Source organism: Gemmatimonadota bacterium, assembly GCA_016720805.1.
In the GTDB taxonomy this organism is placed as follows: Bacteria; Gemmatimonadota; Gemmatimonadetes; order Gemmatimonadales; family GWC2-71-9; genus Palsa-1233.
On the sequence record JADKJZ010000001.1, the window covers coordinates 456,490 to 571,543 of the forward strand.

Annotated in this window: 108 protein-coding genes, 3 tRNA genes and 2 pseudogenes (1 of these 113 cut by a window edge); 100 read left to right on the top strand and 13 right to left on the bottom strand. The window is 68.9% G+C overall.

Annotation, left to right across the window (positions count from 1 at the left end):
- Window position 1: a 1-nt sliver of a PilT/PilU family type 4a pilus ATPase gene (locus tag IPP98_02140; protein ID MBL0177913.1), read on the top strand. 1,172 nt of this gene lie to the left of the window's left edge; only 1 of the gene's 1,173 nt is visible here; its start codon lies off the left edge, out of view; its stop codon straddles the left edge of the window (only 1 of its three bases is visible, at window position 1).
- Window positions 1-1,377: an acetyl-CoA carboxylase biotin carboxylase subunit gene (accC, locus tag IPP98_02145; GenBank protein MBL0177914.1), complete on the top strand. Its 1,377-nt coding sequence runs from the start codon at window positions 1-3 to the stop codon at window positions 1,375-1,377. The genes IPP98_02140 and accC overlap by 1 nt, the downstream gene beginning before the upstream one ends.
- Window positions 1,374-2,114 carry a 2-phosphosulfolactate phosphatase gene (locus tag IPP98_02150; GenBank protein ID MBL0177915.1) on the top strand — a complete coding sequence of 247 codons (741 nt, stop codon included), beginning with the start codon at window positions 1,374-1,376 and terminating at the stop codon, window positions 2,112-2,114. Before accC ends, IPP98_02150 begins: the two co-directional genes overlap by 4 nt.
- Complete coding sequence (locus IPP98_02155) at window positions 2,111-4,330, top strand: DNA translocase FtsK (GenBank protein MBL0177916.1); 2,220 nt, start codon at window positions 2,111-2,113, stop codon at window positions 4,328-4,330. Before IPP98_02150 ends, IPP98_02155 begins: the two co-directional genes overlap by 4 nt.
- Before the next feature lie 155 nt (window positions 4,331-4,485).
- Window positions 4,486-4,887 (top strand): YraN family protein, encoded by a 402-nt coding sequence (locus IPP98_02160; GenBank protein ID MBL0177917.1) that lies wholly within the window; start codon window positions 4,486-4,488, stop codon window positions 4,885-4,887.
- A 184-nt stretch (window positions 4,888-5,071) separates the two neighbouring features.
- A complete protein-coding gene (gene recA / locus IPP98_02165; protein MBL0177918.1) occupies window positions 5,072-6,127 on the top strand; it encodes a recombinase RecA in 1,056 nt (351 codons plus the stop codon).
- The gene (locus IPP98_02170; GenBank protein ID MBL0177919.1) at window positions 6,124-6,756 is read left to right on the top strand and encodes a regulatory protein RecX; all 633 of its coding nucleotides are present in this window, start codon (window positions 6,124-6,126) and stop codon (window positions 6,754-6,756) included. The genes recA and IPP98_02170 overlap by 4 nt, the downstream gene beginning before the upstream one ends.
- Before the next feature lie 28 nt (window positions 6,757-6,784).
- Window positions 6,785-8,332: an alanine--tRNA ligase gene (alaS, locus tag IPP98_02175; GenBank protein ID MBL0177920.1), complete on the top strand. Its 1,548-nt coding sequence runs from the start codon at window positions 6,785-6,787 to the stop codon at window positions 8,330-8,332.
- Between the two features lie 66 nt (window positions 8,333-8,398).
- On the top strand, window positions 8,399-9,391 hold the full coding sequence (locus IPP98_02180; protein ID MBL0177921.1) for a hypothetical protein: 993 nt from the start codon (window positions 8,399-8,401) through the stop codon (window positions 9,389-9,391).
- On the top strand, window positions 9,388-9,690 hold the full coding sequence (locus IPP98_02185; protein ID MBL0177922.1) for a hypothetical protein: 303 nt from the start codon (window positions 9,388-9,390) through the stop codon (window positions 9,688-9,690). The genes IPP98_02180 and IPP98_02185 overlap by 4 nt, the downstream gene beginning before the upstream one ends.
- Window positions 9,687-10,445: a hypothetical protein gene (locus IPP98_02190; GenBank protein ID MBL0177923.1), complete on the top strand. Its 759-nt coding sequence runs from the start codon at window positions 9,687-9,689 to the stop codon at window positions 10,443-10,445. Before IPP98_02185 ends, IPP98_02190 begins: the two co-directional genes overlap by 4 nt.
- 22 nt (window positions 10,446-10,467) lie before the next feature.
- Window positions 10,468-11,013: an SIS domain-containing protein gene (locus tag IPP98_02195; protein ID MBL0177924.1), complete on the top strand. Its 546-nt coding sequence runs from the start codon at window positions 10,468-10,470 to the stop codon at window positions 11,011-11,013.
- The gene (locus IPP98_02200; protein ID MBL0177925.1) at window positions 11,010-11,765 is read left to right on the top strand and encodes an SDR family oxidoreductase; all 756 of its coding nucleotides are present in this window, start codon (window positions 11,010-11,012) and stop codon (window positions 11,763-11,765) included. The genes IPP98_02195 and IPP98_02200 overlap by 4 nt, the downstream gene beginning before the upstream one ends.
- Window positions 11,765-12,979, top strand: a complete 1,215-nt coding sequence (locus IPP98_02205; GenBank protein ID MBL0177926.1) for a CCA tRNA nucleotidyltransferase — start codon at window positions 11,765-11,767, stop codon at window positions 12,977-12,979. Before IPP98_02200 ends, IPP98_02205 begins: the two co-directional genes overlap by 1 nt.
- Before the next feature lie 41 nt (window positions 12,980-13,020).
- Window positions 13,021-14,292 (top strand): replication-associated recombination protein A, encoded by a 1,272-nt coding sequence (locus tag IPP98_02210; GenBank protein ID MBL0177927.1) that lies wholly within the window; start codon window positions 13,021-13,023, stop codon window positions 14,290-14,292.
- A gap of 61 nt (window positions 14,293-14,353) precedes the next feature.
- Window positions 14,354-15,637 carry a GTPase HflX gene (hflX, locus tag IPP98_02215; GenBank protein MBL0177928.1) on the top strand — a complete coding sequence of 428 codons (1,284 nt, stop codon included), beginning with the start codon at window positions 14,354-14,356 and terminating at the stop codon, window positions 15,635-15,637.
- Window positions 15,638-15,656: 19 nt separating this feature from the next.
- Window positions 15,657-16,664, top strand: coding sequence for an NAD-dependent epimerase (locus IPP98_02220; protein MBL0177929.1), 1,008 nt, complete (start codon window positions 15,657-15,659; stop codon window positions 16,662-16,664).
- Here the strand turns inward: IPP98_02220 and IPP98_02225 are convergent, their stop codons facing one another.
- Window positions 16,665-17,726, bottom strand: coding sequence for a glycosyltransferase family 4 protein (locus tag IPP98_02225; protein ID MBL0177930.1), 1,062 nt, complete (start codon window positions 17,724-17,726; stop codon window positions 16,665-16,667).
- Between the two features lie 362 nt (window positions 17,727-18,088).
- Between IPP98_02225 and IPP98_02230 the strand changes: the two genes are divergently transcribed.
- The 3 genes from IPP98_02230 (at window position 18,089) to IPP98_02240 (ending at window position 19,232) form a co-directional block, all read left to right on the top strand.
- Entirely contained in the window at window positions 18,089-18,847 is a 759-nt protein-coding gene (locus IPP98_02230; protein ID MBL0177931.1) for a glycosyltransferase, read from the top strand.
- Window positions 18,848-19,035: 188 nt separating this feature from the next.
- Window positions 19,036-19,109, top strand: a tRNA-Ile gene (locus IPP98_02235).
- 49 nt (window positions 19,110-19,158) lie between these two features.
- A tRNA-Val gene (locus tag IPP98_02240) sits at window positions 19,159-19,232 on the top strand.
- Window positions 19,233-19,460: 228 nt separating this feature from the next.
- On the opposite strand, the gene rfaE1 is transcribed toward IPP98_02240, so the two are convergent.
- Window positions 19,461-20,468 carry a D-glycero-beta-D-manno-heptose-7-phosphate kinase gene (rfaE1, locus tag IPP98_02245; protein ID MBL0177932.1) on the bottom strand — a complete coding sequence of 336 codons (1,008 nt, stop codon included), beginning with the start codon at window positions 20,466-20,468 and terminating at the stop codon, window positions 19,461-19,463.
- Between the two features lie 47 nt (window positions 20,469-20,515).
- Between rfaE1 and IPP98_02250 the strand changes: the two genes are divergently transcribed.
- From IPP98_02250 to IPP98_02290, 9 genes are read left to right on the top strand one after another with little or no spacing between them, the layout of a single operon-like run.
- A complete protein-coding gene (locus IPP98_02250) occupies window positions 20,516-21,517 on the top strand; it encodes an asparaginase (GenBank protein ID MBL0177933.1) in 1,002 nt (333 codons plus the stop codon).
- Window positions 21,518-21,528: 11 nt separating this feature from the next.
- Complete coding sequence (locus IPP98_02255) at window positions 21,529-22,176, top strand: carboxymuconolactone decarboxylase family protein (GenBank protein MBL0177934.1); 648 nt, start codon at window positions 21,529-21,531, stop codon at window positions 22,174-22,176.
- Window positions 22,173-23,270, top strand: a complete 1,098-nt coding sequence (obgE, locus tag IPP98_02260) for a GTPase ObgE (protein MBL0177935.1) — start codon at window positions 22,173-22,175, stop codon at window positions 23,268-23,270. The genes IPP98_02255 and obgE overlap by 4 nt, the downstream gene beginning before the upstream one ends.
- A complete protein-coding gene (gene dprA, locus IPP98_02265) occupies window positions 23,203-24,378 on the top strand; it encodes a DNA-protecting protein DprA (protein ID MBL0177936.1) in 1,176 nt (391 codons plus the stop codon). The genes obgE and dprA overlap by 68 nt, the downstream gene beginning before the upstream one ends.
- Before the next feature lie 36 nt (window positions 24,379-24,414).
- The gene (gene hemW, locus IPP98_02270; GenBank protein ID MBL0177937.1) at window positions 24,415-25,521 is read left to right on the top strand and encodes a radical SAM family heme chaperone HemW; all 1,107 of its coding nucleotides are present in this window, start codon (window positions 24,415-24,417) and stop codon (window positions 25,519-25,521) included.
- Between the two features lie 9 nt (window positions 25,522-25,530).
- Entirely contained in the window at window positions 25,531-26,565 is a 1,035-nt protein-coding gene (gene hrcA / locus IPP98_02275; GenBank protein ID MBL0177938.1) for a heat-inducible transcription repressor HrcA, read from the top strand.
- Between the two features lie 14 nt (window positions 26,566-26,579).
- Window positions 26,580-27,698, top strand: a complete 1,119-nt coding sequence (dnaJ, locus tag IPP98_02280) for a molecular chaperone DnaJ (GenBank protein ID MBL0177939.1) — start codon at window positions 26,580-26,582, stop codon at window positions 27,696-27,698.
- A complete protein-coding gene (locus IPP98_02285; protein ID MBL0177940.1) occupies window positions 27,695-28,531 on the top strand; it encodes a 50S ribosomal protein L11 methyltransferase in 837 nt (278 codons plus the stop codon). The genes dnaJ and IPP98_02285 overlap by 4 nt, the downstream gene beginning before the upstream one ends.
- A complete protein-coding gene (locus IPP98_02290) occupies window positions 28,501-29,235 on the top strand; it encodes an RsmE family RNA methyltransferase (GenBank protein ID MBL0177941.1) in 735 nt (244 codons plus the stop codon). The genes IPP98_02285 and IPP98_02290 overlap by 31 nt, the downstream gene beginning before the upstream one ends.
- Here the strand turns inward: IPP98_02290 and IPP98_02295 are convergent.
- On the bottom strand, window positions 29,229-31,703 hold the full coding sequence (locus tag IPP98_02295) for an SMP-30/gluconolactonase/LRE family protein (GenBank protein ID MBL0177942.1): 2,475 nt from the start codon (window positions 31,701-31,703) through the stop codon (window positions 29,229-29,231). The two genes, IPP98_02290 and IPP98_02295, sit on opposite strands and share 7 nt — an antisense overlap.
- A 101-nt stretch (window positions 31,704-31,804) precedes the next feature.
- Between IPP98_02295 and IPP98_02300 the strand changes: the two genes are divergently transcribed.
- The 16 genes from IPP98_02300 (at window position 31,805) to rsmA (ending at window position 45,132) form a co-directional block, all read left to right on the top strand.
- Window positions 31,805-32,173 carry a hypothetical protein gene (locus tag IPP98_02300; GenBank protein MBL0177943.1) on the top strand — a complete coding sequence of 123 codons (369 nt, stop codon included), beginning with the start codon at window positions 31,805-31,807 and terminating at the stop codon, window positions 32,171-32,173.
- Window positions 32,174-32,188: 15 nt separating this feature from the next.
- Window positions 32,189-32,542: an HIT domain-containing protein gene (locus IPP98_02305; protein ID MBL0177944.1), complete on the top strand. Its 354-nt coding sequence runs from the start codon at window positions 32,189-32,191 to the stop codon at window positions 32,540-32,542.
- A gap of 180 nt (window positions 32,543-32,722) precedes the next feature.
- Complete coding sequence (locus tag IPP98_02310) at window positions 32,723-32,914, top strand: 30S ribosomal protein S21 (GenBank protein ID MBL0177945.1); 192 nt, start codon at window positions 32,723-32,725, stop codon at window positions 32,912-32,914.
- 31 nt (window positions 32,915-32,945) lie between these two features.
- Window positions 32,946-33,347 carry a GatB/YqeY domain-containing protein gene (locus IPP98_02315; GenBank protein MBL0177946.1) on the top strand — a complete coding sequence of 134 codons (402 nt, stop codon included), beginning with the start codon at window positions 32,946-32,948 and terminating at the stop codon, window positions 33,345-33,347.
- Window positions 33,344-35,587, top strand: coding sequence for a hypothetical protein (locus IPP98_02320; GenBank protein MBL0177947.1), 2,244 nt, complete (start codon window positions 33,344-33,346; stop codon window positions 35,585-35,587). Before IPP98_02315 ends, IPP98_02320 begins: the two co-directional genes overlap by 4 nt.
- Window positions 35,514-35,789, top strand: coding sequence for a Smr/MutS family protein (locus IPP98_02325; GenBank protein MBL0177948.1), 276 nt, complete (start codon window positions 35,514-35,516; stop codon window positions 35,787-35,789). Before IPP98_02320 ends, IPP98_02325 begins: the two co-directional genes overlap by 74 nt.
- Window positions 35,789-37,636, top strand: coding sequence for a DNA primase (locus tag IPP98_02330; GenBank protein ID MBL0177949.1), 1,848 nt, complete (start codon window positions 35,789-35,791; stop codon window positions 37,634-37,636). Before IPP98_02325 ends, IPP98_02330 begins: the two co-directional genes overlap by 1 nt.
- Before the next feature lie 6 nt (window positions 37,637-37,642).
- Complete coding sequence (locus IPP98_02335; protein ID MBL0177950.1) at window positions 37,643-38,359, top strand: hypothetical protein; 717 nt, start codon at window positions 37,643-37,645, stop codon at window positions 38,357-38,359.
- Window positions 38,320-40,068 (top strand): single-stranded-DNA-specific exonuclease RecJ, encoded by a 1,749-nt coding sequence (recJ, locus tag IPP98_02340; protein MBL0177951.1) that lies wholly within the window; start codon window positions 38,320-38,322, stop codon window positions 40,066-40,068. The genes IPP98_02335 and recJ overlap by 40 nt, the downstream gene beginning before the upstream one ends.
- Window positions 40,065-40,583, top strand: coding sequence for a 16S rRNA (guanine(966)-N(2))-methyltransferase RsmD (rsmD, locus tag IPP98_02345; GenBank protein MBL0177952.1), 519 nt, complete (start codon window positions 40,065-40,067; stop codon window positions 40,581-40,583). Before recJ ends, rsmD begins: the two co-directional genes overlap by 4 nt.
- A complete protein-coding gene (coaD, locus tag IPP98_02350; GenBank protein ID MBL0177953.1) occupies window positions 40,580-41,062 on the top strand; it encodes a pantetheine-phosphate adenylyltransferase in 483 nt (160 codons plus the stop codon). Before rsmD ends, coaD begins: the two co-directional genes overlap by 4 nt.
- Complete coding sequence (locus IPP98_02355; GenBank protein MBL0177954.1) at window positions 41,059-42,027, top strand: hypothetical protein; 969 nt, start codon at window positions 41,059-41,061, stop codon at window positions 42,025-42,027. The genes coaD and IPP98_02355 overlap by 4 nt, the downstream gene beginning before the upstream one ends.
- Window positions 42,014-42,349, top strand: a complete 336-nt coding sequence (locus IPP98_02360) for an STAS domain-containing protein (protein ID MBL0177955.1) — start codon at window positions 42,014-42,016, stop codon at window positions 42,347-42,349. Before IPP98_02355 ends, IPP98_02360 begins: the two co-directional genes overlap by 14 nt.
- Before the next feature lie 7 nt (window positions 42,350-42,356).
- The gene (locus IPP98_02365) at window positions 42,357-42,803 is read left to right on the top strand and encodes an ATP-binding protein (GenBank protein MBL0177956.1); all 447 of its coding nucleotides are present in this window, start codon (window positions 42,357-42,359) and stop codon (window positions 42,801-42,803) included.
- 185 nt (window positions 42,804-42,988) lie between these two features.
- Window positions 42,989-44,332: a SpoIIE family protein phosphatase gene (locus IPP98_02370; protein ID MBL0177957.1), complete on the top strand. Its 1,344-nt coding sequence runs from the start codon at window positions 42,989-42,991 to the stop codon at window positions 44,330-44,332.
- Complete coding sequence (rsmA, locus tag IPP98_02375) at window positions 44,329-45,132, top strand: ribosomal RNA small subunit methyltransferase A (protein ID MBL0177958.1); 804 nt, start codon at window positions 44,329-44,331, stop codon at window positions 45,130-45,132. Before IPP98_02370 ends, rsmA begins: the two co-directional genes overlap by 4 nt.
- Before the next feature lie 158 nt (window positions 45,133-45,290).
- Here the strand turns inward: rsmA and IPP98_02380 are convergent, their stop codons facing one another.
- Window positions 45,291-46,673: an FAD-binding oxidoreductase gene (locus IPP98_02380; GenBank protein MBL0177959.1), complete on the bottom strand. Its 1,383-nt coding sequence runs from the start codon at window positions 46,671-46,673 to the stop codon at window positions 45,291-45,293.
- Window positions 46,674-46,759: 86 nt separating this feature from the next.
- Between IPP98_02380 and IPP98_02385 the strand changes: the two are divergent.
- The 20 genes and pseudogenes from IPP98_02385 (at window position 46,760) to recN (ending at window position 66,774) form a co-directional block, all read left to right on the top strand.
- Window positions 46,760-48,326, top strand: a pseudogene (locus IPP98_02385) (SDR family oxidoreductase).
- A gap of 70 nt (window positions 48,327-48,396) precedes the next feature.
- On the top strand, window positions 48,397-48,963 hold the full coding sequence (locus tag IPP98_02390) for a hypothetical protein (GenBank protein ID MBL0177960.1): 567 nt from the start codon (window positions 48,397-48,399) through the stop codon (window positions 48,961-48,963).
- A 100-nt stretch (window positions 48,964-49,063) separates the two neighbouring features.
- Window positions 49,064-49,711, top strand: coding sequence for a redox-sensing transcriptional repressor Rex (locus tag IPP98_02395; protein ID MBL0177961.1), 648 nt, complete (start codon window positions 49,064-49,066; stop codon window positions 49,709-49,711).
- On the top strand, window positions 49,708-50,526 hold the full coding sequence (locus IPP98_02400) for a hypothetical protein (protein MBL0177962.1): 819 nt from the start codon (window positions 49,708-49,710) through the stop codon (window positions 50,524-50,526). Before IPP98_02395 ends, IPP98_02400 begins: the two co-directional genes overlap by 4 nt.
- Window positions 50,523-51,431 (top strand): MBL fold metallo-hydrolase, encoded by a 909-nt coding sequence (locus tag IPP98_02405; GenBank protein ID MBL0177963.1) that lies wholly within the window; start codon window positions 50,523-50,525, stop codon window positions 51,429-51,431. Before IPP98_02400 ends, IPP98_02405 begins: the two co-directional genes overlap by 4 nt.
- A 759-nt stretch (window positions 51,432-52,190) precedes the next feature.
- Window positions 52,191-52,685, top strand: a complete 495-nt coding sequence (locus IPP98_02410; protein MBL0177964.1) for a translation initiation factor IF-3 — start codon at window positions 52,191-52,193, stop codon at window positions 52,683-52,685.
- A gap of 38 nt (window positions 52,686-52,723) precedes the next feature.
- Window positions 52,724-52,918, top strand: coding sequence for a 50S ribosomal protein L35 (rpmI, locus tag IPP98_02415; GenBank protein MBL0177965.1), 195 nt, complete (start codon window positions 52,724-52,726; stop codon window positions 52,916-52,918).
- A gap of 11 nt (window positions 52,919-52,929) precedes the next feature.
- Window positions 52,930-53,289 carry a 50S ribosomal protein L20 gene (rplT, locus tag IPP98_02420; protein MBL0177966.1) on the top strand — a complete coding sequence of 120 codons (360 nt, stop codon included), beginning with the start codon at window positions 52,930-52,932 and terminating at the stop codon, window positions 53,287-53,289.
- Entirely contained in the window at window positions 53,234-54,451 is a 1,218-nt protein-coding gene (gene pheS, locus IPP98_02425) for a phenylalanine--tRNA ligase subunit alpha (protein ID MBL0177967.1), read from the top strand. The genes rplT and pheS overlap by 56 nt, the downstream gene beginning before the upstream one ends.
- Window positions 54,448-56,826 carry a phenylalanine--tRNA ligase subunit beta gene (locus tag IPP98_02430; GenBank protein MBL0177968.1) on the top strand — a complete coding sequence of 793 codons (2,379 nt, stop codon included), beginning with the start codon at window positions 54,448-54,450 and terminating at the stop codon, window positions 56,824-56,826. Before pheS ends, IPP98_02430 begins: the two co-directional genes overlap by 4 nt.
- A complete protein-coding gene (locus tag IPP98_02435; protein ID MBL0177969.1) occupies window positions 56,801-57,115 on the top strand; it encodes a hypothetical protein in 315 nt (104 codons plus the stop codon). Before IPP98_02430 ends, IPP98_02435 begins: the two co-directional genes overlap by 26 nt.
- Entirely contained in the window at window positions 57,112-57,429 is a 318-nt protein-coding gene (locus IPP98_02440; GenBank protein MBL0177970.1) for a cell division protein ZapA, read from the top strand. Before IPP98_02435 ends, IPP98_02440 begins: the two co-directional genes overlap by 4 nt.
- Before the next feature lie 38 nt (window positions 57,430-57,467).
- Window positions 57,468-59,051 (top strand): ribonuclease Y, encoded by a 1,584-nt coding sequence (gene rny / locus IPP98_02445; GenBank protein ID MBL0177971.1) that lies wholly within the window; start codon window positions 57,468-57,470, stop codon window positions 59,049-59,051.
- Window positions 59,048-59,938 (top strand): bifunctional 5,10-methylenetetrahydrofolate dehydrogenase/5,10-methenyltetrahydrofolate cyclohydrolase, encoded by an 891-nt coding sequence (locus IPP98_02450; protein ID MBL0177972.1) that lies wholly within the window; start codon window positions 59,048-59,050, stop codon window positions 59,936-59,938. The genes rny and IPP98_02450 overlap by 4 nt, the downstream gene beginning before the upstream one ends.
- Entirely contained in the window at window positions 59,935-61,197 is a 1,263-nt protein-coding gene (gene xseA / locus IPP98_02455; protein ID MBL0177973.1) for an exodeoxyribonuclease VII large subunit, read from the top strand. Before IPP98_02450 ends, xseA begins: the two co-directional genes overlap by 4 nt.
- Window positions 61,194-61,424, top strand: a complete 231-nt coding sequence (xseB, locus tag IPP98_02460; protein MBL0177974.1) for an exodeoxyribonuclease VII small subunit — start codon at window positions 61,194-61,196, stop codon at window positions 61,422-61,424. The genes xseA and xseB overlap by 4 nt, the downstream gene beginning before the upstream one ends.
- Entirely contained in the window at window positions 61,417-62,328 is a 912-nt protein-coding gene (locus IPP98_02465) for a polyprenyl synthetase family protein (protein ID MBL0177975.1), read from the top strand. The genes xseB and IPP98_02465 overlap by 8 nt, the downstream gene beginning before the upstream one ends.
- A 24-nt stretch (window positions 62,329-62,352) precedes the next feature.
- Window positions 62,353-64,242, top strand: a complete 1,890-nt coding sequence (locus IPP98_02470) for a 1-deoxy-D-xylulose-5-phosphate synthase (protein ID MBL0177976.1) — start codon at window positions 62,353-62,355, stop codon at window positions 64,240-64,242.
- A 127-nt stretch (window positions 64,243-64,369) separates the two neighbouring features.
- Window positions 64,370-65,113, top strand: a complete 744-nt coding sequence (locus IPP98_02475) for an NAD(+)/NADH kinase (protein MBL0177977.1) — start codon at window positions 64,370-64,372, stop codon at window positions 65,111-65,113.
- On the top strand, window positions 65,113-66,774 hold the full coding sequence (gene recN, locus IPP98_02480; GenBank protein MBL0177978.1) for a DNA repair protein RecN: 1,662 nt from the start codon (window positions 65,113-65,115) through the stop codon (window positions 66,772-66,774). The genes IPP98_02475 and recN overlap by 1 nt, the downstream gene beginning before the upstream one ends.
- On the opposite strand, the gene IPP98_02485 is transcribed toward recN, so the two are convergent.
- A complete protein-coding gene (locus IPP98_02485) occupies window positions 66,761-68,320 on the bottom strand; it encodes a hypothetical protein (protein MBL0177979.1) in 1,560 nt (519 codons plus the stop codon). The genes recN and IPP98_02485 overlap by 14 nt on opposite strands.
- A gap of 59 nt (window positions 68,321-68,379) precedes the next feature.
- On the opposite strand from IPP98_02485, the gene IPP98_02490 reads away from it, so the two are divergent.
- Together IPP98_02490 and IPP98_02495 are read left to right on the top strand one after the other, a co-directional pair.
- Window positions 68,380-68,462, top strand: a tRNA-Leu gene (locus IPP98_02490).
- Between the two features lie 25 nt (window positions 68,463-68,487).
- Complete coding sequence (locus IPP98_02495) at window positions 68,488-68,937, top strand: prepilin-type N-terminal cleavage/methylation domain-containing protein (GenBank protein ID MBL0177980.1); 450 nt, start codon at window positions 68,488-68,490, stop codon at window positions 68,935-68,937.
- On the opposite strand, the gene IPP98_02500 is transcribed toward IPP98_02495, so the two are convergent.
- On the bottom strand, window positions 68,931-69,422 hold the full coding sequence (locus IPP98_02500; protein ID MBL0177981.1) for a hypothetical protein: 492 nt from the start codon (window positions 69,420-69,422) through the stop codon (window positions 68,931-68,933). The two genes, IPP98_02495 and IPP98_02500, sit on opposite strands and share 7 nt — an antisense overlap.
- A gap of 195 nt (window positions 69,423-69,617) precedes the next feature.
- Here IPP98_02500 and IPP98_02505 point away from each other — a divergent pair, with 195 nt between their 5' ends.
- A complete protein-coding gene (locus tag IPP98_02505) occupies window positions 69,618-70,070 on the top strand; it encodes a prepilin-type N-terminal cleavage/methylation domain-containing protein (GenBank protein ID MBL0177982.1) in 453 nt (150 codons plus the stop codon).
- Here the strand turns inward: IPP98_02505 and IPP98_02510 are convergent.
- Entirely contained in the window at window positions 70,064-70,558 is a 495-nt protein-coding gene (locus tag IPP98_02510) for a hypothetical protein (protein MBL0177983.1), read from the bottom strand. The genes IPP98_02505 and IPP98_02510 overlap by 7 nt on opposite strands.
- Window positions 70,559-70,620: 62 nt before the next feature.
- On the opposite strand from IPP98_02510, the gene IPP98_02515 reads away from it, so the two are divergent.
- Entirely contained in the window at window positions 70,621-71,049 is a 429-nt protein-coding gene (locus IPP98_02515) for a hypothetical protein (protein MBL0177984.1), read from the top strand.
- Window positions 71,050-71,061: 12 nt separating this feature from the next.
- Here the strand turns inward: IPP98_02515 and IPP98_02520 are convergent, their stop codons facing one another.
- From IPP98_02520 to tadA, 3 genes are read right to left on the bottom strand one after another with little or no spacing between them, the layout of a single operon-like run.
- Window positions 71,062-71,583, bottom strand: coding sequence for a hypothetical protein (locus tag IPP98_02520; GenBank protein MBL0177985.1), 522 nt, complete (start codon window positions 71,581-71,583; stop codon window positions 71,062-71,064).
- A 7-nt stretch (window positions 71,584-71,590) separates the two neighbouring features.
- Window positions 71,591-71,965 (bottom strand): response regulator, encoded by a 375-nt coding sequence (locus IPP98_02525; protein MBL0177986.1) that lies wholly within the window; start codon window positions 71,963-71,965, stop codon window positions 71,591-71,593.
- A 7-nt stretch (window positions 71,966-71,972) separates the two neighbouring features.
- Window positions 71,973-74,147, bottom strand: a complete 2,175-nt coding sequence (tadA, locus tag IPP98_02530; GenBank protein ID MBL0177987.1) for a Flp pilus assembly complex ATPase component TadA — start codon at window positions 74,145-74,147, stop codon at window positions 71,973-71,975.
- Between the two features lie 118 nt (window positions 74,148-74,265).
- On the opposite strand from tadA, the gene aroA reads away from it, so the two are divergent.
- The 3 genes from aroA to IPP98_02545 all read left to right on the top strand — a co-directional run bounded on the left by aroA (window position 74,266) and on the right by IPP98_02545 (window position 78,144).
- Entirely contained in the window at window positions 74,266-75,549 is a 1,284-nt protein-coding gene (aroA, locus tag IPP98_02535) for a 3-phosphoshikimate 1-carboxyvinyltransferase (GenBank protein ID MBL0177988.1), read from the top strand.
- A complete protein-coding gene (gene cmk / locus IPP98_02540; protein MBL0177989.1) occupies window positions 75,546-76,223 on the top strand; it encodes a (d)CMP kinase in 678 nt (225 codons plus the stop codon). The genes aroA and cmk overlap by 4 nt, the downstream gene beginning before the upstream one ends.
- A gap of 187 nt (window positions 76,224-76,410) precedes the next feature.
- Entirely contained in the window at window positions 76,411-78,144 is a 1,734-nt protein-coding gene (locus tag IPP98_02545) for a 30S ribosomal protein S1 (GenBank protein MBL0177990.1), read from the top strand.
- An 85-nt stretch (window positions 78,145-78,229) separates the two neighbouring features.
- On the opposite strand, the gene IPP98_02550 is transcribed toward IPP98_02545, so the two are convergent.
- A complete protein-coding gene (locus tag IPP98_02550; protein ID MBL0177991.1) occupies window positions 78,230-79,276 on the bottom strand; it encodes a PAS domain-containing protein in 1,047 nt (348 codons plus the stop codon).
- A gap of 101 nt (window positions 79,277-79,377) precedes the next feature.
- Here IPP98_02550 and IPP98_02555 point away from each other — a divergent pair, with 101 nt between their 5' ends.
- The 28 genes and pseudogenes from IPP98_02555 (at window position 79,378) to IPP98_02690 (ending at window position 109,648) form a co-directional block, all read left to right on the top strand.
- Window positions 79,378-80,931: an acyl-CoA carboxylase subunit beta gene (locus tag IPP98_02555; protein ID MBL0177992.1), complete on the top strand. Its 1,554-nt coding sequence runs from the start codon at window positions 79,378-79,380 to the stop codon at window positions 80,929-80,931.
- Window positions 80,928-81,935: a hypothetical protein gene (locus IPP98_02560; GenBank protein ID MBL0177993.1), complete on the top strand. Its 1,008-nt coding sequence runs from the start codon at window positions 80,928-80,930 to the stop codon at window positions 81,933-81,935. The genes IPP98_02555 and IPP98_02560 overlap by 4 nt, the downstream gene beginning before the upstream one ends.
- Entirely contained in the window at window positions 81,932-83,452 is a 1,521-nt protein-coding gene (locus IPP98_02565) for an acetyl-CoA carboxylase biotin carboxylase subunit (GenBank protein MBL0177994.1), read from the top strand. The genes IPP98_02560 and IPP98_02565 overlap by 4 nt, the downstream gene beginning before the upstream one ends.
- Window positions 83,449-84,681 (top strand): class I SAM-dependent RNA methyltransferase, encoded by a 1,233-nt coding sequence (locus tag IPP98_02570; GenBank protein MBL0177995.1) that lies wholly within the window; start codon window positions 83,449-83,451, stop codon window positions 84,679-84,681. The genes IPP98_02565 and IPP98_02570 overlap by 4 nt, the downstream gene beginning before the upstream one ends.
- Window positions 84,678-85,184 carry a hypothetical protein gene (locus IPP98_02575; protein ID MBL0177996.1) on the top strand — a complete coding sequence of 169 codons (507 nt, stop codon included), beginning with the start codon at window positions 84,678-84,680 and terminating at the stop codon, window positions 85,182-85,184. Before IPP98_02570 ends, IPP98_02575 begins: the two co-directional genes overlap by 4 nt.
- A 73-nt stretch (window positions 85,185-85,257) precedes the next feature.
- Window positions 85,258-85,725, top strand: a complete 468-nt coding sequence (locus tag IPP98_02580; protein ID MBL0177997.1) for a (2Fe-2S)-binding protein — start codon at window positions 85,258-85,260, stop codon at window positions 85,723-85,725.
- Entirely contained in the window at window positions 85,722-87,911 is a 2,190-nt protein-coding gene (locus IPP98_02585; GenBank protein ID MBL0177998.1) for a xanthine dehydrogenase family protein molybdopterin-binding subunit, read from the top strand. The genes IPP98_02580 and IPP98_02585 overlap by 4 nt, the downstream gene beginning before the upstream one ends.
- Before the next feature lie 15 nt (window positions 87,912-87,926).
- Window positions 87,927-88,934: an XdhC family protein gene (locus tag IPP98_02590; GenBank protein ID MBL0177999.1), complete on the top strand. Its 1,008-nt coding sequence runs from the start codon at window positions 87,927-87,929 to the stop codon at window positions 88,932-88,934.
- Window positions 88,927-89,805 (top strand): nucleotidyltransferase family protein, encoded by an 879-nt coding sequence (locus tag IPP98_02595; GenBank protein ID MBL0178000.1) that lies wholly within the window; start codon window positions 88,927-88,929, stop codon window positions 89,803-89,805. Before IPP98_02590 ends, IPP98_02595 begins: the two co-directional genes overlap by 8 nt.
- Before the next feature lie 594 nt (window positions 89,806-90,399).
- On the top strand, window positions 90,400-92,436 hold the full coding sequence (locus tag IPP98_02600; GenBank protein ID MBL0178001.1) for a M1 family metallopeptidase: 2,037 nt from the start codon (window positions 90,400-90,402) through the stop codon (window positions 92,434-92,436).
- Between the two features lie 175 nt (window positions 92,437-92,611).
- Window positions 92,612-93,061 (top strand): 50S ribosomal protein L13, encoded by a 450-nt coding sequence (gene rplM, locus IPP98_02605; GenBank protein ID MBL0178002.1) that lies wholly within the window; start codon window positions 92,612-92,614, stop codon window positions 93,059-93,061.
- Window positions 93,061-93,462 (top strand): 30S ribosomal protein S9, encoded by a 402-nt coding sequence (gene rpsI, locus IPP98_02610; GenBank protein ID MBL0178003.1) that lies wholly within the window; start codon window positions 93,061-93,063, stop codon window positions 93,460-93,462. The genes rplM and rpsI overlap by 1 nt, the downstream gene beginning before the upstream one ends.
- Window positions 93,463-93,674: 212 nt before the next feature.
- Window positions 93,675-94,553 carry a 30S ribosomal protein S2 gene (rpsB, locus tag IPP98_02615; GenBank protein ID MBL0178004.1) on the top strand — a complete coding sequence of 293 codons (879 nt, stop codon included), beginning with the start codon at window positions 93,675-93,677 and terminating at the stop codon, window positions 94,551-94,553.
- A gap of 98 nt (window positions 94,554-94,651) precedes the next feature.
- A complete protein-coding gene (locus tag IPP98_02620) occupies window positions 94,652-95,500 on the top strand; it encodes an elongation factor Ts (GenBank protein MBL0178005.1) in 849 nt (282 codons plus the stop codon).
- A complete protein-coding gene (locus IPP98_02625) occupies window positions 95,500-96,210 on the top strand; it encodes a UMP kinase (protein ID MBL0178006.1) in 711 nt (236 codons plus the stop codon). Before IPP98_02620 ends, IPP98_02625 begins: the two co-directional genes overlap by 1 nt.
- Window positions 96,207-96,758 (top strand): ribosome recycling factor, encoded by a 552-nt coding sequence (gene frr / locus IPP98_02630; GenBank protein MBL0178007.1) that lies wholly within the window; start codon window positions 96,207-96,209, stop codon window positions 96,756-96,758. Before IPP98_02625 ends, frr begins: the two co-directional genes overlap by 4 nt.
- 8 nt (window positions 96,759-96,766) lie before the next feature.
- Window positions 96,767-97,504, top strand: a complete 738-nt coding sequence (uppS, locus tag IPP98_02635; protein ID MBL0178008.1) for a di-trans,poly-cis-decaprenylcistransferase — start codon at window positions 96,767-96,769, stop codon at window positions 97,502-97,504.
- Window positions 97,505-97,512: 8 nt separating this feature from the next.
- Entirely contained in the window at window positions 97,513-98,379 is an 867-nt protein-coding gene (locus IPP98_02640; GenBank protein ID MBL0178009.1) for a phosphatidate cytidylyltransferase, read from the top strand.
- Window positions 98,376-99,509 (top strand): 1-deoxy-D-xylulose-5-phosphate reductoisomerase, encoded by a 1,134-nt coding sequence (locus tag IPP98_02645; GenBank protein ID MBL0178010.1) that lies wholly within the window; start codon window positions 98,376-98,378, stop codon window positions 99,507-99,509. The genes IPP98_02640 and IPP98_02645 overlap by 4 nt, the downstream gene beginning before the upstream one ends.
- Window positions 99,506-100,876, top strand: coding sequence for an RIP metalloprotease RseP (gene rseP, locus IPP98_02650; protein ID MBL0178011.1), 1,371 nt, complete (start codon window positions 99,506-99,508; stop codon window positions 100,874-100,876). Before IPP98_02645 ends, rseP begins: the two co-directional genes overlap by 4 nt.
- A gap of 18 nt (window positions 100,877-100,894) precedes the next feature.
- The gene (locus tag IPP98_02655; GenBank protein ID MBL0178012.1) at window positions 100,895-102,202 is read left to right on the top strand and encodes an MgtC/SapB family protein; all 1,308 of its coding nucleotides are present in this window, start codon (window positions 100,895-100,897) and stop codon (window positions 102,200-102,202) included.
- A 184-nt stretch (window positions 102,203-102,386) separates the two neighbouring features.
- The gene (rpsO, locus tag IPP98_02660; protein MBL0178013.1) at window positions 102,387-102,644 is read left to right on the top strand and encodes a 30S ribosomal protein S15; all 258 of its coding nucleotides are present in this window, start codon (window positions 102,387-102,389) and stop codon (window positions 102,642-102,644) included.
- Window positions 102,645-102,726: 82 nt separating this feature from the next.
- A pseudogene (pnp, locus tag IPP98_02665) lies at window positions 102,727-104,815 on the top strand (polyribonucleotide nucleotidyltransferase).
- A gap of 11 nt (window positions 104,816-104,826) precedes the next feature.
- Window positions 104,827-106,080: an insulinase family protein gene (locus IPP98_02670; GenBank protein MBL0178014.1), complete on the top strand. Its 1,254-nt coding sequence runs from the start codon at window positions 104,827-104,829 to the stop codon at window positions 106,078-106,080.
- A gap of 22 nt (window positions 106,081-106,102) precedes the next feature.
- Window positions 106,103-107,215, top strand: coding sequence for an alanine dehydrogenase (gene ald, locus IPP98_02675; protein MBL0178015.1), 1,113 nt, complete (start codon window positions 106,103-106,105; stop codon window positions 107,213-107,215).
- Window positions 107,196-107,663, top strand: coding sequence for a dUTP diphosphatase (dut, locus tag IPP98_02680; protein ID MBL0178016.1), 468 nt, complete (start codon window positions 107,196-107,198; stop codon window positions 107,661-107,663). Before ald ends, dut begins: the two co-directional genes overlap by 20 nt.
- A 42-nt stretch (window positions 107,664-107,705) precedes the next feature.
- Window positions 107,706-108,404, top strand: a complete 699-nt coding sequence (locus tag IPP98_02685; GenBank protein MBL0178017.1) for an aspartate/glutamate racemase family protein — start codon at window positions 107,706-107,708, stop codon at window positions 108,402-108,404.
- Between the two features lie 113 nt (window positions 108,405-108,517).
- The gene (locus tag IPP98_02690; GenBank protein MBL0178018.1) at window positions 108,518-109,648 is read left to right on the top strand and encodes a hypothetical protein; all 1,131 of its coding nucleotides are present in this window, start codon (window positions 108,518-108,520) and stop codon (window positions 109,646-109,648) included.
- Window positions 109,649-110,426: 778 nt separating this feature from the next.
- Here the strand turns inward: IPP98_02690 and IPP98_02695 are convergent.
- Together IPP98_02695 and IPP98_02700 are read right to left on the bottom strand one after the other, a co-directional pair.
- Window positions 110,427-113,495 carry a hypothetical protein gene (locus IPP98_02695; GenBank protein ID MBL0178019.1) on the bottom strand — a complete coding sequence of 1,023 codons (3,069 nt, stop codon included), beginning with the start codon at window positions 113,493-113,495 and terminating at the stop codon, window positions 110,427-110,429.
- A 100-nt stretch (window positions 113,496-113,595) separates the two neighbouring features.
- Window positions 113,596-114,804 carry an argininosuccinate synthase gene (locus tag IPP98_02700; protein ID MBL0178020.1) on the bottom strand — a complete coding sequence of 403 codons (1,209 nt, stop codon included), beginning with the start codon at window positions 114,802-114,804 and terminating at the stop codon, window positions 113,596-113,598.
- Window positions 114,805-115,054: the final 250 nt, after the last annotated feature.

Sequence of the window (115,054 nt, forward strand, 5' to 3'; positions counted from 1 at the left end):
ATGTTTCGCAAGGTGATGGTGGCCAATCGCGGTGAGATCGCGCTCCGCGTGATTCGCGCCTGTCGGGAACTCGGCATCCGGACCGTCGCCGTGTACAGCGAGGCCGACCGAGAATCGCTGCACGTGCGGTTTGCCGACGACGATGTCTGCATCGGGCCGCCGCCGGGGCGGCTCTCCTATCTCCGGATCCCGAACCTGATCGCCGCCGCGGAAGTGACCGGCGCCGATGCGATCCACCCGGGCTACGGCTTCCTCGCCGAGAACGCGGAGTTCGCCGACACCTGCCGCGCGTCGAACATCGCGTTCATCGGTCCGACGGGCGACCAGATCCGCGCCATGGGCGACAAGGCCTCGGCACGGCGCCTCGCCGCCGAAGCCGGCGTGCCGACGGTGCCGGGGTCGCCGGGGATCATGCGCGACGTCGAGGAGGCGCTGCCGGTGGCCGAGGGGATCGGCTTCCCCGTGATCATCAAGGCGACGGCCGGCGGCGGCGGGAAGGGAATGCGCATCGCGCACGATGCCGACTCCTTTCCGCAGCTCTTCTCGCTGGCGCAGAACGAGGCGCTCTCCGCCTTCGGCAATGGCGATGTCTACGTCGAGAAATATCTCGCACGGCCGCGGCACGTCGAGATCCAGGTGCTCGGCGACTTGCACGGCACCGTGATCCATCTGGGCGAGCGCGACTGCTCCGTGCAGCGCCGCCACCAGAAGCTGATCGAGGAGTCGCCGTCGCCGGCGCTCACCCCCGAGTTGCGCGCGCGGATGGGCGAGGCGGCGGTGCAGCTCGCCTCGGCGATCGACTACGCCGGCGCCGGGACGATCGAGTTCCTCCTCGACGAGGACGGCTCGTTCTACTTCATGGAGATGAACACGCGCATCCAGGTCGAGCATCCCGTGACCGAGATGGTCACCGGCCACGACCTGGTGAAGGAGCAGATCCGCGTGGCGGCCGGCGAGCCGCTCTCGTTCGGCATCACGCCGCTGGTCGGTCACGCGATCGAGGTGCGCATCAACGCCGAAGATCCCTACCGCAACTTCCAGCCGTGCCCGGGACTCATCACCGCCTACCATCCGCCCGGCGGCCCCGGTGTCCGCGTCGACACGCACGTCTACGCTGGCTACACCGTGCCGCCGTACTATGACTCGCTGCTCGCGAAGCTGATCGTCTGGGGCCGCGACCGGACCGAGGCGCTGGCGCGGCTCGGACAGGCGCTCGACTCGTTCATCCTCGAGGGTGTCACCACCACGATCCCCTTCCTGGCGCGCGTCATCCGCCATCCGGACTTCGTCGCCGGCAATGTCGACACCAAGTTTCTCGAGCGCGAGGCGCAACTGCTCCGCCCGGAGATCGCGCCCGGCGAGTCGCGCGAGGGATGACCGTCCACGTCGCCTTCACGCCGCTCGGGCTTCCGACAGCGGACGTGGCGGGGCGCACGGTCGTCGTCATCGACATCCTGCGCGCCACCACCAGCATCACGGCCGCGCTGCACCACGGGGCGCGCGCCGTGATCGTCGCGGCCGAGACGGACGAGGCGATCACGCTGGCACAGTCGCTTGACCGCACCGACGTCCTCCTCGCCGGCGAGCGCCACTGTGTGCGCATCCCCGGCTTCCAGCTGGGCAACTCGCCGGGCGAGATGCTCCCCGAGACGGTCCGTGGCAAGACCCTCGTGATGACCACCACCAACGGGACGCGTGCCCTGCTCGCGACCGCCGGCGCGCACGAGGTGCTCGTCGGCGCGGCGGTGAACCTGAGCGTCGTCGGCGCCCGACTCCGGGATGCGGTGGCCGCGGGGCGGGACGTGCTGGTGCTCTGCGCCGGCCGCGAACACGGCTTCGGCATGGACGACGCCTATCTCGCCGGCCGGTTTGTCACCGAGGCACTCGGTGGCCGCCGCACGAGAAAGGGTCTCAACGACGCGGCCATCGTCTCGGTCGACCTGGTGCGCCGCTATGGCCACCGCATCGACCGCGCCCTGGCCCTCTCGGCCGCGGGCCGTGAGCTGATTCGCCTCGGCTTCGGCGCCGATGTCGAGGCCGCCGGGCAGATCGACACTCACCCGGTGCTCCCCACCTACCACGATCGTCGCATCACGCTGGCGGCGGCCGCATGAGCGGCGAAAATCGTCGCAAGCTCTGGGCGGTGCTCGCGCTCGTGGCCGGCGCGTTCCTCGCGCTTGCCCTGCTGCCGTTCAACGTCACCGGGCCGCTTGGCTCCGCGATCGGTCCGGCACTCTGGCAGGCGCTCGGTCTCGGCGCCGTCGGTGCCCCGCTGCTCGGGTTGTTGCTGGGACTGGCGGGCTTTGATCGGCTGCCGCGCCTCGACATGAAGCGCGCCGCGATTCTCACGCTCGGCGGCGCGATCCTGATTCCGTACGTCATCGCCGTGCTGGTCCGGGCCGAGCAGTCGTTCTATCTCCTGCCACCGCAGGAGTGGAGCTGGGCCGCCCGGGTGACCGGATGGTTTCCGGGCTTCCTCGCACGCAGCGCCCTGGACTCGATCGGCACCGCCGGCGGGCTGCTGCTCGGCTTCGTCGTCCTGACGGCCACCACGCTGGGCACGCTCGCCTGGCATCCGTTGCAGCGACTCGAACGGCCCGCCGAGCCGGCGCCGCTCAAGGTGGGGCGTGCCGTGCCGGTGAAGCGCGTCGTCGAGCCCGAGCCGGTCGACGCCGAGGAGGAAGAGGAAGTCTCGCAGGAGGAACTCTTCCAACCCTCGAAGGCGAAGCCGAAGAAGCGCACCATGGCGGAGGAGTTGGAGCTGCCGTTGCCGCCGCCGCGACCCGTCGACGAGGCACTGCCGCCACTCGACCTGCTCGACCTCCCCAAGGGAGGCAACGTCGAGGCCGACGAGGCCGAGTTGCAACGGCTGGGCGAGTTGCTGCTCGCCACCCTGAAGACCTTCAAGGTCGAGGGCACGTTGGCCGGGATCACCAGCGGGCCGACCGTGTCGCAGTTCGAAGTGGTCCCCGCCTCGGGCGTGAAGGCCGGGCGGATCGTGGCGCTCGCCGACGACCTCGCGATCACGATGCGGGCGCAGTCGTTGCGCGTCGCCCCGATTCCCGGGCGCGGCGCGGTGGGCGTCGAGATTCCGAATCCGAAGCCGCGGATGGTCACGCTGCGCGAATTGCTGGCGAGCGATACCTGGCGGAGCTCGACCGCGCTGCTGCCGATCGCGATCGGGCGCGACGTCGAGGGGAAGCCGGTCGTCGCCGACCTCGCGAAGATGCCGCACCTGCTGGTGGCGGGCGCCACCGGTTCCGGCAAGTCGGTGGCGATCAACACCATCGTCACCTCGCTGATCTATCGCTACACGCCGCGCGAGTTGCGGCTGCTGATGGTCGACCCGAAGATGGTTGAGTTGTCGATGTACAACGACCTGCCGCACCTGCGGCACAAGGTCGTGACCGACAACAACGACGCCGCGACACTGCTCAAGTGGGCGGTGTACGAGATGAACCGCCGCTACGCGCTGCTGCACGCCAATGGCGCGCGGCAGCTGCTCGATTTCAACAAGAAGGTGCGCGACGGCAAGCCGCTCAAGAATCCGGCGTCGGCCAAGCCCTCGCTGACCACCATTGCGAAGGAAGCGCCGGACACGCCGCCCGGGGAGCCGTGGAGCGACACGTACACCGAGGGCGAACTGCCGATGATCGTGCTGATCGTCGACGAGCTCGCCGACCTGATGATGACGGTGCAGGCGGAAGTGGAGCGGCCGCTCGCCATGCTGGCGCAGAAGGCGCGCGCGATCGGCATCCACCTGATCCTTGCGACGCAGCGCCCCAGCGTGAACGTCCTCACCGGCCTGATCAAGGCGAACTTCCCGTCGCGGATTGCCTTCCGCGTGGCGAGCAAGGTCGATTCGCGCACCATCCTCGACCAGAACGGCGCCGAGGCACTGCTCGGCAACGGCGACATGCTCTTCCTCCCCCCGGGACGCAACGAGCCGCAGCGGATCCAGGGCGCCTACATCAGCACCGACGAGACCGAGCGCGCGATGGCGTGGTACGCCGCCCAGCGCGACGTCGCCGCGCATGGTGGCGAGGAACACGACATCCTCGAGCTGGTGCGCGCGCAGTCCGGGGAAGGGGAGGAGGGTGGCGGCGCCAATGACGGCGACCGCGACGCGCTCTTCAAGCAGGCCGCCGAACTCTGCCTGCAGCATCAGGGTGGCAGCACCTCGCTCCTCCAGCGCCGCCTCGGCATCGGCTACGGCCGCGCCGCCCGGATCATCGACCAGCTCCACGACGCCGGCATCCTCGGCCCGCCGAACGGCAGCAAGCCGCGAGATGTGATGATCGGGATGCATCAGCTGGACGAGTACGTGTAGCGGATGATGGATGATGGATGATGGATGATGGATGATGACGTTGCGGTCGAGTCCTTATCCATCATCTATCATCTATCATCCATCATCCATTTTCTCGTACCGCCCTGCACTCCCCCGTACCCCGCCGGTCCTTCCACCCACGCGATCTTCTTCGCGTGTCCACTCCCCGCCGCGCTCCCGACCTCTGGACTGACCCCCGCCATCGCGATGGCTGGGAGGCGGAGCTTGTGGCCGGCCGCTGGCTCACCAAGCAGGGTTGGCGCGTGGAGGCCCATCGGTTCCGGCTCGGCCGCCACGACCTCGACCTGGTGGCCCGACGCGGCTCCCTGGTCGCCTTCATCGAAGTCAAATGCCGTCGCTCGGCGACCTGCGGGATGGGCGCCGAGGCGGTCGGACCGCGCAAGCGCGCCACCATCGAGCGACTCGCCTGGGCCTGGCTCCTCCGCCACGGCCAGACCGGCGACCAGTACCGCTTCGATGTCATGACCCTCGACGGGATGGGGCCAGCGGCTCAGTTGACCCACATCGAGGACGCCTGGCGGCCCGGTTGGCGTTAATTCGGCACCTGTGGCGCAAAATACTACACATTGAGACTCTTGCTTCGGGGTAGATTCGGTTGTAGCTTGTTAGGAGATAGACTGGTGGAGTGAAATGCTCCACACCGCGATGATCGATGTTCGATCATCGATGATCGATCATCCGTTGTTTCCGGCACTCACCATTCCCCAGGATCCCAACGCCATGTCCGCCACCGAAACCCGCGTCGACACCGAGAAGAAGAAGGCCCTCAACCTCGCCATCTCCCAGATCGAGAAGCAGCTGGGGAAGGGGTCGATCATGCGGATGGGGGCGGACCGGCCCCGCGTGAAGATCGACGCCATCTCCACCGGCGCCATCAACCTCGATGCCGCCACCGGCATCGGCGGCGTCCCCCGCGGCCGGATCACCGAGATCTACGGCCCCGAGTCGTCGGGTAAGACGACGCTCTGCTTGCACCTCGTCGCCAACGTCCAGAAGTCGGGCGGGGTGGCCGCCTACGTCGACGCCGAACACGCCCTCGACATCGAGTACGCCAAGAAGCTCGGCGTCGACATCGAGAACCTGCTCGTCTCGCAGCCCGACACCGGCGAACAGGCCCTCGAGATCGTCGAGATCCTCGTCCGCTCCGGCGCCGTTGACCTGGTGGTGATCGACTCGGTCGCCGCGCTGGTGCCGAAGGCGGAAATCGAAGGCGAGATGGGCGATTCCCACATGGGCCTCCAGGCGCGCCTCATGAGCCAGGCCCTCCGCAAGCTCGCCGGCGCCATCAACCGGACCCACTGCTCCGTGGTCTTCATCAACCAGCTGCGCGAGAAGATCGGCGTGATGTTCGGCAACCCCGAGACGACCACGGGCGGCAAGGCGCTCAAGTTCTACGCCTCGCTCCGCATGGACATCCGCCGCATCGGGCCGGTCAAGGAACGCGAGGCCGTCATCGGGTCGCACGTCCGCGTGAAGGTGGTCAAGAACAAGGTGGCGCCGCCGTTCAAGCAGGCGGAGTTCGACGTCATGTTCGACGAAGGGATCTCGCACACCGGCCTGCTGGTCGACATCGCCTCCGAGGCGGGGATCATCCAGAAGTCGGGCGCCTGGTACTCCTACGGCGAGCAGCGGATCGGGCAGGGGCGCGAGAACGCCAAGCTCTTCCTCAAGGACAACGCCGCCCTGATGGCCGAGGTCGAGGCCAAGGTGAAGGAGTCGCTGGGCATGCTGGCCGCCGCGGGCCCGGGCGTCCCCGATGAGGATGACGGCGAGTGATCATCGAAGCACTGGTCCCCGATCCACGGCGCCCCGGGAGCACCCGGGTCATCGTGGACGGGCGGCCCGCCTGGACCGTGCCGGCCGATGTCGTCGCGGCCCTCGGCCTCGCCCCGGCTCGGCCCCTCCCGGCAGGCGGGGTGGCGGCACTCGATGCCGCGGCCGATGAAGAGGCCGCGTTCCGAGCGGCCATCAAGGCGATCGAGCAGCGGGCCCATGGCACCGTCGAATTGACGCGCAAGTTGGGCCGGCGGAGTCATGGCCCCGACGCGGTTGCGGGCGCGGTGGCTCGGCTGACCACGCTCGGATTGCTCGACGACGCGGCATTTGCCCGGGGCTACGTCGAGGTGCGGGCGCGGCGGGGAAGCGGCCCGATGCGCATCCGGCACGACCTCGCGCGGCTCGGCGTGCCGAATGAGCTGGTTGCCGCCGCGCTGGTCACGCTCCAGGACGAGGAAGCCCCCGACCCGATGGCCAAGACACTGGCGCAGGCCGAGCGACGCGTGGCCAGCATGAAGGGGCTCACCCGTGACGCCAAGCGGCGTCGGTTGCTGGCCTTCTTCGCCCGCCGGGGGTGGGCCGGGGCCGTGGCCAATGGCCATGTCCGGCGATTGGTAGGGGAGGGCTGACGGGCCGGGGTTGGTTAGATTCCGCCCCATGAACGCCGCCCAGATTCGCCGCCGATTCCTCGACTATTTCGTCGCCCAGGGTCACACCGAGGTCGCCTCGTCGACCCTCGTTCCCGCCGACGACCCGACGCTCCTCTTCACCAATGCCGGCATGGTGCAGTTCAAACGCACCTTCCTCGGACAGGATCCACGGAGCTACGTCCGTGCGGTCACCTGCCAGAAGTGCGTGCGCGCCGGTGGGAAACACAACGACCTCGAACAGGTGGGGCTGACCCGACGTCACCACACCTTCTTCGAGATGCTCGGCAACTTCTCGTTCGGCGACTACTTCAAGCAGGACGCCATCAAGTTCGCCTGGGAGTTCGTCACCTCGCCCGAGTACCTCGGCATCCCGGCCGATCGCCTGCGCGTCACGGTGCACCACACCGATGACGAGGCGCGTGCGCTCTGGCTCGAGCACTCGACGCTCCCCGCCGACCGGATCTACGGCCTCGGCGACAAGGACAACTTCTGGCAGATGGGCGACACCGGACCGTGCGGCCCATGCTCGGAGATCTACGTCGACCTGAAGTGGACGCCGGGGAGCACGCCCGTCGCGATGTCGCAGGAGGAGTTCGAGGTCGAGGCCGAAGCGGGCCGCTTCCTTGAGATCTGGAACCTGGTCTTCATGCAGTTCGACCGCTCCGCCGACGGCACGCTCACGCCGCTGCCGAAGCCGAGCGTCGACACCGGTGCCGGCCTGGAGCGGATCACCGCCGTGTTGCAGGGGCAGGACGACAACTTCCACACCGATCTCTTCCGTCCGCTGATCGCCGACGTGGAGCGGCTCGTCGGCGCGCCGTATCCAGGTGGGCCGGAGGGCACCGGCATCTCGTATCGCGTCCTTGCCGACCACGCGCGGGCCGTCTCGTTCCTGCTGCTCGACGGCGTCTATCCGAGCAACGAGGGACGCGGCTTCGTGCTGCGCCGTATCCTCCGCCGTGCCGTGCGCCATGCCTGGCTGCTCGGCCGTCGCGAGCCGACGCTGGTCGAGCTGGTGCCGACCGTCGTCGCCTTGATGGGCGAGGCCTATCCGGTGCTCGTGGAGAAGCAGGCGTTCGTCGCCGAGACGATTCGCCAGGAAGAAGCCCGCTTCCTCGAGACCATCGAGGCAGGGCTCTCGCGGCTTGAGGAGATCCGCGCCGCCGGCACCACGCGGATCGCCGGCGACGAGGCGTTCAAGTTGTTCGACACCTTCGGCTTTCCGCTGGACCTCACGGTGCTGATCGCCGAGGAGATGGGAATCAGCGTCGACACCGACGGCTTCGACGTCGCGATGACGGAGCAGCGCGAGCGGAGTCGTGCGGCGGCAGGGAAGGGCGGGGCGGCGCTCGGAAAGGTGAAAGTCACCATCGGGCTCGAGGGTCAGACTCGGTTCGTCGGGTACAGCGACCCAGGCCGAAACCAAGGTGCTGAGCGCCATGGCGGCGAGGCAAACGGATCCTCGTCCTGGCGGAGAATCCCCTTTCTATGCCGCCAGCGGCGGCCAGCAGGCCGACCTGGCATCATCAGGGCGAGGGGTGGCGCTTCCAGGTGACCGACGTCGTCAAGGATGCCGAGCTAGGCGCAGCGTACTCGTTGGCAGCATACGGGGCGCCGATCGGTGAGCCGGCTCCAGTTCAGGCCAAGCGTCGATGCCGCGCGGCGCGCGGAGATCGAGCGCAATCACTCCGCCACGCACCTCGCGCACATGGTGCTGCGCCGTCACCTCGGTGGGCACGTGCGGCAGCAGGGGTCGCTGGTCGAGCCGACGCGGCTCCGCTTCGACTTCTCGCACGGTGGTCCGGTCGATCCCGCGCAGCTCGCCGACATCGAGGCCGAAGTGAACGACCTCGTGCTCGCCAACGCGCCGGTCGACATCCGAGAGATGTCGTATCCCGACGCGCTCGCCAAGGGGGCGATGGCCTTCTTCGCCGACAAGTACGGCGACGTTGTCCGCGTGGTGACCATGGGCGACTCGATCGAACTCTGCGGCGGGACGCATGTGCGGTCCACCGGCCAGATCGGCCTCTTCCGCTTCACCGCGCAGGGTGGTGTGGCTGCTGGAGTCCGGCGCATCGAGGCGATCACCGGCCACGGCGCGTATGCGGCCGTGCGTGCGGCCGAGGGGCGGATCACCGCCTTGGCGCAGAGCCTCAAGGCGCAGCCCGACCAGATCGAGCGCAAGCTGGAGGCGATGCTTGCCGAGCGCGAGAAGCTCGAGGCCCGGCTCGCCGAGGCGCTCAAGGGTGGCGGCGCGGCGGAAGCCAGGTTGCTCACGGCCGGTCCCGTCACGATTCATCTGCGCAGCACGGTCACCGAGGATCGGGCGCAACTCGGTGAGCTCGCCGATGCGTTCCGCAGCGCAGAGAAGGCGCAGGCGATGCTGGTGCTCGTGAATCCGACCTTGCCTGCCGCGATCACGCTGGCGGTGTCGGATGATCTCATCGCAGCCGGCAAGGATGCCAACGCCGCGATGAAGCTGCTCACCGGTGCGTTCGGCGGGCGCGGCGGCGGGCGGCCGACCTTCGCGAGCGGCTCCCTTGGCGTCGAGAACGTCGAGGCCGTCGTCGTTGATCGGATCGTGCCGCTGGTGGCGGAGTGGGTCGGCGCGTGAGCGACACCTCGACGGCGTGGTTCACCGCGCGGACCGAGGGCGCGCCGGCGCGGCTCGTGGCAGCGAGCGCCGAGTGGCTGCACGGGAGTGCGGGAGCGACCGTGGGCGATCAGCTCACCGACGCCGGACGGCAGGCGCTCGCGGCGGCCATCGCCGCCGGGGCCACGCGGGACGCGGCGCTCGACCTGCTGGCGGCCGATGCCTTGATCACCCTGGCACTGCTGGCCGAGGCGGAGCGGGACCCGATGGCGCTGCGTGAACGTGCGGTCGCCATCCGGACTGCGGTGACGTCGGCATGATCGACCTCCATTCCCATGTCCTGCCTGGCGTCGACGACGGCTCTCGGAGCGTCGAGCAGTCGGTGCGCGTCCTCCGCACCTTCGCGATGAAGGGGATCACCGACGTCGCCTGCACGCCGCACCTGCTCTCGTCGCAGCTCGCCGCCGGCTTCCCGCCGGCCTACGATGCCGCATGGGCGGCGCTCACGGCAGTCGCCCCTCCCGAGGTCCGCCTGCACCGCGGCGCCGAAGTGATGCTGGACCGACCGGTGCCGGCCGCGGCGGCGGAGCGGGTGGTGACCATCCGGAACTCGCGCTACCTGCTGGTGGAGTTTCCGCGTATGGTCCCGGCGGAGATCGTCGGGCGCGCCCTGTACGAGGTGATCCAACTCGGGTTGGTGCCGATCCTCGCTCACCCGGAGCGATATACGTCGTGCAGCGTGCCGAGTGTGCGCGCCTGGCGCGAACTCGGCGCCGTGATGCAGGTCGACGCGACCACGCTGACGCTGCCGCGGAGTCGGGGAGACCGCGCGCGCGACATCGTCCGTCATGGGTTGGCCGACATTCTCGCCGCCGACAACCACGGCGACGAGCGCAACGTCGCCACCGCGCTGGAGTGGCTGGGCGAGCATGAGGGCGCCGAACAGGCGTTGCTCCTGCTCGATGCCAACCCGCGCGCGATCCTCGATGACCAGGCGACCTACGAGGTGGATCCGCTCCCCGTGCGCGATTCCCTCTGGCGCAAGATGCAGCGGATGTTCGGCTCCGATGAGTGACGCCACCCGGATCAGCGCCGGGCTGCGCGAACTCGCGCTGCTGGCAGAGCGGGTGGCCGCCCACCCCGAGGGCCTCGAGGGCATCGTCGGGGCGATGCGGCGGTGCCTGGCCCAGGGCGGCACGCTCTTCTTCGCGGGCAATGGCGGTTCCGCCGCGGACGCGCAGCACCTCGCGGCGGAATACGTCGTGAGGTATCACGCGACCCAGCGGAAGGCGTTGCGCGCCCTGGCGCTCACCACCGACACGTCGATCCTCACCGCGTCCGCCAACGACCTCGGCGCCGACGCGCTCTTCGCGCGGCAACTCGAGGCGCTCGCCCGGCCCGGCGACGTCCTGGTGCTGCACAGCACCTCGGGGAATTCGCCCAATTGCCTCGTGGCGGCACGGCGGGCCCGCGAGCTGCAGGTCACGACCGTGGCGATGCTCGGCGGCGACGGCGGGGCGTTGCTTCCGCTGGTCGACCATGCGTTCGTGGTTCCGGACCGCCGCGTGAACCATGTGCAGGAGTTGCACCTCGCCGTGCAGCACCAGATCGCCGCCCTCCTGACGACCGAATTCGGCGGATGATCTCGCTGCAGGGGAAGCGCATCCTGGTGACCGGCGGCTCGCGGGGGATTGGACGTGCCACCGCGTTGCTCTGTGCCAAGGCCGGGGCCGATGTCGGCATCACCTACCGCACCCGTCGCGCCGACGCCGATGCGGTGGCCAAGGCGGTGCGGGCGATGGGTCGCCGCGCGTATGTGGGCGGCGGCGACCTCGGCGATCCGAAGCGCGTGGCGCAGTGCTTTGCCGAAGTGCAGGCCGCGTTCGGTGGGCTCGACGGCTTCGTGGCGAACCATGGCATCTGGCCGGCGGCGGAGACGCCCCTCGCCGCGATGGCACCTGAGCGGTGGCGGGAGACCATCCGGGTCAACCTCGATTCGCTCTTCCTCACCACGCGCGCCGCGATCGGCTTGATGCAGGGGAGCGGGCGCATCGTGATGATCGCCTCGACGGCCGGGCAGCGGGGCGAGGCGTTCCACGCCGATTACGCCGCGTCGAAGGGGGCGATGATCGCCCTGGTGAAGTCCCTGGCGATCGAATGCGCGCCGGGGATTGCGGTCAACGCTGTGGCACCGGGGTGGGTCGACACCGAGATGACCACCGCGGCGCTCGGCGATCCGCAGGCGCGCGCCGCCATCGCCTCGACGATTCCGGTGGGCCGGGTGGCCAGCGCGGAGGATATTGCCGGGCCCGTGCTCTTTCTGCTCTCCGATCTCGCGCGGCATGTGACCGGCGAGATCCTCAACGTGAACGGCGGCAGCGTACTCTGCGGCTGATGTCGGAGGCGTCCACGCCAGGTCACGACGCGATTCGGATTCCCGAGCAGGTCATCGGCATCGTGCGCCGCCTCGAAGAGGCGGGGTACGAAACGTGGTGCGTTGGCGGCGCGATTCGCGACGCGTTGCTCGGTGGCTCAGGCAGCGATGTCGACCTCGCGACGGCGGCGCCACCAACCGTGGTGCGCTCGCTCTTTCGACGCACGATCGCCGTCGGGATCGAGCACGGCACCGTCGGCGTCCTCGACGAGCAGGGCATCCTCCACGAGGTAACCACCTTTCGGCACGACGTCGTGACCGATGGGCGGCATGCCGTCGTGGCCTTCGGCGCGTCGCTGGAAGAGGATCTCGCGCGGCGTGATTTCACCATCAACGCGATCGCCTACCATCCCGTGCACGACCGGTGGGCCGATCCGTTCGACGGTCGCGCCGACCTGCACCGACGCGTGGTCCGCGCGGTCGGCGATCCAGTGCAGCGCTTTCGCGAGGACCGGCTCAGGATCCTGCGCGCACTGCGCTTCGCGGCACGCCTCGATTTCATGATCGACCCCGCCACGTGGAACGCCGCGGTCGCGCAGTCGGGCGACATCGCGCATCTCTCGGCGGAGCGCGTGCGGGACGAATGGGTGAAGGGACTGCGCACCGCCCGCGACCCGGCGGCGCTGTTGCAGCTCTGGCTCACCTCCGGAGTCGCGGCGAGCTGGATTCCCGAACTGGATGCCGCTCGCGTGGCCCGGCCCGCGCCGACCCCCGAGGACCGTGATCCGCCACTGCTGACGGCGTACTACTGTTCGCCGTCGGCAAGCGTCTGGCGGCGGCTCAAGGGCTCCACGGCGGAAATTCGCCGGGCCGCGGCCATCGACGCGGGGCCACCGGCACCGGCGGCTGCCGACGGCGAGTCGGTGCGGCGCTGGATGCACCGCGTTGGCGATGCCGTCGGCGACCTGGTCCGACTGGCGCAGTGGCGCGGCGATGTGGAGCATGGCTGGGATGACGAAGTTGCCGCCGTCACGTTGCGGGGCGACGCCACCACGCGCGGCCAACTTGCCATCACCGGCAACGACCTCATCGCGGCTGGCATCGTCAGCCCCGGCCCCGCGCTCGGACTCCTGCTTGACCAGCTCCTCGATGCCGTGCTGACCGACCCCGCACGCAACAGCCGGGACCAACTGTTGGCACGGGCGCGCGACCTGGCCCACGGGCTGGACCGGTGACCGACTCGCTCTTCGCCCCGCCGGAACCGCTCGCGGCACGGATGCGGCCGCGTACCCTCGAGGACTACGCCGGTCAGCAGCATCTCCTCGCCGTCGGCAAACCGCTTGGCGATGCGATTCGTCGCGAGGATGTCGGGAGCATCGTCCTCTGGGGACCGCCCGGCACCGGCAAGACCACACTGGCCCGACTGGTGGCGCGACACACCGAGCGGGCATTCGTGCCGTTTTCGGCGGTCAGCGAAGGGATCCCGCGTGTCCGGGAGATCATCAAGGAAGCGGAAGAGCGTCGACGCCTCGGCCGTGGCACGATCCTCTTTGTCGACGAGATCCACCGGCTCAATCGCGGACAGCAGGACGCCTTTCTTCCGGCCGTGGAGCAGGGGATCGTCACCCTGATCGGCGCCACCACCGAGAACCCGTCCTTCGAGCTGAACGCCGCGCTGCTCTCGCGGGCGCGTGTCTGGGTGCTGCAGCCGTTGGCGCCGGAGGAGATCGCCGGCGTCATCGACCGCGCGGTCGCGAGCGACGACGGGCTCCGTGGCGGCGTGACCGTCACCCCCGAGGCGCGCGACCTCCTCGCGCGGGTGGCCGATGGCGATGCTCGGCGAGCGCTGACGATTCTGGAGGCCGCGGCCCAGCACGTGGGAGCCGGTGGCACCATCACCTCCGAGGTGATCGAGGCGACGATGGCCCGTCGCCTCGCGTCGCACGACAAGGCAGGCGAGCAGCACTACGACCTGATCTCCGCACTGCACAAGGCGGTGCGGGGAAGCGATCCGCAGGGCGCCCTGTATTGGCTCGCGCGGATCCTGCAGGGCGGCGAGGATCCGATGTTTCTGGCGCGGCGGCTGGTGCGCATGGCGACCGAGGACATCGGGCTCGCCGATCCGCGCGCCCTGGAGGTGGCCATCGCCGGACGCGATGCCTTCCACTTTCTCGGCAGCCCCGAAGGCGAGCTCGCCCTGGCGGAGGTGGCCGTCTATCTCGCCACCGCGCCAAAGAGCAACCGCGTGTATGTGGCGTGGGGTGCTGCACAGGCCGCCGCGGCCGACTCGCCCGCTGCGCCCGTCCCGCTCCATATCCGCAATGCGCCGACCGGACTGATGAAGGAGCTCGGCTACGGGGCCGGTTACAAGTATGCCTTCGATGATCCCTCGGGCTTCATCGCCCAGCAGTACCTCCCCGATGCGATCAAGGACGCCGAGTTCTACCGGCCCGGTCCGTTCGGGCAGGAGCAGCGGATCGCCGAGCGGATGAAGTGGTGGCAGGAACGCGGCGCCGTCGACGCCTCGCGCCCCCCATCGAACGACTGAGGGCAGTCAGGCCCCGGGCGCCCCGTCACTATCTTGCGAATCATCCCAGTCGGAGTCGAGCATGCGCGCGCCAATTGAAGTCGTCCCCCCGCGGGAGCGTGTCATCCTCGTTGCCGCCCCTCGCAAGGGGAGCAGCGACGCGCAGAAACTCGAGGAGCACCTCGAGGAGCTGTCGCGCCTGGTGGACACGGCCGGCGGCGAGATCGTCGGTCGGCTGACGCAGCAGATTGCGTCGGCGTCGGCGGCCACGCTGATCGGCGAGGGCAAGGTCGAGGAACTCGCCAAGCTCGTCTTCGACACGAAGGCGACGCTGGTCGTGTTCGACGAGGAGCTCTCGCCGGCGCAGGGGCAGGGGATCGAGGAGCAGACGCGCACGCGGGTCATGGACCGCGCCGAGATCATCCTCGACATCTTCGCGACGCGGGCACGCAGTCACGAGGCGAAGCTGCAGGTGGAGCTCGCGCAGCTGCAGTACATGCTGCCGCGACTCACCCGGATGTGGACCCACTTGTCGCGGACGCGCGGCGGCATCGGGTTGCGGGGGCCGGGCGAGACGCAGCTCGAGACCGACCGCCGGATGATCCGCACCAAGATCGCCCTGCTCCGCGAGAAGTTGCGCGACGTGCAGCGGCATCGCGAGACGATCCGTTCCGGCCGCAGCGTGATGCTCGGCGCGGCGCTCGTGGGGTACACCAACGCGGGGAAGTCGAGCATCCTCCGCGGGCTCTCCGGCGAGCACGAGATCTTCGTCGAGGACCGGCTCTTCGCCACGCTCGACACCCTCACCCGCGAAGTCGACCTCGGCGACAACCTCCGCGTCCGGCTCAGCGACACCGTCGGCTTCATCCGCAAGCTGCCGCACCATCTCGTCGCCTCGTTCCGCGCCACCCTCGAGGAGGCCGGCGAGGCCGACATCCTGCTCCACATCGTCGATGCCTCGCACGACGAGTGGGAGGACCAGATGCACACCGTCGAGGAAGTGCTGACCGAACTGGGGCTGGAGGAGAAGCCGGTCCAGGTCGTCTTCAACAAGCTGGACGCCCTGGCCGACCCGAACGCCTTCGCGACCCTGGCCCACGAGCGTTACCCCGACGCGATCTTCACGAGCACGATGCGGATTGACGGCCTCCAGTCGCTGAAATCGGCGCTGCGGGGCCGCGCAGAGGCGATCCGCCCCGTGGTACGGGTCCTGCTGGATCCGTCGGACGGGAAGCGGCTGGGCCAGCTGCACCGGATCGGCGACGTCCTGCGGCAGTCGCTGGAGGAGGGGCAGTTGGCGGTGATGGTCCGCCTCGAGCCCTGGCGGGCCGAGCAGCTGCGGCGCGAAGGCGTCACGGTGCGCTAACACATTTCGGGGAGTGGGCATGAAGCATCTGGTGACGGGCGCGGCGGGATTCATCGGTTCCCACGTCAGCGAGAAGCTGCTGGAGCGGGGCGATGAGGTGGTGGGCCTCGACAATGTGAACGCCTACTACGACCCGACCCTCAAGGAGGCTCGGCTCGAGCGACTGCGCCGCTTTCCCAACTTCCGGTTCGTGCGGATCGACTTGACCGACCGCACCGCGATGGAAGAGCTCTTTCGGGTCGAGCGCTTCCCGCGGGTCATCCACCTCGCCGCACAGGCGGGGGTTCGCTATTCGGTGACCCACCCGCACGCCTATGTCGACAGCAACATCACCGGCTTCCTCCACGCCATCGAGGGCGCCCGGCACCATGGCGCGGAGCACTTCACCTTCGCGTCGACGTCGTCGGTGTACGGGCTCGACACCGCGATGCCGTTCTCGGTGCACCAGGGCGTGGACCACCCGGTCTCGCTCTATGCCGCGACCAAGAAGGCCAACGAGTTGATGGCGCACTCCTATGCCCACCTCTATGGCCTGCCCTGCACCGGGCTCCGCTTCTTCACGGTGTATGGTCCGTGGGGACGCCCCGACATGGCGCTCTTCCTCTTCGCCAAGGCGATTCTCGAGGGACGCCCGATCGAGGTGTTCAATCACGGCCGGATGCGCCGGGACTTCACCTATGTCGGTGACATCGTTGAGGGCGTGGTCCGGGTCTCCGATCGACCGGCCGCGCCAAATCCTGAGTGGGATTCGACCCACCCCGATCCCGCCTCCAGCTCGGCGCCGTACCGACTCTACAACATCGGCAACAACCAGCCGACGCCGCTGATGGACTTCATCTCGGCGCTCGAGAAGGAACTCGGGATGACGGCCGAGAAGATCTACGCCCCGATGCAGATGGGCGACGTCCCGGAGACCAGCGCCGACGTGAGCGATCTCGTGCGCGACACCGGCTTCCACCCGGGGACATCCGTTGAAGTCGGCGTCAAGCGATTCGTGGAGTGGTACAAGGAGTTTTACGGGGTCTAGCTACCGTGCGACCCGCCGCCACATCGCCACCATCGCCTCGGCGATCGGTCCGTCGCTGTAGCGTTCGAGTGCCCGCTGGCGCGCGGCGGCCCCGAGGGGGCGGCAGCGCGCCGGTTCGCTGACAAGCCCCTGCAGGGCGCGGGTCAGGGCCGGGCGGTCGTCTTCGTTCACGATCATCCCCGCCTCGCCCACCACATCGGGCAGTGCGCCGCAGCGCGTCACGATCGCCCCGCACCCCTGCGCCATCCCCTCCAAAATGACCATCCCCGTGGGCTCCACCCACTGCGGCGTCGAGCGCGACGGGGCGACCAGCACATCCACCGAGGCAAAGAAGGCCGCCAGCTCCTCGCGGGGCAGGGCACCGAGCCATTCGAGCCGGGAGGAGAGTCCGAGACGCTGGGCCTGGGCCTCCAGGGCCTCCTGGGCGGGGCCGGTACCGAGGATCCGGAGGCGCCAGTCGCCGTACGTCTCCGCCAATGCGTCGAGCAGGAGGTCCACGCCGCGTTCGCGGATCAATCGCCCGACCACGCCGAAGACGACGGGCGGTGGATCGTGGCGCGGCGGGGTGGCCGCCGGGATCACCAGGCCAGTCGGCGGAATCACCGCCGTGGGCAATGGCGTGCTGCCCCCGATCAGGTGGTCGAGTGCCGGACGCGAGATGCCGGCGAATCCGCCGGCGCCATCGCGTACCCGGCGCGCCTGCCACCGGGCGGTGAAGCCGGATGGTCCGCCCAGCGACGAAGTACCCACCAGGACGTAGGGCACCTTCAAGTCGCGTGCGGCCGCGGCGCCGACCTCGGCGGTGGGTGTCCACGGGTCACCGACGATGTGGAGCAGCGCCGGGCCGGTGTCACGCACGGCGGCGCGCAGCGCCTTGCGTGACCACCGCAGGTCCATCGGGTCACGCGCATCACCGCGTGTCGCCACGCGCAGATACTGGATCTGCCCGTCGGCGGCGGTGTCGCCGGTTGGACGCGCGACCACTGGGGCGATCCCCAAGGCGACGAGGGCACGCAGGACATCGCGCGCTGGGGACTCCGGGGCAAGCAGGAAGACTCTCACGGGGACAAAGATGGGGGAGTCGGGCTTACTTTCCACCCCATGCGGATTCTTCATCTCGCGAAGTACTACTGGCCCCGCTCTGGCGGCATGGAACGCGTGGTCCAGGGATTGGCCGAAGGCGCGGCCGAGCGCGGACACGAAGCCGAAGTGATTTCGGTGACGGCGTTCGGCGATGCGCCACCCGGCCAGCGTCGTCGGGCGGCGGTGACGCGCGCCTGGTCGTTCGCCCCGGTCGGGTCGCAGGAATTGGCACCGACCTACCTCGCCGCGGCGTGGCGTCGGGCCGACATCATCCATCTGCACCATCCGAACTCGCTGGCCGACGTCGCCTACGCCCTCCGGCCGTCGCTGGCGCGCCACTCGTGGTCACCCAGCACGCCGACTACCCGTCGTTCCAGTACCGGCTGCCGTCGAAGTACGTCCTGCACCGGGCCGAGGCGATCGTCGTCCCGTCCACCGCCCACATCGCCCTCTCGCGCGAGCTGCGGGGTTTCGAAGAGAAGGTCCACGTGATCCCGTTCGGGATCGACGAGCGTCGCTGGGAACTGGTGCCGCCGCCCCCACCGGGGAATCCACCGAGGGCCCTCTTCATCGGCCGGCTGGCCGCCTACAAGGGGGTCGATTTCCTTCTCCGTGCCCTGGCGATGGTCCCCGATCTGCGGCTCGATATCGTCGGCAGCGGGCCTGAACGGAACCGTCTGCAGACGCTGGCGCAGGCCCTGGCCGTCTCCGACCGGGTGAAGTGGTGGGGCGAGTACCCCGACGAGGACCTCCCCCGCCGGATGGCCGACGCCGACTTCCTCGTGCTCCCCTCGGTCGGTACGGAAGAGATGTTCGGCATGGTGCTGCTTGAGGCGATGGCGGCCCGTCGGCCGGTGATTACCACCGCCGTCCCCTCAGGGGTGCGTGAGGTCAACGAGGCAGGGGTCACCGGGCTCGAGGTGCCGATTCGGGACGCCGGGGCGCTAGCGGAGGCGATGCGGACCTTGGTGGACGACCTCGACCTGCGGGAGCGGATGGGGATCGCGGGGCGGGGAAGGGTGCAGGAGCGCTTCACGGTCGGGCGGATGGTGGATTCCCACATTGCGCTGTACCGTACGGTGCGGGGCCCGAAGGGCTAGGGGTGGGTCGCGGGGCGGTCTGAGGGCGAGGCATTGGCTCGATTTCGTCTGTGGACAACTCGCTCCGCTCGCAGTTTTTGGTGCCCAATTGCACCGATTTGGATGGGGTGGGGGGTATCGGCTGGCGAGGACGTGGAAAAGAATTCACTCGAACGCTGCGCTGTAAGTTTATTGTTGACAAGTTGTTCGGCCCCGTAGCTCAGGTGGTTAGAGCAGCGGACTCATAATCTGACGGTCGGGGGTTCGAATCCCCCCGGGGCCACTGGGTTGTCAGGTCGTTCGAAGCGTGGTAATATCCCCGGGCTCGGTTCGGGCGATTAGCTCAGCTGGTTAGAGCGCGCGCCTCACATGCGCGAGGTCGGGGGTTCGATCCCCTCATCGCCCACTCGGTCCGAACCACCTCGCTAGGTGGCGTAGGACCGCCGAGTCAGTCAGTGAGTGGAGCCTCCCGGGCTGGCTCGGAACGGCAGGACAACAAGAAGGCGGCTGCGATCCCAGGATCGCGGCCGCCGTTCTTGTATGCCGGAACATCACAAATGTGGAAAACGCCGATGTTGATAAGTAGAGTTTTCCACAGCGTAAGTCATTGAAAAGCAGGATGATCGATGATCGATCATCGATCATCGCCTACTTCCTCCTCCCACGCCGCCATCACCTCGTCCGCCGACACCGTCGCCGTTCCTTGCTTCCCGACCTCGACCCCGGCGGCGAGGTTTGCCATCCAAACGGCCTCCGTGATCTCGGCCCCGGCCGCCAGGGCCGCCCCGAGCCACGCCGTGACCGTGTCCCCTGCTCCCGAGACGTCGAAGACCTCCCGCGCGATCGAGGGCGTTCTCCGGAGCGGGGCGTCGGCCGAGACCAGGGCCATCCCCTCTGCGCCGAGGGTGAGGAGGAGGTGCTCGGCCCCCAGGCGGATTCGGGCGTCGGCCAGGTCGCGGTCGTCGCCCGCGAAGTGGGTGCCGAGGGCCTGCTCCAACTCGCGGCGGTTCGGCTTGAAGACGGTGGCGCCGGCATAGCCGAAGAAGTTGCGCTGCTTGGGGTCGACAACGACCGGGATCCCCTGGGCGGTCGCGGCGGCGATCACGGCGGCTGCCAGCGCCGGGTCCATCACGCCCTTGTCGTAGTCCTCCAGGACCACCGCTCCGCAGGCGGGCATCGCGGCGAGGACCGCCTCGAGCAACAGCTCGCGGGTCCGGTCGGGGAGGGCGGTGGTGACCTCCAGGTCGATCCGCACCACTTGCTGCCCGCGGGCCACGATCCGCGTCTTGGTCGTCGTTGGCCGGCCGCCTTGGGTCAGGACGCCGTTGGTCGGGATGGCGCGGGCTGCCAACGCCTCTCGGAGGGCGTCGCCCGCCGCGTCGTCGCCCACCACGCCGTGAAGCCTGGGGGAGGCACCAAGGGCGGCCAGGTTGGCGGCGACGTTCGCGGCTCCACCCGGCACGGCGTGCTCGTCCACCACGGTCACGATCGGGACTGGCGCCTCGGGCGAAATTCTTTCCACATCGCCCATGAGGTAGCGGTCCAGCATGACGTCCCCGACGACGAGGACCACCGTCTGGGAGATGGCCTCCAGGAGCGCCTCCAGGCGCGTGCGGCTGAGCGGATGCAGGGTCTGTGTCATTGAGGAAAACTACCCGATCTCGGGCGAGCGCGGGTATCTTGGCCCCCATGTCGGACTTTGCGATTGTGGCCGTCCGCGGCCCCCTGGACGAATCGGTCCACCATGTCTCTGCGGCCGTGGTGACCACCGACGGTACCCTGATTGCCCACGCCGGGGATCCGGAGCTGGTGACCTATTGGCGCTCGGCGTCCAAGCCGTTCCAGCTCGCCCCGCTCGTCGAGGACGGCGGGATCGAACGCTTCGGTCTGGATCAGGAGATGCTGGCGCTGGCGTGCGGCTCCCACAATGCGGAGTCGGAGCACCGGGTCGTCGGGGCGCGGTGGCTCGAGGCCGTCGGCCTGCGCGAGGACCAGCTCTCCTGCGGCGGGCATCCGTCCCTCTGGCCGGAGCAGGCCGAGCGAATGATTCGCGAGGGCGTCGCACCCACTCCGCTCTGGAGCAACTGCTCCGGGAAGCACGCCGGACTGTTGGCCCTCGCTCGGCTGCACGACTGGCCGACCGACGGCTACGAGGCCACCGGCCACCCGGTGCAGGACCGCGTGGCCCAGTCGATCGCCCAGTACACCGGGGTGCCGGTCGGGCAGCAGGTCTGGGGGGTGGACGGTTGCACCGCCGCCGCCGTTGCCCTGCCACTCGTCGCGATGGCCCGCGGCTACGCCGCGCTCGGTGCGGGGGCGTCCCCGGCGATGGCCTTGCTTCGCGACGCCATGACGGCCTGGCCGATGATGGTGGCTGGGAGTGAACGCCTGGACACGATCCTCATGTCGGCCTGGCCCGGTCGGGTCGTGGCAAAGATCGGCGCCGAGGGGGTCTTCAGTGCCGCGCTCCCGACCCTTGGGATCGGGTTGAGCCTCAAGGTGCACGACGGCGACATGCGCTGCGCCGGGTACGCGCTGGTTGCACTGCTCGAGGCGGTGGTGGCTCGCCTCGATCCCGCCGGCGATTGGCCATTGGACGAGCTGGCGCGGTGGCGCTCGCCGAAGATCCGCAACACGCGCGGCGTGGTCACGGGGTCCTGGCAGCCCCGCCTCACGCTGCGCTTCGCCTGAGACGACACCCCATGTCCCCTGACAGCTCCTCCGCACTGGACGAATCCACCCGGTCCCTCGTGACCCTGGCCGCGGCGATCGCGCAGGGTGAGGAGCCGACCATCCGGGACCGTGTCGCCGACACGGTCGCGCGCGGTGTCGATCCGCTCTGGGTGGATGAGCTGCTGCTCCAGTCGGTGCTGATGGTTGGCTGGCCGCGCACCCTCGTCGCCGCGACGCTCTGGCGCCAGGCCATCGGCACGCCGGCCACGAACGGAACCGCCGATCTCGATTACGCCGCGTACGCCGACTGGCAGGCACGCGGCGAAGCGACCTGTCGGCTGATCTATGGCGACAACTATCGGAAACTCCGCGAGAACGTCGCCAAGCTGCATCCGGCGCTCGATCAATGGATGGTCACCGAGGGGTACGGTCGCACGCTCTCGCGTCCGGGCCTTGAACCCTGGCGGCGGGAACTCTGCGTGATTGCGCAGACCGCCGTCCTCGATACGCCGCGCCAGTTGCATTCGCACCTGCGCGGTGCCCTGAATGCGGGAGCCACCATCGCGCAGGTCGATGCGGCGCTCACGCTGGTCAATCCCTTCCTCTCCTACGACGACTTCAAGCGGGTGAGGGACTTGTGGGAAGGGGTGCGCGACAACTGGAGTCCCCTGGCATGAGCTTCGTCGATCGCGTCGTGGTGGAAGTGCACGGTGGTGGTGGTGGCGACGGTGCCTCGTCCTTTGCCCGCTTCAAGTTCAAGGCCAAGGGTGGCCCGGATGGCGGCGACGGCGGCAACGGCGGATCGGTGTACGTGCGCGCCGAGGCCAACCTCGCGACGCTGCTCGACTATCGCTACCGGACCTCGTGGAAGGCCGAGCGCGGTGGGCACGGCAAGGGGAAGAACATGACCGGCCCATCACGGGACGATGTCATCATGCCGGTCCCCCCGGGCACGCTGATCATCGATGACGAAACCGGCGAGACGCTGGGAGAAGTCATGCGCGCCGGCGATCAGGTCCTGGTGGCGAAGGGTGGCCGTGGCGGCCGCGGCAATGCGCGCTTCACCTCGGCGACGCACCAGGCGCCGCGCGAGTGGGAAGAGGGGACGCCCGGCGAGGAGAGGCGGTTGGCGTTCGTGCTGAAGCTGATCGCCGATGTCGGCCTCGTCGGCGAACCGAACGCGGGAAAAAGCACCCTGCTGTCGGTGATCAGTGCCGCGCGTCCCAAGATCGCAGACTATCCCTTCACGACACTCGAACCGAACCTCGGCGTGGCCGGGCTGTCGGGATCGCGCTCCTTCGTCGTCGCCGACATTCCGGGGATCATCGAAGGGGCACACGCCGGCAAGGGACTGGGACTCAAGTTCCTGCAGCACGTGGAACGCACGCGCTTGCTCGCCTTTCTGGTGCCGCTTGACTCGCCCGATCCGCAGGCGGTCTTCGACCAGCTCCGGCGTGAGGTGGCGCTGTACAGCGAGGTGCTCGCCACCAAGCCGTACCTCGTGATCCTCAGCAAGGGAGATCTCCTTCCCGAGGGCGACGAGTTGCCGACGCTTGACGCGCCGGACGCACGAATGGTGGTGACGATTTCCTCGGTGTCGGGGCACGGACTCGAGCCGTTGAAGGAGTCGCTCTGGAGTGCGGTGCAGGAGATTCGCGCCGAGGATGCCGAGGAAGAACCGTGGTCACCAAGCGATGAGGACGATGCCGCAGCCGCTGCCGACATTCCCGATCCCTTCACCGACGAGTTCGACGCCTCCGACGACGAATGACCTCGCGGAGCGCCACGCCTATCTGGCGCTGGCGCTCCTCGAGCAGTTGGGTCCCCACCGCCTCGCCGCTCTCCTCTCGCACTTCGGCTCCGCGCAGGCTGTGCTCTCGGCCTCCTCCTCGCAACTGCATCGCGTGGCCGGCATCCCGTCAGCGGTGATCGCGTCCATCCGAGCCACCGACGCCGCTGCCGTTCCCGCGATCCTCGACGAGGCGGCGCAGGCGGGCCAGTCGTTGCTGATTCCGCCATCCCCGGATTTTCCGGCGGCGCTGCGCTCGATTCCTGATCCCCCGGTGTTGCTCTGGGCCCGGGGTGAGCTGCGCTTCCTCGAGGCCCCGGCGGTGGCGATCGTCGGGAGTCGCGATCATTCACGATACGGGGAAGAGATCGCCCGTGAGTTGGCGATCGTGGCCGCGCGGGCCGGGATCGCCGTCGTGAGCGGCATGGCACGCGGTCTCGATGCCGTCGCGCATCAGGGTGCGCTGGATGTCGGCGGACCGACCATCGGCGTGCTCGGCTGTGGGGTGGATGTGATGTACCCCCGACAGAACGCCGAGCTCTTCCGGCGGATGTATCTCGGGGGGGTGTTGCTCAGCGAGCATCCGCCGGGGGGGCGGCCCGATTCTCCCGGTGCGTTCCCGCGGCGGAACCGTCTCATCAGCGGACTCGCGCAGGTGACGGTGGTGGTGGAGGCCGCCGAGGGTTCCGGGACGATGCTGACGGTCAACTCGGCACTGGAGCAGGGGAGGGAGGTGCTGGTCGTGCCTGGGCCGGTGAACTCGCCCACCTCACGCGGGACCAATCGACTCCTGCGGGACGGCGCAACGCCGCTGCTGGAACCGAAGGACCTGCTCAGGCTCTTTGGCGCGACAGCGTCCGCGGCCACCCCGACGTCTGCCGCGGCGCACGTGGTGCCGCCTTGCACGCTGTCCCCCACCGAGGCGAGGGTCTTCGATGCACTCGGCCCGGTCGGCATGCACGTCGATGAGCTGGCGCTCGTTGTCGGGTTGCCGGTGGGGGAGTTGCTGGCGACCCTGCTGGGCCTCGAAATCGGCGGGTTGGCGCAGTCGCTGCCGGGCGCCCAGTACCGGCGGGCCGCCCGTGCGTGAGGGGCAGGGAGTTGATGCCGACGTTACCATTCGGGCATGCATGTCTACGTTCACGTCCCGTTCTGCGCGCGCCGCTGTTCCTATTGCGACTTCGCGATCGCCGTGCGGAAGGCCTCTCCCGATGCCGATTTTCTCGAGGCGCTGCGCACCGAGTGGCGCCTGCGCCGCAGCGTGGCGGCGTGGGATGTCTGGCCCAGCATCAGCACGTTGTATTTCGGGGGTGGGACGCCGTCGCGGCTCGAGGGTGACACGATCGCTCGGCTGATCCAGATGATCACGGCCGACCGGCCACTCGCCTCCGATGCCGAAGTGACCCTGGAGGCCAATCCGGACGACGTGACGCCGGCGCGTGCCATCGCGTGGCGCGAGGCGGGGGTGAACCGCATTTCGCTCGGGGTGCAGAGTCACGAACCCGCCGTGCTCGAGTGGATGCACCGGACGCACACGGCGCAACAGGTCCCGTTCGCCGTCTCGATCCTTCGCAATGCCGGCTTCGAGAACATCTCGATGGATCTCATCTTCGGGGTGCCGGTCGCGCTGCGCCGTGACTGGCTCCGCGACTTCGACCTGACCCTCGAACTCGAGCCCACGCACATCTCGCTCTACGGGCTCACCGTGGAGCCGCATACGCCGCTGGCGCACTGGACCTCGCGCGGAGAGTCCGCAGTCATCGGCGACGATCGCTACGCCACCGAGTTCCTCCAGGCGCACGACCTTTTGGTGAACCAGGGTTTCGAGCACTACGAGGTCTCGAACGCCGCCAAACCAGGCTACCGCTCGCGGCACAATTCGGCGTATTGGCGTGGGGCCGACTACATCGGCCTGGGGCCCTCGGCGCATTCCCTGCTGCACGGGATTCGCTCGTGGAACGTCCGCGAATGGGCCGAGTACGCCCGGCTCGCTGCCCGGGGAGAACCCCTGACGGCGGGTGACGAGGCGCTTGACGGCGATGCCCGGCGACTCGAACGCCTCTACCTCGGCCTCCGGACTACCGAGGGCTTGGCCGAGTGGGAAGTGCCCGAGGGGGCCCGCGCCAACTGGATTCGGACGGGGTGGGCGGCCCTTGGCGACGGCCAGATCCGGCTGACCGCCGAAGGGTGGCTCCGGCTCGATGCGCTGGTTTCCGCGATCTCGGATTCCTAGCTTTCCCTGATGGCCGATCCCGAATCCCTGTCTGACCGCGAGCGCCGGGTGCTCGAAGCGGTCATCGAGACCTATATCGCGACCGCGGAACCGGCCGGCAGCCAGACCGTGGCCCGTCGCTCGGCGTTGGGGATTTCGCCGGCGTCGATCCGCAGCACCATGTCCGATCTCGAGGCCAAGGGGTTCCTCTATCACCCCCACACCTCGGCTGGCCGGATTCCGACCGATCGGGCCTATCGGGTGTATGTCGATCGGATGGTGCGGGGCACGCCGCCTGATGCGCAGCTGCGCGAGCAGCTCGAGGTCGAGCTGGTGGCCGCCAACGCGAGCGAGGAGCTGTTGAAGCGCGCGGCCCAGGTCCTCGGGATCCTGACGCAGGAACTTGGCGTTGCAGTGGGACCGGCCCTCGATGAGATCGTCCTCGAGCGGGTCGACCTGGTGGCGGTGTCGGTCGAGCGGTTGCTGATGGTGCTCAACCTGCGCAGCGGGACGGTGCGGACCATCTACGTGCGACTGCCGAGCGCCCTGACGCGGGACCAGGTGGACGAGGTACAGCGGTTGTTGAATGAGCGGCTCGGTGGGCTCACCTTGCGCGAGGTGCGCGCCACCCTTGGCGATCGGCTGCGCGACGCGGCATCCTCGCCGGAGGCGGCGGAACTGCTCGACATCATCCTCGCCGAGGGTGACGGCCTCTTCGATCCGTCGGACGCCGGCGGCGCGGTGCTGCTGGGGAGTGCATCGGTGCTCGTCGATCAGCCCGAGTTCGCGTCGAGCGAGCGGATGCGTTCACTGCTCTCGCTCACCGATCGTCGCGACGTGTTGCAGGCGGCGCTGGCCCAGCGGAAGCAGGACGGCATGACCATTACCATTGGTGGCGAACACGGCGATCCCGGCCTGGCCGGCTTCACCCTCGTCACCTCCACATACCGGCGCGGCGGCGCGACCGGTGTCATCGGCGTGCTGGGACCGACGCGGATGCCTTACGACAAAATCATCGGCCTCGTCGAACATACCGGACGACTGGTCGAGGGACTCTTGCAGTGAGCGATCTGTACGAAATGCTGGGCATCGCACGCGGTGCCTCCGACGATGAGATCAAGAAGGCCTACCGCAAGCAGGCGATGGAATTCCATCCGGACCGGAATCCCTCGCCCGATGCCGAGGCGAAGTTCAAGGAGATCTCCGAGGCCTATCAGATCCTCTCGGATCCGGACAAGCGCGCCTATTACGATCGCACCGGGGCGGCGCCCGGGAGTGGCGGCGGCTTCGGCGGTGGACCCGGCTTCCAGCACATCGATCTCTCCGAGGCGCTGAACATCTTCATGCGCGACTTCGGGGGGTTCGGTGGACTGGAGAGTCTCTTCGGGGGCGGGCGCGCGCAGGGCGAGTCCAATCGGGGCCAGGACATCCGGGTGACCGTCAAGCTCACGCTGACGGAAGTGGCCCTCGGCGCCAAGCGCAACATCAAGATCAAGACGCTCACGCCGTGCGAGCCGTGCGGCGGCAGCGGCGCCGCGAAGGGCACCAAGCCGGTGAAGTGCGGCACATGTGAAGGCACCGGCGAAGTGCGTCGCGCCGCGCGCTCGATGTTCGGCCAGTTCGTGCAGGTGGGGCCGTGCCCGGCATGCCGCGGCGAAGGCCACGTGATCCGCACGCCGTGCGAAGTCTGCCGTGGCGAGGGGCGCATCAAGGGCGAGCGAACCGTCGCGGTCGACATCCCGGCCGGTGTCTCGGACCAGAATTACCTCACGATGCGTGGCGTCGGGGCGACCGGTCCGCGAGGCGGCCCGCCGGGGGACCTGCAGGTGATGATCGAGATCGTCGACGATGAGCGGTTCCAGCGGCAGGGCGACGACCTGCTGCTCGATCTCCCCATCTCGTTCTCGCAGGCGGCGCTCGGCACCCTCGCGACGATTCCGACGCCGTATGGCGACGAGGCACTGGAGGTACCCCCCGGCTCGCAGTCGGGAACGGTACTGCGGTTGCGCGGGAAGGGCATCCCGCGCCTTGGCGGCGCCGGGGTCGGCGACCTCAACGTGCGCCTGCATGTCTGGACGCCCGACGAGCTCAGTGACGAGCAACGCCAGCTCTTCGTCGAACTCGCGAAACACGAGGGCGAGGGCCCCGGTCGCAGGGGCGGCTTCTGGTCCAAGCTCAAGGAAGCGCTCGGCGCATGACCACAACCTGGTGGCGCATCAGTATCGAGTGCAGGCCGGAGGACACCGACGCGGTCGCTGCGGCGCTCATTGGCGCGACGGGGCAGGGCGTCGAAGAGCCGTCGCCCGGCGTGTTGCTGACCGTCGAGACCTCCGAGGACGCGGCGGCCCAACTCGTCGGTGATCTCGCCGCGCGCTTCCCTGAACTCGAGGGCAGCGTGACGCCGCTCGATCCGGTCGATTGGTCGGTGAAGTGGCGCGACGGAATCATCACGCGGCGTTTCGGTCGACTGGTGGTCACCGCATCGTGGCTGCCAGTCGTCCCTGAGGGGAACGAGGTCGTGGTCTCGCTCGATCCGGAGTCGGCCTTCGGCAGCGGCGAGCACGGGTCGACGCGCGCGGCGATGACGCTGCTCGAGCGGCACCTGGCCGCCGGAGACCGGGTGCTCGATTTCGGCAGCGGCTCGGGGATTCTCGCGATTGCCGCCGCGAAGCTCGGCGCCGCGAGCGCGATCGGCATCGAGGTCGATGACGAATCCCATCCGATCGCCGAGGCCAACGCCGACAAGAACGGCGTGAGCGACCGCGTGACCTTCCTCGTCGGTGATGCCGGTGATCTCGGCATCCTCGCCGGCCCGGCCGAGGTCGTCTGCTCCAACATCCTGCGCACGGTCAACACGCTGCTCCTGCCGGCGATTCAGCGGTCGCTGGTCCCCGGTGGGCTGGCGATCTTCGCCGGAATGGAAGACATGGAGGAGGAACTCTTCCGACCCGTGTTGGCGCGCGAGGGGTGGACGATCGTCGACGATGTGCACGACGCTGGATGGTGGGGCGTCGCGGCGCGCTTCGGGTGATCCGGCTCCTCGTCCCGGCTGACGCGCTGGTCGTCGGTGCGTCGATCCGCCTCGACGAGGATGAGGCCCATCATCTCGAGGTGCGCCGCGTCGCCGACGGCAGCGAGGTGGAGGCATTGGATGGGGTGGGCGGGGCAGGCCTCGGGACCATTCACCGCGAGGGAAAGCGGTGGCAGTTTCGCGTGGCCACGATCGTGCGAGATCCCCGTCCAGCGCCGCTGCTCCTCGCCGTGGGCGGCGGTGACAAGGACCGTTTTCTCTGGCTCGCCGAGAAGTCAGCCGAACTTGGAGTCACGATGCTGGTGCCGCTCGAGACGGCGCGATCACGGCACGTCGAGAATCGGTTGCGCGAGGGGACGATCGAGAAGGGCCGGCGGCGCGCGCGCGAGGCGTGCAAGCAGTCGGGCAATCGCTGGGCACCGATCGTCGCCGACCTGACGCCGATCGACGCGCTGCCGGCGCTGCTGCCCGCGGCGCAGTGGTGGCTTGGCGAGGCGGGTGCTGCGGCGTTGCCGACCCTGCCAGCCGATGCAGCTGTCGGCTGGTTGATCGGTCCGGAAGGGGGCTTCAGCGACGCCGACTTCTCGACGATCGCCACCCACGTTGCACCGCGGCCCGCTGGCCTCGGCCGTCACATCCTCCGGTTCGAAACCGCCGCGATCGCGGCGGCGGTGCTCACCGCCGATCGTCGCCGCGCTCAGTGAGCGCGGATTCCCTCCAGCACTGACATCCGCCGCGCCCCGGGATAGGGGGCGTTCGGCCCCTTCGCGGCCAGCCAGAGAATCCGGTTGAACGCATCCTCGTCGGCCATGTCCTCGACGTCGAAGCGGAGACGCGCCGAGGCGGCGGCACCGGCGGTGCGCGCCGGGTTCTTCTCGGTCAGCGGCGTCGTGGGCGTCAGCACGTCGTAGGGGCGGAGGTCCGGCGTGGTGCGCCAGATCTCGCGGAGCGGCCGCCCGAAGTGGTCGAACTGCGACAGCGCATCGAGGCCCAGCAGCTCCTCGATCGTGCGCAGCACGTCGGTCGTGTTCGCGAAGCGATGCATCACGCCGCCCTTTGTCCAGGGCGAGATCACCAGCATCGGCGAGCGATGACTGTCGACGTGATCGGGGCCGTTCTGCGCGTCATCCTCGAGCACGAACACCGCGGTGCTCTTCCAGAACGGCGAGCGCGACAGCGCCGCGATCATCCGGCCCAGCGCAAGGTCGTTGTCGGCCACCATCGCCTTGGGGGTCGGCGCGTCGGCGCGCAGCCCGAGCGTATGGTTGTTGGGCAACCGCACGATCTCGAACTGCGGCATCGTCCCCGCCTTCACGTGCTCCGCAAATTCCTCGAGCCAGATGTCGGCCCGCACCTGGTCGGTGATCGAGAGATCGTAGGCCGGGAACTTCTCGTTGGTGTGCGTCCGCAGGAATGGCTTCAGCCCGGTGTACCCGGCCGGGAGGTCCTTCTTGTCCATCCCCTCGCCGATCACGAACTCGCCATAGTTGCGGAAGGTGATCCCCTTTCGCTGCGCGAGATCCCAGAGGTAGCCGTTCGCCGGCTCGTTGACGTCCTCCTCCGCGACATTGTCCGGCCCCCATCCGCGATTGGTCCCTTCATAGTCGTAATCGCGGCCGCGGCCGGAGTAGTTCGACTCCACGGTCTTTTGCAGGTAGTCGGTGGTGTAGGCAGCGGTTGACCAGTTGTGGCCGTCGGCGCTGATCTCGGCGTTGACGAAGAAGCGGTCGTAGATGCCGAACCGCTCGGCGAGCGCATGCTGGTTCGGTGTCACGCCTCGCCCGAAGTAGACGAGGCTGGTATCGCCGTCGGCGGTCGGAAGGTCGCCGAGCACCTGATCGTAGGTGCGGTTCTCCTTGATGATGTAAATCACGTGCTCGATCGGCGGGTACCGCGTGGTGCGCGCCGTGGGCAGGTCCCAGCGGTTCGCGTGCGCGACGGTGGCCGTGAGCGGCGCGAGGCCGGCGTGGTCGAGGCGCGCGGTGAGCGAGATGGTCAGCGTGCCCGAAAGTTGGGCCAACGTATATCCCGTGCCATCGCCCTGGCGTTCCTTCGAGGCGCGCGGGCCGGGCCCGTTCGGATTCGGTCCCGAGCCTTTCCCCTTGCCGTTCACCGCGATGAGCGTGTCGCCGGCAACCGCGATCGCCGTCGGATACCACTCGGTCGGAATGCGCCCGAGCAGGGAATCATTGCCGGTGGCTGTGGCGACGCCAGCGAAACGCGCCGACAGATCGAAGACGGCCACGGCGTTGGCGTCCCCCTCCGCCACGAAGAGGCGCGTGCCGTCGGCCGAGAGGGCGAGGCCGTTCGGCGTGCTGCCCTCGGCGGGGCCGGCGGGCGGTGGATCGAGCAATTCACCGAGGCGCGTGTGGCCGACGGCATCGATGACGGTGACGCGGTCCGTGCTGGCCGAGGCGGCGAAGAGTCGCGTGCCCTCGCGATTCAGCACCAGCGCCGACGGATGTCGACCGGCGGGAATGGCCGCAACCTGTCGCAGCATCCCGTTCCGGGACGCGAAGGCGAGGACCGCGCCGCCATTCCACTGCGAGACGAACACGGTCCCGTTCGGTGCCACGACAACGCCGTAGGGATAGCGGCCTGTCGGCAACCGCTGCACCACCTTCGCCGTGGCGAGGTCAATCACGGCGAGCGAGTCGCCCAGGTTCTCGGCCACATAGAGGAGGCGGCCGTCGGGGGAGAGCGCGAGCCCCGCGGGGTAGCGCGTGCCGTCCGACTTCGCCGGCTTCACCGCGAGCACCAGCGAGTCGGTCAGCGAGGCGTGCCCATCGACGTAGGCGTACCGGTAGACCACGTCCTGGTTGCCGCCACTGACATACAGCGTCTTGCCGTCGGAGGAGAAGGCGGCACCGAGAAAGGCCGCTGCCTGCTTGAGCGTCTGCCGGACCGTCCCGTCCGCGTTGACGATCTGCACTCCCTGTTCGTTGTAGCCGCTCAGGACGAGGGCATAGGCACCGTCGGGGGCTCGCACGATCGTCAGGGGGAGCGCCCCCACCGGATGGGAGCGGCCCACCGGCTGCAGCGACTTCCCGGTCGGCAGGAGCGGGCCTTCGCCGAGGTCGCCGGGCGCCGCACTCCCCGGGGCAGAGGGGTTGCCGCAGGCGGCGGTGGTCAGGGCCACCAGGAGGGCGGGGAGACAGGGAGGTATTTTCATCCCTGAATCGTAGCTCGCCGTTCACGCGTACCGTAGTCTCCGCCGCATCCCGTGGCGACCATCGTGACCGAGTCGAGACGCCTTCCCAGGAATCGCCGCCCATGCGCTACCTGCCGTTGCTGCTGCTGTCGACCGCCGGATGCATCGGCGACTCGTCGATCATCTGCACCACCGAGGCCCGCTTCGGGGTCAACGTGACGGTGCGCAATGCCACGACCCAGCAGCCGGTACTTCAGGGGGTGCGTGGCGCGCTCCATGAGGGCAACTACCTCGATTCGCTGCAAGTGATCACCGATATCGAGGGCCACATCTTCTCGCTTGCCGGCGCCGTCGAGCGGGCCGGCACCTATCGCGTCGAACTGGTCGCGACCGGCTACCAACCGTGGTCCCGCAACAACGTCGTGGTGACCGCCGACCGCTGCCATGTGAATGCGGTGTCGGTCCAGGCCGATCTGATTCCCGTTCCCTGAGCTGCTGGAGTTGGTATGCACCTCCCCGACTGCATCTTCTGCCGGATCGCCTCCGGCGAGATCCCGGCCCAGATCGTGGCGCGAAGCGACCATGCGGTCGCCTTCCGCGACCTCTCGCCGCAGGCACCCACGCACATCCTGGTGATCCCCACCGCCCACCTGGCCTCCGCTGCGGAGGCCACCGGAGAGGCCGGGGCGGCCCTCCTGGGGGAGGTCATGGCCCTGGGGGTGCGCGTCGCCGCCGAGTTGGGGCTGGCTGAGGGGGGGTACCGGTTCGTGATGAACACAGGCCGGGAGGGGGGGCAGACGGTGCATCACCTGCATTTGCACCTGCTGGGGGGAAGGCAGATGCACTGGCCGCCGGGGTGAAGCAGATCGTGAAACGTAAGACGTGAAACGGGGGCGTCCCTGGGCCAGCGCCTTCCAACCCCGTTTCACCTTTCACGTTTCACCCCTTCCAGGTTGCCCTAACCCCAATCCCGCACTAGCTTTGGCCTTCTATGTCTTAACCGCCCCCTGATCGGGGGTCCGAGAGGGGTGATTTAGTTCATGTCAGAAGTCGTCATCCACGAGGATGAGAGCTTCGAGCGGGCGCTCAAGCGCTTCAAGAAGAAGTGTGAAAAGGCGGGCATCCTCTCCGATCTGCGGAAGCATCGGCATTACGAAAAGCCGAGCGAGAAGCGGAAGCGGAAGGAAAATGCCGCCCAGCGCAAGACGCGTCGCGGCCGTACGTATGCCTGAGATCACCGCTCGCCTACGCGCTGACCAGATCGTGGCGCGCAAGGCTGCCGACAAGGACCGGACCCTGTTGCTGGGGACGGTCCTTGCCTCGTTGAAGAACCGTGAGCTCGAGCTCGGGCACGAGCCCACGGATGTCGAGTCGGTCGAGGTGCTGCGGAAGCAGATCAAGCAGCGTCTCGACTCGTTCGAGCAATACACCAAGGCCGATCGTCCGGAGCTCGCCGCGCGCGAGGAGTACGAGATCGGTGTCCTCAAGGGCTATCTCCCGCCGGAAATCGACCCGGAAGAGATCCGTGTCGCGGCCCGCGCAGCGGTCGCGGCCGGCACCACCGACCTCGGCAAGTTGATGGGGGTGCTCATGGGGCAGTTCAAGGGGCGCACCGACGGGAAGGTGATCAACCAGGTCGCCCGCGAGGCGCTGTCGCAGGGATGACCGCGCTCGAAGCAGGAACGACCGGGGTGCCGTCCCATCGGGGGAGCGGCACCCCGTTGCCATTGGACCCTGCAACCTCGGCCGACGCACTCGCGGCGCTGGAGTTCCAGGCCGTGCTCGACGTCGTCGCGGGCTATGCCGCCGGACCCCTCGGCGCGGCGCAGTTGCGCGCGCGCCGGCCGACCGCCGATGCCGGCTGGATCCGCTGGGAACTCGCCCTGGTGGGCGAGCTGCTTGCCGTGTTGCGCCGTGGCGACCGACTCGAGGTGCCGCCGGTCCCGGAACTGAAGGGCGCCCTGGGCCGACTCCGCATGGACGGGAGCGTCCTCGAGATTCACGAGCTCGCCGCCGTGCGAGTGACTCTTGCGGCCGGGCGCAGTGTGGCGCAGGAACTCGAGCGCCTGGCCGAGGCCTGCCCCATGGTCGCCGCGCTGCGCGCCCCCCCGGCCGACCGCACCATCGAACGGCTGCTCGAACTCTCCGTGGGCGACGACGGTGAACTCCTCGATACCGCGTCGCCGGCACTCGCCGCCGCCCGGCGCGAGGTCCATGCGGCACGCGAGCGGCTCGTGCGTCGTCTCGAATCGCTGCTGCGCGACCTCGACTCGGCCGCCGTGCCCGCCGGTGCGACAGTGACCATGCGCGGTGGTCGCTACGTGATTCCGGTGCGCCGCGATGCCCGGGCGCGTCCCGAGGGGATCATCCACGACGAGTCGGGCTCGGCGGGTACGCTCTTTCTCGAACCCTCGGCGGCCATCGAACTCGGCAACGCCGTGCGCGCCGCCATCATCGCCGAGGAGCGCGAGACGCTCGTCGTGCTCCGCGAGCTCACGGAGAAGTTGCGTCCGCTGCGCGAGACGATCGCCGCACTCCACGCCGTCGCCGTCGAGGTGGACACCATCCTCGCGCGGGCGCGCTGGGCGCGGGATACCAACGGCGAAGTGCCGGCCGTCGGCGAGGTCGGCACGCCGCTCCGCCTGCTGGGCGCGCGGCACCCGTTGTTGCTCGCCCGCGGGATCACCGTGATCCCGTTCGACCTCGTCCTCGATGGCGCAGAGCGCACCCTGCTGATCTCCGGGCCGAACACCGGCGGCAAGACGGTGCTGCTCAAGGCGACCGGCTTGATGCTGGCGCTGGCGCAGGCGGGCGTCGTCCCGCCGATCGGTGCCGAATGCGTGTTGCCGATCGTCCGTCGCTTCTTCGTCGACATCGGGGACCACCAGTCGCTTGCGGCCGATCTCTCCACCTTCTCGGCGCACGTCGCCGAGTTGCGGCGCATCCTCGAATCGTCGGACGCCGGGACGATCGTGATCCTCGACGAGGTCGGCTCCGGCACCGACCCGGCGGAAGGCGGCGCCCTCGCGATGGCGATCCTCGAGACGCTCACGCGGCGCGGCGTGCTCACGCTGGCCACGACCCACCTGGGCGCGCTCAAGGATCTCGCGACGCGCGTTCCCGGCGTGGTGAATGGCTCGCTGCAATTCGACGCCGCCACGCTCTCGCCGACCTATCGCTTCACCAAGGGGATTCCCGGGCGGTCATATGGCCTGGCGATCGCGCGGCGCCTCGGCGTCGACCCGGCGGTGCTGGCGGCCGCCGAGGCGCTGGTGCCGGAAGCGGAGCGTGACCTTGACCGGTTGCTGGCGCAGGTCGAAGCGCGCGAGCAGTCGTTGCGTGCCGAGGAGTCGGCCGTGCGCGAACGCGTCGGCGACGTCGAGCGGCGCGAGGCCGTCGCCGCGATGACGGCCGAGCTGCAGGCCGCACGCGAGGCGGAGTTGAAGCGGCAGGAGAAGGAAGCCGAGCGGGAGCGCGCCAAGCAGGCCAAGGCGTACCTGCTGCAGGCGCGGAAGTTGGTCGAGGATGCGCTGGCGTTGGCGAAGGGTGCCGTCGACGAGGCATCCGCCAAGGAGGCGCGCCGCCTGGTCGAGGACGGCGTGCGCTCCGAGTCGCGGCGTCTTGATGAGCGCGACACGCTCGAGCCGGCCGGCACCGGCGCGATCGCCATGGGCCGCCGTGTGCGCCTCTCGACCGGGACGGTCGGCGAGGTCGCCGAGATCCGCAGCGACGGCAAGGTGGTGGTGCTGGTCGGCACGATGCGACTGGTGGTGACTTCGGCGTCGCTCACGCCGCTCAATCCGGCCGGAGGTGGCGCCGAAGGCAAAGCCGATGCTGCGCCCGGTCGACGAGCCGACGCGCGAGGCCGCCTACGAGCTCGACCTGCGCGGGATGCGCGCCGATGAAGCGGAGGCGGTGGTCATCGGGGCGATCGACGGCGCCGTGCTCGCCGAGCAGCCGCACCTCGCGATCATTCACGGCATGGGGACCGGGGCGCTGCGCGACATGGTGCGACGACTGCTCACGCACGACAAGCGCATCGCGTCGTTCGACTTTGCCCAGCGGCAGCAGGGCGGCACCGGCGTGACGATCGCGGTGCTTCGCTGATGGCACGGATCCCGGATGAGCTGATCGAGCAGGTGCGCGACAGCGCCGACTTGCTCGAGATCGTGCAGGAGTCGATTCAGCTCAAGCGGAACGGCAGTGACTGGCGCGGCCCCTGTCCGTTCCACGGCGGGACCAATCGCAACTTCGCCGTGATCCCGAAGAAGAATCTCTACTACTGCTTCGTCTGCCACGAGGCCGGCGACGTCTTCACCTGGTACCAGAAGCGCTTCGGCCTCGACTATCCCTCGGCGGTGCGCGAGGTCGCGCGCCGTGTGGGCGTCGTGATTCCCGAGGCCACGGAGCGGATCGGGCCCGACCCGCGCGAGCCGTTGTACCAGGCGTGCGAGGTGGCGCAGGGATGGTTCGCCACGCAGCTGCGCGAGTCGACCGAAGCGGAGCCGGCGCGGCGCTATCTGCTGGATCGACAGTTCGCGCTCGACGCCGCCGCGGAACTCGGCCTCGGCTATGCGCCGCGCGGCGCCGAGTTCGTCGCCGCGATGAAGCAGCTTGGACTCGGCGACGAGGCGATGCTCGAGGCCGCGCTGGTGGTTCGGCGCGACGACGGCACCCTCGCGCCGCGCTTCCGTGGTCGGTTGCTCTTTCCGATTCACGACCTGCGCGGACGGGTCGTCGGCTTCGGGGGGCGCATCCTGGGCAGGGGAGAGCCGAAGTATCTCAACTCGCCCGAGACGCCGATCTTCCACAAGGGCGAGCAGCTCTATCACATGCACCTCGCCAAGCACGCAATCCGGAAGAGCGGTTTCGCGATCCTGGTGGAAGGGTACTTCGACACCCAGCGCCTGGCGCTCGCCGGGATCGACCATGTCGTCGCGCCGCTCGGCACCGCCTTCACGGAGGCCCAGGCCACGCTGCTCAAGCGCTTCACGGGCGAGGTCGTGATCCTCTACGACAGCGATGCCGCCGGACTCAAGTCGACCTTCCGGGCCGGCGACGTGCTGCTGGCGCATGGGGTCCGCGTGCGCGTGGCGACGATGCCACCGGGGGACGATCCTGACACCGTGGTGCAGCATGGGGGAGCCGGCGCATTGACGCCGATACTTGACGATGCGGTTGATCTGCTCGAGCGAAAGCTGCAACTCCTGGAGCGGAAAGGGTGGTTCGCCGATGTGCGCAAGTCGCGGGAGGCGCTCGACAAACTGCTCTCGACGCTGCGGGCCGCGAGCGACCCGGTGACCCGGGAGCTCTATATCTCGCGGGTCGCGGAGCGGCTCGGGATTCCGCGTGAGGTGGTGGCGACGGAAGCCGCGGCGAAACCGCGCGCCGCGATGCTCCCACCGCGCCAGGCGAGTGTGCCTGAGCAGGAGGGGCCACCCGAATGGCACCGCGAGGCGGCGGGGCGGGGGGAGCGAGTCGCGCCACGGCGGGCGGCGGTTCGGACTCCCGGGGCGGAGATCGAGCGGAAGTTGCTCCGCTTGCTGCTGACCTCGCCGACTTGGCTGGCCCGGGCGAGCGGGGAATTGGCCCCGGACCGCTTCACGGTCCCGACCTTCGGCCGCATCTACGGGGCGCTGGTGGCCCTGCCGGATGGGGCACCGGTCGGCGATGCCCTATTGGGGCTGGATCCGCGGGCCCAGGAGGCCTGGCAGGCCCTGATGGAGTCGCCCCCGCCGGGCGAGGGGTACCATGTCGATCAGGAGTACGCCGGGGCCCTGGAGGCCCTGGAGGAGATCCACCAGTTCCCCGAAATCGCGGCCGAACCCGACTCGCAGGAGCGCAGCCGCCGGTGGCGCGCGCTCAGCAAAGAGGGACAGGCACGATTCCGGATGTATCTTGCCACTGCGCCGCGCCCGCGCGCGAGCCGCGACGATCCGCCAACAGAGGAATGATTCCTGATGCATCCTGACTTGCCGAAGCTGCTCGATGTCCAAGCGAAGGATCGCCGTCTCGCCGAACTGGCCGAGCGCCTGGAGGCCCTGGAGAGCGAGCGCGCCCTCCTCGATGTCGCCGTCGACCGGATCAAGAACGAGATTCACTCGGCGACGCGCACCGCCACCGACTTCGCGCGGCGCCGCGATGAGACGGCGGCGAAGCTCGACACGCAGAAGAGCAATCAGGAGAAGCGTCGCGTCCGCCTCGAGCAGGAGCGGAACCCGCGCCTCGCTGCGCAGCTGATGGCCGATGTCGAACTCGCCCGCAGCATTTTGGCGCAGGAAGAGAGCGAGTGGATGCGCCTGGCCGACGATGCAACGACCCGCGGCAACGCGGTGACGGAAATCGAGGCGCGACTCGCCGCGCTGCACGCCGAGCAGTCGGAGGCGCGCGCCTCCTTTGCCGAGCGGCTCGCCGGACTGCAGGCCGAACTCGATGCGGCCAAGGCCGAGCGCGAGTTGTCGGCCTCTGCCCTCGACCGCACGCTCCGGGTCCGCTACGATCGCCTGCGCAGCTCGCGGAAGACGGAGATCCTCGTCCCCTCGACCAAGTCGATCTGCACCGCCTGCTACACGGCGATCCCGTCTTCGCGCATCGGGCGGCTCGAGGCGGAAGGGTTGTTGCTGGAAGGGTGCGAGATGTGCGGGGCGATCATCTACCTGCAGGAATCCGTCGTCTGACGACCGCGCCCCGCTGGCGCGTCGCGCCGGCCCCGGATCCCGAGGCCGCCGCGTCGCTGGCGGCGGCGCTTTCTCTCCCGCTCCCGCTCGCCAAGTTGCTGGTGCAGCGGGGGTTTGCCGAGGAGGCGCGGGCCCGCGCCTTCCTGCGCCCCACCCTCGATGCCCTGGCTGACCCGTACGCGCTGGCCGGCATGGCCGACGCCGTCGCGATCATCGCGCGTGCAGTTGCGGCCAGGACGCCGATCCTTGTGCATGGCGACTACGACGTCGATGGGCAATGCGCCACCGCGCTGCTCACGCGGGCACTTCGTCAGGCAGGCGCGATGGTCTTTCCCTTCGTGCCGCACCGCACCACCGATGGTTACGACTTTGGTGCGGCCGGGCTCGCCGAGGCGGCACGCGTCGGGGCGGGGCTGATCCTCACCTGCGACTGCGGCACCAATGCAATTGATGCGGTGGCCGCGGCCAAGGCCGCTGGCCGGCAGGTGATCATCACCGACCACCACTTGCCCGGGCCGATGCTGCCCGATGCCGATGCCATCGTCAATCCGCAGCGTGTCGATGATCGCGCCGGGCTCGGGATGATGTGCGGCACCGGGATCGCCTTCAAGCTGGTGCAGGCACTGGTCGAACCGTTGGGGCTGCCCGCCTCGTTCCCGATGCACCTGCTGGACTACGTCGCGATCGCCACGGTAGCCGATGTCGTGCCACTCATCGGCGAGAATCGCATCCTCGTCAAGCACGGCCTCCGGCTGCTGCAGGACTCGCGCTGGCCCGGCCTGCAGGCGTTGCTGGCGCAGTGTGATCTGGCGGGGAAGCCGGTCCGGGCCGGCCAAGTCGGCTTCACGCTGGCGCCGCGTCTCAACGCCGTGGGACGGATCGCCGATGCGAAGGATGGCGTGCGGCTGTTGCTCGCCGATGACGAACGCGAGGCGGCCACGCTGGCGGCCCAGCTCGAGCGGCTCAATCGCGAACGCCAGGCGCTCGACCAGCAGATTCAGGACGACGCGATGGCGCTGGTCGAACGGGACTATGCCGATTCCGTCGAGCACCCCGCGATCGTGCTCGCGGGCGAGGGGTGGCACCCCGGTGTCATCGGCATCGTGGCCTCGCGAGTGGTCGAGCGCTACGGTCGGCCGACCTTCCTGATCGGACTCGATGGTGGCGTGGGGAAGGGGAGCGGCCGCAGCATCGAAGGCTTCGATCTGCACGCGGCGCTGACGGCGTGCGGCGACCTGCTCACGCGCTACGGTGGGCACCGGATGGCGGCTGGCCTGACCATCGCCGGCAATCAGGTCGATGCGTTCCGGGAGCGCTTCGTCGGCGTGGCGCGCGCGCAGTTGACGCCCGACGACCTGGGTCCCTCGCAGCGTGTCGACCTGGAGCTGCCCCTGGCCGACGTCACCGATGAGCTTGAGCGGATGGGCCGTCATCTCGAGCCCTGCGGCATGGGGAATGCCGCGCCGGTGCTCGGCGCGCGTCACGTCCGCCTGCAGGGGACCCGCACCGTGGGTGAGAAGCACCTGAAGGCGAGCCTCGCCGCGGAGGGCCGCGTCGTCGACGCGATCGCCTTTGGCTGGGCCGATCGGGCGGCGGGACTCGCCGACGGGTTCGTGGACGTCGCCTTCCGTCTGGAACGCAACGAATTCCGGGGCGTCTCCGCGCTGCAGGCGCGGGTCCTCTCGCTCGCGCCGGCTCGCGGCGCGTGACACGGATCGTGAGTGGTCGCTGGGGCGGACGCCGACTCCAGGTGCCGAAGGACGACCGCGTACGTCCGACCGCCGAACGGGTGCGCGAGGCCTGGCTGGCGATCCTCGGGCCGGAGCTTGCCGACGCCAGCGTCCTCGATCTCTTTGCGGGGAGCGGCGCACTCGGGCTCGAGGCGCTGTCGCGCGGGGCGCGGCACGCCACCTTCGTCGAGCTGAATGCCCCCTCGCTCGCCGCGATCAAGGCCAACATCGCCGCGCTCGGGGCGGAGGCGGTCACCACCATTCGTCGCGGGGATGCCATGCGCATCGCCAGCGCGCTCGAGCCCGGTGCCTTCGACCTGGCGCTGGCGGATCCGCCCTTCTCGGTGGACTACGCCGTCCGGCTCGCCGACCTCTGGCGCGAACGCCCCTTTGCACAGATTCTTGCTGTCGAACATCCACCGACGGTCACCCTCCCTGGTGCCGACACGCGCCGCTGGGGCGATATCGCCGTCTCCTTCTTTCGGGCCCCATGACTCGCATCGCGATCTACCCTGGCTCGTTCGATCCGCCGACCCGCGGGCACGAGGATCTCATCCGCCGGGCGCTGACGATGGTCGATCGGCTCATCGTCGCCGTCGCCATCAACCCCGCGAAGGAGCCGCTCTTCACGGTGGAGGAGCGACTCGCCATGCTCGAGGAGGTGACCGACCGCGATCCGCGGATCGAGTACGCCTCCTTCTCGGGGCTGCTGGCCGACTTTGCCCGAAAGCGGAACGCCACGATTGTCGTGCGCGGCCTGCGCGCCGTCAGCGACTTCGAATATGAATTCCAGATGGCGATGATGAATCGCAAGCTGCACGGCTCGCTCGAGACGGTCTTTCTCGTCCCGGCGGTCGACCTGACCTATCTGTCGTCATCGCTGGTGCGCACCGCCGCCCGCTTCGGCGGCAACCTCGATGGGCTGATCCATCCGGCGGTGGCGAAGGCGCTCGCCAAGCGGTTCGGGCGGTGAGCTTTCGTGAGTCACTGCGCGCGCGGGCCGCTGGTGCCGGCGCGACGCTCGTCTTTCCCGAGGGCGATGACCCGCGCGTGCGAGAGGCCGCGGCAACGCTCGCCAGACTCGGCATCGCCGACTCGATCCTCCTGGGCGCGGGCCAGATCGACCCCGAACGGGATGAACGGCTCCCCGAGGTCGCCAATTGGCTGCGGCATCGTCGGCCCGCCTCGGTGCGCGACGGCGTACACGCCCTCGACCTGGCGGCGGACCCACTGCGCTTCGGCGCCGGATTGGTTGGTCTCGGGTTGGCGGACGGCTGCATCGCGGGGTCCGTCGCCCCGACGGCCGACGTCCTCCGCGCCGCCCTCTGGGCGATCGGGCTTGCCGACGGCATCACCGCGGTCACCTCGGCGATGTACCTCGGACTTCCGGACGATCGGGTACTCACCTACACCGACATTGCGGTGATCCCGCTGCCCACCCCCGAACAGATGGCCGCCGCCGCGGTCGCTGCCGTCGCCGACCGACGGGCGCTGGTGGGCGACGAGCCGGTCGTCGCGTTCCTGTCGTACAGCACCCTCGGGAGCGCCGCCGGGCCGGAGATCGACCGGGTGCGGGCTGCCGTGGAGCTCTTTCGGGCCCTCGCGCCGGGCATCCCGGCCGACGGCGAGCTGCAGGCCGATGCCGCCCTCGACGCGTCGGTGGCCGCCCGGAAGTGTCCGACGTCGCCGGTCGGGGGGCGGGCCAATATCCTGGTCTTTCCGTCGCTCGAGGCAGGGAACATTGCCTACAAGCTGACGGAGCGGCTGGCGGGCGCGTCGGCGGCCGGGCCGTTGCTGCAGGGACTCGCCCGCCCGATGTCCGACCTGTCGCGCGGGGCCACACCGGACGATATTGTGGACGTTGCCGCGATGGTGGTGTTGCAGGCCACCCTGCGGATGCACTCGACTCAAGGAGCAGGAACTGATGGCGTTCACTGAAACGCGTGATGCAGGCGGCGTCGTGGTGGTGGCCGTGGAAGGGCAGTTGATCGTGGCCAATCGGCAGGAGCTCAAGCAGCTGCTGCAGGACGCCCTCGATCGCGGCGATCGCCGCTTCGTCCTCGACTTCACCCCCACGGCCTACATCGACTCGTCCGGTCTCGGTGCGCTGGTCTCGGTGAATCGCAAGGTGCGCGAGGCCGGCGGCGAGTTGCGCCTGGCCGGACTCAACGAGGACCTGCGGGCCCTCTTCGAGCTGACCAAGCTCGACACCTTGTTCACCATCGCCGACACGCCGGCCGGGGCGCTCGTCGGCTTCTGATCGGCCCATGCTGATCGCCGCGCGCCTGCCCAGCCCCGACCCGGACGTTCGCGAGCGCTACCGCGTCGTCCTGCCGAGCGACGTCTCGCAGGTGGGGCACCTCGTCGAGGTCGTCGCCGAGTGCTGCTTCGGTCCCGACCCGGTGGCTGGCCGCGCGCACTTCCGCGTCTGCACCGTCGTCGCCGAGGCCGTCGCGAATGCGATGCTGTACGGCAATCGCAACGACCCCACGCTCCGCGTCGTCGTCGAAATCGAGCTGCACGCCACGCAGGTGATCATCGCCGTCACCGATGAGGGCGACGGCTTCGATCCGGAGGCACTGCCCGACCCCACCACGCCCGATGCCCTGGAACGCACCACCGGCCGCGGCCTCTACATGATCCGGCAGCTTGCCGATCACGTCGCCTTCAACGATCGAGGAAACACCATCTGGATGACGCTGCCCCGCTGCTGAGCCACCTCGGCGGGGCCCTCGCGCCGCTTGGCGCGCTGGCCGGTGCCACCCTGCGACTCTGGCAACTCGACGGCGAGCGGTGGCGCCTGCTTGCCGGTCCCGCCGCGGGCGCGACGGCGCCGCGCGCACCGCGCGCCGCCGGGCAGGACGCCGCGGCCTGGCTGGCATTGCCCGAGTCACCCGGGATGTTCCTCGAGGTCGTGCCGCTGGAGGGGCACCGCGACGACGACCTCCCGGCGCGGCTGCTCCCGATCGTCCAGATCATTCTCGATGCCGAGCGGAACGCCGTCGAACTCACCGGCGAACTCGCCGCGCGCTACGAAGAGATTGACCTCCTCTACACCATCGGCGAACTGTTGGGGCGGGCGCGGTCGGTGGACGACGTGGCCGCGCTGATTCTGCGCGAGGTAACCGCCGTCGTGGGCGCGCGGCGCGCGGCGCTGCGCATCTACGACGCCGAGACCAGGATGTTGAGCACCGTCGCCTCCCTCGGCGTGACGGACGAGACCGTCCCGCCGGCGGTCTCGGTGGACGAGGCCGATATCATCGTCTGCCGTGCCTTCCGCTCCGGCCGCATCGAGACCGGCGTGCAACCGACCTGGGTCCCGGGTGAAGTGCTCGCCGTACCGATCACCTACGCCACGTCGGGCGAGGCCAGCCGCGTCATCGGTACGTTGGCGCTGGCGGAGCGGAGCGGTGGGGGAGCGTTCACGCGCGAGGAAACCAAGCTGGTCGCGGCCGTGGCCACGCAGATCGGGGCCGCGCTGGAGAACGCACGGCTCGTGGCCTCCGAGCACGGCCGCCAGCGCCTCGAACGAGAACTCGAACTCGCCCACGACCTCCAGCTCAAGCTGATGCCGACACCGGCCGTGCTGCGGGGCGAGGCGGATGTCGCGGTGGAGTCCCGCGCGGCGGAGTCGCTCGGCGGTGACTTCTACACCTTTTCGCGGCTGGGCGTCGGACGCATCGGCGTGATGCTCGGCGACGTCTCGTCGCACGGCTTCTCGGCCGCGCTCATCGCCGCGCAGGTGATGGCCGCCGCGGGCATCTATGCCAACGCCACGACGCCGCCCGATGAGACGCTCGGGCTGTTGCGCGATTCGCTCGCCGACGAGCTCGCCACCACCGAGATGTATCTCACGACGTTTTACGGGGTGCTCGATCCCACGGCGGGGCGCCTGACGTACACCAACGCCGGCCATCCCTACGCGTTTCGCCTGCCGCGCTTCGGCCCGGCCGAACGGCTCGCGCCGACCGCGCCGCCGCTCGGCCTGGTGGACGAGTCGCGCTTCGGTCGACGCGTAGTGCCGTGGCACTTCGCCGCGGACACGTTGGTCCTCTTCACCGACGGCCTGATCGACCAGCCCAACGCCGAGGGCGAACGCTACGGGGAGGCGCGGATCATGGCACAGCTCGAGGAGGGCCGTGGCCAGACGCCAGAGCAGCTGGTCCGCGCGGTGATGGATGATGTGATGGAATGGGGTGGGGCACCCACCGACGACTGTACCCTGCTCGTGTTGCGCATGTGAGAGTCCGCGCCGACAAGTCGCTGGGGCAGCACTTTCTCACCAACCCCGAACTGCTCGCCAAGATCGCTGCGGCGAGTGAGGCGGGGGCCGGCGACGTGGTGCTGGAAATCGGCCCGGGTCCCGGGGCGCTCACCACGGCCCTGCTCGACACGGGGGCAACGGTCGTTGCCATCGAGCGCGACGCCAGGATGCTCACGGGCCTTGAGCGGCAGTTCGCCGGACGCGATTTCATCGTCGTGAATGGCGACGCGCTCGAGATGGACTGGCACGCGCTGGTGGCGCCGTGGGTCGCGCTCGGCCGCCGTTGGCGGGTGGTCGGCAACATCCCGTACTACATCACCTCGCCGCTCCTCGAGAAGGCGCTCACGGCGCCATTTCCTGCCTCGGTGACCTACCTGGTGCAGAAGGAAGTCGCCGACCGTGTCGTGGCGCCGGCCGGCCACGACGACTTCGGCGCGCTCTCGATCGGCATTCAGGCCGTCGCCGCCGCGCATCGCGGCTTCGTTGTCGGGCGCGGCGCCTTCACGCCACCGCCCAAGGTGGACTCCGCCGTGCTCCACCTGATTCCGCGTGCCGAGCCGCTGGTGGCCGGCGACCAGGTCCCCGCGTTCCGCAAGCTGGTGACGTCGCTCTTTTCGTATCGACGGAAGCGGATGCAACGCGCGCTGCGCGAGGCGACGGGGGTGGATGCGGAGACGGCTGGCGCGCAGTTGGAGGCCGCGGGCATCTCGCCGGATGTGCGGCCGGAGGTGGTGGGCGTGGAGGAGTGGGTGCGGTTGTTGGAAGTCGTTAGGCGTTAGTCGTTGGTCGTTAGGCATGTCATCCGGAGCGAAGCCTGCGAAGCGGGCGCAGTCGAAGGACCTCTCGCCGTGCGTTGGGAACCGAGGTCCTTCTGCTTCGCGCCTACGGCGCTTCGCTCAGGATGACACTCTAACGACTAACGACTCATGACTCACTTCTAGAAGATATTCCCCGGCGCCATCAACCCCTGCGGATCCAGCGCCTGCTTGATCCCCTGCATCACCTCCCGCTGTTGCGCCGTCAGCTGCATCCCCATCCAGCGGTGCTTGATCTTTCCGATACCATGCTCCGCTGCCACCGTGCCACCCATGGCGAGGATCGGACGCAGGATCGCCGCAATCGTCTCCTCGACGGCGTGCACCTGCTCGGCGTTGCGCGCCACGAAGTCCATGTGCGGATGGCCGTTCCCGGCGTGGCCGTAAATGGTCGGCACCGTCACGCCATGCTCTTCCACCGCCTGCCGCGCGATTCCGATCGCCTCGGCGAGCCGCGGATAGGGGACGGCCCAGTCGGTCGCGATGCGCCGGCCACCTTGCGCCGCGAACGCGTTGCCGCGTTCGAGCATCGTGGCGGGCACGGCGTGGCGGAGCAGCCGCGCCGTCCGGATCTTGGCGTCGTCATCAAAGACGAGGACGTCGTTGACGAGCGCCCCGTGCAGCTCGGCGAGCGAGAGCCATTCGTCGAAGTCAGGGGTCGCGTCGCCGCGCGATTCCTCCTCGGTGTAGACGAAGGCGTTGCCGGCGTGCCCCTGACCACCATCCTCGTTGCGGATGATCCGCAGCGCTTCGGCGTCGAGGAACTCCAGGCAGCGCGGCGCGATCGTGCCGAGCGCCATCGCCTCGCGCGCGGCCACCACGAACGCCAGCGCTTCGCGATCGCCGGGGAAGGGGAAGCCGATGCCAGTGACCCGCTCGGGCAGCGGCAGCAGCGAGAGCTCCGCGGCGACTACCACCCCAAGCGTTCCCTCGCTGCCGATGAACCAGTCGATCGGATCGTGGATGGCGGCGTAGCCGACGGTGTTCTTCTCGAGCCGGGTGCGCGAGATCTCGACCTGTTCGCCGCTCGGCAGCACCACACTCAGCCCACTGATGTGCCGCCGCGTGGCGCCGTAACGGAGTGACCTCGCGCCCGAGGCGTTGCAGGCGATCGCGCCGCCGAGGGCTGCCTCCTCCTCCGAGGTCGGGTCGATGGCGAAGAGCAGTCCTTCGGCTGCCAGCGCCCGCTTGAGGTCGCCCACCAGGATCCCGGGCTCCACCCGGGCCGTCCGCCGCACCGGGTCGATGTCGAGGATCTTGGCCATCCCCCGGAGGGAGAGCAGCGTGCCTCGGTCCGTGATCGAACCGCCCGTCATGCTGCTCTGACCCCCCGCCGGCGTCACCGGAGTCCCCTCCGCAGAGGCCTGCCGCATGACCTCGACCACCTCGGCGGCCGAGGCGGGCCGGGCGACGGCATCCGGGAGCATGGTGAGCCCGGAGGCGTCGGCACTGTACGCCTGCCGCACGGCGGCGTCGCGGGTCAGGCAGCTGGGATCGACAGTCATCAGGCGGGCTCCGTGGTGGAATGGCCCAAAGCTATCGCCGCCCCGTGCCCTTTGCCTTCCCCGGCGGCTCGGTTAGTCTGTCCCCCATGACGACCCCAGACTTCACCTCGCCGGAGGCCCCCAGCCCCGAGCAGCTCGCCAAGATCGCCGAGGCCGCCGACATCCTCGAGGCGATCGTGGCCGACCGCGCCGTCCTGGTCCACCTGACCGACGACGTGCGCCATCGGCTCCTGAATGCCGCGGCCAAGGTCTATGCCCCGGACGCCTTCTCGCGCCGGCAGTTGGTCAAGGCCGCGGCACGGAAGCGGAAGGCGGAGAAGGTCCACATCGAAGAGTCGGTGCTGGGCAGCACGGGGATCCGCCAGCTGCGGACGCGGCCGGGTGTTGCGACGCCGAACTATTTCCTGGCCAACCCGGTCGAGCCCGAAGAAGTCGAGGACGATCCCGACTTCCGCGAGGCGATCCAGGCTCAGAATTGCTACGTCTGCAAGCAGGACTACACCGCGGTGCACCACTTCTACGACCAGCTCTGCCCGACCTGCGCCGAGTTCAACTTTGTCAAGCGGACCGAGCTCGCTGACCTGAGCGGCCGCGTGGCGCTGCTCACCGGCGGCCGCGTGAAGATCGGCTATCAGGCCGGCCTCAAATTGTTGCGCGCCGGTGCCCGGCTCATTGTCACCACGCGCTTCCCGCGCGACTCGGCGATGCGCTACGCCAAGGAGCCGGACTTCAGTGACTGGAGCGACCGTCTCGAGATCGTCGGACTCGACCTCCGGCACACGCCGAGCGTCGAGGCCCTCTGTCATCGGCTCATCACCGAGACGGACCGGCTCGACTACATCATCAGCAACGCCTGCCAGACGGTGCGCCGGCCGCCCGAGTTCTATCGCCACATGATGGCGGCTGAGCTCGGCTCGCTGAAGGAATTGCCGTCGGCCGCCCGCAAGCTGTTGCACCCGCTCGAAGGGATGCGCGAGGCCAACGCGATCGCCGCCTCGAGCGACGGCCTGCCGAAGATCAACGAATTGCTGACCGAGGTGCCGGGGCTCACGCACGCCGCCGCGCTGTCGCAGGTGCCGCTGCTCGCCGAGGAGCTGCTCGGCCAGTCGCACCTCTTCCCGGAAGGGGGAGCTCGACATCGACATGCAGCAGGTCGACCTGCGCGGCCGCAACTCGTGGCGCTTGCACCTGCACGAGGTCTCGACGGTGGAGTTGCTCGAGGTGCAGCTGGTCAATGCCGTGGCGCCGTTCGTGCTCAACGCGCGGCTGCGCCCGCTCATGAATCGCACGCCGAATCGTGACAAGCACATCGTCAACGTCTCGGCCGTGGAGGGGCAGTTCTACCGCCGCTTCAAGACGACGCGCCATCCGCACACCAACATGGCGAAGGCGTCGCTCAACATGATGACGCGGACCGCGGCGGCCGACTACGTGAAGGACGGCATCCACATGAACTCGGTCGACACCGGCTGGGTGACCGACGAGGACCCGGCGGAACTCGCCGCGGCGAAGACCGCGGAGCACCGTTTCCACCCGCCGCTCGACATCATCGATGGCGCGGCCCGCATTGTCGATCCGATCATCGCGGGGATGAACACGGGCGACCATGTGTGGGGACAGTTCCTCAAGGACTACCGCTCGGTCGACTGGTAGGCCCCTATCGGGGGAGGGAATCCGGCGTTATCGTCGGCGCTCACCGTCCTCCCCCCATCTGGAGCCCCACATGGTGACCATCACGATCGCGTCCCTCTGGCTGCCGATCCTCCTCGCCTCGGTGGCTGTCTTCCTCGTCAGTACGCTGGTGCACACGGTCTTTCCGTGGCACAAGTCGGACTATCCGGGGGTGCCGGACGAAGCGAAGGTGCGGGCTGCCTTGGGTCCGATGGCGATCCCACCGGGCGACTACATGGTCCCCCGCTGCACCGACATGAAGGAGATGGGCTCCCCCGAGTTCCTGGCCAAGATGAACGAGGGGCCCGTCGTCCTGATGACGGTCCGGCGGAATGGCCCGATTACCATGACCGGCACGTTCGTCCAGTGGTTCATCTTCCTGCTGGTCGTGAACACCATCCGTGCCTATGTGGCCTCCCGTGCCCTGACGACCGGGGCCCCCTACCTCGAGGTCTTCCGCTTCGTCGGGGTCACCGGCTTCGTGGCCTACGCCGCGGGCGTCTGGCCGATCACGATCTGGTACGGCCGAGGGGTTGGTTTGGCTGTGAAGGCCACCTTCGATGCCCTCCTGTACGCGACGGTGGCGGCGGGCGTCTTCGGCTGGCGTTGGCCGCACTGAGGCCCGCTGGGACCCCCCACGGGAATGGCCGGCCCCCATTGGGGCCGGCCGTTTTCGTTTCGGGGTTGCCCCACCCCCGGGCTCGTGAAACATTTCACAAATGCTTCAGCGCAAGATCGCCGACTCCACCGTTCGCCGCCTCGCGATCTACCTGCGCTTCCTCGAGGAGTTCGCGGAACAGGGCGCGGACACCCTCTCCTCCGAGGCCCTGGCGCACCGCGCCGGCACCACCTCCGCACAAGTTCGCAAGGATCTCTCGTTTTTCGGTTCCTTCGGGAAGCGGGGCTTGGGCTATGATGTTCAGGCGCTCGCCGGCGAACTCCGCGAGATCCTCGGCCTCACCCGCCGCTACCGCGTCATGATGATCGGGGCCGGTCGGCTCGCCAGCGCGCTGGTCCAGTACTCCGGCTTCGGGGCCCGCGGCTTCGACATCGTCGCCGTCCTGGAGAAGGACCCTGCCAAGATCGGGCAGACATGGGGTGATATTCCGGTGCAGGACGTGGCCCACCTCGAACAGGTGGTCCGTGAGCAGCAGGTCGACCTCGCCGTCCTCGTCACCCCAGCCGACCCGGCGCAGGGATTGGTCGATCGGCTGGTTGCTGCCGGTGTGACGGCGATCCTGAACTTTGCCCCGGTGCAATTGCATGTCCCCGAAGGAGTCGAAGTGAAGAACGTGAACCTCGCCGTCGAACTCGAGACGCTCTCTTACGCCATCGCGCATCGCGCGGTGGATGCGCGGCGCGCGTGAGCGGCCTCTCGGCCGTGCCGTCGGGGACACTGGTCGATCGCGCACTGCTGCTGCTCGCCGACGGCCCGGTCGACGCCGAACAGCTGGCGGTGCAGGTGCTCGGGCTCCCGAATGCGCCGCGCGCCGTCGCCGATCGGCTGGCCACCGCGCTCCTCGGCGCCGACCCGCGTGTACGTCAGCAGCCCGATGGCCGCTGGGCACTGCTCGCGGCGGCGCAGGGCTCGCCGCTGCTCGACGAGTGCGCCTTTGCCGTCGTCGACGTCGAGACCACCGGGATGCAGCCGGTCGGCGATGACCGCATCACCGAAATCGCGGTCGTGGTGGTGCAGGGCGCCCGCCGTGAGGTGGTGTTCGATTCGCTGGTGAATCCGGGGCGCTCGATTCCGGGCCGCATCCAGGAACTCACCGGCATCACCGACGCGATGGTGCAGGGCGCGCCCACATTCCGCGAGATCGCCGACCAGGTGGTCGATGCACTTGCCGGCCGCGTCTTCGTGGCGCACAACGCCCGCTTCGACTGGGGCTTCGTCGGCGCCGAGGTCAAGCGCGCGCGCGACCTCGCCCTCGACGGCCCGCGCCTCTGCACCGTGCGCCTCGCGCGGCGGCTCTACCGCCATGAGCCTTCCTACTCGCTCGGCTCGCTCGCCGCGCGCTTCGGGATGGAATTCACCGCGCGCCACCGCGCCGCCGGCGACGCCGTCGTCACCGGGATGCTGCTCGAGAAGCTGCTGGGTGCCGCCGCCGAGAAGGGCGTCCGCACGCTGCACGACCTCGAGACGATGCATCGCACGCCGGTGGCCGAGTTGCCGCAGTGAGCCGCGTCACCACCATGCAAGTCGGCAAGCTCCGGGTGCACGCGCTCGAGGCCGGCATTCAGCATCTCGATGGCGGCGCGATGTTCGGCGTGGTGCCGAAGCCGCTCTGGGAGAAGCGCATCGCGCCCGATGGCCGCAACCGGATTCGCCTGGCGATGCGCACGCTGCTGATCGAGCACGACGACGGCCTCGTCCTGGTCGACAGCGGGCTCGGCAACAAGGAGACGCAGAAGTTCCTCGACATCTACGGCATCGAGAACGCGGGGGCCGACGGTCGTACCGCGCTCGAGGATGCGATCGCGGAACTTGGGCACAAGCCGGAGGACGTGAAGGTCGTCGTCTCGACGCACCTGCACTTCGACCATGCCGGCGGCAACACCTTCATCGCGCCGGATGACGCCGAGCGGCGGGTGCAGCCGACCTTCCCGAACGCGCGCTATGTGGCGCATCGGCGCGAGTACGCCTATGCCGCGCACGCCAACGAGCGGACCACGGCGAGCTACTTCCCGCACAACTATGCGCCGCTGATCGAGTCGGGGCAGATGCAGATGATCGACGGCCCCGCGGGCACGATCGTCCCGGGCGTGCGGGTGATGGTCACCCCTGGGCACACCCCGTGGCACATGGCGGTGCTGCTCGAGAGTGCGGGGGAGGGGCTCCTCTTTCCGGCCGACACGGTGCCGACGGCGCACCACCTGCCGCTGCCGTGGATCATGGGGTACGACGTCGAGCCGCTCCGGACCCTCGAGAGCAAGCGGGCGCTCTACTATCGGGGCATGGCCGAGGGGTGGCGGGTGATCTTCGAGCACGACGCCGACACGGTGGGTGGGCGGATGGTGTCGGGCGAGAAGGGGACGGAGCTGGCGGAGCGGATGGGGGCGCCGGCGGTGAGGGGTGAGGGGTGAGGGGGAGGTGAAGGTGACCAGTCACCTGTGACCTGTGAACGGTGAACGGTGAACGGTGAACGGTGAACGGTATATTCAGGGTCCCTGAGTTTCCCTGATCGACCTGCGGGTGCTGCGATGCGAAAACGTACTTCGCTTTCACTCTGGATCGGGCTCCTCCTGCTACCGGCCGCGGCCAGCGCTCAGATCCGCTTTCAGCCGCCCCAGCAGTTCTCCCGCCTCGATACCCGCCGCGCGGGAGTCTCCATGGGGGCGGGGGGCGGGGCGGGGGGGGGGGGGGGGGGGGGGGGGGGGGGGTGGGGTGGGGTTGGGTGTGTCCCGGGGGGGGGCCGTGTTTGCCCCGCTGGGAGAATCGAGGGTGTCTCCGGAGGGGGGGGGGGTCTATGACGGGCTCTGTGGCTGGAATCGTTGGGGTCCCCCTCGGCGTCATCGGTGCGATGATCGGCGACGCCTCGAAGAAGTAGGCCGCGCCTGGTCTCCGTCGCCCTGCCGGGGAGGGGTATCGGCCCCATGTTCCACCACGGAACGGCACCCCCTTGACCGTGGAGGGCCGGTCCACTAGGTTCCCCCCATCGCAAGAGGACGGGAGATCCGTCCCACCCCGAGCCGAAGGACATGGCGACGCGGTCTGAGGAGACATAAGCATCCGGTCCTACGGGGCCGCGGTGCAACTCTTCGGACACCCCGCCTCGGTGGGGTGTCCGTTTTTTGTCCTGTGGGGAGGAACTGCCACTGTCCAGCTTCGATCGTGAACGTCGCGTGCGGGTCAACCGGCAAATTCGGATTTCGCCGGTGCGGGTGGTGACGGGTGAGGGCGAACAGCTCGGAGTGCTGCCGATCGAGGAAGCGCTCGCGGCCGCCGCAGAGCGGGGCCTCGACCTGGTCGAGGTTGCCCCGATGGCTCGCCCCCCCGTCGTCAAGATCATGGACTACGGCAAGTTCAAGTTTGAAGAGGCCAAGGCGGCGCGTGCAGCCAAGAAGAAGCAGCACGTGATCCACCTGAAGGAAGTGAAGTACCGGCCGGGCATTGACGACCACGATTTCGATTTCAAGACCCGGCACGCCCGCGAGTTCCTCGGCGAGGGCAACAAGGTCAAGGTCACCATGATGTTCCGTGGGCGGCAGATCGCCCACACCGAGCTCGGCAAGGCGGTCCTCGACCGCGTCGCCGCCGCCCTGGTCGACATCGGCAAGGTTGAGCAGGAAGCGAAGCTCGACGGCCGCAACATGATCATGGTCCTCGCGCCGAAGTAAGGCGCCGGACCCTGCTGGAATCACTGGAGAGTTACGACATGCCGAAGCAGAAGACCAAGCGCGCCGCGATGAAGCGCTTCACGATCACGGGCACGGGGAAGATCAAGCGCTCCCGCGCCAACAAGCGCCACATCCTGACCAAGAAGACCCAGAAGCGGAAGAACCAGCTCGGCAAGGCGGCGCTGGTGTCCTCGGCGGACTACCCGCGCACCATCAAGCTGCTTCAGGCCTGAGGAGATAGCCCATGTCACGCGTCAAGAATGGTGTTGCCCACCACGCTCGCAAGAAGAAGATCATGGAAGCCGCCAAGGGTGGCTTCGGATCGCGCAGCAAGCTGTACAAGGCCGCGAAGGAAAACGTCGAGCGCGGCCTGGCGTACGCCTACCGCGACCGCCGCAAGAAGAAGGGCGACTTCCGCCGCCTCTGGATCGTCCGCATCGGCGCCGCCGCGCGCATGCACGACATCTCGTACTCGCGGTTGATGGCGGGCCTCAAGGCCGCCGGCGTCGAGGTGAACCGCAAGGTCCTCGCCGACCTCGCCGTGAACGATGCCGACGCGTTTGCGAAGCTGGCCGAAATGGCGAAGGCGCACCAGGCGGCCTGAGCCGCCCTGCATCGCACTTCGCCCGCGGGGCCGGCCGTCGCTGCACGGGCGGCCCCGCTGTCGCTTTCCGCCGCCATCGTCGTCCGGAGTCGTCGTGTCCGAGTCGCCTGATCATCCGTCGCTCGCGCCCCTTCGGGCGCGGCTTGCCGCCATCCCCACGCTCGCCGCCGACGCCCTCGAGGCCGAAGCGACCGCCCTGCTCGGCCGCAAGGCGGGCGAGGTCACCGCGCTCCTGAAGGGGCTCGCCGCGCTTCCCCTCGAAGAGAAGCGTGCGGTGGGTGGCGCCCTCAATCGCCTCAAGGTGGAGCTCGAAGCCGCCGTCGACGCGCGCCGTGCCGAGCTCGCCGCTGCCACCGCGTCGCTCGCCACGCGCGATGTCGACCTGACCATGCCCGGCCGCGCGCAGTGGCCGGGCACGCTGCATCCGGTGACCGTCGTGGTCGACGAGATCGTCGAGATCTTCCGCGGACTGGGCTTCTCCGTGGCACTCGGCCCCGAGGCCGAGGACGAGCAGCACAACTTCGGGATGCTGAACTTCCCGCCCGATCACCCGGCGATGGACATGCACGACACGCTCTACCTCGATCCCGAGGGCGCGCCGCGCCCGGTGGGCGAGCGGATGCTGTTGCGCACCCACACCTCGCCGGTGCAGATCCGCGTGATGCAGGATGGCCCGCCGCCCTATCGTGTGGTGATCCCCGGCATCGTCTATCGCAACGACCCGTTCGATCCGTCGCACGCACCGGCCTTCTCGCAGATCGAAGGGCTCGCCGTCGACGAGGGGATCACGTTCGTCGACCTCAAGGCGACGCTGACGCACTTCGCGCAGCGCTTCCTCGGGCCCGACACGCGCGTCCGCTTCCGGCCGTCGTTCTTCCCGTTCACGGAACCGTCGGCCGAGATGGATGTCGGTTGCAGGCTTTGCGACGGCGCCGGCTGCGCCGCGTGCAAGGGGACCGGCTGGATGGAGATCCTCGGCTGCGGCATGGTGCACGAGAACGTGCTGCGCGGCGTCGGCCTCGACCCCGAGCGCTGGACCGGCTTCGCCTTCGGGATGGGACCGCAGCGCATTGCCATGCAGCGCTACGGCCTCCCCGACATCCGCCTGCTCTACGGCGGAGACATGCGCGTCCTCTCGCAGTTCGGGGGGATCGGCCGATGAAGATCTCGCGCCGCTGGCTGGAGGCGTTCCTCCGCCAGCCCCTCGATGCCAAGGACGTCGCGGCCCGCCTCGGGATGCTCGGTGCACCCGTCGACGCGATCGAGCCGATCGGTGCCGACCTGACGCCGTTCGTCGTGGCACTCGTCACCGACGTGCGCCCGCACCCGAACGCCGACAAGCTCCGCGTCACGACGGTCGATGATGGCAGCGGGACGATCTTCCAGGTCGTCTGCGGTGCACCGAACGTGACGGCCGGGAAGAAGTACCCGTTCGCGCGTCTCGGCACCGTGATGCCTGGTGGCATGCTGATCGAGAAGCGGAAGCTGCGCGGCGAGGCCTCCGAGGGGATGCTCTGCTCGGCGCGCGAACTCGGCCTCGGCCAGGATCACGACGGCCTGATGACGCTCGACACCGACGCGGCCCCGGGGACGCGCCTGCTCGAGATCCTGCACGACAGCGGTGATGATCGCCTCGACGTCGATGTGACGCCGAACCGCCCCGACCTCCTCGGCCACAAAGGCGTTGCGCGCGAGCTCGCGGCGTCGTACGGCGTGCCCTATCGGTTGCCCGAGGTCCCTGGCGAAGTGGAGCTCGATCTTCCCGTGCCGGGCCGCTATACGGACCAGGTGCAGGTGGGCGGCGTGAAGCTCGCGATTGCGGACCACGGCTGCGGCCGCTTCTTCGCCGCGGTGATTCGTGGCGTGAAGGTCGGGCCATCGCCGGCGTGGCTGCAGCAGCGGCTCGAAGGCGCTGGCGTCCGTTCCATCAACAACGTCGTCGACGTCACCAACTACGTCATGCTCGAGCTCAACCAGCCGATGCACGCCTACGATGCCGCCACGTTGCGCGGCCCCGCGCTGATCGTGCGCGGTGCGCGTGAGGGCGAGTCGCTGGTCACCCTCGATGGCGTCACCCGCACGGTGGCCGCCGGCTCGCTGATGATCGCCGATGCGGAGCGGGCGATCGGCATCGCCGGCGTGATGGGTGGCCAGGACACCGAAGTCACCGATGCCACCACCGACATCTTCCTCGAGTGCGCCTGGTTCGAGCCGTCACGCGTGCGCGCGGCGCGGCGTGCGGCCAACCTCTCGACCGATGCCTCGCAGCGCTTCGAGCGCGGCACGGATCGTTGGGGCGCCGTCGACGCCTTCCGCCGCGCCATCCGGTTGTTGGTGACGGTCGCGGGCGGCACGCTCGACGGTCCCACCGTCGACGTCTTCCCGGTGCCGTCGCATCCGCCGCGGATCTTCCTCCGTCCGGCGCGCGTGGCGCAGGTCCTCGGTGTCGAGCTCGCATGGAGCACGATCGAGAAGCAGCTGGTGAAGATGGGTGCGACCGTCGTGGCGAAGCCGGAGGACGGCCGCATGGCGGTCGACGTCCCTGGCTGGCGTCCCGACGTGACCACCGAGATCGACCTGATCGAGGAAGTGGCACGCCTCTATGGCTACGACCAATTGCCGACCGACCTGCGCGGCTTCCGCCCCGGCACCCGCCAGGACGATGCGGCGTGGGGCATGGCGGCGCGGATCCGCCGGGGGCTCGCCGCGAGCGGCTTCTCCGAGGTCATGACCCTGCCGATGGTGGCCAGTGGCGGGCCAGACGCGGTACGGCTCCTGAACCCGCTCTCGGCGGAGCAGGGGATGCTGCGCGATGCCCTCCTCCCGGCGCTGGTCCAGCAGGTCGAGGCCAACTGGGCCCTCCAGACCGGCGATGTCCGCCTCTTCGAGGTGGGGACCGTCTTTGCGAAGGCGGCGGCGGGCGACCGGCCGGCCGAGGCGATGCATGCGGCGTTCGTGCTGACCGGAGCGCGACATCCGATGCACTGGACCGACGGGGGAAAGGCGCCCCAGTGGGACCGGTGGGATGCCCGAGCCCGTTTCGAGCAATTGGTGGCTCTGGCGCATCCGGCGGCTGGGGTCCAAGTTGATGAGGGGCGGTGGGTTGCCCGGGCGCCGGACGGTACCGTGGTCGGCCACTGCGGACCGCTCGTTGCCGATGCGCCGCCATGGGCCGCGCCGCTCTTCGGGGGGGAGGTCACGGTGGCGCAGGCCGTGCCATCGGCCACCCCGTTCATCCCGGTCCCGGCCTTTCCGGCGGCCACCCGCGACTTGGCCCTGCTGGTCCCGGACGCCTGCGCCGTCGACGCGGTTACCACCCTCCTGTTGCAGCGGGGGCAGCGCCACGCGCTCACCTCGGTGGCGGTGGTGGACGAGTACCGAGGCAAGAATCTTCCGGACGGTCGGCGCAGCGTGGCGGTGCGGTTGGTCTTCCGCGCCGCGGATCGCACCCTGACTGATGCCGATGTGGAGCAGGCAATGGGTCGCCTGCGGACTTCCCTGGAGCGCGAGCTTGACGTCACCGTACGTACGTCCTGACCTGCCGGCACTGGCCGAACTCGATCGGGTGCTCCGGCACCTGACCGATGAGTTGGCCGGTTGGCGACGCCGCTGCCTCAAGGCGGAAGCGGAGCTGCAGGGGCTCAAGGCGCAGGACGGGATGGTGCCGGGCCAACAGGTGATCGGCATGCAGGCGCGCACTCTCGACCTGCAGCGCGAGAATCTCGACCTGCGCGCGCGGGTCGACCGCGCCCGCGACATGGTCGTGCGGCTGCAGCAGCGACTCGCCTTTCTCGAGCAGGAATTCGGGTCGGAGGCGCGCTCGTGAGCGAGGCCCCCAAGCAGTCGGTGCGCGTGGTGGTCGGCGGTGAGGAGCTGGTGGTGCGCTCCGAGTTGCCCGCCGAATACACCCGCGACGTCGCCGCCTATCTCGATGACAAGCTGCGTGGCATTCGGGCGATGCTGCCCACCCTGGAGGCCCACAAGGCCGCCATCCTTGCCGGACTCGCCGTGACCGACGAGCTCTTTCGTGCCCGTCGCACCGACGGGGAAGTGGCCGGCCGCATCGCGGCGCTGGCCGATGACCTGACGCGTCTCCTGCCGCCTGCCAAGCGCGGCCCCCGTGGGGGCGCGACCGAGTGACCACTGCCCGGTGCCACGCGCACCGGTCGAGGGCATAGATGATGGATACGACGCTGATGATCGCCGTGGCCGGCGGTCTGGTGGTGGGCGTTCCGATCGGGATGTTCCTCTGGAACATGGTGCTCGCGCGCAGTGCCCGCTCGTTGCGGGCGCTGGGCGAGCGAGCCCGACAGGACGCCGCCGAACTGGTGGCGGCCGCCGAGCGCGACGCCGGGGTGACGCGGGAGCGCCAGGTGGTGGCCGCTCGTGAGGAAGCGGTCGCCATCAAGGAAGAGGCGGCGCGCGAGGCGGCCCGGCGACGCGACGAGGTCGACAAGGCGGAGCGTCGACTCGCCGATCGCGAAGCCCAGGTCGCGGAGCGGCAGGATCGGCTGCGTACCGAGGAGAAGGCGGTCGAACAGCGTCGCGGGGAGTTCGCGGCCCGCGAACAGGGGCTGATGGCCCGGCAAGCCGAGTTGTCGCTCCTGCACGGCGAACTGCAGCAGCGACTCGAACGTGTCGCCGGGCTCAGCGCCGAGGCGGCCGCCCGCGAGGTCCGGCAACAGGTCGAGGACGAGGCACGCACCCAGGCCGCCGCCGCCGGTCGCGAGATCCGGGAGCGCGCCAAGCGCGAGGCCGACAAGGATGCCCGGCGCATTCTCGCGATCACCACCCAGCGACTCGCCGCCGAACACACCGCCGAGTCGACCGTGTCGGCGGTCGCCCTCCCCAACGACGAGATGAAGGGCCGGATCATCGGGCGCGAGGGGCGGAACATCCGCGCCTTCGAGCTTGCCACCGGCGTTGATGTCATCATCGACGACACCCCCGACACCGTGGTGATCTCCTGCTTCGATCCGGTGCGCCGCGAGATCGCGCGGCGCGCCCTCGACGCGCTCGTCGTTGACGGCCGGATCCATCCGGGACGGATCGAGGAAGTGGTCGTCAAGGCGAAGACGGAACTCGACGCGCAGCTGGTCGAGATGGGCGAGCGCGCGGCGCACGACGTCGGCGTGCATGGACTGCATCCCGAGTTGATCCGCCTCATCGGTCGGATGCGCTACCGCAGCTCCTATGGCCAGAATCTCTACGAGCACTCCAAGGAAGTGGCCTGGCTCGCGGGGATGATGGCCGCCGAGCTCAAGCTCGACGTCGCCCTCGCGCGCCGTGGCGGCCTGCTCCACGACATCGGCAAGGTCCTGACCCACGAGCACGAGGGCACCCACGTCCAGCTCGGCGTCGAGGTCTGCCGTCGGCATGGCGAGTCGGCCGCGGTGCTCAACTGCATCGAGGCGCACCACGACGACGTCCCGCACGACAGCAGCGAGTCTGTGCTGGTGCAAGCGTCGGACTCGGTCAGTGGTTCGCGACCCGGCGCCCGGCGCGAGGCGTTCGAGACCTATGTCAAGCGGCTCACCAAGCTCGAGGAGATTGCGGGCGGCTATCCCGGCGTCGAGAAGACCACGGTGATCCAAGCTGGGCGTGAAGTGCGCGTGATCGTCCAGCCCGAGAAGATCGACGATGCCGCGGCGCAACTCCTCTCGGAGACCATCGCACGGCGCATCGAACAGGAACTCCAATACCCCGGACAAATTCGCGTGACTGTCATTCGTGAGACCCGGGCCACGGACGTGGCCAAGTGAGCGCCCGCCTCCTCGACGGCGTGGCGATGGCCGCCACCATTCGCGGCGAAGTCGCGGCGCGTGTTGCCGAACTGCGCCGGGGCGGGATCATCCCCGGCCTGGTCGTGGTGCTTGTCGGCGAAAATCCCGCCTCGCAGATCTATGTCCGCTCCAAGGGGAAGGCCTGTCTCGAGGCCGGCATGCATTCGGAGACGATCGTCTTGCCGCTCGAGACGACCGAGGCGGAGCTCTTCGCGACGATCGATCGCCTCAATGCCGACCCGACCATTCACGGCATGCTGATTCAGTTGCCGCTCCCGCCGCACATTGACACCGACAAGGTCCTGCGACACATCGACCCCGCCAAGGACGTCGACGGCTTCCATCCCGTCAACGTCGGACGCCTGGTGCTCGGCGATCCCGGCGCGCTCAAGCCGGCGACCCCCTCGGGCATCCAGCAGATGCTGATCCGCAGTGGCATCGAGACGAAGGGCGCGCATGCGGTGATCGTCGGTCGGTCCACGATCGTCGGCCGCCCGATGGCCAACCTGCTGATCCAGTCCGGTGTCGGTGGTGACGCGACGGTCACGGTCGCCCACTCGCGCAGCCGCGACCTTCCCGGCATCTGCCGGAGCGCCGACATTCTGGTCGTCGCGATTGGGCGCGCCGAGTTCGTCACCGCCGACATGGTGAAGCCGGGCGCGACGATCATCGACGTCGGCATCAATCGCGTCGACGATGCCTCGCGCCCGCGCGGCTACCGCGTCGCCGGCGACGTCGATTTCGGGCCAGTGTCGGAAGTGGCCGGAGCAATCACCCCGGTGCCCGGCGGCGTCGGGCCGATGACCATCGCGATGCTGCTCTCCAACACGCTGCAGGCGGCCACCGCCGCGCCGCTCGCCTGGTGAGCACGCCGGACGAGGCCTGGTCGGTCTCGCGACTCGCGCGCGCCATCAAGCGCCAGGTCGAGGAGGGGATGGAGCCGGTGTGGGTGCGCGGTGAACTCGTCGGCGTGAAGCGCTACCCGAGCGGCCACTGGTACTTCGGCCTCCGCGACGAAGCGGCGAAGGTCGACTGCACGCTCTGGAAAGGTGTTGCTTCGCGATTGACCGGCCCGCTCGAAGAAGGGCAGGAGGTCTTCGCGCTCGGCACGGCGAACGTCTGGGAGGAGCGTACCGCGCTTCGCTTCAACGTGACGCGCATCGTGACGGCGGCCGGCCTTGGCGCCGCGGCGCAGCAGGTCGAACGCACCAAGCAGGCTCTCCTCAAGGACGGCCTCCTCGACCCGGCACGGAAGCGGCCGCTGCCACGTTTTCCGCTCCGGATCGCGGTCATCACGTCGATCGCGGGCGCCGCAGTGCACGACATCATCACGGTGGCGACGCGGCGCTGGCCCGGCGTCGAGCTCTTCGTCGTGAACAGCGCGGTGCAGGGCGAGGCCGCACCCGGGGAGCTTGTCGCCGCGCTGGCGACCGTCGGGCGCCTCGACGCGATCGACTGTTGCATCATCGGTCGAGGCGGCGGGGCGCGCGAGGATCTCGCCGCCTTCAACGACGAGGCCGTCTGCCGCGCGATCGCCGCGTGCCCGGTCCCGGTGATTTCCGCCGTGGGGCACGAGGTCGATGTCACGCTGGCCGACCTGGTCGCCGACCTCCGCGCCGCCACACCCTCGCAGGCCGCGGAATTCGCGCTGCCCGATCGTCGTGAGGTGCAGGCCCGGCTCAATGGGCTCGGCGCGGTGCTCGCCGCCCAGGGGATGGGCCACGTCACCGCCGCGCAGCAACGACTCGATCGCACTCGGGACAGGATGGGCAGTGCGCTGCTCGATCAGCTGCGGAGTGCCGAGCGCCGGCTGTTGCACGTACGAGGTCGGCTGCCACTCGCGCTCGAGCGTCACGCCCGGGTGCCGCGCGAGCGGCTTGCGACGCTGCAGGCTCGGTTGGCGCCCGCGATGGAACGCCGCGTGGCCCGGGAGCGGGCGCGGGTCGGCCGCGTGGCCGGACAACTCGACGCCCTCTCGCCGCTGGCGGTGCTCGGCCGCGGCTATGCGATGGCACGCGACGCGGATGGGCGGGTACTACGTCGCCAAGCCGATCTCCCGCCCGGGACCCGATTCACCCTGACTGTTGCCGACGGCCCAGTGGCCGCCCGCGTGGAGGATACATGAGCGACGCTCCGACCCTGGGTCAGGACCTGGCCCGCCTCGAAGAGATTGTCCGCAAGCTCGAAGACGACGATCTCGCCCTCGAGGCCGCACTGCAGCTCTTCGAGGAGGGCGTGACGCGGCTCAAGACCGCCCAGTCGCGACTTGCCGTGGCCGAAGCGCGTGTGATGCAGGTGCTCCAGGATACGGAACAGGCCGGTGGCCTGCGGCTCGAACCGCTGGATGGCTGAGCAGGCCGACGCCACCGCGCGGCGCGTGCTCGAGGAGGCACGGCGCCTGATTGATGCGCGCCTGGAGGTCTGGGCGGAGCGGATGGCCCGCGCGGTGCCTGGCCGGCTCGGCGAGGCGCTTGCGTACGCCCTCCGCAGCCCCGGGAAGCGTGTCCGACCGGCGTTGCTCCTCAGCGCCGCGCGCGCGGTCGGGGGCGACGCGATGGCGGTGCTCGAGGTCGCCACCGCCGTCGAAATCGTCCATACCTACTCGCTGGTCCACGACGACCTCCCCTGCATGGATGATGACGCCATGCGTCGGGGCCGGCCGACGACGCACTGTGCCTTCGATGTGGGAACGGCCACTCGCGTGGGCTTCCTGCTCGTACCGGTGGCGGCAGAGGCGTTGGCGGAGGCGGCCGAGTCCCTCGCGCTGGGTGCCGAGGCACGCCGGGCGCTCGCCGAGGAGTTGTTCGAGGCAGGCGGCATCCGCGGGATGGTCGGCGGGCAGTGGCTCGACCTGGAGGCGGAAAACCGCCAGTTGGACCTCCCGGGGCTGATGGCGGTACACCGAGGGAAGACCGGGGCACTCATCCGGTCGGCCGTGGTTCTCGGCGGGATCGCGGCCGGGGGTACACCCTCCCAGCTGGACGCCTTGCGCCGCTTTGGCGAGGAGATCGGGCTCGCCTTCCAGGTGGCCGATGACGTCCTCGATGCCACCGCGACCTCCGAGGCGCTGGGGAAGACCGCCGGGCGCGACGCCGAGCTGGCCAAGTCGACCTATGTGGGATTGATCGGGGTCGACGGCGCACGGGCAGAGGCGGCCCGGCACCAGGCCCAGGCGATCACCGCCCTCGCCGAGGCAGGGCTGCCGACCGAGACCCTCGGTGCGCTCGCGCGGTATATTGTGTCAAGAGCATCCTGACCCTTTGCCCTACGGGGATTGACCGTGTCACTTCTCGCCCAGATTCAGGGCCCTGCCGATCTCAAGAAGCTCTCGCGTGAGCAGCTGCCCCAGCTGGCGCAGGAGATTCGGGATCGCCTCATCGAATGCTGTTCGATCACCGGGGGCCACATCGGCGCCTCCCTCGGCGTCGTCGAGCTGACCATTGCCCTCCTCTACGAGTTCGACTCCCCGACCGACAAGGTCGTCTGGGACGTCGGGCATCAGACGTACTCGTGGAAGCTGCTCACCGGGCGGAACGATTCCTTCCCGACGCTCCGCACCAAGGGCGGTGTCTCGGGGTTCCTGAAGCGTGACGAGAGCCCGCACGACCAGTTCGGCGCAGGGCATGCAGGGACCGCGATGTCGGCGGCCCTCGGCATGGCCACCGCGCGCGATCTGAACGGCCTCGACTACAAGGTCGTCGCCGTCGTCGGTGACGGGGCGATGACCTGCGGCCTCTCCTACGAAGGATTGAACAACGCCGGGCACTCCGATCGCGACATCATCCTGATCGTCAACGACAACGGGATGAGCATCTCGCCCAACGTCGGCGGGATCTCGAAGATGCTGGGCGGCATCGTCGCCGATCCGCGCACGAATCGGCTCCGCGACCAGATCAAGAAGCTGACGCTCAAGCTCGGCGGCGTCTTCGGCGACGGCGTGGTCGAGTTCGCCAAGAACATCGAGGAATCCGCCAAGAATCTCTTCTCCGAAGGGATGCTCTTCGAGGAACTCGGTTTCCGCTATTTCGGCCCGATCGACGGCCACGATCTCGACAAGCTCACCGAAACGCTAGCCTTCGTGCGCAAGCTCGAGGGGCCCCGCGTCGTGCACGTGCTGACGGAGAAGGGGAAGGGCTTCTCCTTCGCTGAAGCGAATCGCGAGAAGTGGCATGGGCTGGCTGCTTACGACCCGATCACGGGTGAGGCGCGCAAGAAGGCGTCGGGGCCGCCGACCTGGACGCAGATCTTCGGTGACACGCTCGTCGCGCTCGGCAACGAGCATCCGGAACTCGCGGTGATCACCGCGGCGATGCCGAGCGGCACCGGGACGAACATCTTCGAGAAGGCGCATCCGACCCGCTTCTTCGATGTCGGCATCGCCGAGGGGCACGCGGTGACCTTCGCCGGCGGCTTGGCGACGCAGGGGATCCGACCGGTCGTCGCGATCTACTCGACGTTCCTCCAGCGCGCCTACGACAACATCATCCACGATATCGCCGTGCAGCATCTTCCGGTGATCTTCGCGATGGACCGCGCGGGGCTGGTGGGTGAGGACGGCCAGACGCACATGGGGCTGTATGACATCCCCTACATGCTGGCGGTTCCTGGGCTGACCGTGATGGCGCCGAAGGATGCCGACGAACTGGTCGGCCTGATGCGCACGGCGCTCACGCTGGATGGCCCGTCCTGCCTGCGCTATCCGCGCGACAAGGCACCGACCGATCCGAATCCGGTGGCGTCGGTGCCCGCCGTCCCCTACGGAACGTGGGAACTGCTCACCCCGGGCCGCGACGTCGCCATTCTCGGCGTCGGGACCATGGCACTGCCGGGGCAGGAAGCGGCCGAACTCCTCCGGGCCCAGGGCATCGAGGCCGCTGCGGTCAACGCCCGCTTCATCAAGCCGGTGGACGAGGCGATGATCGAGGAGCTGGCGCGCAATTGCCGACTCTTCGTGACCGTCGAGGAGGGGAGTGTCGTGAACGGGTTCGGCGCGATGCTCGCCGAGCGGATGCAGCGCACCCACCCCGAGGTGCGGGTGATTGCGATCGGCATCGCCGACGAACTGATCCTGCAGGCGCCGCGCACCGAGCAGCTCGAGGCCTACGATCTCACCGCGACGGGCATCGCCCGGCGCACCACCGAGGCACTGCGCACCGCTCTGGTGCGCTGAGACGCTCCTGCGCATCGGGCTCGTCGGAAACCCCCGCTACGCCGACCTGCGGGTCGCGCTCGCCGACACGGCGCGGATCGCCGCGGCGCGCGGGTGGTCGCTCGCGGGCTCAGCGGAACTGGCCGAAATGGCGCCGGTCCCGCTGGCGCCGTTCGACCCCGCCGAGATCGACCTGCTGGTCACCTTCGGCGGCGACGGGACGCTGCTTCGCGGCGCCCGGCAGCTGCACGGGCGCGAAGTCCCCATCCTCGGCGTCAACTTCGGGCGCGTCGGCTTCCTGACCTCCGTCGCGCGCGACGGCGTGGTCGAGGCGCTCACGGCGATCGCTGCCGGAGAGCACCGCCTGTCGCTGCGCGCCGCGTTGCACGCCACGATCGTCGACGCCGCGGGCAACATCGTCACCGAGCAGACCGCACTGAACGACGTCGTGCTCCACAAGGGTGGTGTGGCTCGCGTGGTGCGCTTCCAGGTGTTGATCGATGGCGAACCGATGGGCCCCGTGTCGGCCGATGGCCTGGTGATCGCCTCACCGACCGGCTCGACGGCCTATTCGTTGTCGGCCGGGGGGCCGGTCATTGTCCCGACACTCGATGCCATGATCGTCACGCCGATCTGCGCCCATTCGCTCGGGGTCCGACCGATCGTCACCCGGGGCGACACGTTGGTGCGCATCGAGCCGCTCGAGCCCCGTGCCGCCGACCTTCTCGTCTCCTTTGATGGCCAGGAAACGGCGTCGCTCGGTACCGAGCAGGCCCTGGAGGTCCGGCCCTCGCCGACGCGCGTCATCCTCGTGCGCTTCGGAGATCCTGGCTTCTTTCGTCGGCTGCGCGACAAGTTGCACTGGGGCGACCTCTCCGACCGCGAGCAGTGATGCTGGCCTCCTTGCGCGTGCGGGACCTCGCCACCATCGCCGACGTGACCCTCGAACTCGGCGAGGGCCTCAACGTCCTCACCGGCGAGACCGGCGCCGGGAAGTCGATGCTCGTCGATGCCCTCGCCCTGCTGCTCGGCGATCGCGCGGACCGGGCGGCGGTGCGCCCAGGCGCCGCGAAGGCCGTGGTGGAGGGTGCGATCAGCGGCGTGCCGCGGGCGGCGTTGCGGCAGCTGGAGGCGTCGGGGCTCGACGCCGAGGAAACGCTGGTGATCCGGCGCGAGGTGACCGCCGAAGGCCGATCGCGCGCCTGGATCAACGGCTCACCCACGACGGCAGGGGTGCTCGCCACCCTCGGGGCCACGCTGGTCGACCTGCATGGCCAGCACCAAACCCTGCAGCTGCTCGAGGCGGCTGAACAGCGAGCCCTCATCGATGCCTTTGCCGATGCCGGCCCCGCGGCCGAGGCGGTGGCGCAGGCGTGGCGCGATGCCGCCATGCTGCGGACCGAGCGGGAGCTGCTCGTGGGGCGTCGCGATGAGGCGATGCGCCGCGCGGATTGGCTGCGCCACGTCGTGGAAGAAGTCGATGGCGCGAAGCTCCAGGCTGGCGAGGAGGAAGCGCTCGATCGCGACATTGCGCGGCTGGCGCAGGCCGGCACGCTCGGCGAGGATGCGCGTCGGTTGGCCCATGCGCTCGATGGCGACGACGCCTCGGCCCGTACCGCCATCGGCCGGGCGGAGCGGGCCCTGAATGGGCTCGAGCGGCACGATCCGACCGTGGGCGAGTGGCGAGCACTCCTCGATGGCGCCTATGCACAGCTCGATGAATTGGCGCGATCCGCCGCCGCGTACGCCGATGCGATTGCGGAGGAACCCGCGCGACTCGGCGAACTCGAGCGGCGTCGCGATCTCCTGTTCGCGCTCAAACGGAAGCATGGCGCCACGCTCGCCGACGTCCTGAGCACGCGCGACAATGCTCGGGCCGAGCTCGACCTGTTGGACAGCGCCGCCTTTGACCTTCGCGCCCTGGAGGCACGCGCCGCCGCGGCGGACGCGGCGCTGCGTGCACTGGCGGCCGACCTCACCGTGAAGCGCACGGCGGCAGCAGAACGGTTGGCGCGCGAGGTGACCCGGCTGCTCCCCGAACTCGGCCTGGTCGGGGGCCGCTTTCGCGTCACGCTGCAGCCACTGGCAGAGGTGCGCGAGCACGGGGCGGAGGAGGTCACCTTCGAAGTGCAGCTGAATGCCGGCATGGAGCCGCGGCCACTCGCGCGCGTGGCGTCGGGCGGCGAGCTCTCGCGACTCATGCTCGCGCTGAAGGTCGTGCTGGCGCGAGCCGATGCCGTCCCCACGCTGGTCTTCGACGAAATCGATCAGGGGATCGGCGGCGAAGTCGGGGGCCGCGTGGGCGCGGCGCTCGCCCAGGTCGCCCTGCGGCATCAAGTGCTCGTGATCACCCATCTGCCACAAATCGCGGCCCGCGGCGATCGGCACCTCCGAATTGCCAAGGCCACGCGCGACGGCATGGCGACGTCTGACGTGACGCGCCTGCACGGAGAGGACCGAGTGTTGGAGCTGGCGCGGATGTTGGGGGGAGATGGCGAGGCGGAACGCGGCCTCGCACGCGCACTGCTTGGTGAGGGCGTCAGCGCCCGGTGATCGGCTTGTAGACCCGCAGCACCATCCGCGACGTCAGTGGCGTGGCGACGACGCCGGCACTGCTCGCCACCGTCCGCTCGATCGAGAAGCCCGCTTCCACCGGCATCTTCAGCAGCCCCTCCCGATTTCTTCCATCGTGCACAAAACTGAGACCGATCCCGACGCGCGTCGCGTTCGCGGCAGTGCCGGTGACCAGCGCGGCGAGGTCCACGCCGGCGATCGCCTGGCTCGGATCGGCCCAGGTCAATCGATCCGCACCGCGGCGCTGATACTGGAGCAGGGCGGTGAGGGCGAAGTGCGGTACGATCCGATAGAACGGTTGCACGGTCACCGTGAGCAGGTCGCCGGGGTTGCGCGCGAAGAGCGCCGTGACTCGCGCCGGTCGCAGCAACTGATCGCGAGTACCCGGCTGCTCTGCCGAGGTCCCTGCGAGTTGCAGCGTCATCAGGGCGCTGCCACGCAATCCGAAGCGTCCGCGCCCAAGTTCCGCGATGCCACCGAACTCCACGTCCGGTTGGCCATCGCCGGTGCCTTGATCGAGGAGAAAGCCGGGCCGTGGAGCGCTGCCGGTCGAGAGCCGTGCCCCGGCACGGGCCCAGACGCCGAGCCAGCGCGCATCGCCCGGCGCGCCGCGTCGCAGTACTTCCGCGGTCAGGGCGAGCTCGACATCGCCGAGCCCCACGGGCGGAATATCCTCGGGCCGCGAGATGCCGAAGCCGGTGGGCGCTGCCAGCAGCGCCTCGAGATCACTGCTGGTCAGCACCGCTGCCGGAAGCGCGGGCGCGGCGCCGATGGTCTGCCCCGCGAGCGCTCCGCCGAGGGTCGCGTCGAGCGCCGTGATCGCCGCAAGCACGGCGGTGCCGTCGCTGCTCGAGGCAGTGGGCAGCACGGCAGAACCCGACACGGGATCGGCGAGCAGCGTGAAGAGTCCGTCGCGCAACGTCGTGCCTTGGCCCAGCGTCTGTTGCGCGAGGGCAAGCTGAGTCGGGTTGGTGAACGCGCCGCTCGCGATCCGTCCGCTGAGCGCCGTGAGTGCGTCGTCGAAGGCGGTGAAGAACGCCGTGGTCTGGGTGATCCCGTCGGCGGTGCCCAACGACGCATCGGCGGGATTGAGTCCGGCCGTTGCACCCGCCGCATCCGCGCGCAGTTGCAGTTGGGTACGCGCCGAGACGATCGGCACGGTGACGCCAAAGGTCAGCCGATGGGTGATCCCCATCGCGAGCCCAAGCGTCGCGACGCCACGCTGCTGTTCGGCAATCGCCGAGAGGCCACCCAGCGTGAGCGGTGCCGCCGCACGCCCGAGCACGCGGGCGAGACTGGCCTCTGCGTTGCCGAGCAGGGGCGTCGCCGCGGCGTCGAGCGAGCCGATGGTGAGCCGGCTCCCCAGCTCCCGCCGTGCACCGTCGACCCGGAGCTGGTCCGTCGGGAAGAACGCCCCGCCGAGTTCGATGCGGAGGACGCCCGCCGGAGCGGTCAACAGGGGTAGCTGCGCCCGGGCGGTGCACACCGGGGCCAGCAGCAGGGCGGGGATGAGGCGACGGATCATCGCCGTCGAAGATAGCGGCATCGGCACGAGGCGGCCCGTGATGGCATATTGGTGCCGTGGCTCGGGTGGCGGAATGGTAGACGCAGGGGACTTAAAATCCCCAGGGGGCAACCCCGTCCCGGTTCGAGTCCGGGCCCGAGTATGACCCATCGAGTGGAGATCGCTGCATGGCCCGGTCGAGACGTGGCTTTACGTTGATTGAATTGTTGGTGGTCGTGCTCATCGTCGGCATCCTCGCGACGATCGCCCTCCCCAGACTGCAATATGTTCGTGAAAAGGCCTTTCGGGCCTCGATGCTCTCCGACCTGCACAACCTGGTCTCGGCGCAGGAAGGCCATCTGTCGGTCGTCGGTGATTACGCGGGCGGTATCGCCGCGTCGCAAGTGTTGGTGCCGGGCAGCGGGGGGCGCGTCGCCCTGACGCCGAGCCCCGGGAATCAGATCACCGTCACCCTTGCCCCTGGCGCCACCCCTATGACATCCGGCGGCTGGTCGGCGGTCGCGACCAATCCCGGGATCTCGTCGGGAGTGCAGGGCCGCTGCGGCATCTTCATGGGGCCGGTGTCTGCCTCGCCCAATGCCGCCGTGACCCAGAGCGGCGTCCCCGCCTGCTACTGAGGCTTGCGGGGCGGGGCGACGGCAGCCGTGCCGAGGAACGAGTCGCTGTTCATCTGGTCGGTCAGCTGCATGAGCGCACCTGAGGCTCGACGCTCCAGCACATAGCCACCGTCGGTGATCCGAAAGGTCACGCTGTCCTCGACCGGACCGGCCTGCTCCAGCGAACTCGGCAAGCGCCCAACCGATCGTCGATATGCGTCAACACGGGCCCGCTCCAGGTAGAGCGCGAATCGGCTCCGCGCCTCGGCTGCAGCTGGCGTGAGCGGGGCGGTGAGTTCGGGGGCGAAGATCGCCGCGGGCCTCGCGGTCCAGAGCCACCCCAGGACGCAAGCTGCGAGAATCCCGATGAAGATGGTGGCCGGCTGCGTCCCGGTCCGCCGCGGAGGCTGCTGGCGGCGTTGTGTCTCGGCCGCTTCGGCTCGCTGAGCCTCCGCCACTGCGTGCAGCGCATCGGCGAGGTCTTTTCGTCGGTTCTCGGGGGTCATCTGTCCTCCAAAATGCACCTGAGTGTGTTGCGTGGCAGCGGCGGTAGAGCGAGAATGCAGGCACATGGTACCCTGGCCGCCCGCCTGTTCGCTCGTCCGGCCACCCGTTGTGCCGGCAGCTGCTCTCGTCCGCGTCGCGCCCCCGAGGTCGGGGGCGCCCCGTGGCAGGACCGAGTTCTCCCCGACGCGCGAGGCATGATGCTCCGACACCGCTCCGGCTTCACGATCATCGAGCTCATGGTCGTGATGACCATCATCGGCGTCCTCACCACCATCGCGATCCCGCGCCTGCAGTACACCCGCGAGCGCGCCTCGCGCGCCTCGATGATCAGCGACCTGAAGAACCTGGTCGCGCTGCAGGAGGGTTACTTCTCCGCAGCGAACGACTACGCTGCCGGGATCACCAGCGGACCGGAGAAGGTGGTCGCCGGGGGCTCGGGGCGGATCTCCTTCATTCCGAGCCAGGGCAACACCATCTCCATGACGCGCCGAGCTCCGACGAACAAGAACGGCGCAGGGTGGTCCGCGACGATCAAGAACCCACGGGTGACCAACAAGGCCGCCGACGTCTGCGGGATCTACATCGGTCACAAGTCGTACGCTCCGAATGCCGCGGTCCCTGGGCCCGGCATACCAGCCTGCTACTGACCCCCTGCGCGCGGTAGCCGCCCGAGAGCGTCGCCGAGGAACGAGTCGGCATTCATCCTGCTGGTGAGCTGCAGCGACTGCGCTTCCCCCGCGCGCGTGACCAGCACGAAGTCCGGCGGCGTCCGGATGTAGGTCACCCCTTCCTCCACCTCCCCTGCCTCGCCAAGGACCTCAGGCAGCCGCCCGCTGTCCGCCCGGAACTGCTCCACGCGAGCACGTTGGAGGTACAGGGCGTTGCGGGCCAGCGCGTCCCGCTCGGTGGCCGTCTGCCGCCTCGGCTGTTCTGGGCCGAAAATCACGGCGGGACGGGCAATCCACGCCCAGGCAAGCCCGATCCACGCGATGGCCAGGAACGGCAACAGCTTCCGCCGCCTGGCGCTCCGCGGCGACAGTCGCTTCTCACGGGCAGCGGATTCCGCCGCCGCAGTCTCGGCGACGACATTTCCGAGCGCCTCGGCGAGGTCGCGTCGGCTTTGCAGATCATCCATCGGAAACCTCCTGTTGGCGCGGGGAGTTGCAAGCGGCGCGTCCCGGTGTGAAACTGCCGTCCATGCAATATGCTCCATCGGCCGCATCGCCACCCTGGCGCTTTCGATTGATCGCCCTGACCCTGCTGTCGCTGCTGGTCGTCGTGGTGGTCCTCGTTCGGGCGGCCACCGCCCGGATGCGCGACACGACGGCTCGAGCGCAGCTCCTGCGCGAACTGGGTCGGCTCGACGACCAGCAGGCGGCATGGGACGCCCGCCACGGGACCTTCGCAGGACAGCTCGGTACGACGGAAAATGATACCACGCTGGCATTCACCCCGACGCCAGGGGTGGATCTCCGCTTCGAGGCCGCCATCCCAGGTGGCTGGAGCGCGATCGTCACGACGGACCGACTCCGTGCCGCGCCCAGGCAGTGCGGCATCTATCGCGGGCCGCCCGCTGCCGCTCCACATCGTGCGCTGATCGCGCCCGGTCAGGTGGTCTGCTGGTGAGGCCGGCCGACGCTATTTCCTGAGCGTCTCGAGGCTCGCGCCGAGGAAACTGTCCGCTGCCATCGTACTGCTCAGTGAGCGTCGCAGGGCCCCCTGCCGTCCATCGATTCGAAAGGCACGAGGTCCGGTGACGACCAGGGTGAGGCTGGTGTCCATGACGCCGACGTCGCCCAGACGGGGCGGGACTCGCCCCTCGGCCAACAGCAAGGCGTCGACCCGCCCGCGCGCGAGCCAGAGGCCGTAGCGAAGCGACGCGTCGGCAGCGGCTGGCGGTGGCTGCCACGGGCGGTCCGCCGGGCCTCGCGCGATCGCCGGCGGGGCGAGGAGGAAGTACGCCACCAACAGCCAGCCGCCGAGGGCCGCCGCCAACCAGCCCGACGGAACCGACTGCCGCGGTTTGACGCGGGGATCGTGGATGACGGCGTCGCGCGCCTGTTGGTCGGCCGCCCGCGTGACCACGGCACTCAACGCATCGGCGAGGAGCGGCGACGGCGTGATGGTCGGGGCGGGCGCCGTGTCGCGAGGGGCCGGCACCGGCCGCTCAGGCATTCTGTGGCGATTCTCCCGCGAGCGCCCGCGCGACCTGCTCGGGGAAGGCGCGAATATCGATCGGCTTGGTGATGTAGCCATCGAAGCCCGCCGCCATGGCGCGCTCGCGATCGCCAGCCATCGCGTGGGCCGTCAGGGCAACCACGCGCAGTTCGCGATACTCCGACGCGCGAATTTCTTCGAGCAGCGCGAAGCCGTCCTTCCCGGGCATCTGAATGTCCATCAGCACCAGATCCGGCAGCTTGGCCGCGAGGGTCGCAAACAGCTCCTCTCCGCCCATCAGGCCGACGATCTCGTGGCCCTTCAGGGTGAGCAGGGTGCGGAAGAGCTTCATGTTGTCGGGACTGTCTTCGACAATCAGGATCATCGGGAGGTCACTCCATCCTCGTGCGCTTGAGCACGGCACGCACGCGCGCGACCAACGATCGCGGCTGCACCGGCTTGGTCAGGTAGTCCTGGGCACCGAGTTCAAGTGCCTGGGATTCGGTATCATCGGTGCGCGCCGTCAGCATGATCACCGGGAGGGCCGCCGTCGCGACGGACGCGCGCAATTCCTCGAGCACGCCGAGGCCGGTGAGACGCGGCATGTCGTGGTCGAGCAGGATCAGGTCGATCCCCTTGGTTTCGATCGCGGCGAGCGTGTCGAGTCCATCGGCGGCCTCGATCACCACGAAGCCCTCGCGCTCGAGGACGGTGCGCACCAGACGACGCATCTGCGCGTCGTCATCGGCAAGGAGGATCGTCGCGCCTCGGCCGTCGGCGTCCGCGGTGCCCGCCCCCACCCATCCGCCGGATGCGGTCGAGGCCGCGGGCGCCGCCGGCGCGGTCGCCGCGGTGGTGGCCTGGACGCTGCGCTCCTGGGATTCGCCGAGGACGCGGTGAATTTCCTCGTAGCTGGTTTGGCCGGCCCAGTAGCGGATCAGGCCGCCCTCCCAGAGCGTCCGCATCCCGTACGGGCGCGAGGCATCGAGGATCGCCTGTTGCGGGGCGCCCGATTCGATCAGCCCCCCGACCGCACCCTCGATCGGCAGCATCTCCATGACGGCGAGCCGGCCCTTGTACCCCGTCCCGCCGCAGCCCTTGCAGCCTGCCCCGCGCTTCGGTGCGTACAGCCCGGGGTAGCCCGCTGGCGGCCGCGCCTGCTCCGGCACCTCGTCCAACGGGAGGTCAACGGCGCACTGCGGGCAGATGCGGCGCACCAGACGCTGCGCCACGACCCCGCGGAGGACCGTGCCAAGCTTGAAGGAATCGACCCCCATGTCGCGCAAGCGGACCAGGGCGGAGACGGCATCGTTGGTGTGCAGCGTCGAGAAGACAAAGTGGCCCGTGAGACCGGCCTGGATGGCGATCGATGCCGTCTCGCCATCGCGGATTTCGCCGACCAGCACGATGTCCGGATCCTGGCGCAACACCGAGCGCAGCGCCGTGGCGAAGGTGAAGCCCTGCGCCTCGTTCACCTGCATCTGCGAAATGCCGTCGACGTCGTACTCGACCGGATCCTCGACCGTGACGATGTTCACCTTGCCGGTCTTGAGGTGGTTCAGCACCGCGTACAGCGTGGTTGTCTTGCCGGAGCCCGTCGGGCCGGTCACCAGCACCATCCCCTCGCGGTGCGACAGCATCCGCATCAGCACCGATTCTTCTTCCGGTGGCAGGGCGAGGGCAGGAATCGACGCACGCAGATTCGACTTGTTCAGGATCCGGATGACCAGCTTCTCGCCGCGTCGCGCGACCGGGGCGGTGGCCACGCGCATGTCCACGAACTGGCCGCCGACCTTGAGCGAGCTGCGACCGTCCTGCGGGGTCATCGAGTTGGTCACGTCGAGCCCGGCGATGATCTTCACGCGCCGAACCAGCGACGCGCCGGCGGCCTCGGGGAGGCGCATCACTTCGCGCAGGATGCCATCGACGCGGTAGCGCACGACGACGTGGCCCGCTTCGATCTCCGAATGGATGTCGCTGGCTCCCGCCTGCACCGCGTCCGAGATCATCGCATCGACGAGCTTGGTCATCGGGGCGTCGAGCGCCGGGTCGCGCTCCTCGGCCGTGTCGCTGATCTGGACCTCGACCGATGTCGGCGTGAGGCCTTGCAGCAACCGGTTGATCGAATTCTCGGGACGGTAGAACTCGTCCAGCTTGTCGCTGATGGCCGAGGGCGAGGCCACCTCGAGCTTCACGTCACGCCCGGTCAGGAAGCCGAGGTCCTGTTCCGCCGCGAAGTCACGCGGGTCGCAGGTCGCGATACGGACCGTCTTCTCGTCCAGCGCCAACGCCACGACATGGTACTTGCGTGCAGCGGCTTCCGGGAGCACCGCGACGGCCCGGGGCTCCGCGCTGGCCATCACTGCCACCGGAAGGCGGAAGTGACTGGCCAGCGCGGCACAGATGGCCGCGTCGGTGGCCAGGCCGGTGTCGACGACCGAACGCCAGAGCCGCACGTCCTTGATCGAGGCGAGCACCGGGAGCCGTTCTGCCGGCACGAGACCGGCGGCCACCAGGTACGGGCCGATCCAGGCATCCGGGGCAATGCCGACGTCGGGTGCGGTCATGAGGTTCCGTCGTGGTGAGTGAAGCGGGGGGATCGTGGGTGGTGTTGTACCACGATCCCCGGAAAGATACGATTCCCGCGGGTCAAGTTGAATCCCTTCCCGTGACGCGGAGCATTCTCTGCCTGCCGGTCCTCGGTTCCACGTGTCGGGCACGCATCGCGTCCCCGGCGACAAGAGCATCACCCACCGCGCCTTGATGTTTGCCGCGCTGGCCCCCGGCGCGTCGGTCGTTGGCGGGGCCCTGACCTCGCTCGATGCCCGTTCGACGGCCAAGGTCCTGCGAGCCCTGGGGGCCACGATCTCGCCACTGCGGACCGAGACGGTGGTGGAAATCCGGGGGCGGCGCCGCCTCTCGACGCCTGCCGTGACGCTCCATTGTGGCAATTCCGGGACCACCGCCCGCCTGATGTTGGGGATTCTGGCCGGGCACCGCTTCACGAGTACCCTCACCGGCGACGCCTCGCTGCGCCGACGCCCGATGCGCCGGGTCACCACCGCCCTTGCGACCATGGGGGCGCGGGTCGACGATGGTGGCCGCGACGGCCTCCCCCTCACGATCCGCGGGGGAGCGCTTCGCCCGCTCGAGTGGAGCCTCCCCATCGCCTCGGCCCAGGTGAAGAGCGCGCTCCTCCTGGCCGGCGCCGTCGGTGGCGTCGCCGTCGCGCTCCGCGAGACCGCCGTCACGCGTGATCACACGGAGCGACTCCTTGGCGCCAACGGCTTCGAGGTCTCCCGGGAGCAGGGGTGGCTTCGCCTGGAGCCGACGGGGGCCTTCCACCCGTTCGCGATGCAGGTTCCCGGCGATCCGTCGTCGGCGGCGTTCCTGCTCGCCGCCATCCTGCTGGCGGAAGACGGCGAGGCCCGCGTGGCCGGCGTCGGGCTGAATCCCACCAGAACGGGCTTCCTCCACGTGATGGCGCGGATGGGGGCCTCGATTGTCGCGACCGACGAAGAGGCGCCGTTCGGCGAACCGATCGGCGACCTGGTGACCCGCCCGGCCGCGTTGCGTGGGGTCGTGGTGGAGGCCGGGGAGGTGCCCGGCATCATCGATGAAATCCCGATGCTGGCCTGTCTGGCGGCGAGGGCCGATGGGGAGTCGCGCTTCCACGGGGTCGGCGAGCTCCGGGTCAAGGAAAGCGACCGGCTGGCCCTGATCGTCCGCAATCTGCGGGCGGTGGGCGTTGAAGCAGAGGCGCAGGGCGACGACCTGCTGGTGCGGGGACGCTCGGGGCCGTTTCGCGGTCGGGTGGTGACCGACGGCGATCACCGGATTGCGATGGCCTTCGCGGTGTTGGGGCAGACCCGCGGGTCGCGCATCGTCGTGGATGACCCGGACTGTGCGGCCGTCTCGTTCCCCAACTTCGCGGCCCAACTCGGGGTGCTTTACGGCAGGATGCCATGACGATGCCGGTCGTGGCGATCGACGGGCCGGCCGCCTCCGGGAAGTCCAGCACCGCATCGGTGGTGGCGGCCCGCCTTGGGTTGATCCACGTCGACTCCGGCGCGCTCTACCGTGCGCTGACGTGGCTGGCGGTGCGAGACGGCCTGCACGACGCGGAGGCGATCTGCCGGGCGGCGGAGGCCGCCGACCTGACCCTGGTGGCCGACGGCAGCACGCTGACGCTTCGGGCGGGCGGCGAGCCGATCGAGGGTGCCATCCGCTCCCCAGAAGTCACGGCGGCGGTCTCGCGGGTGGCGGCACTGCCGGCCGTGCGCGCCTGGATCAACGGCCGACTCCGGGCGGCGGTGGCCGGAGCTGGGGGTGGGGTGATGGACGGGCGGGACATCGGGACGGTGGTCTTTCCCGACGCGGTCCTGAAGGTCTACCTGACCGCGTCCCCGGAGGCGCGGGCACGCCGGCGCCTCCTCCAGGAGGGTCAGGAGCCTGCCGAGGAGGCCGTTGCCGCCGAGGCCGCCCGACTGGCCGCCCGGGACCGCCTCGACGCCGGGCGGGCGGTCGCCCCCTTGCGACAGGCCCCCGACGCCTTGCACCTGGATACCAGCACCCTCGACTTCGGGACGCAGGTGGCGCGGATCGTGGGCTGGGCGGCGGAACGAGGGTTGCTGCCCGTTTGACCGGCGGGTATCTTTCTTGGCTGTCCCGAAATCGGGCCGGCCGAGGATTTTCCTCACCCCGAGGCCGCCGTGGCCCCGGTTTCCCGCTGTCGCAGGACCTCCCCGAATGTCTGAGACCGAAACCCCGACCGAAGACGCCGTGCTCGACGTGGCGCCCGCCGCTCCCACCTTCCAGTCGACCGCCGCGATGCCCTTCGCGATGTCGACCGGCATGCGTGTGCGTGCGGACCTCTACGACGAGGACTACACCAGCGATGAATACGAAGCGCTCCTGACGATGTACGAAGGGACGATGTCCCAGATCGTCGAGGGCGAGATCGTCAAGTCGAAGATCCTGCGCATCACGGACAATGCCGTGATCCTCGATGTCGGCTTCAAGTCGGAAGGCTCCGTGCCGCTCGACGAGTTCAAGGACCCGCAGAACCTCCAGGTCGGCGACGAGGTCGAGGTCTTCCTCGAGCACCTCGAGGACCAGGAAGGGGCGGTCGTCCTCTCGAAGAAGAAGGCCGACTTCATGCGCGTGTGGGAGAAGATCCGCATCGCCCACGAGTCCGACCAGCCGGTGGAAGGCACCCTGATGAAGAAGATCAAGGGTGGTGTCGTGGTGAACCTGATGGGCGTCGATGCCTTCCTCCCCGGCTCGCAGATCGCGTTGCGCCGGGTGCCGAACATCGACGAACTCCTCGGCTCGACCTACGAGTTCAAGATCATCAAGCTCAACAAGCGCCGGCGGAACATCGTCGTCTCGCGTCGCGTGATCCTCGAGAACGAGCGGGCGCACAAGCGCGAGCACCTGATGAAGGAGCTCGAGGTCGGTCAGGTCCGGAAGGGCATCGTCAAGAACATCACCGACTTCGGGGCGTTCATCGATCTCGGCGGCGTCGACGGCCTGCTGCACATCACCGACATGTCGTACGGCCGCGTCTCGCATCCGAGCGAACTGGTCGGCATCGGCCGCGAAGTCGAGGTCAAGATTCTCGACATCGATTGGCAGCGTGAGCGGATCTCGCTCGGCATGAAGCAGCTCCAGTCCTATCCGTGGCAGAACGTCGCCGAGAAGTACCCGGTCGGCAGCCGCGTGCAGGGCAAGGTCGTCTCGATCACCAACTACGGCGCCTTCGTGGAGCTGGAGCCGGGGATCGAAGGCCTGGTGCACATCTCCGAGATGAGCTGGACGCGCAATGTCCGCCATCCGAGCAAGATCGTCTCGATCGGCGAGACCATCGAGGCGGTGGTGCTCAAGGTCGACGAGTCGGAGGAGAAGATCTCCCTCGGCATGAAGCAGACCGAGCAGGATCCCTGGATGATCCTCCCGCTCCGCTACCCGGTCGGGACGCGCATCACGGGCAAGGTCCGCAACCTCACCTCGTTCGGCGCCTTCGTCGAGATCGAGGCGGGCATCGACGGCCTGATCCACATCTCCGACATGTCGTGGACCAAGCGCGTGCAGCATCCGTCGGAAGTGGTCAAGAAGGGCGACACCGTCGACGTCGTGATCCTCAACATCGACGCCGACAACAAGCGCATCTCCCTCGGCCTCAAGCAGGCGACCGACGATCCGTGGCTCACGATCGGCGAGAAGCTGCCGATCGGCACCGAGCTCCGTGCCAAGGTCCTCCGCCCGGTCGACAAGGGCATCGTGCTCGACCTCGGCAACGACATCGAGGGCTTCGCCCCCGTGTCGCAGATGGGGATCGGCCACGACCAGAACCCCGAGGATGCGGTCGTCCTCAATCAGCAGGTGATTGCCAAGATCCTCGAGGTGGACCCGATCCATCACCGCGTGGTCGTGGCGATCATCGAGTACCCGGAAGACGGCATCCCGGAGCCGGGCACCGAGCCCAAGCTCTCCGAGATCCCGAAGCTCCCGGAGCCGGGCGACATCGAAGTCGACATGTCGGAGCTCGACGACGACAACTGAGCCACATGCTCAGGCAGCGGAACGACGCGGGGGCGGCCACCAGTGGCCGCCCCCGCGTGCGTACGAACCTGCCACCGGGCTGCGGCTACTCGGTCAGCATCTTGACCGCACATTCGGGGCAGAGGCCGTGCGAGAACTCCGCCTCGCTCCGCCGCGCGATGTAACTCTCCATCTGTTCCCAGTGCCCCTGCTCGTCGCGGATCTTGTGGCACCAGGAGCAGGTCGGGAGCAACCCGCGGAGCGTCCGGACCGCGGCCTTCGCGTGCAACAGTTCCTCCAGCAGACGCTCCCGCTCCAGTTCGGTGGCCCGCCGCTCGGTCAGGTCGTGGCTCAGGGTCAGCACGCCGGTCACCTGCCCGTGGCTGTTCAGCAACGGCGTGAATCGTGTCACGTAGTAGCGGGCGCTCGGTTCGGAGGCACGCTGATACTCGAACTCGAGCGTCTCCGCACGGCCGTCCCGCAGGACGCGGTGAAGCGCACCGGAAAACGCCGCGCGCGCCACGGGGTCGACCAGCAGGTCTGCGGGCGCCCGATGGATGAAGTCCTCCGCCGGATACCCGACCGTGCGTGCGAAGGCCGGATTGACGAAGGCAATTCGGCCCTGGGCATCAAAGAGCATCAGCAGGTCCTCGACGCCGTCCACGATCGCCCGGAGCTCGGCTTCACGGTTGGCCAGCGCCTCGGCGGCCCGGTGCAGCTCGGTGATGTCCCGCGCAATCACGAAGACGCCGGTGCCTCCATGTTCCGTATCAGGCTCCGGGGTGAAGCGCGCCTGAAAACGGGAGCTTGTGCCATCCGGGGCGGGGAAGTCGTAGTCGACCACGACGGGGACGCCGGTGATCATCGTGTCCCGGATGGCCGTCAGCCAGATCTCCTTGAATGCTTCGTCCAGCGGGATCTCCTGCGCGGGGCGCCCCACGATTTCGCTCGCGGGCACCCCGGCAGCACGCGCCGCGGCCGGATTGAGGTAGCTGACGCGGAGCTCGGCGTCGATCTGGACGATCACGTCCCCGGCCGCCTCGACCACGGCCGTGAACGCGGCCTCCCGCTGGGCAAGTCGCCGCACCGGGTCGGGCGGGTCCGTCGGGTCGTCGTTCGAGACGGGAGTCGAGTCGGGACGCGAGGTCGCCATCTGACACTCCGTGGTGCTGTGCGAGGGAGCAGAAAGCTACCCGTCGAGGCAGCCGGGGCAGTGACTTGGCCCGTTCCAGCCGCGCATTAGCTTTGAGGGATATGCCCGACAACCCGTCCCGACTCGAGGACCTGCGACACCGCCAGACCCTGGCCGAACAGGGTGGCGGCGCCGCGCGGATCGCGCAGCAACACAAGAAGGGGAAGCTCACCGCGCGCGAGCGCCTCGACCTCCTGCTCGACGCCGGTTCGTTTGTCGAATTGGATCGATTCGTCACCCACCGCACCACCGACTTCGGCATGGCCGACGACCGGCCGCTCGGCGATGGCGTCGTCACCGGCTGGGGTCGAATCGACGGCCGGCTCGTCTACGTCTTCTCGCAGGACTTCACGGTGTTCGGCGGGTCGCTCTCGGAAACCCACGCGGCGAAAATCTGCAAGGTGATGGACCTCGCCGTCCGGAATGGCGCCCCGATGATCGGCCTCAACGATTCCGGCGGGGCGCGAATCCAGGAGGGTGTGGCGTCGCTCGGCGGCTATGCCGACATCTTCCTGCGCAACACCCTCGCCTCGGGGGTGGTGCCGCAGATCTCGGCGATCCTCGGGCCCTGCGCCGGCGGCGCGGTCTACTCGCCGGCGATCACCGACTTCGTGCACATGGTCCGCGGCGTGGGCTACATGTTCGTGACCGGCCCGAACGTCGTGAAGACGGTCACCCACGAGGAAGTGACCTTCGATGATCTCGGCGGCGCCGATGTGCATGCCGAAACCTCAGGGGTGGCGCATTTTGTCCACGCCACCGAGCCGGAGTGTCTCGAGGCGATCCGCACCTTGCTCGGCTTCCTTCCGTCGAACAACATCGATGAACCGCCTGTGGTCCCGACCACCGATCCGGTCGACCGGCGGGACGAGCGGTTGCTCGAGGTGATTCCGGACCTCGCCGCCCGGCCGTACGACATGCACGAGGTGCTCGGTGCGGTGGTCGACGACGCGATCTTCCATGAGGTGATGCCGGCCTTCGCCGGCAACATCCTCACCGGCTTCGCGCGACTTGGCGGTCGGTCGGTCGGCATCGTCGCCAACCAGCCCGCCGTGCTGGCCGGGGTGCTCGACATCAATGCCTCGGTCAAGGCGGCGCGATTCATCCGCTTCTGTGATGCCTTCAACATTCCACTCGTCACCTTTGTCGACGTGCCGGGCTTCCTGCCCGGTGTGGCCCAGGAGCACGGGGGGATCATCCGGCACGGTGCCAAGCTCTTGTATGCGTATTGTGAGGCGACCGTCCCGAAGTTGACGGTGATCACCCGCAAGGCGTATGGTGGGGCGTACGACGTGATGAGCTCGAAGCACATTCGCGGCGACGTCAACCTCGCCTGGCCCACTGCGGAGATCGCGGTGATGGGCCCCAAGGGCGCGGTGGAGATCCTCTACAAGCACGAAATCGCCCAGGCCATCGACCCGGCCGCCGAGGCGGCCGCCAAGACCGACGCCTATACGCAGGCGTTCGCGACTCCCTATCAGGCGGCGGCCCGCGGCTACATTGATGATGTCATCGATCCGCGGGACACCCGTCCGCGACTGATTGACGCCCTGCAGACCCTCGAGACGAAGCGCGACCGCAATCCACCGAAGAAGCACGGATGCATTCCTCTATGATTTCCCGCCGGGCGCATCGCGCCGCACTCGCCCTGGGCCTCCTCGCCTGGGCGACGGGACTCCGTGCGCAGACCACGGCCGTCGGGGGGAGTGCCGCATCGGGGAGTTCCGCGGTGCAACGGGCGGAGGCTTTGCTGCGGGAGGGGCGCCGGATCGATGCCAAGATGTTCCTCGGCCAACACCTCGCGCTCGAGCCGAACGATGGCCGCGCCTGGTTTGCCCTTGGTCGAATTCACCTTGGCGACGCGCAACGGTGGCACCGCGAGGGACACCTCGCCTCCGGAGTCGGCATACCCGTGGCCGAGTTTGCCTCCTCGGCATTCGACCAGGCGTACCGACTGCTGGCCGACTCGGCGAGCGTGTACCTGGTGCTCGCCGTGGTGGAGCAGGCCACGCTGCGCATCGAGCGGCTCGGGTGGACTGGAGCGGTCGAGCAACCGATGGCCCCCGAGGAGCTGCCGCTTCCCCCGGTGCTCAACGAACTCGGACGCAACCTGATGGGCTCCTGTCCGCGGGGCGGCGTGCTGGTGACCGGCTCGCTCGTGGAAACCGCATCGGTCTGGGGGGCGCGTTTCCTCGACGATGAGCGGGCCGACCTGATCCTGATTCGCCCCGATCTCTACGCCTTCGATTCCCTCTACCGTGGCCGGATGGCGACGGCGATCGGTGCCGAGGCATCGGTGGATCTCCCTGCGGCCCTGGTGGCGGCGAGTGCGAAGCGGCCGGTCTGTCTCACGCCGACCGTCGATTCGATCACGACGACGGCCCTCAGCTGGCATCCGCTGCGGTTGGTCCTGGCGGCCGGCACGATCGCGAACGGCGAGGCCCCGATGCAGATGAGCGTGCACCAGCTCGCCCGCACCGGCATCGCCGGCTCGGTCTGGAGCGAGGCCGTGCGCGACGTCTACGAGCTCGCCGCGCGGCGCAATCGGAACTTGTGCGAGTCGCTCTTCAATCGCCCCGACGCCCACGGTCTCCCGGCCATCACGGCCTGTCCCCGATGACCTCCCGTCCCATCCGACGCGTCCTGGTGGCCAACCGGGGCGAGATTGCCTTGCGCATCATCCGCGCCTGTCATGACGAGGGGCTCGAGGCCGTGGCCGTGTATTCCGATGCCGATCGTCACGCCCCGTTTGTGCGGGCGGCCGATGTCGCCATCCGCCTCGGCCCAGCGCCCGCGGCCGCGAGCTATCTGAACGCCGCCCTGATCCTCGACGCCGCGCAGTCGAGCGGCGCCGACGCGATCCATCCCGGCTACGGCTTCTTCTCGGAACGGGCACCGTTCGCACGGGCCGTCGAGGAGGCAGGGCTCGTCTGGATCGGTCCACCGTCCACCGCGATCGAGGCGATGGGCGACAAGACGGCTGCCCGACGACTGATGCAGGCCGCCGGTGTGCCTATCGTGCCCGGTGCCGTGGCGGCGCTCGACGACCCCGCCGATGCGCTCGCGATGGCCGAACAGATCGGCTATCCGGTGCTGGTGAAGGCCGCGGCCGGCGGCGGTGGGAAGGGGATGCGAGTCGTCACGGCGGCGTCCGCACTCCCCGGGGCATTGACCTCGGCCGCGAGCGAAGCGCTCAAGGCGTTCGGCGACGGCAGCGTCTACCTCGAGAAGTACGTGGAACGACCCCGCCACGTCGAAATTCAGGTGCTCGCCGACCATCTGCGCACGGTCCACGTCGGCGAGCGTGAGTGCTCGGTGCAGCGCCGCCACCAGAAGCTCATCGAAGAAGCGCCCTCCGTGGCCGTCACCCCCGCGCTGCGTGAGGCGATGGGCGCGGCGGCCGTCGCCGCCGCCGCCGCGGTTGGCTATCGCGGGGCGGGGACGTGCGAGTTCCTGCTGGCGGCCGACGGCTCGTTCTTCTTCCTCGAGATGAACACCCGCATCCAGGTGGAGCATCCGGTCACCGAAGAGGTCTACGGCGTCGACCTCGTGCGCGAACAGCTTCGCATCGCGCGCGGCCTGCCGATGTCGTTGGCCGACGCTCCGCTGGTGCCGCGCGGCTGGGCCATCGAATGCCGCATCACCTCCGAGGATCCGACCAACCAGTTGCTGCCAAGTGCCGGACGGATCAGCTGGATGCGGGCCCCCGCGGGCCCGGGCGTCCGCTGGGAAAGTGGCGTCGAGGCCGGGAGCGAGGTCACGCTGCACTACGACTCGATGCTCGCGAAGTTGATCGTGCACGCGCCGACGCGCCCGATGGCGATCGACGCGATGCGTCGTGCGCTGGACGAGCTCGTGATCGTCGGCGTCGCCACCAACGCGGCGTTCCATCGATCACTGCTGGCCGACCCCGATTTTGTCTCGGGCAACATCGACATCCAGTTCCTCGAGCGCCGCCCGGACCTGCTCGCCGCACCGGAATCGGACGCCGACGTGCGGCGCCTCGCGGTGGCCGTCGCGCTGCTGGAAGAGCAGCGTCGGCAGCGCCGAAAGCCTGCGACGCATGGTGGCGGGGCGGCCTCAGCGAGCGGCAGTTCGGCGTGGCGGCGTGCGGCGCTGCGTGACGGACTCCGGTGAGCGCGGACGCCGCCGAGGTCGAGGTGCGCGCCATCGCGGCCGGGGGTGACGGTGTGGCCACCCTCGAGGATGGCCGCACCGTGTTCATTCCGCGGACCGCGCCCGGTGACCGGGTGCGTCTGCGCACGCTTCGGTTGCACAAGCGGTTCGCCCGCGCCGAAATCGGCGAGATCCTCGCACACGGGGCCGGGCGGGTCACGCCACCGTGTCCGCACTATGTTCGCGATCGCTGTGGCAGCTGCCAGCTGATGCATCTGAGCCCTGAGGCGCAGCGGGAGGCGAAGGGACGCATCGCCGGCGACGCCCTCCGACGGATCGGCCACCTCGAGATCGCCGACCCCGTCGTCATCGCCTCGCCGACACAGCTCGGATACCGCGCAAAAGTCACATTCGCCGTATCCGGTGGGCGAATGGGATATCACCCACTCGGTCAGCCCGATCGGGTGCTTGACATCCGCGACTGCCTGCTCGCCGAGCCGGCGGTGCGCCGCCTGCACCAGGCCGTGCGGACCGCGGCCTCCCTGCTGCCGGTCGATGTCACCCGCATCGTCTTCCGCCGGGATCGCCATGACGGATTGCATGTCGTGGTCCGGACCGATGGCAAGGACGCCTGGGTCAAAGGAAAGGCGCTGCACGGTCAGCTGCAGCGTGCGGGTCTCACCGCCACGATCTGGTGGCACCCGGAGGGTGGCGCACCTCGCGCCGTCGCGGGCGGAGTCCAACCGTGGCCGGCAACGATCTTCGAGCAGGTGCATCCGGCAATGGGGCGCATGGTGCGCGAGGCGGCACTGCACGCGCTCGGCAACGTCGCCGGCCAGCATGCCTGGGATCTCTACGCGGGCGTCGGCGACACCACCGTGGCGCTCACGGCGCGTGGGGCCACCGTGGAGAGTGTCGAGCTGGATCGGCGGGCCGTGGAGCAGGCGGAACGCGTGGGTCCAGCGGGGCCGATCCGCCGCGCCGGACTGGTCGAGGAGCGCATCGGCGAGATGCGGCCGCCGGCCGTGGTGATCACCAATCCGCCGCGTGGCGGGATGGAGCCGGTGGTGACCGACGCCCTCGCGCGCACCGCGGCACGGCGCATCGTCTACATCTCCTGCGACGCGGCGACGCTCGCCCGTGACATCGCCCGCATGGAAGCGGCGTACGCGGTCTCGTCGGTGCAGGCATTCGATCAATTCCCCCAGACCGCCCACCTCGAGTGCGTGGCCCTGCTGGAGCGGCGATGAGATACTTCGTGACCATCGGGGGCCGGGAGGTTGACGTCACGGTCGATGGCGATCAGGTCGTGGTCGACGGCGTTCGGCACACGGCGCACCTCGAGGCGGTTCCCGGGACGCCGGAACAGCGCGTGACCATTGACGGCGTGGCAACGACGCTCGCCATCGACGGCTTCGCCGACGCCTCGTGGCGTGTCGTGGATCACGGGGCGGTGCGCGATGTCGGGATCGAGGACGAACGCGCCCGGCACATTCGGTCGCTCGTTGCGAGCACGAGCACCGTGGCGACCGGAGGCGTCCTGAAGGCCCCGATGCCCGGCCTGGTCGTGCGGGTGGATGTGGCCGTCGGCGCGGTCGTGGCCGTGGGCGATGCGCTCGTCGTGTTGGAAGCGATGAAGATGGAAAACGAACTCAAGGCGACCATCGGCGGCGTCGTCGCCAGCATCCGCGTGGTGGTGGGCGCTGCGGTCGAGAAGGGCGCCGTGCTGCTGGACATCGCGCCGCCAGCCTGACGCCGTGTCCCCGCCAGAGGGGCCCCCGGATACATTGCCTCATCCTCTCCAATCCTCCGCGCCGGAGCGACCGATGCCCATCAGCTTTACCCTCAATGGCAAGCGCACCACTGTGGACGCCGCCGGCCGCATGCCGCTGCTCTGGGTGCTGCGCGACGTGCTCGACCTCAAGGGCACCAAGTACGGCTGCGGCGAAGGGCTCTGCGGCGCCTGCACCGTCCACCTCGATGGCAAGGCGGTGCGCTCCTGCCAGATCCCGCTGGATGGCGCGGCCGGGAAGCAGGTGACCACCATCGAGGGGCTGTCGGTCGATGGCAGCCATCCGGTCCAGCGCGCGTGGGAGGCCGCCGACGTCCCGCAGTGCGGCTACTGCCAGGCCGGCCAACTGATGTCCGCGGCGGCGCTGCTGGCCACCACGCCACGTCCCACCGACGACGAGATCGACGAGGCGATGGAAGGAAATCTCTGCCGCTGCGCCACCTACATCCGCATTCGTGCCGCCATCCATCAGGCCGCTGGCATGCCGAAGGGGGCACGATGACCGCCGCCCTGGATCGCCGCGACTTCCTCAAGGTGACCGCGCTGGCGGGCGGTGGCCTGGCCATCGGTTCGTGGTGGCAACCGCTCGACGCTGCCGGTGCACCGATCGCCGAGGCGTTCGAGCCCAATGCCTTCATCCGGATCACTGCCGATTCCGCGATCACCATCGTCTCGAAGAACCCGGAGATCGGGCAGGGGATCAAGACCTCGCTCCCGATGCTGGTCGCCGAGGAACTCGATGTGGCGTGGTCGACGGTGACCGTCGAGCAGGCGATGAGTGATGCGGCGCGTTACGGCTCGCAGGTCGCCGGGGGCAGCACGGCCACCCCGGCCCATTATGACTCAATGCGGCAAGCGGGCGCCGTGGCGCGGCAGATGCTGGTGGCGGCGGCCGCCGCCACCTGGGGTGTCCCCGACGCGGAATGCACCACGAGTGGGGGGATGGTGCGGCACATCGGAAGCAAGCGGGCGATGCGCTACGGCGCGCTCGCGGCCAAGGCCGCCACCATGCCCGTCCCCGATCCGAAGACCGTGCGCCTCAAGGACCCGAAGGACTACACCGTCATCGGCACCGCCGTGCCCGGCGTCGACAACCCCGCGATCGTCCGTGGCAAGCCGCTGTTCGGCATCGACGTCACCGTGCCGGGAATGTTGCACGCGGTCTTCCAGAAGTGTCCCGTCTTCGGCGGCACCGTCGTCAGTGCGAACCTCGACGCCGTGCGCGCCCTCCCCGGCGTCAAGCAGGCCTTCGTGGTGACGGGCGGGACGAATCTCGCCGGCCTCCTCTCCGGCGTGGCCATTCTTGCCGACAGCTGGTGGGCGGCCAACGAGGCACGCAAGCAGCTGAAGGTCACCTGGGCCGAAGGGGCGACGGCCTCCCAGGGGAGCACCGGCTTTGCGACGCAGGCCGCGACGCTTGCCGCCGGCACCGCGCAACGAACGCTGCGGCAGGATGGGGACGCCACGGCCGCGCTGGGGAACGCCGTCCAGACGGTCGAGGCCGCGTACAGCTATCCCTTCCTCGCGCACGCCACGCTCGAGCCGATGAACTGCACCGCGCGTTATGCCGATGGCAAGCTGGAGATCTGGGCGCCATCACAGAATCCGCAATCCGGCCGCCAGCTGGTCGCGCAGACCCTGGGTGTCCCGGCGGCCGATATCACGATTCACATGACGCGCTGCGGCGGTGGCTTCGGCCGACGGCTGAACAACGACTACATGGTCGAGGCCGCCGCAATCGCCAAGCAGGCCGGGGTGCCGGTGAAGCTGCTCTGGTCACGCGAGGACGACATCCAGCACGATTTCTATCGCCCCGCCGGCTTCCATTTCCTGAAGGGCGGCGTGGACGCCGCCGGAAAGCTCGTGGCCTGGCAGAACCACTTCGTCTCCTTCGGTGAAGGGCAGGGGTTCGCCGCGAGCGCGAACATTGGCGCCACGGAATTTCCGGCGCTCTTCGTTCCGAACTTCCTCCTGCAATCGTCCGTGATGCCGTTAGGGGTGCCGACCGGCTTCCTGCGCGCGCCAGGAAGCAATGCACTCGCGTTCGTGGCGCAGTCCTTCCTCGATGAGCTTGCGCACGCGGCGAAGCGAGACCCGCTGCAATTCCGGCTCGACCTGCTGGGTCCGGCGCGCGCCGTGCAAGAGAACGGGCGCACCATTTACGACGCCGGCCGGATGCGTGGGGTGCTTGAGGCGGTGCGCCAGCGATCGGGCTGGGGCACGCGCGCCATGCCGGCCGGTCACGGGCTCGGTGTCGCGTTCCACTTCTCGCACCGCGGCTACTTCGCCGAGGTGGTCGAAGCGAGCGTGAACAGCGACGGTGGCGTGCGGGTGCACGGCGTCTGGGTGGCGGGGGACATCGGTCGGCAGATCATCAACCCGAGCAACGCGGTGAATCAGGTGCAGGGCTCGGTGATCGATGGGCTCTCGGAGGCCTTCGGCCAGGAAATCACCGTCGTCGCCGGGCGCGTGGAGCAGAGCAACTTCGACGATTTCCCGGTGATGCGAATCCCCCAGGCCCCGAAGGTGATCGACGTCCACTTCGTCACCTCCGACGTCGGACCGACCGGGCTCGGGGAGCCGGCATTGCCTCCGGTGGTCCCGGCCCTCTGCAACGCGATCTTCGCCGTGACGGGGAAGCGGATTCGTTCCCTGCCGCTCTCGCGTCATGGCCTGCACTCGGCCTGAGGCGAGTGTGCTGCGATGAAGCACTGGGCCGAATCGCGTCGCGTCTACGCGGCGATCGCCGAGCTGCAGCGGCAGGGAATCGCCGCCGCGCTCGCGACCGTCGTGCGCGTGCACGGCTCCGCCTATCGCCATGAGGGAGCCAAGCTGCTCGTCGGGGCCGACGGGACGATCGTCGGCAACGTGAGCGGCGGGTGCCTCGAGCAGGATGTCCGTGAAGTCGCCCGGCGCGTGCTCGCGACCGGGGTGGCGGAGCGTCGGCAGTACTGCTCCGGCCAGGACGAGGTCGCCGCGTGGGATCTTGGCGTCGGTTGCGAAGGGACCGTCGAGTTGCTCGTCGCCCCCGTCCATGACGCGTACGCCGCGGAGCGGATGGCGATTGCGCGTGAGGTGGCATTCGTGGTCGACGTGCCGATGGACGACGCCTCGGGCGCCCGTCGAATCCGGGAGGGAGTCGCGACGCCTGGCCTGGTGACGGACGGCGAGGGTCACGAGTGGTTTGTCGATGCCTTCACGCCGCCACCGCGGTTGCTCATCTGCGGCGCCGGCGATGATGCGATGCCGTTGGCGCGCCTCGCCGTGGAGACCGGATTCCGGGTCGTGGTGACGGACCGCCGCCCCGGGCTGCTGGCCCCGGAACGATTCGTCGACGACGTCGTGCTTCGATTGGCCCAGCCCCGAGAGGCCGCGGCAGCGTGCGCGGCGGGAGCGGACACCTTCGCGGTGGTCATGACGCACCACTATGCCGATGACAGTGCCTTCCTCGCCGCGCTGCGCGACACCGCCGTCCCCTACATTGGCATGCTCGGTCCCCGGCAGCGGACCGAACGGATGCTGGCATCGACGGATGGCATCGTGCCCAGTGACGATCGGCGAATCCATGCGCCGGCCGGCCTCGACATCGGCACCGACGGCGCGGAGCAGGTGGCGCTCTCGATTCTCGCCGAGGTGATGGCGGTGCAGGCCGGTCGGCCGGCGAAGCCGCTGCGCGAACGGCGCGTGCCGATTCATGCGGTCGATGGCTGACGGTCGTATCGCGATCATCGTCCTCGCAGCGGGGGCGTCGACGCGGATGGGGCAGCCGAAGCTGCTGTTGCCGCTTGCGGGGGAACCGTTGCTCCGGCGCGCGGCCATGCGCGCAGCGGCCTGCGGGGCAGCCTCCGTGGTGGTCGTCGTGCCACCGGCCGCGATCGCTTGGCATGAGGCACTCAGCGGCTTGGCGGTGACCTGCATCGAGTCGCCATCGATCGGGGGCCCGGTGAGTGAGTCCCTCCACGCGGCGATCGACGCCGTCGCCCCGTCGGTGGACGGCGTGCTTGTCGTGCTGGCCGACATGGTCGGCGTGACGACCCCGATGATGTCCGCCGTGATCGCGGCCGCGGGTGCGGCGCCGTGCCGGATGGTGGGCTCGCGCTACGGCGAGGTGGTCGCGCCACCACTGCTGTTCCCGCAGCGGTTCCTGCCCGAGTTGCGCGCCATGCATGGCGACGGGGTCGGCCGCGCGCTCTTCGCCGCACATGGCGATGAAGCGGTGACCATCGACTGGCCGGCCACGGCGCTCTACGACATCGACACCCCGGACGACTACCGCGCCGCGGCAGGCGTCACGCACCGGAATGACGACGCGCCCGGACGAATGATCGTCCGGGCGCGTTATCCGTCGGTGCTGGTGCGGGGCAGTTACTCGCCGCCGCCACCGCCACGCCCACCACGTCCGCCGCGACCCTGGCCACCCGGGTCGCCGCCACCGGCGCCGCGGGCTGGCTGTCCGATCGGGCGCTGCTCGCCGTACCACTTCTTCAGTGCCTCGTACTGCTCCTTGTTCAGCTCCGGCTTGACCTGCTTCTCGAAGAAGGCGACGTCGAGCTTGCGGACGGCCTTGAGCTGCTTGTCATAAGCCTTCGAGAGCTCGGGCTTGCTCATCGCGGTGAAGGAGAACCCACCAGGCGTGGTGAGGTTCAGCTCAGTGGCGGCCTTCTTGACCGAGTCGCGCAGGACGGCCGTGGCCGCGAGGTGCGCCGTGCGCAGCTGCTCGAGCTTGGCGTGCTTGACCGAATCGAGCGTCAACAGCACCGTGAAGGAATCAAAGGCGAACGGGCCGTCGAGGTCGTAGTGGAGCGGCCGCGGCGCCTGATTGCCCATGCCGCCACCACCCATGCCGGTCATGTCGACCATACCGGTGGCCCCACCGCCACCACCCATGCCGCGCCCGCCACCACCACCGCCCTGCGCGGCCAGGCTGGCCACAGGAGCCGTCGCGAGGGCGAAGGTCAAGAAGATGCGGGTCCAGCTGCGAAGATCCTTCACGGGATTCCCCCTGTTGCGTCGTCGGTATGCGGTGATGGCCGGCCGCGAGCCGACCCACCATGGTTCCGGGGGTGATACGATGGAGCCCTTCCATTGGTTGCGTCTCCGGTCCGGCCGGGGCGCCGGTGTACCTTTCTGGGCGTTCCACGCCCGCTCTGCCGATCCATCCTTCTGGAGTTCGCCGATGCGCCGTCTACTCCTCGCCGCTGCGCTTGCCGCGCCGCTCTCGCTGGCCGCCCAAGCCAACGTTCCACTCCCGGAACGAGCCGTCCGTCGTGACATTCCGCTGACCAACTCGATCCGTCGTGCGTTCGCGACGGGTACCCGGGATTCGACGGGGCGTCCGGGGCGGAATTACTGGCAATTGCGGACCGACTACACGATTCAGGTGCGACTCGATCCGGCCACCGGGCGACTCTTTGGCCGTGAGACGGTTCTGATCCACAATCGCTCCGATTCGGCACTTTCGCAGATCGCCCTCCGCCTCGATCCCAACATCTTCCGCCCGACGGTCCAGCGCGGGGCGTCGGTGCCGGCCGAGACGACCGACGGGATGATCCTCACGAAGGTCGTGGTGAACGGGACGGCCGCGGATCTGTCGGCTCAGGCGCCGGCCGGCGGTCGCGGCGGCGGTGGCGCGCCCCCCCCCGCCGGTGGCGCGGTGCGCGTCTCCGGGCTCACCCTGACGAACGCGCGCGTCTCGCTCCCGACGCCGGTCCCGGCAAAGGGCAGCGTCACACTCGAGATCGAGTGGAACCACAAGCTCCCCGGTGGCCCCGGTGGGCAGGGCCACCGGATGACCCAGCGCTGGGCCGACACGCTCTTCCAGCCGACCCAGTGGTATCCGCGCGTGGGCAAGTACGACGACCTGCGCGGTTGGGACACCGAGCCGTACCTCGGCCCGTCCGAGTTCTACAACAACTTCGGTCGCTTCGATGTCTCGATCGACGTCCCCGGCGGCTGGATCGTGAGCGGGACCGGCGTGCTGCAGAACCCGGAGCAGGTGCTGACCTCGACGGCGCGCGCGCGTCTCGCCAAGGTGCTCGACAGCGACTCGATTACCACGATCGTCGGGCCGGACGAAGTGGGCCCGGGTCGGTCCACGGCAACCGGTGATCGGCTGACCTGGCGCTTCGTCGCCGACACGGTGAATGACTTTGCGTGGGCCACGGCAAAGCAGTTCGTGTGGAAGGCCACCCGCGCCACGATCCCGAATCGCGGCAAGGTGCCGATCCATATGGTCTATCTCCCGGGCAACGCGAATCTCTTCGCGCGGGCCGGTGAGATTTCCCGCCATGCCCTCGAGTTCTACTCGAAGCTCTGGGTGCCGTACGAGTTCCCGCAGTTCACCATGCAGGATGGGCCGAGCGCCGGCATGGAGTACCCGATGGTGATCAACTCCAATCAGGGTGCCGCTGACCACGAGACCGGCCACCAGTGGTGGCCGATGCTCGTCGGCAACAATGAGACGCAGTATGGCTGGATGGACGAGGGCTTCAACCAGTACATGAACATCCTCTCGAACGCCGATGCGGCGGGCCGTCCGCCGGTGCTCGACGGCCAGGGGCAGAGCTACGGCCGCACCAGCGGCGACGAGCGCGAGGCGCCGATGATGTGGAGCGCCAACAACGCCGGCCCGATGTATTCGTTCCAGACCTACGGCAAGACGCCGCTGATGCTTTCCATGCTCGGTGGTGTCGTCGGCGACTCGGCGGTGCAGCGGGCGATGCGGGAGTATGCCGAGGCGTGGCGCTACAAGCACCCGTCGCCGTGGGACTACATGTTCTTCATGAACCACGCCCTCAAGCGCGACCTCGGCTGGTTCTGGTACTACTGGCTCTTCACCACCGAGTCGGTCGACGGGTCGATCGTGGCGGCGACCCCGGCAGGCATCCGGACCTCGGTCGTGGTGCGACAGGATGGGGCGATGCCCTCGCCGGTCGTCCTCAAGGTGCAGTTCGCGCCGACCGGGCCGGCGATCCGGCCGATGAAGAACGCCGTCATGACCGACAGCGCAACCGCGATCGTCACGTATCCGGTGGATGTCTGGTTTGCCGGGGCCCGGACCTTCAAGGCCGACCTGGTTTTCGGGGGGCGGAAGATCGAGAAAATCACCCTCGATCCTTTCCGCCGGTTCCCCGACAAGAACGCGGCAGACAACGTCTGGCCGCGCGTGGAGGGGGTTACTGGATCCGCCACGCAGGGGGGACGTCGTCCCTGAATGAAACATTTGGCCCGTGATCGACGGGTCCGTGGCAGGGAAGGTCGGGGTCGGGGGCCAGTGGCCCCTGACCCCGATCGGCGTCTGACGGCTTGACCCAACCCCTTACCAGCCGCTAGCTTTGAGGTCTGTCTCCGAAGTGGCCTTTTTGTCCGGTGCCAAGGAAAAGTCAGGAATGAAGACGTATACGCAGAAGCAGAGCGAGCTCCAGCACGACTGGATCCTGGTCGACGCGACCGACATCCCGCTCGGGCGCCTCGCCAGCCATGTCGCGCAGCTGATTCGCGGCAAGCACAAGCCGACCTTCACCCCGCACATGGATGGGGGTGACTTCGTCATCGTCACCAATGCGTCGAAGGTGAAGCTCACCGGCCGCAAGGCGTCGCAGAAGGAATACTTCCGCCACACCGGCTACATGGGCCACGACCGCTACACGGTCGCGGCGGACCTGCTCGCGAAGCACCCGGATCGGGTGATCGAGAAGGCCGTCTTCGGCATGCTGCCGAAGAACTCCCTGGCCAAGCAGAAGCTCCGCACCAAGCTGAAGGTGTACGGCGGCGCCGAGCACCCGCACGAGGCGCAGCAGCCGAAGCCGTTCACCATCGACACCGCGAAGGCCAACTGATGAGCGAGACCCCGGAACTCCGCTGGCAGGCCGTCGGCCGCCGCAAGACGTCCGTCGCCCGCGTCTACCTGACGCCGGGCACCGGCAAGTGGGACGTGAACGGCCGCACGCTGGGTGACTACTTCCCGCGTCCGTCGCTGGTGCAGCACATCCAGCAGTCGTTCACGGCGACCGACTCGCTCGGCTCGTACGACGTCAAGGCGCACGTGGATGGCGGCGGCGTCAGCGGCCAGGCCGGCGCGATGCGGCATGCCATTGCCCGCGCCCTTTGCAAGGTCGACGAACTGAACCGCCCGAAGCTGCGCACCGCCGGCCTGCTGACGCGTGACCCGCGCGCGGTCGAGCGGAAGAAGCCGGGCCGTCCGGGCGCCCGCAAGCGCTTCCAGTTCTCGAAGCGGTAGAAAAATCGTAGGGGCGCAGCATGCTGCGCCCAAACAGATCTGCCCCTCGCGGGCGGATCCCCAGGGCCGAGGGAAAATCGGCCGCACCATACGCCCGCGCCACGATGGCCGGGTGACACACGCCTCCCGATCGGCGCGAGCGGTGCCCCCGTGGCACTCGCGTTGAAGCGACGGAGCGCGGCGGATCAACCAGACCCAAGGAGTTACCGTTCGTGGCGACACCCACCCTGCAGGAACTGCTCGAGGCCGGCACCCACTTCGGCCACCAGACCCGTCGCTGGAATCCGAAGATGCGCAAGTTCATCTTCGCCGAGCGCTCGGGCATCTACCTGATCGACCTCCAGAAGACGCTGAAGCAGCTCACCACCGCCGCGGAGCTCCTCAAGAGTGTCGCGCTGCGTGGCGAGAACGTGCTCTTCGTCTGCACCAAGCGCCAGCTCAAGGCGGTGGTCGAGGCCGAGGCCCGCAATGCCGGGGCGCACTGGGTCAACGAGCGGTGGCTCGGTGGCACGCTGACGAACTTCCAGACCATCAAGAAGCAGATCCGTCGCCTCCGTGACCTCGAGCAGGGTGCCGCCGAGGGCGACTTCGAGAACTACACGAAGAAGGAGCAGCTGCTGTTCTCGCGTGAGCGCGAGAAGCTCTCCCGCAACCTCGAAGGGATCAAGATGATGAACCGCCTCCCGGGCGCACTGTTCATCGTCGACGCGAAGAAGGAGAAGATCGCGATCCAGGAGGCCAACCGCCTCGGGATTCCGGTCGTGGCGATCGTCGACACCAACGCCGATCCCGATCCGATCACCGTGCCGATTCCGGGCAACGACGACGCGATCCGCTCGGTCTCGCTGATCACCGGCGCGCTGTGCGATGCGCTGCGTGAGGCGCGGGCCCAGATGCCGGTGCGCGGCGACGGCTCGGCGTCGGATGACGAGGGCGAGACCTTCTCGGCCGGCGAAGGCGACGGCGCGTCGGATGACGATCGCAAGCGCCGGCGCCCGCGCCGCAAGCGCAAGGCGCGTCCGGAGGCGATTGCCGCCCGGCTCAAGCAGGATCCCGCGGCTCCTTCCGAGGGCGGCGACGCAGGCGCCTGACCCGGACCGACCGGATCATGCGCGAACCGCCGCCCCGCGGGCCCACGGGCCCGGGGCGGCGGTTTCACACAGGGACTTGAACACTTCAGCAGGCGGCCATGAGCTCCATGACGATCAGCACCAAGGATATTTCGGAACTGCGCGCCCGTACCGGCGCCGGGATGATGGATTGCAAGAAGGCCCTCGAGGAAGCCAATGGCGACATGGCGCTCGCCTCGGAGTTGCTCCGCAAGAAGGGCATCGCGAAGGCCGAGAAGCGGGCCGGGCGTGACGCGTCGCAGGGGCTGGTCGTGATCGACACGGCCGCGGACGGGTCGATCGGGGCGATGGTCGAGCTCAACTGCGAGACCGATTTCGTGGCGCGCAACGAGGACTTCCTCGCCCTCGCCAAGAAGCTTGCCGCGCACGCGTTGGCGACGTCACCGGTCGGCGTCACGCTGGATGGCTTCCTCGCCGAGGCGATGGACGGCACCACGATCGAAGAAGTCGTCAAGCTCGCCTCCGGCAAGACCGGGGAAGCGGTCTCGGTCAAGCGGGTGGCGAAGTTCGGCGGCGCGGTCGGCGAGTATCGTCACTTCAACGGCCAGGTCGGCGTGCTGGTCGAAGTCGCCGGCGTCACCGGCGATGCCGCCCTCGCGCTCGCGCGTGAAGTGGCGCTGCACATCGCCTCGGCCGACCCGATCGCCGTCAGCACCACCGACATTCCGGTCGAGCTGCTCGACCGCGAGCGCCGGATTGCGGAAGAGCAGGTGGCCGCCGAAGGGAAGCCCGAAGCCATCCGCGGCAAGATCGTCGAGGGCAAGGTGAAGAAGTTCGCGGCCGATCGCGCGCTCCTCGAGCAGGCCTTCATCAAGGATGAGTCCGTCACGGTCGGTGCGATGGTCGCCCGTCTCCCCGGCGCGTCCGTGGTCCGCTTCGCCCGCTTCAAGGTCGGCGAGGCCGTCTGATGGCCATCGCCTACCGCCGGGCCCTGTTGAAGCTCTCCGGTGAGGCGTTGGCTGGAGGGAAGGGGGGTGGCCTCGACTATCAGGTGGTCGAGGCACTCGCCGAGGAAATCAAGAAGGTGCACGCCCTGGGTGTGCACCTCGGGGTCGTGGTGGGGGGCGGCAACATCATCCGCGGTGCGATGGCGAGCCGCGAAGGCCTCGACCGCGTCTCGGCCGACTACATGGGCATGCTCGCGACCGTGATCAACGCCCTCGCGCTGCAGAATGTCCTCGAGGGGCTGGGCGTCGAGACGCGCGTGATGACTGCCATCCGCATGGAATCCCTCGCGGAGCCCTACATCCGCCGCCGGATGATGCGACACTTCGAGAAGGGCCGGCTGGTGATCTTCGCCGGCGGCACCGGCAATCCGTATTTCTCGACCGACACCGCGGCCGTGCTGCGCGCGCTCGAGATGGAAGCCGAGGTCGTGCTGAAGGCGACCAACGTGGACGGCGTCTACACCGCCGATCCGCGCACCGATCCGGCGGCGACGCTGCTCCCGGAGATCACCTTCCAGGATGCGCTGGTCAACGGCTACGCCGTGATGGACGCCAACGCGTTCGGTCTCTGCCAGGCGAACGCGCTGCCGATCGTCGTCCTCAACATCAATCAGCCCGACACCATCCTGCGCGTGCTGCATGGTGACCGGGTCGGGACACTCGTCCGATGACCAGCCAGGATATCGTCAAGGCCGCTCGCGAAGGGATGCAGAAGGCGGTCGAGAACACTCGTCGCGAGCTCAGCGGCATCCGCTCCGGCAAGGCGACCACGAACCTGCTCGACACGGTGCGCGTCGAGGCCTATGGCTCCACGGTGCCGCTCAATCAGGTCGCGATGGTCACCGCGCCCGAGCCGCGGATGCTGGTGGTCCAGCCGTTCGACAAGAGCCTCGCGATCGTCATCGACAAGGCGATCCGCGATGCCAACCTCGGCCTCAATCCCCAGAGCCAGGGCCAGATGATCCGGGTCCCGCTCCCGATGCTCTCCGAGGAGCGTCGCAAGGAGCTCGTGAAGATCTGTGCTCGCCTCACCGAGGAGGGCCGCGTCTCCGTGCGCCAGGCGCGGACCGACGCGATGACCAAGATCAAGAAGCTCGAGAAGGTCCCCGAGGACGAGAAGACGCGCGCCGAGAAGGACGTGCAGAAGCACACGGACGAGGCGAGCAAGCAGGTCGACGAACTGCTCAAGGCGAAGGAAGCCGAGATCCTCGCAGTGTGACCACCGCGATGCCGACGCTCCTCGACCAGTTGCGCCTCCACGGCGCAGTGCCGCGGCATGTCGCCATCATCATGGATGGCAATGGCCGCTGGGCGCAGGAGCGCGGTCTCAGTCGTCCCGCCGGGCATCAGGCCGGGATGCGGTCGGTGCGCGAGGCCGTCGAAGGATGCCTGGCCGCCGGGGTGGAGGTGCTCACCCTCTTTGCCTTCTCGCAGGAAAATTGGCAGCGCCCCCCCGCCGAAATCGATGCGCTGATGTCGCTCCTCGAGGAGTACATCGCCAAGGAAGCCGCCGAACTGCGCGAGCAGGGCGTCTCGGTGCGCATGCTCGGTGATCTCGAGCGCCTCTCGCCGTCCGCGCGCGCCGCCGTCGATCACATCGAGGCCAATACTGCCGGGGGCACCAAGCTCGCGCTCAACATCTGCATCTCCTACTCGGCGCGCGCCGAGATCGTCCGCGCGATGCGGCAGCTGGCCGCGCAGGTCCGCGAGGGCTCGTTGGCCCCCGAGGCGATCGAGGAGAGCGACGTCGCCGCCGAGCTGTACACGGCGGCCTGGCCCGACCCCGACCTGATCATTCGGACGTCCGGCGAGATGCGGGTCTCGAACTTCCTCCTCTGGCAGATGGCCTACGCCGAACTGCACGTCACGCCGGTGCTCTGGCCCGACTTCAGCCGCAACACGCTCTACGCCGCCTTGCTCGACTTTCAGGGACGCGATCGTCGCTTTGGACGCGTGAGCAGCTGAGCATGGCGATGGACGCCAATCTCGTCAAACGTATCGCCTTTGCCGCCGTCGCCATCCCGGTGGCCGTCGGCCTCGTCTGGCTCGGCGGCTGGCCGCTTGCCGCGCTCGTGGCGCTGATCGGCGCGCTGGGGACGCGGGAGCTCTTCGACATCGCCGCGAAGCAGGGCGTGCAGGCCTTCCGGACGACCGGCATGGCCGCGGCCGCGGTCGGGCCGCTGCTGGTGTACCATGCCGTCGTCGATGCGCCAGGGCGTGCGCTGCTCGATGCCAACTGGGTCTTCCTTGCGGCGGGCTTCCTCCTCCTGCTCCTGATTCTTGCGCTGCAGCAGCGCGCGCCGACGGAGCATCCCCTGGCCGCCGTGGCTGTCACCACCTTCGCGGTGTGCTACGCCGGACTGCTGCCCGCCTTTCTGCTCGGCATTCGTCACGGCACGTGGCCGATGCGGTCGTGGGCCGGCACGGCACTGGTCTTCTTCCCGCTCGTCGTCACCTGGGTCTGCGACACCGCGGCGATGTTCGGCGGACGCGCCTTTGGCGGACCGAAGCTCGCGCCGACAATTTCGCCGGGGAAGACCCGGTCGGGCGGGATCGCGGGTGTGGTGGGCGGGGTACTGATCGCGCCGGTGTTCGCACTATGGCTGCTGCCGAAGGCCGGCATCGAGGTCGCGGTCCTGCCGGCGGTCGCCATGGCCGCCGCGCTGTCGGTGATCGGCCAACTGGGCGACCTGGCCGAGTCGCTCTTCAAGCGCGAAGCCGGCGTGAAGGACTCCTCGGCGCTGATTCCCGGGCACGGTGGCGTGCTCGATCGCTTTGACTCCCTCTACGTGATCCTTCCGACGACCGCCCTCTGCTATCGCCTGATGGGTCTGCTATGACCTCGCCCGCCGCCCCGCGCGGCGTGGCGCTGCTCGGGTCGACCGGTTCGATCGGCGAGAGCACCCTCCGCGTCCTGAAACGGCACCCCGATGCCTTCCGTCTGGTGGCGCTGGTGACCGGTTCGAACGTCTCCGGGTTGGCAGCGCAGGCCACGGAGTGGACGCCGGGTTTCGTGGGTGTGGTGAATGGGCGCGAAGCGCACCAGTGGGCCAGCGGGCCGCAATGCCTGGTCGACGCGGCCACGCACCCCGATGTCGACATCGTCGTCAACGCGGTGGTGGGCGCCGCCGGGCTCGAGGCCACGTTGGCCGCCCTGCACGCCGGCAAGCGCGTGGCGCTGGCCAACAAGGAGACGCTGGTGATGGCGGGCCCGCTGGTGGCCGCCGCGGCGCGCGCGGGCGGTGGCGAATTGGTGCCGGTCGACTCGGAGCACAGTGCCGTCCTGCAGTGCATCGTAGCCCAGGGCGCCGCGCCATCGCGGATCATCCTCACGGCGTCGGGCGGACCGTTCCGGACCTGGGAGCTCGACGCGATCGCGCGCGCGACGGTCGACCAGGCGCTGAATCACCCGACCTGGCGCATGGGTGCCAAGATCACGGTCGACTCCGCGACGCTGGCGAACAAGGCCCTTGAGTTGATCGAGGCGCACTTCCTCTTCGGGTTGGGGTACGATGACCTCGAGGCCGTGGTGCACCCGCAGAGCATCATTCACGCATTTGTCGAGTTCCCGGACGGGAGCGTGCTGGCGCAAGTCGGCTTCCCGTCGATGGAGGTTCCGATCCTGTACGCCCTGACCCACCCGACCCGACTCGCCGACAGCGGCGTGCGGCGTTTTGATCCCGTCGCCGCCGGCCCGCTGACTTTCGAGCCGGTCCGTCGCGACGCCTTCCGCGCCTTCGACCTCGGCGTCGCCGCCGGGCGCGCTGGGGGCACCGCCCCCACGGTCTTCAACGCGGCCAATGAGATCGCCGTCGCCGCCTTTCTGGATCGCCGCATCACCTTCGGCGGCATCGCCGATGTGATCGCCCGGACGCTTGATGCGCACCAGGTGCAGCCCGCGTCGTCGGTCGAGGTGGTGCAGGGTGCCGACCTCGACGCGCGCCGCATCGCCGCCGCGGGGATCGCGTGAGCAGCTTCCTCTTCACCGTGGCGGTCCTGTTCGTCGTCCTCGGCGTGCTGATCTTCGTGCACGAGTTCGGTCACTACTGGGCGGCCAAGCGCTTCGGCGTGTGGGTGCACCGATTCTCGATCGGAATGGGCAAGCCGGTCAAGGCGCTCACCTTCCAGCGCGGCGAGACCGAGTGGGCCATTTCGTGGCTGCCGCTCGGTGGCTACGTGAAGATGGCGTCGTCCGAGGAAGAGCCGGCGTCGTCGGTGCTCGAGGGCGGACACTCGGCCGACGTGCCAGCCGATCGCGTCTTCGAGGCGAAGCCGATCTGGCAACGGATGGTGATCATCCTGGCGGGCGTGACGCTCAACGCGCTCTTTGCGTGGGTGGTGTTCACCGGGCTCGCGTGGAAGAATGGGCGGCAGTTCGATCCCACCACCACCATCGGGCGCATCAACACGGCCCTGCTCCCGCCGGAGGCCGCCGAGCTCTCGACGATTCCGGCCGGCACGCGGATCACCGCGATCGACGGCGAGCCGGTGCATTCGTGGGACGACATCCGGGAACGGGTCGCGACCGGCAACAGCAACGAGATCGGCTTCTCCTTCGAGGGACATGCGCCGATCGTCATCAAGCTGCATCGCGACGCGCTGGCCGAACGCGGCATGACGGCCATCGCCCTGGAGCCCCAGCATCCGGCCGTGCTCGGCATGCTGACGCCCAGCTATCCCGGCGCGAAGGCGGGGCTGCAGGCCGGTGACTCGGTCGTGGCGATCAACGGCGAGCCGATCACCCAGTGGGTCGATGCCGTCGGGCTGATCAAGCAGTCCGGCGGCGTCGAGGCGCGCTTCGACGTGATGCGCGACGGCACGCCGATCGCCGTGACGGTGACGCCGAAGTTGGAGCGTGAGGTCGCCGCCGACACCTCCTCGCCGATGATCGGTCGAATCGGGGCGATGCCGCGGCAGCCGCTGCAGATGGAGTCGCTGGGCTTCGTTGGCGCCGTCCGCGTCGGGACGGAGCTGACGGTTTCCTCCGCAGGCGCGATCTTCCGCACCTTCCGTGGGCTGGCCACGCGCAAGGTCGCCACGACCGAGATCGGCGGACCGATCATGATCGGGCAGATGGCGGCGCAGCAGGCGCGCGCCGGGATCGAGCCGCTGCTGGCCTTCATGGCGCTGATCTCGATGAACCTCGCTGTCGTGAACCTGCTGCCGATCCCGGTGCTCGACGGCGGGGCGTTCCTGATCCTGGTCGCCGAGGGGATCATGCGTCGCCCGCTGCCGACGAAGGTGCGCGAAATGATTTCGCTGGCCGGCCTCGGCATGATCCTGCTGATCATGTTCGTGGCATTCAAGAACGACATCATGCGGTTGCTCGGCCAGTAGCCGACAAGAGAGGCCGACGTGCTCGAGCCACTCGTCATACCCGCGACCGACGGTCTCCAGGCAGCACTCCGCCTGGGGATCGCCGGATTGATCGGTTTGGCGGCGGGCATCGAACGCGAGTGGTCCGGACACGCGACGGGCCCGGCGGCACGATTCGCCGGGATGCGCACCTTCCTGATCCTCGGCCTCTGTGGCGGCGTCGCCGGTGTGCTCGCCGCCGCCGATCTGTCCGGCCTGGGCGCGGTGCTCCTGGTTGGCGGGGTCGGCCTGGTGGTTGCGGCCTACGTGCTCGCCATGCGGAACCCGAAGGCCGATGCCGACGGCACGACGGAAGCCGCGGCGCTGGTGATCCTCGCGCTCGGACTCCTCGCGGGAATCGGGCAACTCGCGCTCGCGTCCGGTGCCGGGGCGCTGGTCGTGCTGGTGCTCGGGGAAAAGCGACGGCTCCACGGGATGGTCGCCAAGGTTGGTGAGGCCGAGCTCCAGGCAGCGGCACGATTCGCGGTGATGGCGCTGGTCATCCTCCCGATCCTGCCAACGGCGCCGCTGCCGTTTGGCGGCGACATCTCGGCGCGTGGCCTCTGGACCCTGGTGCTCCTCTTTTCGGGGATCAACTTCGCCGGCTACCTGGCGCGGCGCGCGGTCGGTCCGGAGCGCGGCTACGGGCTTGCCGGGTTGCTCGGTGGGTTCATCTCGTCGACCCTGGTCACCATGCAGTTCGCCCGGCGCAGTCGCGACGAGGAGGCACATGCCGGCGCATTGGCGCTCGGCGTGATCGCCGCCTGCACCGTGCTGCCGGTCCGACTCCTGGCCATCCTTGGCGTCCTCGCCCCCGCGGTCGGAGAAGCGGCGCTCCCCTATCTGATTCCGCCGGCGGTGGTCGGCGCGGTCGTCGTCGCGGTGGCATTCCGGCGCACGAAGGGCGGGGGCGAGGCGGCCGAGGACGACGCCTCGCCGCTGCATGTGGTCGCCTCGGTGCGGATGGCGGTGCTCTTCTGGTTTGCCCTGATCGGCATCGAGTATCTCGAACGGCAGTGGGGGAGTACCGGCGTGTATACGTCGGCCGTGCTCCTTGGCCTCACCGACATGGACGCGCTGACGGTGGCCATGGCCCGGTTGGGGGGTGCGCCGACGATGGCGGAAGTGGCCGCCACGGGTGTCGCGATCGGCGTCCTCTCCAACACGGCCTTCAAGCTGGGGCTGGGCGTGGTGCTGGGCAGTCCGGCCTTCCGGACCCGACTGGTGTTGGGGCTGCTGGTGTTGGGGGCGGTGATGGGGGTGGGGGTGGGTGGTGTAGTGGGAGATTCGATGATCGATGATCGATGATCGATGGAACGTTTCACGCAGGAACGTGCGGCGAAGTATCTGGGGCAAATCGATCATCGATGGTCGATCATCGATCGTCGGCTGTCACCCCCTTGCCTCAGACCACCCCTCGGCCCTATAATTGTTGGCTATCCAGAATATCCTAAGTGTAAGCGCAGCATGACTCAGCGTAGGGTTCAACGGCATGATTGAAAAGCAGCCCGTCATCGAGCAGCACCGTCAGCATGAGAGCGACACCGGATCCGCAAAGGTCCAGGTGGCCCTGCTCACGGCGCGCATCAACGGCCTCACCGACCATTTCCGCACCCACAAGAAAGACCATCATGGTCGTCGTGGGCTGTTGAAGATGGTCGGGACACGGCGTCGACTCCTCAACTACATGAAGAGCCGCGACCTGTCGTCCTACCGTTCCCTGATCGCTGAACTCGGACTCCGGAACTGACCGGGGAATGATGCTGCATGGGCGTCCCACGTGAGCACCGTGGGACGCTTTTTCGTATTGGCGTGCTCACTGACGTGAAGGAATGAAAGTGCATCGTATTGAAACGCAGTTCGCGGGTCGCCCGCTGGTCATCGAGACCGGCCGCCTCGCCAAGCAGGCCGCCGGGTCGGTCCTCGTGCAGTACGGCGAGACCACCGTGCTGGCCGCCGTGACGGTCTCACCGAACGTCACCCACCTCCCGTTCTTCCCGCTGACCGTCGAGTACAAGGAGAAGACCTACGCCGCGGGCAAGATCCCGGGTGGGTTCCTCAAGCGCGAAGGTCGCCCGTCGGACGACGAGATCCTGAATTGCCGGATCATCGACCGCTCGATCCGCCCGCTCTTCCCCGAAGGCTTCCGCCACGAGGTGCAGGTTTTCGTGACCGTGCTCTCGACGGACCAGGAGAACGAGTCGGACGTGATCGGCGTGCTGGCCGCCTCGGCCGCGCTCGCGATCTCGGAGATCCCCTGGAACGGTCCGATCGCCGCCGCGCGCGTCGGCAAGGTCGAGAACAACTGGATTCTCAACCCGACCTTCCAGCAGCTTGAGTTCTCGGCGATGGATCTGGTCGTGGCCGGCCTCAAGGATTCGATCATGATGGTCGAGGGCGGCGCCCTCGAGGTGTCCGAGGCGGAAGTCCTCGACGGCCTCAAGGTCGCGCAGCTCGGCATCGTCGAGCAGGTCAAGCTGATCACCGACCTCGTCAAGAAGGTCGGCAAGCCGAAGATGGCGTGGGTCGCCCCGGAGAAGGACGCGGAGCTGGTCAAGGCCGTGAAGGGCGCCGCCGAGAAGGCGATGGCGAAGGCGATGAACGCGAAGGACAAGGCCGGCCGTGCCGCCGGTGTCTCGACCGTTCGCAAGGAGGCCCAGGCCGCCCTCATGGAGAAGTTCCCCGAGCGCGTCAAGGACATCGCCAACGAACTCGAGGAAATCGAGTACCACGCCATGCGCGCGCAGATTCTTGACAAGGGCGAGCGCATCGACGGCCGCGACCTCGAGACGATCCGCCCGATCACGCCGGAAGTCGGCGTCGTCCCCCGCGTGCACGGCACCGCCGTCTTCACCCGCGGCGAGACGCAGGCGTTCGTCGCCGTCACCCTCGGCACCGCCGATGATGAGCAGCGCCTCGACTCGATCGAAGTGAAGACCGAGCAGCGCAAGTCGTTCATGCTGCACTACAACTTCCCGCCGTACTCGACCGGCGAAGTCCGTCCGCTGCGCGGCACGTCGCGCCGCGAGATCGGTCACGGCGCGCTGGCCGAGCGGGCGATTCATCCGCTCCTCCCGGCGACCGCCGACTTCCCGTACACGATCCGCATCGTCTCCGAGATCCTCGAGTCGAACGGCTCGTCGTCGATGGCGTCGGTCTGCGGCAGCTCGCTCGCGCTGATGGACGCCGGCGTGCCGATCAAGGCCGCCTGTCGCCGGTGTCGCGATGGGCCTGATCAAGGAAGGGAAGAAGGTCGCGGTGCTGACCGACATCCAGGGCACCGAGGATCACCTCGGCGACATGGACTTCAAGGTCGCGGGCACCGAGGCCGGCATCACGTCGATCCAGATGGACATCAAGATCGAGGGCCTCTCGCTCGAGATCATGACGACCGCGCTGGAGCAGGCCCGCAAGGGTCGCCTGCACATCCTCGGCGAGATGAACAAGGTCATCACCACGCACCGTGACGAGATGTCGCCGTGGGCACCGCGGATCTTCACGATCCAGATCCGCCCGGACAAGATCGGCGACGTGATCGGCCCCAAGGGCAAGACGATCCGCGGCATCCAGGATGCCTCGGGTGCCAAGGTCAACATCGACGACACCGGCCTCATCACCATCGCCGCCGTCGGCGCCGAGGCGGGCGACAAGGCGCGCGAGATGGTCATGGCCATCACGGCGGAGCCGGAAGTCGGCAAGATCTACGAGGGCCCGGTCAAGAGCACGACCGCCTTCGGGGCGTTCATCGAGATCATGCCGGGCGTCGAGGGGCTGCTGCACATTTCCGAGATCGACCACAAGCGGGTCGAGAAGACGGAAGACTTCCTGAAGAAGGGCGACATCGTGCAGGTCAAGCTCCTGGAAGTGGATGAGCGCGGCCGCATGAAGCTGTCGCGGAAGGCCCTCCTCCCGAAGGAGTGAGGACACCGTCGGTGCGTACCGTCCAACTCGACGAAGCGCTCTTCCGCACCGACCTGCCCAACGGCCTCGTGGTCGTCACCGAACGCCTTCCCGGTGTTCGGTCGGCGGCCGCGGGGATCTGGGTTCGCACCGCCAGTGGGCACGAGACCCCCGCGAAGATGGGCGTGTCGCACCTGCTGGAACACATGGTCTTCAAGGGAACCGAACGGCGCAGCGCGCGCGAGATTGCTCTCGCGCTCGAGACGCGGGGCGGTTCCCTCGATGCGTACACCTCCCGCGACCACACCTCGTATCAGGCGCACGTCCTCGACGCCGACCTGCCGCTGGCGCTCGATGTCCTGACCGACCTGGTCCGGCGTCCCCTGCTGCGCGACAGCGACCTGAGCCTCGAACGAAACGTCGTGCTCGAGGAGCTCAACGGCGTCAAGGACACGCCCGACGACCTCGTGTTCGAGTTGTTCGGCGAGACGATCTGGCCCTCGCATCCCTACGGCTACTCGATTCTCGGGACCGCGGAGACGGTTGGTGCGTTGCAGGTGGCCGATCTCCGGGCGGTGCACGCCGAGGGGTACTACCCCGGCAATGCCGTGATTGCCGTGGCCGGCAACATCACCCACGAACAGGTCCTCGGCCTGCTGGAGCGGGAAGGATGGTTCGCGGGCGATGCGCGTGCGCCCCGGCCTGTGGTGGTGCCGGTCCCGGCTCGTCGCGGCATCGCGCGGGTCGAGACCGACGACCTGCAGCAGGTCCACGTCGTGCTCGGCACCGACACCGTCGGTTCCGCCGACCAGCGTCGCTGGGGGATTGCCCTGTTGACTACGGCCCTCGGCGGCGGAATGTCGAGCCGGTTGTTCCAGCGCGTGCGTGAGGAGCTGGGGCTCTGCTACGCGGTCTACGCCTGGCATACCCATTACCGCGCGACCGGCGTCTTCGGCGTGTATGTCGGGACCCAGCCGAGCACGGCCGAGCAGGCGGTCGCGGCGATCGACACGGAACTGACGCACCTTGCGTCGGAGGGGCTTCCGGCCGGAGAATTGGCGGACGCCAAGAGCCAGCTGCAGGGGCAGGTCATGCTGGCGCTGGAGGGAACGTCGAGCCGGATGCATCGCTTGGCGTCGCATGTCCTGCAGGAAGAACCCTACCGCCCGCTCGACGAGGTCCTTGGCCTCATCGCGGGCGTCACGCTCGAGGAGACGGCGGCGCTGGCCGCCGAATTCCTCACCCCGGCGCGGATGACTTCTGTCCGCCTCGGCCCACGTCACTGACCTTCACGGAAGCGAGCAGATCATGCTGATCGGCGTACCGAAGGAAATCAAGACGAACGAAAATCGCGTCGGGCTCGTCCCGTCGGGTGTCGAGGCCCTGGTGCGCGAGGGGCATGCGGTGCAGGTCGAGACCGGGGCCGGCATCGGCAGCGGCTTCAGCGACGAGAACTATGTGGCGGCGGGCGCGACGATTGCGCCGAGTGCCGACGCGACGTGGGCCAACGCGGACATGGTCATCAAGGTGAAGGAGCCGATCGCGGTCGAGTGGCCGCGGATGCGTCCGGGCCTGGTGATGTACACCTACTTCCACTTCGCCGCCGACGAACCGCTGACGCGCGCGGTCATGAAGTCCGGTGCCATCGCGGTCGCCTACGAGACGGTGCAGCTCCCGGGCGGCCAGCTGCCGCTGCTGACGCCGATGTCGGAAGTGGCCGGTCGCCTCGCGGTGCAGGAAGGGGCCAAGTACAACGAGAAGCTCTTCGGCGGCCGCGGCGTGCTGCTCGGCGGCGTGCCCGGCGTGAAGCCGGCCAAGGTCGTGATCATCGGCGGCGGCGTGGTCGGCATCAACTCGGCCAAGATGGCCGCCGGCCTCGGCGCCGACGTCACCATCCTCGACACCTCGCTCGACCGGCTCCGCTACCTCGACGACGTGCTGCCGGCGAACGTCGACACCGTCTTCTCGAACCGTCACAACATTCTCGACGCGGTCAAGGACGCCGACCTGATCATCGGCGCCGTCCTGATCCCGGGGAAGAAGGCGCCGCACCTGATCACCAAGGAAGACCTCAAGGGAATTCCCGACGGCTGCGTGATCGTCGATGTCGCCGTGGACCAGGGTGGCTGCGTCGAGACGATCAAGCCGACCACGCACGAGAATCCGACGTACTTCGTCGAGGGCGTCTTGCACTACGCCGTCGCCAACATGCCGGGCGCGGTGCCGCGCACGTCGACGCTGGCGCTGACCAACGCGACGCTGCCGTATGCCATCAAGCTCGCCAATCTCGGCTGGAAGGACGCCTGCCGCCAGGATGGCGCGCTCAAGCTCGGGCTGAACGTGGTGGACGGGAAGATCGTCTACGCCGGTGTCGCCGAAGCCTTCGGCCTCGACTGCACCGATGTTGACAGCGTCCTCTAGCCCAGACGGTCCCATCGAACTCCTCGTCGTGCGATTGCCGCACGGCGAGGGGTTGCCGCTTCCGGGCCGGGCCACCGCGGGGGCGGCGGGGATGGACATCCTGTCGGCCGTGGATGTGACGATCGCGCCTGGCGCGCGCGGGCTGGTGCCCACCGGGTTGTCGGTCGCGGTGCCGGATGGCTACGAGTTGCAGCTGCGGCCGCGGTCGGGGCTCGCGCTCAAGCACGGGATCACCCTGCCCAACACCCCGGCGACGATCGACTCCGACTATCGTGGCGAGCTCCAGGTGATCCTGATCAACCTGGGTGATGCCCCGTTCGTGATCGCGCGGGGCGACCGGATCGCCCAGGCGCTGGTCCAGCGCGTGGAGCATGTGGTCTTTCGTGAGGTGGGGGAACTGCCACCGAGCGGACGCGGGGCAGGGGGGTTCGGGAGCACGGGGCGGTGAATGCCCGCGAACAGCGAACAGCGAACGGTTGAGGGGCGTGTGATGACGAAGAAGCTCGGACTGGTCGGCGGCATCAGTTGGGTCTCGACCATCGACTATTACCGCATCATCAACGAAGGCGTGAATGCCCGGCTCGGCGGACTGAACTTCGCCGAATGCGCCATCGTGTCCGTGAACTTCGCGGACTTCGTGCGGAACAACACCGCAGGCGACTGGGACGCGACGGCGGACCTGCTGGCGACCGCGGCCGAGCAGCTGAAGGCCGCCGGCGCAGAGGGGATCGTCCTCTGTGCCAACACAGCGCACGCCGTGGCCGATCAGGTTGGGCAGCGGGTCGGGCTGCCGTTGATCCACGTCGGCGACGCCACCGCGGCGGCCATCCGGGCCCGGGGCCTGACCCGCGTCGGGCTGCTCGGCACGCAGTTTACGATGGAGTTGCCGTTCTACCGGGAGCGGCTCCAGGCCCATGGCATCGAGATGCTGGTCCCCGACACACAGTCCGAGCGCGATTTCATTCAGGCCACGATCCGCGATGAGCTCGGCCGCGGGGTGATCCTTGCCGAGACGAAGCGCCGATACCTGCAGGCGATCGACGACTTGCTTGCCCGCGGCGCCGAGGGGATCATCCTTGGTTGCACCGAGCTGCCGTTGATTCTCAGCCAGGCGGACCTCGCCGTGCCGGTGTTCGACACGACCCGGATTCATGCCGAGGCGGCGGTCGAGTTCGCGCTCTCGTCCTGAATGTTGCCTCCAGTCCCTCCTTCGCACTGTGGGTGATTTGACGATCGGTTGATCGTCCCCCGGTAGCCTCGACGCTCGCGTGATGACCTTCACCCGAGTCCCCGAGGCGCCCCATGATCTCCCGATTGGCCGTACCCCGCCTGGCCGCCGTCGTCGTCCTGACCTGCTGGCTGACCGCGTGCGGAACCGACACCCTCCCGGTCGTGCCGGCCCCGGCCGAACCGGGCTACCGCTCCCTCCACGTGCAGGACGAGGCCTCCCTGGGCGTCACCGCCACAGGGATGATGGCGGGGATCGGCTGTACCCCCGTGATTGGACGGCCCGACTCCACCGCCATCGCCCTCCCGCTCCTCGCTGGCAAGTTCAAATTCTACCGCTGCCACGGCGTCCGTACGGGCACCCTCCTCGCGACGGTGAAAGCGATCAGGGCGGTCACGGCCAGGAACCCGGTCTGGGCGTCGGCACTGTCCGGCGGGGCAGGCGGATCCCCGTACTACGAGTACGACCACACGGAGTGCGTCTGGCAGGACTCGGCACCGCCGGAGTATGGTCAACGGATCAACGATGACGGCGATTTCGAGGTGTTTGTCCGGGTGGACGCCCAGCCCGGCAGCTGTGCGTGGCTGGCGATCTTCACCTACAAGGTGCCCGGAGGCGATGGCGCCGGCGCCCCAACGGGGTCGTGGGGACCATCGGGACCGACCCAGCCGCTGAACCCGCTGATCCCGCCGTCTGAGCCGTTGATGCCCGATTCGATCTGGACCGCAGCCGATGAATGTGATCACCTTGTCACGGGGTGTCTGGTGAAACTCGACGAACGACAGGGGCTGTATTTCCAGCAGGCGCTCGACCTGGTTGACCCCACGCATCCGACGTGTCGCACGGCGCTTGGCGCCATGCGCAGCGCGCTCGCGGCGGGGAAGGTGTTCATCGGGAGTATTGACATCCCTGATGGTGCCGACAAGGATCATTCGGCGATCACGGATGTGCCGCTCGACAAGGCAACGGGCCAGCGCCGCTTTGTGAGCATGCACTTCGACCAGGACGCTTATCGCCTGGTCAAGGAGCGCGGCCGGGCGGGGATGGAAGGGTTCGCCCGCCTCATGCTGCACGAAGGGATGCACGCGTTGCTCTATGTACATTCGAGCGCAGATGGACGGTCACCTGCCGGATACTACTCAACCCCACCGTTTGACCTCTTCAATCCCGGCAGCTCCGTGAACGGTTGCCTGAGGACACGCTGATGTCAGCTCCACGCCGCGTGATCGGCTCGCTTCTGTTCGCGCTCTTGGGTGGGTGCGCCCACCGCCCCCCGGGGGCGGGGAGCCCGCCATCCATCGGGGCACCGCAGGTGACCATGTCGGCCCCTGCATGCGCTGCCTTGGCGGTGGTGCTCGATTCGCTCGCCGCTGGCCAGCGGGGGGAGTACCCACTGCTGGCCGACGCGACGATCGCGTACGGATCGTCCAAGTACGTGCCAGAGTTCTTTCGACGGGTGCGAGCAACGCCCGGCCTGCGAGACGACACGTGGACCAGCTTCCTCGCGCGCAATGAGGCGCCGGAGCGTGTCTGCCCAGTACTGCCAGGCCAGGGAACCGCAGTGACCACCGCGAGCCCGTTAGCCCCGTGGGCGACAATCGCGGCGGCACACCCGAAGGCGACCGGATTGTACCTCCCGTCGAGCGCAGGCGTGTCACCAGACGGGAACCAGGTGCTGTTCGTAGTCCGCATGCGGTCGTCCCCATGCGGCTCCTCTCGCCTCGTCGCCCTGGTCGACAGGGATGCAGGCGCGCGCTGGAGGATCACGAGCCTCTTTGATGACGGGGTCGTTGGCGATTGCCTAGTGCCGCTCGGGAAGCCGCCAGGGTCCTGACCCGCAACCCTCCCAAGCGAACGGCGCATCGCGAGAACCTCTCCGCGATGCGCCGTTCACCGTTCACCATTCACCATTCACCGTTCACCGTTCACTGTTCACGGGTCACGGGTCACGGGTCACGGGTCACTCGTCACTGGTCACTCGTCCTACGGCACATCATTCCAATTGATGATCGCATTGAACACCATCCCGAACTCCCCATGGTTCTGCCAGCGATAGATCGGATTGTTCGCGAACAGGATCACGCGCCCCTTGCCGTTGTTGGCGCCGGGGACGTCCACCGCGAACGGCCGCCCCTTGAGCGCATCGGCGCCGGTCATCAGCCCTGACAGGACGGCCGCGTCGCCACCGACATAGCGCCCGAGGACGTTGCCTTGGTCGGCGACGCCGACGCGGAGTGCCGGGCCGCCGACGTACTTGAGCGGCAGCTTGGTCCCCTCGTAGCCGTAGAAGACCGGGTGCAACGGTTTGACGATCTCGCCCTCGACCAACGGGCGCTGGGCGGTGAGGCCAGTGAGAGCCTCGGTGTCGACGGTGTGCGCCCAGCCGAAGTCGATCGGCAGTCGCATCGCATCGCCGGTGGCGATCAGCGTGCCGCCCTTGGCGAGGAAGTCGGCGAAGGCGTCGACACCCGCCTGGCCCATCCCGCCGGTCATGTCCTCGGTCTCGCCGTACATCCCGAGGAACTGGAACTTCTCGCTCTTCTTGTAGGGGATCGGCGTGGGCTGCTTGGCCTGCATCACCGTCGTCTTGCTCAGGTTCTGCTGCGCCACGAGGATCACGTCGTACTGCTCCTTCAGCTTCCCCTTCATGACCCGTTCCTTGTAGAGCAGGTCGTAGGGGATGCCGAAGTTGTCGAACGTCAGCCGATACCAGCCGAGTTCCTGCGTGCCGCTCCACTGGGAGTAGATCGCCACGCGCGGCACGTCGGCCGCATGCGTCGCAATCGGCGGGAGCTGGTTCAGCGCCTTGGCGGTCAAGCCGAACTTCTCCACGGCCGCACGCACCCGAGCCGCCGCCTTCGCGTCGGTCACGAGGAAGGTGCCGGCCGGGAACTCGACACTGTCGACGATGAAGGTCTTCTCGGTGACCTGCATCGGCACATCACGCAGGGCGTAGCGGAAGGCGATCATGTTGTTCGAGCCGAGGTGCGCCACCGCGATCCCGGCCTTCCCCTCGCCGACTGTGCGGCCCGCCCAGCCGTCGGTGGTGACCGGCGTCGTCGCGGCCTTCAGCACGGTCGAGTCGGCGATCTCGCGGACGGCCACATTGAACGCCCACCCCATCGACCAGCCGCTGTCGTCGTACGTGGTCAGGCGCGCATCGGGGAACTGCTGCTTCTCGAGCAGGTTCTTGGCGAGTCGGCCATAGGGCTGGTCAAGCTTGATGACGTAGGACCCGGCGGCGTAGGTCGAATCGCCCACCTTGATCGGCGCCGTCGCCACCCCGACCTCGATCCGCTGCACCCGGAGGATCCGCACCATCTCGGCCGCACGGGTCATGTCGCGCTGCTTCGGCAGGATGTAGGCGTAGGGTGCGCGCGTCTTGCCAGCCTCCATCCCGTTCCGCGTCTTGATGTAGAAGTTCTCGACCACGGTGCCCGGGAACATCGCCGTCAACTGCAACGCGGAGAGCACGCCGGTCTGCATGTAGTTGGTGTTGGCGCGCCGGGAGAACGAGGCGACGTCGTCGAAGCCGACCGGGATGCCGCGATACCACTCGCGGTCCTGGGCACCGCCCTTGCCGGTCGGGACGCCGCCGCCGGCTGCGCCACGTCCACCACCAGCCGCCGGTGCGGGTGCCGGAGTCTGCGCCGCGGCGCCTGGTGCCCGAGTGGGCGCCGCCCCGCGTCCTCCGGCGGGCGGCGCGACCGCACCACCAGCCGGAGGCGTGACCGCACCAACAGCGGGCGGCGTCACGGCCCCAGCGGCCGGAGGCGTCACCGGCGCTGCCGCGCCCGCACCACCACGGCCACCGCCCGGGGCAGGGGCGGCACCACCTGCCGCCGGTGGCGCATTGCCCGCGCCACGGCCCCCTCGGCCTGCCCCGGCCGCCGCCGTCGTGTCGAGGTCTCGACCCGACTGCGTCTCGTACATCTTCATCAGCCCGTTGTGGTTGTACGCGATCGAGCCGAGGTACCCCGGCGACCACCCGTCCATGAAGGCATAGGTGTAGACGCCGGGCATGCCCCACTTGGTCATCTGCGCCATCTCGTAGTTGGCGAACCAGGGGAGCTCGGCGAAGAGCAGCGGATCGAGGTTCGGATTCTGCGGCGCCGCGCCACTGTAGGTGTACATCAGCGTGAGCGACTCGTGCAGGTCGTGCATGATCGGCGGGTGCGCCGTGAAGTACCAATCGGCGATCGCGCGCATCTGCACCAGCGCGAGATTGATGTCGCGATTGTTGTCGTGGAACGCGTACTTGCCCCAATAGGGGACCGAGCCGCCACCGCGCCCGCCGCCGGCTGGCGCTGCCGCCGCGCCGGGCGTGGCCGACGTGGCAAGTGCCGCCGCCGCTCGCGCCGCGTCCTGTCCGCGGTAGAACCAGTCGACATTGCGGTCGCGACCATCGGCGTCTGCCGCCGGCGTCACCGAGACGTAGACGTTGTTCCGGATCTGTTCGATCACCGGCGACGTCTCGGTCGCCAGACGATAGACCAGTTCCATCAGCATCTCCGACGGCCCGGTCTCGCCACTGTGGAGCCCACCCATGAGGTGGTAGTGCGGCTTCGTCGCGGCGATCAGCTCGCGGATCTCGGCGTCGCTCCGGCCACGTGGGTCGGCGATCTTCGCCAGCTGGTCGCGATTCTGCTGCAGCTTCGCCATGTTGGCGTCGGACGACACCCAGACCACCACGAGTTCCCGCCCTTCGTCCGACCGGCCGATCGTCTCGACGCGGACGCGCGGCGTCGCCGCGGCCAGCGCGCGATAGTACTTGAGCTGGTCAGCGTAGTAGGTGAGGGTGCGCGGGGCGCCCACGTGATGGCCGATGATGTCGGCAGGGGAAGGGATCCCCTTCACGATCGGCAGGTGGTCCACCAGCGGCGAGCCGAACTTCGCCTTGCCGGTCCAGAGCGTGTACAGCCGGGCGAAGGCGGTGTCCTGCGTCTGCGCCGGGTCGCGGGTGCCGAGGGCGGCTTGCCCCGCGAGCGGGGCGGCGCCGAAGAGGGCCAGGGCGAGGACGGCACGAGACAACGGGACACGGGGCAGGGACATCGCGGGACTCCAGGGCCGGCAGGTGATCGCGGAGCAGATGGGGTGGGAACCCGCCAAATCTACTCGCCGACTGCCGGTTCTTCACGCCCCCTCCGCTGGGTCACCCTCCGGCGGTGCGCCCCTTCAATGCAGCGACGCGCTGCGGCAGTCCGAACAGCCGAATGAAGCCGGCGGCATCCGACTGCTGGTAGACGTTGTCCTCACCGAAGGTCACGGTTGCCTCGTCGTAGAGCGAATGCGGCGAGCGTCGCCCGATCACGCGGCAGGCGCCCTTGTAGAGTCGCATCGTGACATCGCCTGTGACGCGGGCCTGTGTGACGCCGATGAAGGCATCGTACGCATCGCGTTCTGTCGTCCACCAACGACCCTCATACACCAGCGCGGCGTAACGTGGTGCGATCACATCCTTGGCGTCGAGCGTGCGGCGATCGAGCACCAACTGCTCGAGTTCCGAATGGGCGGCGTACAGGATGGTGCCGCCCGGTGTCTCGTACACGCCGCGCGACTTCATTCCCACGAGACGATCCTCGACGATGTCGGCGCGCCCCACACCATGCCGACCGCCAATCGTGTTCAGTCGCTCGAGCAACGCGACCGGACCCATCCGCTCACCATTCACCGCGACCGGCGTCCCGGCCTCGAACTCGATCACCACGTCTTCAGGTGTGTCCGGGGCCAGGCGCGGATCGGTCGTCATCAGGAACATCTCCTCGACCGGCGCCGAGGCGGGGTCCTCGAGGTTGCCTCCTTCGTGGGAGACATGCCAGAGGTTCCGATCGCGCGAGAAGATCTTTTCCTTGGTCGCGACGACCGGGACGTGGTGGTCGGCGGCATAGCGGAGGGCGTCTTCACGCGACCGGATGTTCCAGACCCGCCAGGGGGCGATCACCTCGAGCTCCGGGGCGAACGCCATGTAGGTGAGCTCGAAGCGCACCTGGTCGTTTCCCTTCCCGGTGCAGCCGTGCGCGAGGGCGTCGGCCCCCACCTGCCGAGCCACCTCGACCTGCGCCCTGGCGATGAGCGGCCGGGCGATGGAGGTGCCGAGCAGGTAGGTCCGGTTGTAGATCGCCCCGGCGCGGAGGGTGGGGAAGGCGAAATCCCGGACGAATTCCTCACGGAGGTCGAGGATCTGGCACTCGTCGGCGCCGGAGGCGATCGCCTTTTCGCGGACACCGGCCAACTCGTCGCCCTGGCCGATATCGGCCGCGACGCAGATCACCCGCGCCCCGGGGTACTGCTCGCGGAGCCAGGGGACGATGATCGAGGTATCGAGGCCGCCGGAATAGGCGAGGGCGATGGTGCGCGGCATGGACGACTCCGGGACGGCAGGCAGTGAGTGGCGTGGTGACCGGGCGGAGTATGGGGCGAACGGGGCAGGGCGGCAAGGCGGCTGGTGTCGATGAGCGCGCACTCACTCGACCCCCTCCCGACCGATCGGTGTGGCCCGGGTGAGCGCCTGCTCACGACTCCCCCCAAGGTGGCTCCGGACAAGCGGTTGCGCGTGGTCTGCGCCGCGGTCACTTTAGGACAGGATCCTGGCCCATTTCCGACCCGACCCG

Coding starts and splice junctions, on each gene's coding strand:
- IPP98_02575 (MBL0177996.1), top strand. CDS start 84,678: ATGAGATACTTCGTGACCATCGGGGGCCGGGAGGTTGACGTCACGGTC.
- IPP98_02685 (MBL0178017.1), top strand. CDS start 107,706: ATGACGAAGAAGCTCGGACTGGTCGGCGGCATCAGTTGGGTCTCGACC.
- rfaE1 (MBL0177932.1), bottom strand. CDS start 20,468: ATGACACAGACCCTGCATCCGCTCAGCCGCACGCGCCTGGAGGCGCTC.
- hflX (MBL0177928.1), top strand. CDS start 14,354: ATGCGCGCGCCAATTGAAGTCGTCCCCCCGCGGGAGCGTGTCATCCTC.
- recN (MBL0177978.1), top strand. CDS start 65,113: ATGCTGGCCTCCTTGCGCGTGCGGGACCTCGCCACCATCGCCGACGTG.
- IPP98_02370 (MBL0177957.1), top strand. CDS start 42,989: ATGTTCCTCGAGGTCGTGCCGCTGGAGGGGCACCGCGACGACGACCTC.
- IPP98_02290 (MBL0177941.1), top strand. CDS start 28,501: ATGGTGGGGCGTCGCGGCGCGCTTCGGGTGATCCGGCTCCTCGTCCCG.
- rny (MBL0177971.1), top strand. CDS start 57,468: ATGATGGATACGACGCTGATGATCGCCGTGGCCGGCGGTCTGGTGGTG.
- IPP98_02220 (MBL0177929.1), top strand. CDS start 15,657: ATGAAGCATCTGGTGACGGGCGCGGCGGGATTCATCGGTTCCCACGTC.
- pheS (MBL0177967.1), top strand. CDS start 53,234: ATGCCGACGCGTTTGCGAAGCTGGCCGAAATGGCGAAGGCGCACCAGG.
- IPP98_02305 (MBL0177944.1), top strand. CDS start 32,189: ATGCACCTCCCCGACTGCATCTTCTGCCGGATCGCCTCCGGCGAGATC.
- IPP98_02695 (MBL0178019.1), bottom strand. CDS start 113,495: ATGTCCCTGCCCCGTGTCCCGTTGTCTCGTGCCGTCCTCGCCCTGGCC.
- IPP98_02395 (MBL0177961.1), top strand. CDS start 49,064: ATGCTTCAGCGCAAGATCGCCGACTCCACCGTTCGCCGCCTCGCGATC.
- alaS (MBL0177920.1), top strand. CDS start 6,785: ATGAACGCCGCCCAGATTCGCCGCCGATTCCTCGACTATTTCGTCGCC.
- IPP98_02320 (MBL0177947.1), top strand. CDS start 33,344: ATGACCGCGCTCGAAGCAGGAACGACCGGGGTGCCGTCCCATCGGGGG.
- IPP98_02300 (MBL0177943.1), top strand. CDS start 31,805: ATGCGCTACCTGCCGTTGCTGCTGCTGTCGACCGCCGGATGCATCGGC.
- dut (MBL0178016.1), top strand. CDS start 107,196: ATGTTGACAGCGTCCTCTAGCCCAGACGGTCCCATCGAACTCCTCGTC.
- IPP98_02625 (MBL0178006.1), top strand. CDS start 95,500: ATGGCCATCGCCTACCGCCGGGCCCTGTTGAAGCTCTCCGGTGAGGCG.
- IPP98_02700 (MBL0178020.1), bottom strand. CDS start 114,804: ATGCCGCGCACCATCGCCCTCGCCTATTCCGGCGGCCTCGATACCTCG.
- IPP98_02285 (MBL0177940.1), top strand. CDS start 27,695: ATGACCACAACCTGGTGGCGCATCAGTATCGAGTGCAGGCCGGAGGAC.
- IPP98_02565 (MBL0177994.1), top strand. CDS start 81,932: ATGACCTCCCGTCCCATCCGACGCGTCCTGGTGGCCAACCGGGGCGAG.
- IPP98_02550 (MBL0177991.1), bottom strand. CDS start 79,276: ATGGCGACCTCGCGTCCCGACTCGACTCCCGTCTCGAACGACGACCCG.
- accC (MBL0177914.1), top strand. CDS start 1: ATGTTTCGCAAGGTGATGGTGGCCAATCGCGGTGAGATCGCGCTCCGC.
- IPP98_02640 (MBL0178009.1), top strand. CDS start 97,513: ATGGACGCCAATCTCGTCAAACGTATCGCCTTTGCCGCCGTCGCCATC.
- IPP98_02200 (MBL0177925.1), top strand. CDS start 11,010: ATGATCTCGCTGCAGGGGAAGCGCATCCTGGTGACCGGCGGCTCGCGG.
- IPP98_02255 (MBL0177934.1), top strand. CDS start 21,529: ATGTCCCCTGACAGCTCCTCCGCACTGGACGAATCCACCCGGTCCCTC.
- obgE (MBL0177935.1), top strand. CDS start 22,173: ATGAGCTTCGTCGATCGCGTCGTGGTGGAAGTGCACGGTGGTGGTGGT.
- IPP98_02510 (MBL0177983.1), bottom strand. CDS start 70,558: ATGGATGATCTGCAAAGCCGACGCGACCTCGCCGAGGCGCTCGGAAAT.
- IPP98_02295 (MBL0177942.1), bottom strand. CDS start 31,703: ATGAAAATACCTCCCTGTCTCCCCGCCCTCCTGGTGGCCCTGACCACC.
- hemW (MBL0177937.1), top strand. CDS start 24,415: ATGCATGTCTACGTTCACGTCCCGTTCTGCGCGCGCCGCTGTTCCTAT.
- IPP98_02485 (MBL0177979.1), bottom strand. CDS start 68,320: ATGATCCGTCGCCTCATCCCCGCCCTGCTGCTGGCCCCGGTGTGCACC.
- IPP98_02190 (MBL0177923.1), top strand. CDS start 9,687: ATGATCGACCTCCATTCCCATGTCCTGCCTGGCGTCGACGACGGCTCT.
- IPP98_02505 (MBL0177982.1), top strand. CDS start 69,618: ATGATGCTCCGACACCGCTCCGGCTTCACGATCATCGAGCTCATGGTC.
- IPP98_02515 (MBL0177984.1), top strand. CDS start 70,621: ATGCAATATGCTCCATCGGCCGCATCGCCACCCTGGCGCTTTCGATTG.
- IPP98_02555 (MBL0177992.1), top strand. CDS start 79,378: ATGCCCGACAACCCGTCCCGACTCGAGGACCTGCGACACCGCCAGACC.
- cmk (MBL0177989.1), top strand. CDS start 75,546: ATGACGATGCCGGTCGTGGCGATCGACGGGCCGGCCGCCTCCGGGAAG.
- xseB (MBL0177974.1), top strand. CDS start 61,194: ATGAGCGACGCTCCGACCCTGGGTCAGGACCTGGCCCGCCTCGAAGAG.
- ald (MBL0178015.1), top strand. CDS start 106,103: ATGCTGATCGGCGTACCGAAGGAAATCAAGACGAACGAAAATCGCGTC.
- IPP98_02645 (MBL0178010.1), top strand. CDS start 98,376: ATGACCTCGCCCGCCGCCCCGCGCGGCGTGGCGCTGCTCGGGTCGACC.
- rplT (MBL0177966.1), top strand. CDS start 52,930: ATGTCACGCGTCAAGAATGGTGTTGCCCACCACGCTCGCAAGAAGAAG.
- IPP98_02205 (MBL0177926.1), top strand. CDS start 11,765: ATGTCGGAGGCGTCCACGCCAGGTCACGACGCGATTCGGATTCCCGAG.
- IPP98_02210 (MBL0177927.1), top strand. CDS start 13,021: ATGCGGCCGCGTACCCTCGAGGACTACGCCGGTCAGCAGCATCTCCTC.
- dnaJ (MBL0177939.1), top strand. CDS start 26,580: ATGCTGGGCATCGCACGCGGTGCCTCCGACGATGAGATCAAGAAGGCC.
- IPP98_02560 (MBL0177993.1), top strand. CDS start 80,928: ATGATTTCCCGCCGGGCGCATCGCGCCGCACTCGCCCTGGGCCTCCTC.
- IPP98_02690 (MBL0178018.1), top strand. CDS start 108,518: ATGATCTCCCGATTGGCCGTACCCCGCCTGGCCGCCGTCGTCGTCCTG.
- rpmI (MBL0177965.1), top strand. CDS start 52,724: ATGCCGAAGCAGAAGACCAAGCGCGCCGCGATGAAGCGCTTCACGATC.
- IPP98_02585 (MBL0177998.1), top strand. CDS start 85,722: ATGACCGCCGCCCTGGATCGCCGCGACTTCCTCAAGGTGACCGCGCTG.
- IPP98_02600 (MBL0178001.1), top strand. CDS start 90,400: ATGCGCCGTCTACTCCTCGCCGCTGCGCTTGCCGCGCCGCTCTCGCTG.
- uppS (MBL0178008.1), top strand. CDS start 96,767: ATGCCGACGCTCCTCGACCAGTTGCGCCTCCACGGCGCAGTGCCGCGG.
- IPP98_02365 (MBL0177956.1), top strand. CDS start 42,357: ATGCTGATCGCCGCGCGCCTGCCCAGCCCCGACCCGGACGTTCGCGAG.
- IPP98_02525 (MBL0177986.1), bottom strand. CDS start 71,965: ATGATCCTGATTGTCGAAGACAGTCCCGACAACATGAAGCTCTTCCGC.
- coaD (MBL0177953.1), top strand. CDS start 40,580: ATGACTCGCATCGCGATCTACCCTGGCTCGTTCGATCCGCCGACCCGC.
- tadA (MBL0177987.1), bottom strand. CDS start 74,147: ATGACCGCACCCGACGTCGGCATTGCCCCGGATGCCTGGATCGGCCCG.
- IPP98_02250 (MBL0177933.1), top strand. CDS start 20,516: ATGTCGGACTTTGCGATTGTGGCCGTCCGCGGCCCCCTGGACGAATCG.
- IPP98_02590 (MBL0177999.1), top strand. CDS start 87,927: ATGAAGCACTGGGCCGAATCGCGTCGCGTCTACGCGGCGATCGCCGAG.
- IPP98_02545 (MBL0177990.1), top strand. CDS start 76,411: ATGCCCTTCGCGATGTCGACCGGCATGCGTGTGCGTGCGGACCTCTAC.
- IPP98_02325 (MBL0177948.1), top strand. CDS start 35,514: ATGCTGCGCCCGGTCGACGAGCCGACGCGCGAGGCCGCCTACGAGCTC.
- IPP98_02390 (MBL0177960.1), top strand. CDS start 48,397: ATGGTGACCATCACGATCGCGTCCCTCTGGCTGCCGATCCTCCTCGCC.
- IPP98_02580 (MBL0177997.1), top strand. CDS start 85,258: ATGCCCATCAGCTTTACCCTCAATGGCAAGCGCACCACTGTGGACGCC.
- IPP98_02330 (MBL0177949.1), top strand. CDS start 35,789: ATGGCACGGATCCCGGATGAGCTGATCGAGCAGGTGCGCGACAGCGCC.
- IPP98_02475 (MBL0177977.1), top strand. CDS start 64,370: ATGGCGCCGGTCCCGCTGGCGCCGTTCGACCCCGCCGAGATCGACCTG.
- IPP98_02150 (MBL0177915.1), top strand. CDS start 1,374: ATGACCGTCCACGTCGCCTTCACGCCGCTCGGGCTTCCGACAGCGGAC.
- rplM (MBL0178002.1), top strand. CDS start 92,612: ATGAAGACGTATACGCAGAAGCAGAGCGAGCTCCAGCACGACTGGATC.
- dprA (MBL0177936.1), top strand. CDS start 23,203: ATGCCGCAGCCGCTGCCGACATTCCCGATCCCTTCACCGACGAGTTCG.
- hrcA (MBL0177938.1), top strand. CDS start 25,531: ATGGCCGATCCCGAATCCCTGTCTGACCGCGAGCGCCGGGTGCTCGAA.
- IPP98_02335 (MBL0177950.1), top strand. CDS start 37,643: ATGCATCCTGACTTGCCGAAGCTGCTCGATGTCCAAGCGAAGGATCGC.
- frr (MBL0178007.1), top strand. CDS start 96,207: ATGACCAGCCAGGATATCGTCAAGGCCGCTCGCGAAGGGATGCAGAAG.
- IPP98_02595 (MBL0178000.1), top strand. CDS start 88,927: ATGGCTGACGGTCGTATCGCGATCATCGTCCTCGCAGCGGGGGCGTCG.
- recA (MBL0177918.1), top strand. CDS start 5,072: ATGTCCGCCACCGAAACCCGCGTCGACACCGAGAAGAAGAAGGCCCTC.
- IPP98_02620 (MBL0178005.1), top strand. CDS start 94,652: ATGAGCTCCATGACGATCAGCACCAAGGATATTTCGGAACTGCGCGCC.
- IPP98_02495 (MBL0177980.1), top strand. CDS start 68,488: ATGGCCCGGTCGAGACGTGGCTTTACGTTGATTGAATTGTTGGTGGTC.
- IPP98_02500 (MBL0177981.1), bottom strand. CDS start 69,422: ATGACCCCCGAGAACCGACGAAAAGACCTCGCCGATGCGCTGCACGCA.
- IPP98_02465 (MBL0177975.1), top strand. CDS start 61,417: ATGGCTGAGCAGGCCGACGCCACCGCGCGGCGCGTGCTCGAGGAGGCA.
- IPP98_02360 (MBL0177955.1), top strand. CDS start 42,014: ATGGCGTTCACTGAAACGCGTGATGCAGGCGGCGTCGTGGTGGTGGCC.
- IPP98_02155 (MBL0177916.1), top strand. CDS start 2,111: ATGAGCGGCGAAAATCGTCGCAAGCTCTGGGCGGTGCTCGCGCTCGTG.
- rpsO (MBL0178013.1), top strand. CDS start 102,387: ATGATTGAAAAGCAGCCCGTCATCGAGCAGCACCGTCAGCATGAGAGC.
- rpsI (MBL0178003.1), top strand. CDS start 93,061: ATGAGCGAGACCCCGGAACTCCGCTGGCAGGCCGTCGGCCGCCGCAAG.
- IPP98_02430 (MBL0177968.1), top strand. CDS start 54,448: ATGAAGATCTCGCGCCGCTGGCTGGAGGCGTTCCTCCGCCAGCCCCTC.
- IPP98_02380 (MBL0177959.1), bottom strand. CDS start 46,673: ATGACTGTCGATCCCAGCTGCCTGACCCGCGACGCCGCCGTGCGGCAG.
- IPP98_02310 (MBL0177945.1), top strand. CDS start 32,723: ATGTCAGAAGTCGTCATCCACGAGGATGAGAGCTTCGAGCGGGCGCTC.